Source organism: Kribbella sp. NPDC049227, from assembly GCF_043197265.1.
GTDB lineage: Bacteria > Actinomycetota > Actinomycetes > Propionibacteriales > Kribbellaceae > Kribbella.
Genome location: NZ_JBICST010000002.1, coordinates 57036 through 172378, shown reverse-complemented (window position 1 = coordinate 172378; position 115343 = coordinate 57036). Strand labels below are relative to the sequence as shown.

Sequence of the window (115343 nt, the reverse complement as noted above, 5' to 3'; positions counted from 1 at the left end):
GCGTACCAGGACGTCGCACGCCGGGACCACGACGTCGTCCTGTTCCTCGGCGACTACATCTACGAGGTCGGTGTCGGCCCGACGGCGGGCGTTCGCAACCAGCCGGTCCCGGTCGACTTCGCCGGCGAGATCTTCACGCTGGACGAGTACCGGGCGCGGTACGCGCTGCACAAGACCGACCCCGACCTGCAGGCCGCGCACGCCGCCGCGCCGTGGATCGTCACGCTCGACGACCACGAGGTCGAGGGCAACTGGGCCGGGTACGTCTCCGAGGACGGCGTCCCGCACGACGACTTCGTCGTACGTCGGGCGAACGGCTTCCGGGCGTACTGGGAACACATGCCGCTGCGCCTCGACCAGTCCCCCGACGGTCCGTCCATCCGGCTGCACCGGCACCTCCGCTACGGCCGCACCGCCGACCTCAGCGTGCTCGACACCCGGCAGTTCCGCGACGACCAGACCAGCACCGGCGGCTGGCTGCCGCCGGACGAGGTGTCGCAGGACCCGGCCCGCACCATCACCGGCGACGCGCAGGAACGCTGGCTGCTCGACACCCTGCACCGCTCCGGCAGCCGCTGGAACGTCGTCGCCCAGCAGGTCGCGATGGCCCAACTCGACCGCAAGACCGGTCCTGACCTCGAACTGCCGATGGACACCTGGAACGGGTACGTCGGCTCGCGCGACCGGGTGCTGTCCGGCGTCCGCGACCGGCATGTCCGCAACTTCGTCGTACTCACCGGCGACCTGCACCGCGCCGTCGCGTCCGACCTGCGGGTGAACTTCGCTGACCCGTCGACGCCGGCGGTCGGCACCGAGTTCGTCACCACGTCGGTCTCGTCCGGAAAGGACGGTGTCGACTCGGACGCCACAGGCAAGGCACTGCTCGCCGAAAATCCGCACGTGAAGTTCCAGAGCGTCCAGCGCGGCTACCTCAGCTGCCGCCTCGACAGCTCCCAGTGGACGTCGGAGTACCGCGTCGTCGACCGGGTCGTCACCCCCGGTGGTACGGCGTCCACCCGCGCCACCCTGGTCGTCGAGGACGGCCGTCCCGGTACCCACCTGGCCTGAACGGATCCGCACATGAAACGCGCACGCACCGCTCTGCTCGCCGTCCCACTCGCTCTCCTGGTCCCGACCGTCGCAGTTGCCAGCAGCAACAATCAGGTCGAGATCAGCGCCACTCCGCAGCCGGTCGAGGTCGTGCCGCTGCCCTGCTTCCCGTCCGGCAAGCTCACCCTTGGCATGACCAACACCGGCCGCAAGCCCACCATCGCCGACATGCGCATCAGCGGCGACTCCTCGCTGACACTGTCCCGGCACCAGTTCTCGAGCTATCTGCCCGTCGACCAGCTGGTGAAGGCGCCGCTCGAGATCACCGTGCCGCGCGGCACGGCTCCGGCGACGCGCAACGTCGACCTCAGTGTCGGCCGCGAACACCTGTCCGTGCCCGTCACGATCAAGCCCGTCCCCGCGCGCGACAACCTGTTGCTCGGCGAGCAGGCGGTCGCGTCCTCCACGAACGGCGACATGAAGCTGTGTGGTGGAGTCGACGGCAACACCGACTCCGCGCAGTGGGGAGCCAGCGGTTGGCACGACGCCACCAAGGGCGTCTTCCCCGACACGTACGGCGTCGACTTCGTCCAGCCGACCACGATCGGCCGCGTCGTCGTGCAGACCCTCGACTCGGCCAAGTACCCGGCGGCCGTGATGGGGATCCGCGACTTCGACGTCCAGGTCCGCACCGGCAGCACCTGGACGACCGTCGGCGAGTTCCGCGACAACGTGCAGGGTCTTCTCACGGTGACCTTCGCCCCGGTGCCCGTCGACGCCGTCCAGCTCGTCATCCACGACTCCAACGACCATGGGTACTCCCGGATCATCGAACTCGAGGCCTACGGCAACTGACATTCAGACCAGGGCATCCATCGCGGCCGACCGCCGGGCCCACCGCTCGGCGTCGGCCGCACGGATGTCCTCCGCCACCGCGGCCATCACCCGGCCCGGCTGCTCGAGGTCGGTCTTGCTCGCCGCGGCGATGTCCGCGGCCCAGTCCGCCGGTACGCCGGTCAGTCCGCTGAGCGCACCCGTGATCGCACCGGCCATCGACGCGATCGAGTCCGCGTCCCGGCCGTAGTTCGTGCCGCCGAGGACTGCCCGGCGTACATCTCCCTCGGAGACGAGCACGAAGCCGAGGGCCACCGGCAGCTCCTCGATCGCCTTCGTCCGGCTCGGCCGCCGGGCGTCGAGCGACTGGTCGCGGTAGTCCGGACCGACCGTGTCGAAGGGCTCGATCGCCTTGCGCAGCACGGGAATCGCCTGCTCCCAGTCGGTCAGGCCGTCCGCGGCGGCTGCCACTGCCTCGACGGCCCCTCGAGTACCGTCCTTGGCCAGCACCAGCGCCGTTTCCACCGCCGATGAGGCCGTCGCGCCAGGGGTCATCGCCGCAGCGACGGCGGCCGCGAACACGCCGGCCGCCTCCCGCCCGTAGCTCGACTGGTGCGCACCCGCGAGGTCGATCGCCTCCGCGTACGCACCCTCGGGATCGCCGGCATTGGCGATTCCGACCGGCGCCATGTACATCGCCGCACCGCAGTTGACGATGTTGCCGACGCCGGCCTCGCGTGGATCCACATGCCCGTAGTGCAACCGGGCGACCAGCCACTTCTCGGCCAGGAACACCCGCTGCAGCAGCAACGCGTCGGCCTCCAGCTCGGGCACCCAACGGGTCCCGGTCAGCATCTTCGGCACCAGCGACTCGGCGATCGCGTAGGCGTCCAGGTGCGTCCGGCGTTCGTCGTACACCTCGACCAGGGCGTGCGTCATCAAGGTGTCGTCGGTGATGTGCCCGTCGCCCTTGTGGTACGGCGCGATCGGCCGGGCGGTCCGCCATTCGTCGTACCAGGGACCGACGATGCCGGTCACCCAGCCGCCGTGCCGCTCCCGGATCGCCTCCGGGGTCCACCCCTCGACGGCTCCACCGATCGCGTCACCGACCGCGGAGCCGACGAGGGCACCCGTAGATTTCTGTTCCAGCAACGACATCACTGGTTGACCTGACCCCATCCGTCATTCAGTTTCTTGCCCAGCGCCGCCAGATCGGTCTTGTTCGCCAGGTACTCCTGCAGCGCCGGCGTCGCGATCTGGTCCTTCCACCTCGGGTAGTTCTCCACGCTCTGGAACGGCGCCTTGGTCAGCTCGGCACCGCTGGCCAGCGTCTGCTGCCAGCCGTCCTTGCCACCGGTCGTCTTCAGGATCGCGTCCCGGGCCGCCTGCGTGGTCGGGATCAGCCAGTCACCCTGACCGACCGCGGCCAGATTGTCGGCCTTCATGAAGTAGTCGATGAACTTCGCCGACTGCTCGACGTGCTTGCCCTCGGCCGGCACCGACAGCGTCTGCGGGTTCGCCGCCTGCTTGGTGCTGGTGCCCTTCAACGGCGGCAGCACCTCCCACTGGAAGCCCTTCGGTGCCTGCTCGACCATCTGCTGGGCGGTGTAGTTGCCCGCGACAACCATCGCGTACTTGCCGGCGAAGAAGCCCGGCAGGACGTCGGAGCCGCTCTGGGTCAGCGAGGTCGGGTCGATCGACTTGTCCGTGTAGGCCATCGCGTTGATCCGCTTCGGCACCTCGAGCTCGGGGTCGCCGATCTTCGCCTTGGCGTCCCGGCCGGAGCCCTCGAAGAACTGCGCGTCGAAGTTCATGCCCAGGTTCAGCACGGTCGCGGTCGGGCTCTTCAGGCCCCAGCCCAGGCCGTACTTGCCGCCTGCCGTCAGCTTCTTCGCGTCCGCGGCCAGGTCGTCCCAGCTGAGCGAGTCACCGGTCGCGGTGATCCCGGCCTGCTTGAGCAGCGCGGCGTTGCCGAACACGACGTACGACTGGAGCAGCGTCGGCGCGGCGAACGTCTTGCCGTCGCTGGAGACGGTGTCCCAGACCCCCTGCGGTACGGCGTCCTTGGTCTCCTGGCTCAGGTACGGCGACAGGTCGGCCAGGAACCCCTGGTTCGCGAAGCCGGTGATGTCGGCGGACTCGTCGTGGATTATGTCCGGCGCGGTCCCGCCCTGGAACTGGGTGACCAACTGGTCGTGCACCGAGTCCCAGCTGCCCTGGACGTACTCGACCTGGATGTTCGGGTTGGCGGCGTTCCAGTCCGCGACGATCTTCTCGATCGCGGCGACCGTCGTCTTCTGGAAGGCGAGGCTCTGGAACTTCAGCGTCACCTTCTCGTTCGACCCCGAATCCCCGGAGCCGTTGTCGCTGTTGCTCCCACAGGCCGCGAGCGCCACCAGTGCACCCGCCGCCATCAGAGCGGTCACTACTTTCTTCATGTGTTTCTCCTCAGGGATCTCTAACCCTTGACTGCGCCGCTCAACAAAACGGAAGTCAGCCGGCGTTGGAGGAAGGCGAAGAAGATCAGGCTCGGCACGGTGGCCAGGACGGACGCTGCTGCCAGTGGACCGAACTGCACCTGGCCTTCGGCGCCGACGAAGCGCGCCAGGACCAGCGGCAGGGTCTTGAGCTCCGGGTCCTGCAGCAGGACCAGAGCGAAGAAGAACTCGTTCCACGCCGAGATGAACGTGAACATCGCGGTCGCGATCAACCCGGGCCGCAGCAGCGGCATCACGATCGACACGATCGTCCGCACCCTGGACGCCCCGTCGACCGACGCCGCCTCCTCGAGCTCGCGCGGTACGGCGGCGACGTACCCCTGCAGCATCCACAACGCGAAGGGCAGCGACCAGACCATATAGACGATCACCACACCGGGAATGGTGTTGGTCAGGTGCAACGGCCGCAGGATCATGAACAGCGGGATCACGATCAGGATCACCGGGAACACCTGGCTGACCAGGATCCAGCCGTTCGTCACCGGCCGCAGTCGGGTGCGGAACCGGGCCAGCGCGTACGCCACCGGCAGCGACACGATCAGCACCAGAACCGTGCTGGCGATCGAGATCTGGAGGCTGTTGCCGAGACCCCGAATCAGGCCTTGCTCGTTCATCGCGTCGCTGTAGTTGGAGAAGTCGAGGTGCTCGGGCAGCAGGCTCGGTGTGATGCTGGCGAACTCGCGGGGTGACTTCAGCGAGCTCGAGATCAGCCACAGCAGCGGGAAGCCGAGGAACACCAGGTAGCAGACGACAGCGACGTACTGCAGGAACCGGGCGGCCGGACGTGTTCTCATGCCTCGCTCCTCAGCCGGTTCCGCAGGTAGAAGGCGAGGAACACGATGATGATGACCACCATCACGTCACCCATCGCCGCGGCCATCCCGAAGTTCCCGTACCGGAACGCCTCGTTGTAGGCGAACAGCATCGGCAGCATGGTCTTGCCGCCCGGACCGCCGGCGGTCAGCACGTAGACCAGGCCGAACGAGTTGAAGTTCCAGATCATGTCCAGGCTGGTGATCGCCACGATCACGGTCCGCAGCTGTGGCAGCGTGATGTTCCAGAACTGGCTCCACGCGCTCGCACCGTCGACCGCGGCCGCCTCGTACAGCGTCCGGTCGATGCCTTGGAGGCCGGCCAGCAGGGTGATCGTGGTCATCGGCATGCCGACCCAGATCCCGACCACGATCACGGCCGGCAACGCCGTACTGAAGTCGCCGAGGAAGTTGATCGGGTGGTCGGTCAGGTGCAGCTTCTGCAGGATCTCGTTGACCGGGCCGTTGGTCGGGTGCAGCAGCAGCCGCCACATGATCGCGACCACCACCGGCGGCATCGCCCACGGGATCAGCGCCAGGGTCCGGGCCACGCCGCGGAACTTGATGGTCGTGTTCAGCAGCAGCGCCAGACCGAGCGCGGCGACGAACTGCAGGATCGTCACCGACAAGGTCCAGATGACGCCGATCCGGAACGAGTCCCAGAACAGGCCGTTGTGCAGGAGCTCGGAGAAGTTCTCGAGGCCGATGAAGTTCGTGTCGGCGTTCAGCCCGGCGCGGGCGTCGGTGAAGCCGAGCGCGATGCCGCGGATCAGCGGGTAGACGCTGAGCAGCAACACCGGCAGCAGCGCCGGCAGGAACAGGAAGATCGCCTCCCGGTTCTGCTTCGGCTTTGCGGTCTTGCGCACCGGAGTCGGCGCCGGCGCGGTCACGGTCGCGGTCATGGGGTCGACCTCCGCACACTCAACGACGGCTGTACGACGATCCGCCGCGGCCTCCGGTCGTTGTCCTCGATCCTTGCCAACAGCAACTCAGCCGCCCGCCGGCCCCGCTCCGCCGACCCCAGATTCACACTCGTCAACGGCGGAAACGACTGCTCCGCAAGTTCGCTGTCATCCATCCCGACCACAGCCACGTCCTCCGGCACCCGCAACCCAGCCGCCGCCAACTCATGCATAAGCCCAACCGCGAGAAGATCGTTCGCACAAATCACCGCATCCAGCCCCTCGCCATCCGAGCGAGAAGCGACACTCCGCCCCCGGTCGACCTGGCCGGAAGCCAGCCCCTCCCCATCCGCGAGGGAAGCGGCGGGAATCGGCTCCGCCGCACTCAACCCCCGGTCGAACTGGCCGGAAGCCAGCCCCTCCCCATCCGCGAGGGAAGCGGTGAGAGTCGGCTCCGCCGCACTCAACCCCCGGTGGAACTGGCCGGAAGCCAGCCCTTCGCCCTCCGGGCGGGAAGAGGTGGAAATCGGCTCCGCGGCACTCCGCCCCCGGTGGGACTCGCCGGAAGCCAGCCCCTCGCCATCCGGGCGGGAAGCGGTGGGAATCGGCTCCACGGCACTCCGCCGCTGGTCGAACTGGCTGGGGGCCAGCCCCTCGCTATCCGGGCGGGTAGTGGTGGGAGTCGGCTCCGCCGCACTCCGCCGCCGGTGGGACTGGCTGGAAGCCAGCCCAGCGGCGGCCAGCAGGTCGGGGGCAGCGGCGCGGCCCGCCGCGAAGGTGAAGTCCGTGGCTTCGGCTACAGCGACGGGCTCGAGATCATGCGCGTGGAGCGCGTCGGCGAAGCCCTTGGCCCGGGCGGCGCCGGGGACGGTGTCGGCGGGGCCGTTCAGGAACGCGATGCGGCGGCGGCCTCGGGCGACCAGGTGATCGACGGCGAGAAGCATGCCTTTGGGGGAATTCGCCCGGACCGTGTCGACCCCGGCTTTCGCGGGCACGTTACCGGCGACGACCACCGGGACCTCGCACTCGCGGATCGACTTGACCAGGTCCTCGTCGACCCGGATCGGGCTGATCAGCAGCCCGTCGGCGTACCCGCGCGCCATCCCCCGAACCAGCGCGACCTCATCCACCACATCCGCGCCGGTCGTGGTCACCACGAGCCGATATCCGGCCGCGGACACGACCTCCTCGACCGCGCGCATCATCGTCACGTAGACCGGGTTGCCGACGTCCGCGACCGCCAGGGTCAGCTGGAACGTCCGCCCCACCTTCAGCGACCGCGCCCGGGAGTCAGGCACGTATCCCAACTGCTCGACCGCCCGCTGCACCCGCTCGGCCATCTCCTCGGTCGCCGGCAGACCATTCAGCACGCGCGACACCGACGCCACCGAGACGCCGGCCGCCTGGGCCACCGCAGCGATCGTCGGACGGCTCACGCCCGCCTCCTGTAATCGTTCTTGTAATCGTTTACAAGCCCGAGATTAGGTCGCCGGAAGCCCTCGGTCAAGTACTCGGTTAGCTGCGCACCGAAGACGCGGAGGGGCTGGACGGCGCGAACCACTCGTTCCCCGGACCGGCCGCCTGGGCCTGTGTCACGGTCGTACCCACAAGTGCCATCACGGCCAGCGCGATGATCCCGATCGGCCTGCTCCAGTTCATGACCATCCTCACTCGTACGCCGAGTCCACCCCCAGCCGTGACTGTAAACACCGCCGGCTCGGCAAGGGAAGAGCAGAAACCGTTAAGATCCAGGGTTATCGGCCCGACTGGTAGCCGACGGCATCCGATCACTTGCCCAGCGCAACCACGCGGCGCCGTGATCGTCGCCCTCGGCAACCGTGTTCACGGACAGTACTGCGAGGCGGCTCTCACTCGTCCTCTTCGTCGGCTCCGGGACGCTCCGCCCACGGCGTCTCCTTGGCCGGGCGGACGACGATCAGTTTGTCGCCGGCGGCCAGCACCGAGACATTGGAGTCGTAGTACCGGTGCACCTTGCCGTCGCGGACGACCGAGACCACCCGGTCCGGCACCGCGGACGGGGGCTTGCCGACCTCGCGGCCGAGCACCGGGCGTTCGGCGACCTCGAGGCCCTCGCCGTACGTGAGCAGGTCCTCCATCACCTCGCCCAGGTTCGGGCTGACCGCCGACAGCCCGAGCAGCCGGCCGACCGCCTCGGACGAGGTGACGACCGCGTCGGCGCCGCTCTGCCGCAGCAGCGGAACGTTGTCCTCCTCGCGGACCGCGACCACGATGTGCGCGGTCGCGTTCAACTGCCGGACGGCCAGCGTCACCAGGACTGCCGCGTCGTCACGGTCGGTCGTCACGATCACCTCCCGTGCCGACATCACCTCGGCCCGGCGCAGGACGTTCCGGTTCGTCGCATCGCCGTGGAACGCGGCCATCTGGTCGTTGCCGGCGTCACCGATCGCCTGCGCCCGCGGGTCGATCACCACGATGCTGTCGCGCTTCACCCCGTTGCTGATCAGCGTCTGGACGGCGGACCGGCCCTTGGTGCCGTAGCCGACGACGACGGTGTGATCCTTCATGCGCTTCCTCCATCGGGTGTCGCGCATGACGCGGCGACCCTCGTTGGCCAGGACTTCCAGTGTCGTGCCGACCAGCACCACCAGGAACCCGATCCGCAGCGGCGTGACGATGAACGCGTTCACGAGCCGCGCACTCGGGGTCACCGGCGTGATGTCGCCGTACCCGGTGGTGGTGAGGGTGACGGTCGCGTAGTAGATCGCGTCGATCAGGCCGACGTCGCCGTCGTAGTTGTCCCTGTAGCCGTCACGGTCGAGCACCACGATCAGCACCATCACCGTCAGCAGACCCAGCGCGACGAGGATTCGGCTGAACAGCTGAAAGAGCGGCGAGCGCGTGCTCGCGGGCATATTGACCAGCAGCCCGTGCGGGTTGCGACCGGAGGGAAGGGGTGGCACGACTCCGACGATATTGCACCGGCGGCCGATCCACCGCATGCGACAGGCTCTGGTCGGACAGCGCGACGGTGACCATCAGATTGTCACTGTCCTGGACCACTCTGGTCCGCATCCGCAGCCCTTCGATCGTGCGGAGCATCGCGACGTTCTCGGGTTGCACCACACAGACGGCCCGGTCGGCTCCTCGGTCGCGCGCTTCACCGATCACGCACCGGAGCAGTTGCCCGCCGAGACCACGGCCCTGCCATCCGTCCTCGACCAGTACGGCGACTTCCATCGTCGTACGCCCGAGTTCCTCCCAGGGCGCGGCGGTCGCCATCCCGATGACGGCTTCGCCCACGGTCGCCACGATCGAGACGCCGCCGGCCGGTGCGGACAGATGGCGGGCGGTGCGGGCGGTCAGCTTCGGCATCGGTACGTGGTAGCGCCGGGTTCGGCTCTCGAACGAGCACCGCTCATGCATCGCCACGACCGCCTCAGCGTCGTCGACGGTCGCCGTACGCAGCTCGGGTTCGCCACTGCCTGGTCGCGGGCCATCGGTCTCCTGCAGCCGCTCGGCCAGCCGTCCGGCGATCTCGACCAGGACATCCGCCCGAGCCCACTCGGCCGGCGTGTACTCGTCGAACCCCTGCAGATTGCCGAGCTCGTCATCCACCGACACCGGGTCGTCGATCAACCGCAGTACGGCGCGCAGGTAGCGGGTCGGCCCATCACTCAGTACGTCGGCCTGACACGGGCGGACCGTCGTCCTCAGGCAACCGGCCTCGGCCGCGAGCGCGATCAACGCCTCCGCCGTCCACCCGACGCCCGTCGAAACCACCAACTCGTCCACGGCCCCACCCTCGGCCGTGAACACCTCGAGGCTCAGGATGTTGATCTCATCCGCCCCACACCGCGCCGCAAGCTCAGCCAACGCCCCCGGCCGATCGGCAAGTTCGGTCCTGATCTTCCAAAGCATGCAGACGCCTCCCTCGTAGACGTCCCACTCTCCACTCGCTCTGTTGCCCCACCGCGTCCCCCGTGTTACACGCACATCAACCTTCCCCCACGCAGCCATCCGCGACCTCGGACACCATCCCGTGCACGGGCTCCTGGGCGAGGGCGGCGTACGGGGTCAGCGGCGGCGGAGGTGTGGGAGGTGCGGAGTGAATTTGGGTTTGCGGGCGGCGAGGACTACCGCGGCTTCGCGTTTGTCGAGGTCGGCGTGGCGGAGGAGTTCGGGGTAGGTGTTCTGGGGAACGGACGGGTACGTCGTGACGATCGCGTCGCCGGAGAATACGAAGAAGATCGCCTGCCCTTCGCGGATGATCTTGAGCAGGGACCCGTCGCGCACGGTCAGCGCGTGCTCGATCGCCTTCTTCCGCGCAGCCCGCTTCGCCAGCGCCGCCTGCATCGCCTGCTGAGCCGGCTCCCGCCCATGCCGGATCGCCTCAACCGCCAACGGCCCGTACCGCACGCCGTACTTGACCAGGTTCTTGGCCAGCTTCCCCTGCCCACCCTTAGCACCCGCCATACCCCGACTGTAGCCACCCCTCAAACCCCCACCCCGGCAATCACCGGTGCCTTCCCTCACCATCGGCTGATCAACCGAACCAGGCGGGGCCGGTCGGTACAGGACCGGCCCCGTTCTGATCAGTACGGAATCGGCTTCCACTCGACGTTCTGGCCCACGTTGAGGTCGTCGGCGACCTCGTCGTGCATGTCGCGGACCTTCAGGCCGATCTTGGCGGCCTGGTCGAAGACCTCCGGATCCAGTTTCGATCGGTGCCACATGTCGACCATGTACTTCCGAGTCTTCAGGTACGTCGTATAGCGGTCGTGATGGTGGTCGTCGAGGCCGAGGGCGACGAACACGGCGATCCGGTCGCCATCCGGCTTGGCCTCGCGGAAGAACCAGGGCCACCGGTCGTGGCTCTGCGGTTCGGGCGTCACCCACCAAGGGAAGCTGAGCAGCTTGCCGTTGCCGCTGTGCGTCGTGCGCAGACTCCACACCGCCAGATCGCCCGGCCTGGTCTTCACATAGACCGTCTTGCCTGTGGTCAGGTCAGGTTCGTTGTGCGACTTGTGCCGCAGGTTCAAGCCACCCGTGTGCCTGGTGTGATTCTGCAGGTAGATCCCGAACCTGAGGATCGTGTAACGGCCCTGCCAGTCCGGCGCGTTCCCATCCTTCCGGTCCGCGTTGTCCTTGTGGTAGCCGTGCTGGCCGGAATTGATCGTGAAGGAACTGTCACCGGCGTACATGATGTCCTCGGAACCAAGCAGCTGCCTGGCCACCTCGACCATCTTCCCGTCCAGGATCGCGTGCCTCATCAGCGGCCGCGAGAGTAGCTCGCCGCTCACCCCCTTCGACGCGTACGCGCCGTCACGAAACTTCTGCACCTCCTCCGGGGTGTACACCCCACGCAGAATCTGCCATCCGTTCTCCCAGAACGCCGGCACATTCACTGAAATCCGCCCAGCCATCACCATCTCCTCACGCCCGCCCACAGGAACAACAAGCAGCCTTAACCCACAGACCCGTTCAGCGCTAGACCGGAGTACCTAAAATTTCCGTACGACCCGCCAATTGGCCCCGACCATCAGGAACGTGGTGTAGCGATCACTGGGTAGTGTGCCGAGTCCGGGCGTCAGAGGCTGTCATTGCAGGTAGTTGCAGAAGCCGATCGGTGCGGCGGGCCGGGTGGGTGTGCGGGGGGTGGGGTGGGTCGGGCACGATGGGGCGTGTGAGTGGTCCTAATCCGCGCCGGCCGATCATGCCGGGGAACAAGTTGTTCGAGTCGTTGCCGGGGGCTGCTGATCCGGCGACGGTGACCGAGGTGGCGCATCGGACGGCTGAGTTGCTGGTGCGGGGGGTGCGGGACTCCGGGGATGCCGAGGTGCATGCGCGGGTGGTGAAGCTGGCGGACGACTACGGGCTGGACGAGCTCGCGGAGCTGTGGTCCGAGGCGCCGTCGGACTCGTTGCCGGGGGCGCTGTGGCGGTTGTACGTGCTGCGGTCGTGGGTGCACACCAACTCCGAGGAGGTGTCCCGCGAGTTCGCCGCCGGGCGGAAGTATGCCGAGGTGCACGCGGTGGTCGCGGGTGTCGCCGAGCCCCCTGGGCCGACCGAGGTGCGGGAGATGGTGGACGCCGTACTGCGGGGTGTGGCGACCGGTGACTTCGCGACCACGCTGGACCGGGCGGCGGCGTTCGCACGGATCGTCGCGACCGGGCGGGCGCATCTTGCCGACGACGGGCACGACCGGGTGCTGTCGGCCTCGAAGCTCGTCGAGACCGCGGACCAACTGCAGACCGCGGCCCGCGCCGAACGCGCCGGCCAACTCTGGTAACCGCACGCCCACGCAACGCGCCAGGGCGAGGCCTAGTTGCACAGTCGGGGTTCGGGTGGTATGGCGTCTTGAAGCCCGAGATGTCAACAGGACAAGGGGTTTTGGCACCCGTTACACTGTTCGAGGTGTCGGGCCGGTGCAAGCCCCGGGTCCCAAAATAAGCCGCTGCGAGCGGCCACGCGCCGTGAGGCGCTTCCCGGTCCGATGCCACAAACTTCCGCACCGATGCCACCGGCGTCCGTACGGTGAAACGCCCCCGATCAAGGCAACGACCCGGGGGCGTTCCGCGGTTTCTAGTGGATTCCGTAGAAATGGTTCAGGGTCTGCGTGACCGACTTGCCGTTGGAGTCGGTCAGCTCGACCTTGAGCGTGACGAAGTCGGTCGCCTTCAGGTTGTTGACCAGGGCCACCGCCTTGCTCCCGAGGTTCAGCACCGGGACCTGGACCCACGTCGCACCGTCGTCGTACGACGCCGACACTCGGGCCGAGGTGAACCGGCCAGCCTTGTACCAGTGCCCGGACTCGGCCGTGATCGTGATCGGGAAGATCGGCAGCTTCGGAGCCCGGTCGTTCAGGTCGACGGCCATGTCGTAGTCCGGGAACAGCAGCGGCAACGGCTTGCCGGCGTCAGCCGACGAGCTCTTCCACTTCCACCGGGTCTCGACGGTCGACGGCGACTCCCACTTGTAGTCGCCCCGCTGCCACCGGTTCAGGTCGTACACGAGCTCGAGGTTCGTCGCCGCGGCCGGCACGTCCCAGACGCCCTGGCCGTAGAACCCGTACTCCCCCAGCGACACTCCGTCCGCCAGCAGTTCGGTCCCGCCCAGATCCAGGAAACCCTGGTGCGAGAAGTGACCCGGCTGCGTGTCCGCCCAGCTCGGGAAGTTGCTCCAGATCGTGTTCCCGTCGCGGGCCGCCGGCGCGTACTTCTGCCCGGTCGTCTGGTCGGTCACCATGCTCGGTCGCAGCCCGGCCTTGTACCAGCTCTCGCTGTGCCTGCTCCCAGGCTTGTACGCCGTTGCCGTCGACGTCATCAGCGTCGCGAACGGCCATGCCATCGCATCCGCGTGCCCGACCATCTGCGTCACCTTGGTCTCCGGGTCGGCGGTGACCAGATGCTGCACCTGAGTCGGTGCCGCCACTGTCCCCCGGGTCCCGGTCGGGATCAGGTTGATGCTCCACGGGCGCCACACGTCGGTGTACTCGGAGTAGCTGTACGGCTTCCCCGGCGTGTAGTACGTCGCGTCGATCGTGGCCAGATCGCGGTCACGGACCCGATGATCCGGCTTCCCCTTGACCTGCTGCTCGTGCGTGAACGCCAGGCTGTAGAGGTACGGCGACTTGGCGCCGGCCGGTGATCCGTACTGCCACCCCTCGATCACCTCGAAGGTGCCCCGGCTCGCCTTCGGCGTCGTACCGAGGTAGATCGCCGAGACCTGCGGGCCGAAGCTGCGGCTCGACGCGAGGATCCAGTTGTCGATCACCCGCCCGTACGTCAGGCTGCCGCCGCGGCGCTCGCTCGGACGTTGCGTCGTCACCTTGGCCTCGGCCGCGGTCCGTACGTCGTAGGTGATCGTGGTGTTCGTGGTCAGCGTGATCTCGGGGTCGCCGAGGAACGCGTAGGAGTCGACGAGTCCGTCCGCGCCGTCGTGGGCGATCGTTGCCGCCAGTGAGTACGTGCCGGCCCGCAGGTGGAGCGTGCGGTCCGCGCCGTCGAACCCGACCCGCTGGGCCGCGATGCTGTCCAGGTCGAAGACGTCCAGCGAGCTGATCGACGAGGCCGGCTTCCCGTCGCGGTCGATCAGCTTGAAGGTGACGTCGACGTACTGCGGCTCGAGGTAGAACCCGAACGGCGTCACCACCGTCCGGCCGTCGTTGCCGGTAGCAACCACTCGGACGCTGATCGCGCCGTACAGCCCGTAGTCCAACGCGGCCGCCGGGTCGACGGTGACCGGGAGGTCGGCGGTCCCGCCGGCGGGCACGGTCAGCGACGTGGCATCGAAGTGGATCAGGGTATCCGGCAACGGCTTCCCGTTGTTGCCGCGCGCATCGGTCGCGAACGTCAGGGTCACCGGCGACGTACCACTGTTGCGGTAAGTGAACTGCTTGGTGATCTTCTGAGCTGCGGTGTGCGGCCAGGCGAAGGTCCCGAGGTCGACCGTGCTCGGCCCGGTCACAGTCGACGTGACCGCCCGGGCGACGTCGAGCTCACCCGCGCCCTGCTCATAGATCCCGACCTTGCTCTCCGAGCGCACCGAGTTCTGCAGGGCGGCCTTCAGTTGCTGACCGTTCCAGTCCGGGTGCTGCTGCTTCAGGATCGCCGCGGCACCGGCCACGTGCGGCGTCGCCATCGAGGTACCGCTCATGTCGACGTACGCCTGGTCGCCGCGCCCACCGGCCCGGGCGGCGGTGATGTCCACGCCGGGTCCCGCGATGTCGGGCTTGACCGCGTGGTTGCCCAGCACCGGTCCGCGGCTGGAGAAGTCGGCCGTGGTCTGGGTCAGGTCGGTCGCCGCGACCGTCATCGCCGACGCGGCGCATCCCGGGCTGCTGATGGCTTCGGACGGACCGCCGAGGTTGCCGGCAGCAATGACGAACAGTACGCCGGACTCCGCGCTGATCCGGTCGACCGCGGCCGCCATCGGATCGGTGCAGTCGACCGGCTCGGACGTACCGATGCTCATGCTGATCACATCGGCGCCCTCGGCAACGGCCCACTCCATCCCGGCGATGATCCAGGACAACTCGCCGCTGCCGAAGTCGTTCAGGACCTTGCCCGCGAGGAGTTGCGTGCCCGGGGCAACGCCTTTGTTCTTGCCGCTGGATGCCACGCCGCGACCGGCCACGGTCGACGAGGTGTGGGTGCCGTGACCGTCGTGGTCGGCGACGTCCGGGCTGTCGGTGAAGTTCTGCTGCGCCTTGACCGCGCCGATCAGGTCCGGGTGCTCCGCGTCGACTCCGGAGTCGAGCACGGCCACCGTGGTACCGGTTCCGTCGTACCCGGCCGCCCACGCCTGCGGGGCGCCGACGTACGGGACGCTCTGGTCAAGGGTCTTGCTGACCTTCGCGTCGAGCCAGAGCTTCTGGACGTCCCGGCCGGTCGAGAGAGACCGCCACGTGTCGTGAGCCTGTGTCTTGTCGGTCCGCAGCGCGGCGGCACCGACCGACGACAGGGTGCGCGTGCGGGTGGACCCGGCCGGGACCGCCTGCTGAGCGGCTCGCGCCGTCGGCTTGTACGTCGCGATGACCGGGATCTGGTTGGTGGACGCGTCGTCGTACCCCTGCCGGATCAGGCCGCTCACGTTGAACAGCGCCTGGTCGACCTTGCCGCTGTTCACCAGCCGAGCGGCGCTGTCGGGTACGACGTACAGGTCCTTGCCGACCGTGCGCGTCTCGTAGCCGGCGTCGGAGGCGTCGGCGGGGACGAACCGGACGTTGCTGCGTCCGGAGCCGGCCGGGGACAACTGCACCTTGTCCCCCGTGATCAGGGTGACGACCTTCGCGGCGTCGACCTGCACTGGCAGGGTCGGCCGGGCACTCGGAGTGGACGGAGTGGGCGGAGTGGCGGTAGCGGCGGGTACGGCGCCGGCCGCGAGCAACGCGATGGCCGCTGCACCGGTCAGCAAGCGACCGGCCGGGGTTTTGCGCGCCAGGAAGCGGAAAAACATGGGGAGGACACCCTTCGGGACGGATTGTCGCCGGTCAGTCCATCGCAAAACCGCCAGCGAAGGAGGTAGCTGTGCTGGCAAGATTGCGACAATTCAGGTACCCGCCAGGGTCCAGCCGCCACATCGCCGTCTGCTGGGAGGCATCGTGCTCGACGTGCTCGGACTGGATGACTCCGAAGAACTCGCCTATCGGGCCCTCGTCGAGGTCCCGTCGTACGACGCTGTCGAGCTGGCGAGCCGGCTCACCTGCCACCCGGTCGAGGCGGCGCGGGCGCTGTCCTCGTTGGAGACGCTCGGCCTGGCCGCGCGGTCGAGCAGCGGCACGGATCGGTACGTCGCCTCACCGCCCTCGGTCGCACTCGCTGCGCTCGCGGTCCAGCGCGAGGAGGAGTTGCGGCGAGCGCAACGCGAGATCGAGTCGCTGGCCGAGGTCTATCGGGGGACGGACACCGAGCGGTCGATCAGCGACGTCGTGGACGTCGTCCGTGGCGCCAACGCGGTCGGCCAGCGGTTCGCCCAGCTGCAGATGTCCGCGCGGGAAGAAGTCCTCGGGTTCGTGAAGGCGGACATCGCCGTGGTTCCGCCCGAGGACAACAAGGAGGAGGACGCCGCCGTCACCCGTGGGGTCCGCTACCGCGTGATGATCGAGCGGAGCGCGTTCGACCGGCCGGGGTTCTTCGCGGCCGCGTCCGACTCGCTGAACGCCGGTGAGGAGGTTCGCGTCGTCCAGGAGCTGCCGCTTCGGTTGCTGATCGTGGATCGTCGCATCGCGCTCGTCCCCTTGCTGTCCGGACCGGGCGGCGCCATCGGTGCGCTGATCGTGCACAGCAGCGGCATGCTCGACGCATTGCTCGCCCTCTTCGACCGGGTCTGGCGCGACGGGCTCCCTCTGGTGCTGGGCACGAACGGCATGGTCGAGGGCTCGTCGGACGGTCTCCCCGAGCTCGACGCCAAGATCCTCGGCCTGCTCCTGGCCGGCCTGACCGACCAGGCGGTGGCCAACCAACTCAACCTGTCCATGCGCACGGTCCAGCGCCGGGTCCGCGCCCTGATGGACCTGGTGTCCGCCGACACCCGCCTCCAGCTCGGCTTCCACGCCGCCCGGCGGGGCTGGATCTGACCGTCCGAAAGAGGCACACTCGGCAGCGGGGACCGATCCGATCGGCTGGGGGCCGCTGATCCGTCGGGAGGGGCGATGATCGGCACGGAGGGGACAGCAGCACGCACGGGTACCGGCGTGGTGTACGCGGAGGACGTCGTCCGCGTGTACGGCGAAGGCGACACCGAGGTCCGGGCCTTGCGCGGCGTCGGCGTACAGATCGATCCCGGACAGCTCACCGCGGTGATGGGACCGTCCGGCTCGGGCAAGTCCACGCTGATGCACATCCTGGCGGGGCTGGACCGGCCGACGTCAGGCTCGGTACAGATCGACGGGATCGAGATCACGACCCTCGGTGACGACGCGCTGACCAAGTTGCGGCGTCAGCACATCGGTTTCATCTTCCAGTTCTTCAACCTGCTGCCGATGCTCAGTGCCCGCGACAACATCGTGCTGCCACTGACGATCGCCGGCACGAAGCCGGATCCGCAGTTCTTCGAGGACCTGGTCGAGCGGGTCGGACTCGCCGACCGCCTCGAGCACCGGCCGGCCGAACTGTCCGGCGGCCAGCAGCAGCGGGTCGCGATCGCGCGGGCCCTGGTGTCTCGGCCGACGGTGGTGTTCGCCGATGAGCCGACCGGCAACCTGGACTCGCGGACCAGCGGCGAGATCCTCGCGCTGATGCGCGGATCGGTCGACGAGTACGGCCAGACCACGGTCATGGTCACGCACGACGCCCGCGCGGCCGCGATGGCCGACCGGGTGCTGTACCTGGCCGACGGCGAGATCGTGAAGGAGACCGGTCGGTCCAGCCAGCACGAGATCCTGCAGATCATCGACACGCTGGACCTGCAGTGATCCGGTTCGCGGTCCAGGGGTTGCTGGCCCGCAAGCTTCGCTCGGCGCTGACCGCGATCGGAGTCGTCCTCGGCGTCGCGCTGATCTCGGGCACGTACGTGCTGACCGATTCGATCACGTCCGCGTTCGACTCGATCTTCACCGAGAACTACAAGAACACCGACGCGGCGATCACCGGGAAGACGGCGTTCGAGGCGGCCGAGGACGGGACCGTCACCGCGCCGCCGTTCGACGCCGGTCTGCTCACGCAGGTCCGGGAACTGCCCGAGGTCGGTGCGGCCGGTGGCGCAGTGGCCGGCGAGGCGCAACTGATCGGCAAGGACGACAAGGCGATCGTCTTCGGCGGCGCCCCGAACCTCGCCTTCAGCGTGGATCCCGCGCTGCCGCAGTTCAACTCGCTCACCCTCGTCTCCGGTGCGTGGCCCGCGCCGGGCGAGGTCGTGATCGACACCCACAGCGCGCAGGAGAAGGGATTCGCGGCCGGCGACTCCATCGGCGTCCAGGCGCGTGGCCCGGCCGAGCAGATGCGGATCTCCGGGCTGGTCGAGTTCGGCGCGGTGTCGTCGATCGGCGGTGCGACGCTGGCCGGGTTCGAACTCGGCACCGCGCAGAGGTTGCTCGACAAGGCCGGCAAGCTGGACCAGATCCTGATCGCGAAGAAGGACGGAACCAGCGAGCAGCAACTGCTGGATGCCGTGCGGCCCATCCTGCCCGAGGCGACGCAGGTCCGGTCCGCCGAGGACCAGGCGGCCGAGGACGCGGCCGGAACCAGTGGCTTCCTGAGCTTCCTGCAGACGTTCCTGCTGGTGTTCGGCGGGATCGCGTTGTTCGTCGGCTCGTTCGTGATCGCCAACTCGCTGTCCATCACGATCGCCCAGCGGACCCGCGAGTTCGCCACCCTGCGCACTCTCGGCGCCTCACGCCGCCAGATCCTCGGCACCGTCGTCCTGGAAGCGCTGGTGACCGGGCTCGTCTCGGCGGTGGTCGGGCTGTTCCTCGGGCTCGCGATCGCGACCGGGTTGTTCAAGCTGTTCGACGCGGTCGGTTTCACCCTGCCGAACAACGGACTGGTCTTCCAGACCCGGACGATCATCGTCGCGCTGGTGGTCGGCGTACTGGTCACCGTACTGGCGAGTCTTCGGCCCGCGTGGCGGGCGACCCGGGTGCCACCGATCGCCGCGGTCCGGGAGGGCGCAACGCTCGCACCAGGCCGGTTGCATCGCTACCGCCCGCTGGGAGCGGCGCTGCTCGCCGTCGTTGGGATCGCGCTCGTGCTGATCGGATTGTTCGTCGACGGATTGTCGACCAGCACGCTGCTGTCGTTGCTCGGTGCCGGCGTACTGCTGCTGTTCATCGGCATCGCCCTGTTCTCCGCCCGTCTCGTCCGGCCGCTCGCCGCTGTGTCCGATCCCGTCGCCCGCTGGTCGGTCGTCGTACTGACCGCGATCGCCTGGCCGTTCTTCCTGTTCCCGCTCTGGGTGGTACGACGGCTCCGAGGGCGGCCCGCCGAGTTCCCGCGAGTACTCCCTGACGGACCCGCGGTCGCGATCGGCGGTCAGAACAGCCGGCGCGATCCGCATCGGACGGCGTCGACCGCCGCCGCGCTGATGATCGGACTCGCGCTGGTCACGCTGGTTGCCACCCTGGGCGCGGGCATCATCAAGCCGTTCGAGCAGGCCGTGGACGGGATCTTCAGCGCCGACTACGCCATCACCGCGCAGAACAACTTCAGCCCGTTGCCGCCGACGGTCGCGGCCGCTGTGGCCGAAGTACCGGCCGTCGAGACCCAGACCAGCGTGCGCGGCGGCCAGGCGAAAGCGTTCGACAAGACGATCACGATCACCGCCGTCGATGCCGAGGCGCCCAGCCTGCTCACCTTCGACTGGCGGTCCGGCTCGCAGGCGTCGCTGGGTGAACTCGGTGCCGACGGCGCGATCGTCGATGCCGAGTACGCCGACAGCCACGCGCTCTCGCAGGGCTCACGGTTCGCGATGGAGACGGCGACCGGGAAGGTCCTGCAACTCCAGGTCCGTGGCGTCTTCCGCCCGCCGGCCGGCGGATCGCCGTTCGGCAACGTGACGATCTCGACCGACACCTTCGACTCGACCACTTCGCAGCCGCTCAACATCTACACGTTCGTCAACATGCGCGGCGGTGTCACCGCGGAGAACACGGCCGCTCTGGACAGCGCGCTGAGCACGTTCCCGAACGCCAAGGCGATGACGCGGGAGGCGTTCAAGAAGGCGCAGACCGACAGCGTGAAGAGCATCCTGAACGTGCTCTACGTCCTGCTCGCGCTCTCGGTCCTGGTGAGTCTGTTCGGCATCGTCAACACCTTGGTGCTGACCGTCTTCGAGCGAACCCGGGAGCTCGGCATGTTGCGCGCGATCGGGCTGACGCGCTTGCAGGTGAAGCGGATGATCCGGCAGGAGAGCGTCATCACCGCCCTGATCGGCGCGGTCATCGGGATCGTGCTGGGCCTCGTCCTCGCGTCGCTGCTGGCCTCCCGGCTGGACGAGATCACCTTCACGATTCCGGCCGGTCAACTGGTGATCTTCGCGATCGTCTCGGTCGTGGTCGGCATCTTCGCCGCGATCTGGCCGGCCCGGCGCGCGGCCAAGCTGAATCCGCTCGAAGCGCTCCAGTATGAGTAGTTGTACTCACGAGGGCTGATCCCTGGCGGTGTTAGCTTCCCGGACTGTGAAGCGAATCGCCGCCCCAGCAACCGTTCTCGCCGTCGTTCTCGTCCTGACCGGCTGCTCGACCGTGGAGTCGAAGGACATCCGCACGAGCGGGATGACCGCAGGGATGGTCGTCACGCTGCCGGAGAACACCGACGAGGCCGACGTGAGTGCCTCGCTCGGCGTCGGCACGCTGACGTTCGTCGAACTCGGCGACGGCGAAGGGATCACCGCCAGCGGTGGCGGCAAGTCGGCCGAGCTGAAACACCATCGGTCCGCCGGCGTCACCAACTACACCAACCGCCTGGACGGCGTGACCGCGGCCGGGACCGAGATCACCTTCAGCCTCGAGCGCGGCGGCGACAACGAGTCCGCTCCCCGATCGACCGTCGTACTGCCCGAGCGGGTCCGGATGGTCGCACCGGCCGCCGGTACGACGTTCTCGCGACGCAAGGACCTCACCGTGCGGTTCACCAGCGAGCCGTCGCAGTTGCCGACGAACCTCGGCTGGGCGGGTGAGTGCGTGCAGACGGGGAGCCTCGAACTCGAGCCCGGGCGGACGTCCGCGATCATCGCGCGGGGCTCGATCAAGCCCGTGACGACCACACCGACCCCGGGCAGGAACACCTCGCAGTGCCGGGTCCGGCTCACGCTCACGCGCCGTACCGAGGGGAAGGTGGACGGCGCGTTCAAGGACGGCTCGGTGACGGCTGAATCCCAGTCGGTGCGGGACGTCGTCTCCGCTCCGTAATCGGACGGCGACACGCGGCGGTCACCCGTCAGCCGTTTCTCGGCTACCTTCACGAAGGGACAGGTACCCCTGCGGCAGCCAGCCTCGGGGACGTCCGCCCACCCCTCCGGAAAGGTTCCCCTCATGCGCCGCCTCCCCCGCGCGCTGCTTCCGCTTGCCCTCGCTGCCGGTCTCGTCGCCCAGGGACTGGTCGCCGTACCGGCCTCCGCGCACCGTGGCGACTTCGACGTCCAGGCCCACCGCGGCGGTCTCGGACTGACCGTGGAGAGCACGATCGCGTCCTTCTCGCACGGCCTCGAGCTCGGCGTCAGCACGCTCGAGCTCGACGTCCAGATCACCCAGGACGGGTACGCCGTGGTCACCCACGACCGCAAGGTCACCGGGTCCAAGTGCCGCGACACCGCGCCGTACACGCCGAACGACCCGGAGTACCCGTACGTCGGCAAGTTCATCAACACGCTGACGCTGAAGCAGGTCAAGCAGCTCGACTGCGGTTCGCTGCCGCAGGCCGGCTTCCCCGGTCAGCAGCCCGATCCGGGCGCCCGGATGCCCGAGCTGCGCGACATCTTCGCGCTCGTACACCGCTACCACGCGAACGACGTGAAACTGAACATCGAGACCAAGGTCGAGGCGGGTGCACCGTCCGAGACCGCGCCGCGCGAGCAGTTCGTCCAGGTCGTCGCGCGCGAGGTCCGCACGGCGAAGATCGGCCGGCAGGTGACGATCCAGAGCTTCGACTGGGGTTCGCTGATGCGGATGCGCCAGGTCGCTCCGGAGCTGCCGCTGGTCGCGCTGACCAACTTCGACTTCCTCCAGGTCGGCCAGCCGGGCAAGTCGCCGTGGCTGGGCGGCCTGGACATCGACGACTTCGGTGGTGACCTGGTCAAGGCGACGAAGTCGTTCGGCGCGTCGGCGATCTCACCGGTGCACGGCTTCCCGCAGGACGGCAAGGTCACCGATCCGGACTACCGGCCGTACGTCACCGCGGACATGGTGAAGTCGGCGCACCAGGCCGGGATGAAGGTGATCCCGTGGACCGTCGACGACGCGCCGACCATGCAGGCGCTGATCGACGACGGTGTCGACGGGATCATCACCGACTACCCCGACCGGCTGCGTTCCGTCGTACAGGAGAACGGCTTCAGGCTCCCCAGGGCGTACGACGCTCCGGCCGTCCGGGCACTGCCGTCGGCGCATGCGCACAACGACTACGACCACCGGCGTCCGCTGCAGGACGCGTTGGATCGCGGGTTCAACAGTGTCGAGGCGGACGTGTGGCTGGTGGACGGCGAACTGCGGGTCGCGCATGACCTGGACGACGCCGTACCGGGTCGCACGCTGGAGAGCCTGTACCTGAAGCCGTTGGCCGAGCGGGTGCGGGAGAACCACGGGCAGGTGTACAAGCACGGACGCGACTTCCAGTTGCTCATCGACATCAAGAGCGACGGCCCGTCGACGTACGCCGCGGTGGACGAGGCGCTGCAGAAGTACCGCGGGATCAGCACGGTCTTCATCAACGGGCGCGTGCTGGAGGGCGCGGTGACCTCGGTGATCAGCGGCAACCGGCCGCTCGACGTACTGAAGGCGCAGAAGGTCCGGTACGCCGGGTACGACGGCCGCCTCGGCGACCTGCAGTCGGGGATGCCCGCTTCGCTGATGCCGCTGGTGAGCGACAACTGGTCGAACGTGTTCACATGGAAGGGCGTCGGTCCGATGCCGACCGACGAGCAGGTCAAGCTGCACGACATCGTGGTGACCGCTCACCACGCCGGCTACCGCGTGCGCTTCTGGGAGACGCCGGACCTGCCGGGCGCGGCCCGCGAAGCTGTGTGGACCGAGCTCAAGGCCGCTGGTGTCGACCACATCAACACCGACGACCTCCACGGGCTGGAGGACTTCCTGCGGCACTAGCCCGGAGAACTCCCGGTAGAGCGGTGCTCTACCGGGAGTCTCCCGTCAGTACAGGGCTCGCAGGCCCAGCACGTCCCCCTTGCCGAGGGTTCTTTCCTTGGTGTCACAGGCACTCGACGCCGTGTACATGGTCAGGTTCGTGTGGCCGGAACCGACATGTCCCAGGCCGAAGACGTGACCGGCCTCGTGTGTCCCGACCTCCCGGACGTCGTACTGCGACGTGCAGGTGCTCGGGCTGTCCGTGAAGTTGTAGTCGGTCGTGTTGTAGCGCACGTCGGCTTCCACGGTGAGGTTGGTGGCCTGGCCGGAAGGCTGGTACCACCAGCAGGTGGCCGCCAGGACGCCCGTCGACAGATTGCCCGCATCCCAGGTGCTCTCGCCGTCCGGCGTCGTACAGGTGGTGGTGGACGAGATGTCGGACTCGTAGGTGGTCGTTCCCATGTACTGACTGAGGGCGCTCACCTGGTCGGTCAGACCGCAGTCGTTGTAGCTGCCGGTGATGTTGTTGATGACATCGGCGAAGGCCGCCTGCGCCTTCGACTGGGACAGCGCGCCCGGCATTCCACCGTCACCGATGTACCACTTGTATTTCGTGCCGAACCATTCCGTGCCGGTGAGGGAATAGGCTCCGTCACTGCACGCTGACGGAGACGCCATGACGCCGGCGCCGCCAGCGTTGTGCTCCGTGGATTGTGGGTACGAAATCCGGCCGTCGGCGGCGACGGAGACCTGGAAGACCTGCTCCGCTCCCGACGTGGAAACGGCAGCGACACCTACTCCGTGCCCGGGAGCGGGGATCTCCACGCCTGCGTTGCCAAGCCGCAGGACACGCCCCGTGGCCTGACAGTCGACGACGGAGGTCCCGGCCGGAAGATCCGCGCGCGTCAGCGTCCCGAGACTCGGGACAGAACACGTCGATGCCTGCGCGGTGGTGCCGATCGGCAACACCGCGGCGGACACCAGAACAGCCGGAAGAAGTGCCCTCACGGCTCCTCGAAAACTCATCATTGACAGCCCCTTCAGCGGAAATGACCAACGGGACCGTACTTCGGCAACAGGTCGGCAACAACGGAATTTCCGCCGGATCAGCGCCTATTCGGAGCCGAATCTGCTCTCGGCATAACGACATACTGCAGGGATTGTGAAAGCGTGATGTCAATGCTTCGCTGCCGGCGTGATCTCGGTGACGTCGGTGACGTCTCCACCGGTGCGGAACGCCTTGCGTTGCTTCACCGCGCCGTTGCCGTCGGTCAGGATCCGTTGGATGCCGTCGGTCACCAGGTCGAGCGCGTCGAGTTCCTGCAAGGCCGGCTCCACGTGCCGCCGTAATCGCCCAACCACCTCGGCCATCGACAGTGACTCGGCCGTACGAACGTCCAGTCCGTTGCCGGTCATCCCGTCGCGTGCGGCCAGCCAGTACGCCGCCCGCAGTACCTCCGGCTCCAGCGACGGACCGTTCGTACCATCGTCCAAGGCAGTCATCACCAGCGCACGGATGAGGGTGGCCAGCAGTACGGTCTCGTCGACAGTCAGCGGTACGTCGCTGACCCGAACCTCCACCGTCGGCAGGTGCGATGACGGCCGGATGTCCCAATAGACCATCCGCTCATCGATCAGCGTGCCCGCGGCCAGATGCATTGCCACCAAGGCGTCGTAGTGCTCGACCGACTCCAGGTACGGCGGCGGACCGGCGCACGGCCAGCGGGTCGTCATCAGCCAACGCCAACTGGCGAAGCCGGTGTCCTGGTCGAGGTAGATCGGTGAGTTCGTGGTGAGGGCAAGCAGCGCGGGCAGCCACGGCCGCAGGTGGTTGCTCACCCGGACCGCTGTCGCTCTGCAGGACACGTCGACATGGACGTGGCAGCCGCACACACCCTGCTCGCGCGCCAGCAGACCCCACTTCCCTGCCAGCTCCTCGTACCGCGGTTTCCGGGTGATCGACTGGGCCGCCTGCCCATACGGCGGTACGGCGATCGCCAGCAGCCGGGCGCCCTCAGCTGCGGCCGCGTCGGCGAGCTTGGAACGCATGTCGGACAAGTGCCCACGCAACTCGGTCGACGTCTCGCAGACCGGCGTGTTGATCTCGACCATGGCCCGGGTCAGCTCGAGCTCGACGTCGAGATCCTGCACGCCCGCGACGACGGCCTTGCTGCGCGGGAGTGGATGACCGGTGGCGGACACGAGCAGTAACTCTTCCTCCACCCCGAAGAACGGTAGCCTCACCCTCGGCCGGTACCCGACGGCAAACCGGTTAGGCTCTGCCGCGTGACCCTGCCGACCATCACCGCCACACGCTACGTGTTGCCGCTGCGCGAGGGCGGTTCGCTGCCTGGCGTTGTCGAAGGCAACGATCTCGGTACGTACGTGATCAAGTTCCACGGCGCCGGCCAGGGTCCGAAAGCGCTGGTCGCCGAGATCATCGTCGGCGAGCTGTTCCGCCGCCTCGGCCTGCGGGTGCCGGAGCTCAAGCTGATCCAGCTCGACCCGGCGATCGGCAAGTCCGAGCCGGACTTCGAGATCCAGGAACTGCTGATCCGTAGCGCCGGCCTGAACCTGGCCGTCGACTTCCTGCCCGGCTCCTTCGGGTACGACGGTTCGGCCGGCAACCCGGGCGACCGGGCGATGGCCAGGATCCTGTGGCTGGACGCGTTCGTCGCCAACGTGGACCGCTCCTGGCGCAACACGAACCTGCTGGTCTGGCACAAGAACCTCTGGCTGATCGACCACGGCGCAGCGTTGTACTTCCACCACTCCTGGATGCCGGCCGAGAAGTTCGCCGCCCTCCCGTACGACGCCTCCGACCACGTGTTCTCGGTCGCGACACCCGACGTACCCGGGGTGGACGCGGAACTCGCGACCGCGATCACGCCGGAGCTGCTGACCGAGGTGATCGGGCTGGTGCCGGACGAGTGGCTGGAGGACGGCGATCGGGAGCGGTACCTCGACTACCTGACCGCCCGGCTGGACAAGCGGTCCGCCTGGCTTCCCGGCGGTGCGCAATGACCGATCTGGTGCCTTTCGACTACGTCATCCTGCGGGCGGCGCCGCGGATCCAGCGTGGTGAGTTCATCAATGTCGGTGCGGTGCTCTACTGCCGCGTGCGGGACTTCCTGGGCGCCGCGTGGGACGTCGATCCGGATCGGCTCAAGGCGCTGGATCCTGCTGTCGACGTGGACGTGGTGTGCGCGTCGCTCGAGCACATCCGCGCGATCTGCTCCGGCGATCCTGCCGTCGGGCCGGCCGCGGCGACCGGGATCGGCGAGCGCTTCCGGTGGCTCGCCGCGCCCCGCAGTACCGTCGTCCATCCCGGGCCGATCCACAGCGGGATCACCAGCGACCCCGCCGCGGACCTGGACCGGCTCCTCGACGCCTTCGTGCGCTAGCCGAGGGCTTTGGAGACGACCTCCCGGGCCTGCTCGAAGACCTGCTCGAGGTGGTCGGCGCCCTTGAAGGACTCGCCGTAGATCTTGTAGAGGTCCTCGGTCCCGGACGGGCGCGCGGCGAACCAGGCCGACTCGGTGGTGACCTTCAGCCCACCGATCGCGGCGCCGTTGCCGGGAGCACTCGTCATCCGGTCCAGGATCGGCTCACCCGCCAACTCGGTCGCGGTGACCGCGTCCGCGGACAGTGCCGACAGCTTGGCCTTCTGCTCGCGCGTGGCCGGAGCGTCCACCCGTGAGTACGCCGAGGCGCCGAACCGCTCGACCAGCTTCGCGTGGGCCTGTGACGGCGTCTCGCCGGTGACCGCGGTGATCTCGCTGGCCAGCAACGCCAGCAGGATGCCGTCCTTGTCCGTAGTCCACACCGTGCCGTCGAAGCGCAGGAAGCTCGCGCCCGCCGACTCCTCGCCACCGAAGCCGACCGAGCCGTCGATCAGCCCCGGGACGAACCACTTGAACCCGACGGGGACCTCCCACAGCCGGCGGCCGAGGTCGGCGACCACCCGGTCGATCAGCGAGGACGACACCAAGGTCTTCCCGACCGCGACGTCCGGACCCCACTGGCGGTTGGCGAACAGGTAGGAGATGGCGACGGCCAGGTAGTGGTTCGGGTTCATCAGGCCGGCGTCCGGGGTGACGACGCCGTGCCGGTCCGCATCCGCGTCGTTGCCGGTGGACACGTCGTACCGGTCCCGCTGGGCGACCAGCGAGGCCATCGCGTACGGCGAGGAGCAGTCCATCCGGATCTTGCCGTCATGGTCCAGCGTCATGAACGACCAGGCCGGGTCGATCCGCGGGTTCACCACGGTCAGGTCGAGGCGGTGCCGTTCCGCGATCGCGGCCCAGTAGTCCACACTCGCGCCGCCGAGCGGGTCGGCGCCGATCCTCACGCCGGCCGTGCGGATCGCGTCCAGGTTCAGGACCGAGGGCAGGTCGTCGACGTAGTGACCGACGTAGTCGTACTCCCCCGCCTGCGACCTGGCCTGGTCGAACGGCGTACGTCGTACCTCGCGGTTGCCGCCGGCGATCAACTCGTTCGCGCGGGCGGCGATCCAGCCGGTCGCGTCGGAGTCCGCCGGTCCGCCGTGCGGCGGGTTGTACTTGATCCCGCCGTCCCGCGGCGGGTTGTGCGACGGCGTGATGACGATGCCGTCCGCACCGGCCCCGGCGCCGCGGTTGAGCCGCAGGATCGCGTGCGAGACCGCGGGCGTCGGCGTGAGCCGGTCCGCGCTGTCGACGAGCGTCTGTACGCCGTTGCCCGCGAGCACCTCGAGCACGGTGCGCCACGCCGGCTCCGACAGGCCGTGGCTGTCCCGGCCGACCAGCAGCGGCCCGGCCGTCCCCTCACCGGCCCGGTACTCGCAGACGGCCTGCGTGATGGCCAGGATGTGCGCCTCGTTGAAGGCACCGTCCAGGCTCGAGCCACGGTGGCCCGAGGTCCCGAAGACGACCTTCTGGGCGGGGTTGTCCACATCCGGCGTGATCTCGTCGTACGCCGTCAGCATCGCCTCGACATCGACGAGGTCCTCGGGCTGGGCTGGCTGGCCTGCGCGTGGGTGCATGACCTCATGCAACAAGCCCGCGCCCCGGAGCACAACTCCGGCGGCCGGTGTCTCAGCTGACGTACGGCGTGAGCAGCTGATCGACCGGCGCGTAGTCGTCGGTCAGCTCCGGCGCGTTGCCGACGAACCCGGTCAGCTCCTGCTGCACCTGCATCGCCGGCCCGACCTTGGCTGCGATCGCCGCCGCCTCGATCGGCCGATCCGAAGCGACCAGCACGAAGTTGCCCCCGCTCTGCCCGGCGAGCTCGTCCTTGCGCGCAACCACCGCGACCTGCGGGAACTCGGCGGCGACCGTCGCGATCTCCGCCTTCAGGAACGCGGCCTCGCCGAAGTCGATCACGTTGATGAGGTACACCCCGTCCGGGCGCAGTACCCGGCGTACGTCGGCGACCAGCTCACGCGTCGTCAGGTGCCAGGGCACCGACAGACCGCTGAACGCGTCCATGATCACCAAGTCACGGCTGTCCGTCGCCTCGTCGCGCACACCGAGCCGGCCGTCGCGGACGACCACATCGAGATCCGGTCCGGTCCGCACGCCGAGCTCTTCCTTGTCCAGCTCGACGACCGCCGAGTCGATCTCGTACACCTTGTTGTGGGTGCCCGGCCGGGTCGCGGTCAGGTACCGCGGCATGGTGAGCCCGCCACCGCCGACGTGCAGCACGTCCAGCGACTTGGTGGCCGGCCAGCTGCCATCGATCGCGGCCGCGAAGTTCTTGATGTACTCGAACTCCAGATGCATCGGGTCGTCCAGGTCGACGTACGAGTGCCGCAGCTGGTCGAGGTACAGCGTCCGTCCGCCCTCCCGGTTCGGATCCGCCACCACGCGAGCACAGTGGTACGCCGTCTCCACCTCACACGGCCGGGGTGCGACGACGGTCAGCGTGGCACCGATCAGGGCCAGCGCCACCGGCTTCACAGCCGCCTGACGACCTCGCAGTACGACGGTCAGGGCGGCTCCGGCGACGACCAGCAGACCGCCGAGGGTGAGCACGATCGTGCTGATCGGGGTCTTCGCCACGAACACGAACCCGGTCAGCACGGTGCCCGCGATCCCGCCGACGGTCGCGTACGCCGACAGACGGCCGACCACCGTGCCGGTCTCGGCCAGCGACTCCAGCCGCAGCTTGGTCACCATCGGCGTCACCGCCGCCAGCAGCGACGCGGGCACGAACAGTGCGATCGCCAGCACAAGGAACACCAGGTCGCTGCTGCCGCCGCGCAGCGCCTCACCGGTCCAGCGCACAACCGGAAGGACCAGCATCACCAGCGCACCGGCGAAGATCATCAGTGGACCGAGCGTCCGGGCCGGCGGGACCGCGTCCGCGAAGCGACCACCCAGCGCGGCACCCGTCGCGATCGCGGCGAGCGCGACGCCGATCACCGCCGTGTTCGTCTCGAGCGTCAGCCCGATGTACGGCGCCACGAGACGCAAGGAGACGAGCTCCAGCACCATGACGGCGCCCGAACTCCCGAACGCCAACGCAATGGCCAGTCGCGGCCCGACCCCACCCTTCACCATCGCGTCACCCTATCCGGGGAAGTTGTCGATCCGGAGCGCGTTCGTTCGTCATCATGAGCAAAAGGAGGTAGTGATGGACTCGACGACCAGCGCAGAGCTGTACCGCGCGACCCGGGAACGGGTGACCGCTGCCGTCCGCAGTCTCGACGCGGCCGACCTGGACCGCTGGGTGCCGGCCTGCCCGGAGTGGACCGTGCACAACCTGGTGTCGCACCTCGCCGGAGTAGCGGCTGACTTCGCCGCGGGGAACGTCGAGGGTGCGCCTCGGCCGCCCTGGACCGCGGTTCAAGTGGACGCCCGGCGTTCGATGCCGATCGACGCCGTCCTCGACGAGTGGGCCGAGACCGGGCCGGCTCTGGAGCGGGTGATCCTCGCCGAGACGACCTCGAATCCGCTCGTGTGCAACCCGTGGGTCGACTCCGGAACACACGAGGCGGACCTGCACGGAGCGCTCGGGACCGGGCGACGACCCCCGTCGGAGCTGTGGATCGGCACGCTGGAGTGGCTGCTGTCGGATCCGCCGTCGGAGGGCGTGCAGGGGTCGCTGTCGATCGTCACGCCGGATGGGACCTATCAGCTCGGGTCGGGCGACCCTGTCGCTGAGGCGCGGACCTCGTCGTACGAGCTGTTCCGGGCGGTCTTCGGCCGCCGAAGCGACGCACAGGTCCGGTCGTGGACGTGGTCGTCACCTGAGCACGCCGATCTGTGGAGCCCGGAGATTCCGCACCTGCAGCAGACCGACGTGGCACTCACGGACTAGTGCCCTGCGCCGCAAGCGCCAAGGGATCTCCGACGCAGGGCACTAGGTCTCGTCGAGCCGGGCGATCAGGGTCTTGGGTGCGATCTGGCGGTAGGCGTCCTCGACGATGTCCTCGAGGTGCCCCCAGTCGATGGTGTCGACGTCCAGGTACACCCCGAGCCAGCCGCGGTGGCCGACGTACGGTGGCCGGTAGAAGTGCTCCGGATCCTCCTCGACCAGCGACTGCTGGACGCCGGGCGGCGCCGCGCACCAGAACCCGACCCGATCGTCGTGGTGCTGGTTGGCGTACATGACGAACACCTTCTTGTCCCGGACGAACCACGTCGGTTCGCCGTGACTCAGCCGCTCGGTCGCCTCCGGTAGTGCGAGGCAGAGCGCCCGTACCCGCTCCAGGACGTCCATCCACACGCTCCTTTCACCGTCGTGGGCCCGGCACCACGACGCCGGCTTCGTAGGCGTACACCACTACCTGTGCGCGATCCCGCAGGTCCAGCTTGGTCAGGATGTTGCTCACGTGCGACTTCACCGTCTGTTCGGCCAGCACCAGATTGTCCGCGATCTGCCGGTTCGTCAGTCCGCGCGCGACCAGCCGCAGTACGTCGGTCTCCCGCGGTGTGAGGTGGACCGGAGTGATCGGCACCACCGGTTGGACTTTCGCGAAGTCCTCCACCAGCCGGCGAGTGACGGACGGAGCCAGCAGCGCGTCGCCGGCCGCGACCACGCGGACTGCTGCGGCCAGCTCATCCGGCGACGAGTGCTTGAGGAGAAAGCCGCTCGCACCGGCTCGGAGCGCGGCGTACACGTAGTCGTCGAGGTCGAAGGTCGTGAGCATGATGACGCGCGGCGGCTCGCCCGGTGTCGCACCCGCGAGGATCCGGCGGGTGGCGGCCAGGCCGTCGAGCACGGGCATCCTGACGTCCATCAGGATCACGTCCGGCTCGAGGGACTTGGTCAGTTCGATCGCCTCGGCGCCGTCACCGGCCTGCCCGACGACCTCGAGATCCGGCTGAGCGGTGAGCAGCGCGCTGAACCCAGCACGGACGACCTCCTGGTCATCGACGACCAGCACCTTGATCGCCACTCGCCACCACCTCCCCGACCGGTAAGGCCACCTCGACCAGATAACCGCCTTCAGGGGTCGCACCGGTGCTCACGACACCGTCGACCAGCGCGACTCGCTCCCGCATACCCACCAGTCCGTGCCCGCTGCCGGGTGTCGGCTGCGCCGTCCCCGGGCTGTTCCACACTCTGATGGCCAGGTCGTCGCCTGACCGACGTACCTTCACCCTGATCGCGGCCCCCGGCGCATGGCGTACGGCGTTGCTCAGTGCCTCCTGGATCACGCGGTACGCCGTCAACTCGACGGCCGGATCGAGTCCGTCAGGGATCGCGGACTCGAGCTGCACGTCCGCGCCGGCTCGACGGGTGCCGGCGACGAGCTCGTCCAGCTGGTCCAGTCCGGGCTGCGGTCCAAGCTCGCCGATGGGTGGTTGCTCCAGCGGCTGGTCCCGGAGCAGCCGGAGGACGCGGCGCATCTCGGTCAGCGAGGAGCGCGCGTCATCGGCGATGGCCGCGAACTCCTGCTGTACGTCGTCCCGCAGATCCGTCAGCCGGTGCGGGGCACTGTCAGCCCGCACGACCACAACGGACAGGTGGTGGGCGACGACATCGTGCAGCTCGCGCGCTATCCGCGCCCGTTCCTGCAGCCGCGCCCGCTCTGCGCGCTCGGCCTTGCTGATGCCTTCCTGCTCGACCAGACGGCGGCTGGTCTCCGCGCGTGAGCGGAGGAGGTCGGCAACCACGACGGCGATCGCCGTGAGCACGGCCGCGGTCAGCAACCCGGGCCAGCGAGCGCGGTCCGGCGACAGCAGCGCGGCAACCACTCCGACGACCTGGCACGCCGCCCACCAGCCGACCAGCTCCCGACGCCCGATTGCGCGCGCGCCGGTGATCCCAAGGACGAACGACAGGCCGAACACTGCGGTCACCGCCCACGGCCATGGCTCGTCCGCGCTGACCGGTGTGGTGACAGCAGCCGTGATCGCCGTGACGAGCAGGGAGACGACCAGCGCGGCACGCGGCCGCGGCCAGGCCAGCGCGAGTCCGAGCCCACGCCCCAGACCAAGTGCCAGCACAGCCCCGAGCGGTACGTCATAGTGCTGGCCGAGATCCATCACCGTGAGGACGACCAGCGCGGCGACCCCGAGACCTGCCACCCAGGCCCAGCGTCCACGCGGCCAGGGGCCTAGGACCTGCTGCTCACCGGTCACGGTCGGACTCTTTCACAGTTGCTCGATCCAGGCCCAGAAGAACAGCAGGCCGCCGGCGCACACGGTGATAGTTGCCGGAAGCACCCACCATCCGGCGCGCAGGCCGTAGAGCCGCCGGATCAACGCGACGTGCAGCAGCGCGATCCCGCGGAGCACGAACGGCAGCGCGAGGATGATCGGCACGGCGACCGCCGCGTGCACAGCCCAGGCCCCGGCCTTGGTCGGGCCACCCCAGGTGCCCGGACCGAACGGCCCGTCCTCGACGAACCCGTAGAACGGGCCTCTGACGACCGCCATCACCCAGAGCAGGCCGAGGAACCAACTCAGCAGACCGAGCACCGAACTCATCAACCCGTGCACGAAGACCGCCGCAGCCCTCGGCCGCCGTTCCTGCTGCTGGAGCGGGTCCAGCTTCGACCATCGGCCGTACGCCTTGCCGTGCTCCCCGATCACCGCGTCGGCCATCGTCAGCACGCCGGTCGGCACGAGCAGAGCGTCGTACCGGATCGAGAGCAGCAACCGGCTGATCAGGCGTGGCCGCTGCCCGGATATTGGTCTGTTCGCGGGCATTCCGCCGGTGGTCTGTGTGTCCGTCATCGTCGCTCCCTCGGTCTCAAGTCCTGAGATCGAGGCTAGGAATCGGCGACGGTCGGCACATCCGGCCAGGGAGCCAACTCGCAGCCAGTACCGCGGTAGGGGGTGCTCTGTGACCCAGGTCACAGTGACCACGATCCGTGCGACGGAGTTACACGGTCAGTGCCGGACGGCGTCAACGACTTCAGTACACATCCTGAGCGCCCGATGGTGCGAGCGGCCACGCCGCGCCCGACTGGAGGTTCGGACACCATGCGCATTCGGAACCTGGCGGTGACCGCCACGCTGATCCCGGTTCTGCTGCTCGCCGGCTGTGGCACCGACAGCAACGCCGATGTCGCCGCCTCGTCGCCCGGCGCCAAGAAGGCGTCCAAGCACGGGCTGGCCGAGGAAGGCCTGGCCGGACAGGTCGCGGGAGCGGGCGACCCGGTGGTGAACGCGTACTACGACTACCGCTCGGCGCTGGACCAGATGATGCGCAGCGGCGGCCGCACGATCACCCAGCTCCAGCCGGTGATGACGCCGAAGGTCTACCAGGCGATCAGCGCGCAGGCCAGGTACTTCCGCACGAAGAAGCTGCACAACACCGGCACGACCAAGGTCCTGTGGGCGAAGCGCACGCTCGCCGCGAACGGCGTCATCATCTCCGCCTGCTACGACACCACCGCGGCGCGCACCGTCGATGCGAAGGGCCGCTCCGTCATTCCTGCTACGACGCCTACGCGCTGGCTGGACCAGATGCGGGTCCAGCAGCTCGAAGGCCGCTGGGTCGTGGACGGCGGCACCACCACTCCCAACGCCTGCTGACCCGACCCCGGGCTTCCCGGGCACCGTCTCCGTTCGCTGCCACCCGGCACACCTCGCGACCGGAGCGCAGCAGCGCGGAGAGCCCCCCTCTCCGCGCTGCCGCGTTGTCAGCTCTGCCGGCCGACCGCGCGGGAGCGCACATGCGCCTCGCTCAGAGCGGTACGTCCACGCCAAGCTCACGCAGTCTGGTGACAGCCAACGAGAGGCATAACTCGGCGCTGGCACCGTCGGCACGCATACCCACCTCCAGTGGCCCACCACTCGCCACGAAGGTCCAGGAAGGACGCCCCTCCGCCAGCCTCTCGGCATCAACCCTGAGCATCGCATTCACGCCCTGCTCGCCAAGCCACTCCAAGATGAGCAGGGCGGCATCCTCGATGCCGCCGCTGTGGTCAGTCTTGGGCCATCGGCCTGTCCGTCCGATCACGACAGCACCCTACTGGCGAGGCAAGCCAGCCAAACCCACAACATCAACCACCCGACGGTGCCGGACTCAGCTAGGGGTGGCGGACCATTTGTTGGAGTAGGGCCTCCACGGCGCCCTTGAGGTCGGGGTCATGCTCGGGTCCGGACCACACGACCACACAGCCCTTGTCGCCGAGCTTCGCGGTGATCAGTTCGCGGGCCGGTGTCGGGTCTCCCTGGTTCAGTACGACGACCAGCCGCCGGCCATCGCGCTGCAGCCGGTCCAGCAGCGGCGGCAACGTGGACCCGCGGAACAGACCGGGGTCGCTCTTCACCTTCGTCTCCACCATCACGCCGCGGCCGCGCACCACCAGCAGGAAGTCGGCCCGGTCCCGGGTGAACTCGCGATCGTGATAGATCCGGGCCTTCGGCCACAACCGTTGCAGCGCCTCGTCGACCTCCGCGTCGTACCGCGCTGCCAGCCGGCTCACCCGTGAGCTCGTACCGCGCGGCCGGAAGGACTCCGGCGTACGGCGACCGGCCCGCCGCCGCCCGAACAGCGGCCGCAACCAGCGCTTCCATCGCGTGTCGATCATGGGCGGACCCCTCGACCCAGGGCGTGTCTCCCAGTCCCACGCCGTAGCGAGCAGGTGCTCGGCGGAGTGCTTCGGTGAGCTGGAGCGGAGGGTTCGATGTGGTTCCATCGCGCCCTTCGCTCCAGCTCAGCGAGGTGCCCGCCGAGTGCCGCGCGGTAGGCGTGGGATTGGGAGACACGCCCTGGCCGGCACTCACCACCAGTCTCCCCGCCGGCCGGCCGGGCCCAACCACGCCGACCCCGATCGTGACCGCACCTCAACACAGCAGAGATCCCGCGGAGGGGTGTCGCGGGACCTCTGCTGTTCTGGTGCCGTGCGCGGTCAGGTGTTTTTGATCGCCGAGATCTCGATCTCCAGCGTGACCTTCTCGCTGACCAGCACGCCGCCGCCCTCCAGCGCCGCGTTCCAGCTGACGCCGAAGTCCTTGCGGTTGATCACGACGGACCCCTCCAGGCCGACCCGCTCGTTGCCCATCGGGTCGGTCGCCGAGCCGGTGAACTCGAACGCGATCTCGACCGGCTTGGTGACCCCGCGGATCGACAGATCGCCGGCGACCGCGAACGTCTCGTCCCCGGTCTGCTTGATCGAGCTCGACACGAACGTGATCTCCGGGTGCGTGCCCATGTCGAGGAAGTCGTTGCTGCGCAGGTGCTCGTCGCGCTGGCTGTTGCGCGTGTCGATGCTCTTGGCCTGGATCGTCACCTGCCCCGACGAGTTCGCCGGGTTGTCCCCGTCGAGGTGCGCCGAGCCCTCGAACTCGTTGAACGACCCCCGTACTTTCGTCACCATCGCGTGCCGGGCGACGAACCCGATCCGCGAGTGCGCTGTGTCGAACGTGTAGTCGCCGGTCAGTGCGGCGTACTGGTTGGCCATCGAGGCTCCTCCAGAGAACTAATTGAAGTTTGCATAGTCCACCTTTCACCTAATGCGGCCAGATGTCCACCCTCAGTACGGGACGTGTCCGGGCCTGGCAGAGAATTGGTCGTCAGTCAGGAAGGGATGGGTTCTTGGCGCACTGGAAGGTGCACTTCAGGTCGGGTCCGAGCGACGTGTTCCGCGCGTTGAGTACGCCGGCCGGCCGGTCGCGGTTCTGGGCGGTCGAGGCCGGGGAGGCCGACGGGGTGATCCGGTTCGCGCTGCCCGACGGGCGCATCGATGACGCCCGGGTCGAGGAGGCGGTCCAGGACCGGCTCTACCGGCTGCGGTACTTCGGCAGCACCTGGACGTTCACGCTGGTTCCGGACGAGTCCGGCGGCACGGACCTGACGCTCAGCTGCGACGACGCCCAGGACGGCAGCGACCACGTCTCGCTGCTGCTCCGGCTGAAGGCGTCGGTCGATTTCGGCGTCGATCTGCGCAACCACGACGACGGCCGGATCGCGGCGTACGTCGACAGCTGACCGTTGCTGCCAGCAACCATGCGGCGATAATCGGTTGCGGGATCACGGGCCGGGCGGGTCTCATGGCTGGTCGAAGGATCGGAGGACTGTCGTGGAACCGCTCAGCGTCGAGGAGATCAGACGCTCGTTCGTCAACTCAACCAAGAGCCTGGTCAAGGCGATGACGCCGCCGCCCGGCTTCACCGAGCTCCCCTGGGAGTCGCTGGACTTCCTCGGCTGGCGTGATCCGAAGGCGCCGAACCGCGGCTACCTGGTCGTACGGCGCGACGGCGGCGTGACCGGGATCGCGGTGAACACCCAGGCGACCGGCAAGCCGCGGCGCGGGACGGGACTGTGCGACCTGTGCAACACCGCGCACCACGTGACCGACGTGGCGCTGTTCGCCGCGCGGCGGGCGGGCACGGCGGGCCGGGAGGGCAACACGGTCGGGACGTACATCTGCGCGGATCTGGCCTGCTCGCTGTACGTCCGCGGGCTGCGCGAAGTCGAGGTACCGCAGGGTGAAACCGCGCCACCGGAGATCCGGGCGGAACGGCTCACCACGCGTCTTGAAACTTTCGTAAATCGAGTGCTCGTCTGAGCTTCCCCAGCGGGTCCGGCCCACTACGCTTGAGTCGAGGAACCGGCCCGCGGGCGAAAGGGAGAGCGAGTCGCGATGACTGAGTTCAGAATCACGCACGAGATCCACGAGGTTCACCCGGACATCCGCGAGAAGCTCACCCAGACGACGATCGAGGCGATCAACGAGTCCAGTTCCCGCTCCGCCGAGGACGCCGCGCTGGTGCTGCGCCACAAGCTCGGTGAGATCGGCGTTCACATGAGTGAGGACGCCTGCCTGGCCGCGATCGAACGCATCCGCTCCGGCAAGCAACTCCGCTTCGAAGTCGAGCGCGAAACCGCCGAAGCCGAGGACTGAGTCCGGCCGATCCTGGCCGATGGCAGCAGCTCAACTGGTGCCTGGAGTCAGGTCGTCCGAGGACAGGAGCGCGTGCAGCGTCAGACCGGCCTCGGCGAGTGGGGCCGGGGTCGTGGGGTTGCGGTTGATGACGCACAGCGCGTCGGTGATCTCGGCGCCGAGCGCGCGGAGGTCCTTGGTGGACAGCACGATCTGACCACCGGTCGTGACGACGTCCTCGACGATCGTCACCCGCTTGCCGGCGGTCTCAGCCCCCTCGGCCAACCGGCGGGTCCCGTACGCCTTGGCTTCCTTCCGCACGAACGCACACGGCAGCCCGGTATGCCGCCCCAGCGCCGTCACCACCGGGATCCCGCCCATCTCCAGCCCGGCCAGCACCTCGGTCCCCTGCGGCACAAGCGGCACCATCGCCTCGGCCACCGCATCCAGCAGCACCGGATCAGCCTCGAACCTGTACTTGTCGAAGTACTCCCCCGTGACCTGCCCCGACCGCAGCACGAACTCCCCGGTCAGATGAGCAGTCGCATAGATCCGCCGCCCCAGCTCGCTCAATTCCACGCCGGAACCCTAACCCGCACCCGCCGAGCGCTGTCTGTCAGCCGGCCCGGCGCTGAGGCTCGGGCGGGATGAGCCGGCGGAAGTCTTCGGTGGAGATGATCGGGATGTCGAGGTCGCGGGCGGCCCGGGCTTTGACCGACAGGCTGTCCACGTCCGCTGCCACCACGAACGTCGTATCGGGGCGGACGAACTCCTGCGGCACGAAGCCGGCCGCCACCGCGCGGTCCCACCACACCTCGCGCGGCTCGACCATGTCACCGGTGAACACCATCGTGCTCCCGAGGGGGAACCCGTTCGCCCCAGGACGAGGGGGTACGACGTACCGCCCGGCGCTGGCTCGCAGGAGCGCGTCGTCCACGTCGGATGCCCGATGCCCGAGCATCACCGCCACCTGGTCCAGATCGCTGCGCTGCTCCGGGGTGATCTGACCACCGTCCCACGACGCTCCCGCGAGCGCGGACACGTAGTACCGATGGAGTTCGTCGACCTGGGGTCGCGTCAGGCCGAGGTCCGTCGCGGCCTGGACGAGTTGGTCGGCGTCGCCCGCGGTGATCTCGCGGTTGGCGAGGATCATGTCGAGCAGCGCCAGATACGAGTCGGCCTGCGGCGGCTCGGGGACGCGCGGCAACTGATCGACGAGTCGACTCATCCACCCGTGCCGTCCACCGGCATGCACCGGACGGACGGTCGGCGGGACGTCGGAGCCGGGCAACACCGGCCACCGCAGTCCGCGGATCTCCTCGTACGCCCACTGCCACGGCGGCGGCGCCGGAAACGACTGCAGATACCGACCGAACAGCTCAGCCGTCGCCCGTGTGTCCGCCAGCGCGGAGTGCCACCCCTCGATCGAGATCCCGGCCGCCGCGCAACATGCGCCGAGCGTCCGCTTCGCCCCCGGATACAGATACCCGGCCAGCGCCATCGTGCACATCGACCGCTCGGTGATCAGCGGCACCGCGAACCCCAGCCGCGCGAACTCCGCCCGCAGGAAGCCCAGATCGAATTCAACGTTGTGCCCGACAACCATCCGTCCCGCGAGCAACCGACCGAGCTGCCGCGCGATGTCCCCGAACTCCGGCGCGGCCAGCACGTCGGCGGTCAGGATCCCGTGAATGTGTTGCGGTCCCAGATCGCGCTGCGGATTCAGCAACGTCACCCACTCGTGCTCGACCCGGCCGCGCGCATCCAGCAGCACCACGGCGATCTCGATCACGCGATGCCGATGACTCGGCAGCAAGCCGGTCGTCTCGGTGTCGATGACGGCGTACATCCGTGGGGCCCTCCTCCGGCTCGGTTACCGACCCAGAACAACCCAATCACACGCCACGGACAGTTTCGGCCGCATCACTCCGCCGGGATGTCGACCGCGATCTCGTCCCCCAGGTGAGCTCCGCGCGCCAGTTCGAGCTCGTCGCCACTCCAGAACCGCCCCGGGTCGTACCAGTTCGCCCGCCGCCCGCGCAGCAACCCCATCTCCTCGTACGTGACCGCGACCACCTCCGCGCAGTACGCCGACTCGAGCTCCAGCTCCCGCGATCCACGCCGGAACGCCGGTACCCGCCCACGCACCCACCGCGACGCCAGCCGAGCCGTCGACGGGAACGGCGTACCGTCCAATCGCGCGACAGTCCGCAGTACGGCGTCCTCCATCGACCGCGTGACAGGGTGGTCGAGCTGCCGCATCCAGGCCTGCTGACCGTACTTGCGCACCCACACGAGGACAGCGTCCCGCAGATCGTGCAACTGCACTCCGCGATGATGGGTCCCGCTCCACATGTCCGGCAGCGAACGGCCCAGTTCGGCGTGCCACATCAGCGGCGGCAGGTCCTCGATCACGATCGCCATCCCGACGTGGTTCACCGGGCTGTTCGTGGTCAGCTGGATGGCGCGATCGGCCGTGCTTCCACCGCGGAACAGCCAAATGTCACCTGTTCGTGTCAGTTCCGTAGCGTCATCCAGTGATATCCGGCTCTCCACGAAGCTAGGTTAGTCCGCATGAAGGTATGGAAGGTGGTAGGACTTGCGGGGCTCGTCGGCGTGGCAGCGACGGGCGTGGTGATCGCGCGGGGCGAGCGGAAGCGCCGCGCCTACACGCCGGAAGAGGTGCGGGACCGCCTCAAGACCCGGGTCAAGGAAGCAGCCAACGCCTGAGTCCCGGTACGACGATCGGCCGGGTGTGAGAACTTCGCCGTAACTCGGTGGTACGGCGGAAAGTTTCTCACGCCCGGCCGAAGTCGTTGTTCACCGCAACAACCGTTAAAGGTTGTGCAGAGCAACGTTGTTCAGCCGGCCGGCGCTGATCGTCGCGGTCTGGTAGGTGCAGTACGGCTGCGAGCGCCGATCCGTCGGCGATCCTGGGTTGAGCAACCGCAGACCTCCCGGGCTGGTCGTGTCCCACGGGATGTGACTGTGCCCGAACACCAGCAGGTCCACGCCCGGGTACGCCTTCTCGCAGCGCTCCTCGCGACCCTTGGCCGATCCGGTCTCGTGCACGACCGCGACCGAGAGCCCGTCGAGCGTCACCCGCGCGACCTCCGGTAGCCGGGCTCGCAGCTCGGGCCCGTCGTTGTTGCCCCAGCATCCGATCAGCCGCGCCGCACGACTCTCCAACTCGTCGAGCAGCGCGACGCTCACCCAGTCGCCCGCGTGGATGACCACGTCGGCACTCTCGACCGCGTCCCAGACCGGCGTGGGCAGCTTCTTGGCCCGCATCGGCAGATGAGTGTCCGAGATCAGCACCAGTCGCATCCGCCCACTCTCTACTCCGGCAGGGACTCGAGCAACTCCCGCTCCTTCGCTGGGCTCAGCCCGGCCCGACGCTCGCGATCCAATCCGAGCTCACGCTCCCAGGCCAGTACGTCGGTCAGGAACTCGCGCCGCGACCGGTGTGTCAGCCCGGCCTGCAACGCCGCTTCACCCTTGCGGCTCGACCAGCCCTCGTACCCCGGCTCGACCAGCCACATCGCCAGCGAGTCCGAACCCATGTACTGCTCGACCTTCTGCTCCACCAGCCAGTCCCGCGGCGCAAGCACGACTGGCCCGGTGTGACCGCCGACCTCACGCACCAGCTCGATCCACTCCCCGAACGGCACGATCGGCCCGCGCACGTCGAACGTCCCGGTCCGACCCTCCGTCGCACAGTCCAGCAGCCACGACGCAAGGTCCCGTACGTCGATCACCGAGGTTGCGAGGTCGGGCGTGTCCGGCACCAGCATCGGCTCCTCGGGTGCACGAGCCGCACGCGCCACCCACGCACCGGCGCGATCGCTCTTGTCCCCCGGCCCGCCGATCAGTCCGGCCCGCGCGATCACCAACCGATCCCCGACCGTCTCGACCGACGCCAGTTCGCACGCGACCTTCGCCTCGCCGTACTGCTCCCGGTCCGGTACGTCGACGCCGGTCGGCTGCCGCAGTACGGCGGACTCGTCGGCGCCTGGCGTGTCGTACTTCTCGTAGGCGTTGACCGACGAGACGTAGGTCCAGTGCCTGGCCCGCGGACCGAAGGCCGCGAGTGCGTCTCGGACGAATCCGGGCTGCCAGGACACCTCGAACACCGCATCCCAGTCCTTGTCCGGTACGCCGTCGTACGCGTCCGGGCTGCTCCGGTCGGCGGCGATCAGCGTCGAACCCTCGGCGACGTCTCCACTCTCACCGCGCGCCAGACAGGTGACGGCGTGCCCGCGCGCCACCGCCTGCGTCGCGATCTCACGACCCAGCCAGGCAGTCCCACCGAGAATCAGAATCTCCACGCGGACAACCCAATCAGGCCCTGCCGACAAAACCCACTTCCTCTGCCGAGGGCAGAAGCGAACCCTTCGTGATCCGTCGCGGGCGTCAGGTCACCGTAAGCCGCCACCTCTTGCGGAGCAGGCGATCCAGGCGCAGTGTCGGCCTTGAGAGGCACCTGGGGTGGGTGCCCAGGGCAAGGGGGAGACATGGCAGGGTTCGTACAGATCATCGAGTACCGGACGTCGAAGCCGGACGAGGTCGCGGCGCTCAACGAGCGGTACCGCAAGGAACGCGAAGCACAGGGTGACGGCCCGGCCCCCACGCGTGGCATCACCTGCGCCGACCGGGACGACCCGGGGCGCTATTTCGCCATCGTCGAGTTCGCCTCGTACGAGGAGGCGATGGAGAACTCCGGCCGCGCCGACACCGGCGAGTTCGCGGCCAAGATGATGGAGCTGTGCGACGGGCCGACCACGTTCTACAACCTCGACGTGGCCCAGTCCTTCGAGATGAGCTGACCGCCGGTGGACTCGGGCCCAGCCGTATCGCGAGTCCGGCTGGGTCCTGGGGGGAATGGGTGGCCGGTGCCGCAAGGGAGGCTCGGCACCGGCCCGCCCGTTTCAGACCGGGTCCGCGGCGCCGGACCCGGTCCGGCTCATCGGAACACCCGGTACGACGCCCCGCCGGCCGGCGGGGCACCGCCGTGCGCACCGAGGTCGCGGTCGCTGTGCAGCGGGTCAGGGTCCTGTGGCTCGGGGGCGGAGTGCAGATCCGGCCACGGTCGGGGCGGGAGAGTCTCGCGGGGTGGCAGCTTGAGGTCGGGATCAGGGCCTTGCTCGGGGTCGATCCACTCGACCACTGTGGCCCCGCCGTGACCGTGGATGGCGACGACGGACTCGATGCCGTCCCACACGGTCGTGGTCGGATAGTCGCCGTACCAGCGCAGCGCCACGGCGCCGTCGGTGAACTGCACGCCTTCGGCGACGGGGCCGGTGCCGCTGACACCGGAGACGTCGTGATGGCGGATCAGCCGGAAGCGACGGGACGTCATTTCGGGGCTACCTCCCAGAGCCGTTCGCCCGGCAGCACGCGGCCCGGGCCTGGATCGGTGTCGGGGATCGGATCGCTGGTCACGCGCAGTCCGGCGAACCGGCGCGACATGGCTTCGGCGTAGCGTTCGGCCAGTTCGGCCTCCGCCCGGTAGTCCGCGACGACGTGGTCCCCGAACCACACTCGTACGCGGCGACGTTGCGGTACTGGGTCGCCGGCGGACATCTCAGCGCACCCGGCGAGTAGGCAGACCAGCCACCATCAAAGACCTGCGGTTCACATCAATCACATCCACTTCCCTGTGGGGATGGCTTCACAGGTAGTGACGACCGCCACAACACTTCATGACGCGACTTCCCAAAACTTTTCAGCAGACAACCCAGCCACGCCACAGCTCGACGTCGGGGGCGTCGAGAGTGGTGTCCGGTGGGAAGGTCCGGACTCCAGCGCCGGGCAGGTACGCCGCAATCAGCCCAGACAGGTTATGACTCAGAACAATCGCCACCTCTGGCCGCCCGGCGGCGAGCTCGTCGAAGACCGCACGCGCTTCCGCCGCCTGCGCCTCCTCGTCCTTCGCGCTCACGAGACGAACCTCGACAGCTGCCGTATAGCGGTCGATCGCCGACACGTCCTCGGGCTCAGGATCGATCGAGCCGTATCCGTTCGGCTCGACGACGAAGACGACCTCACCCTCGCCGGTCCGGGCATCCGCGGAGAACAGGTACTCCCCCTCTTTCAGGTCAGGATCCTCGAGACTCCGCAACCGGAGAGCAGCCGACAGCCAGGCAACCATGCTCTCGAGTGATCCACTCGAGGCGAGAAAGATGTCGTCAGTCGTGGACATCACTGCTCCTTCGTGAAGGTGACCAAACGCCCGTCACCGAGAATGACATGAACGATGTCAGCCACCGCCTTCCGCGGTTGATTACACGCCCGCCGGAAGGATCTCCAAGCGACCTCCCGGGTGAGTCCGACACGCCGGCCGTCGATGACGACCTCGCCGCGTTCACCGGCCTGTCCGCTGGCCTTCAGCATGCTCCGCGTCACGGCGTTCGACGAACCGCTGTCCTGCGTCTTGAACTCGACGATCACACCCGCAACGTCAGCACCCTTGCGCGCCATCACGTCCGGGTTGCTGACCCTGTGCTTGGTGTGATCCGCCGTCCGGGCATCGATCCGCCAGCCTTCCTCTGCAAGTCGGTCGGCGATCAACCGCTCCTTCGGCTTCAACGACCCGAGCGGATCAACCACGGCAGGCTCGAACTCGGGACCTATCGGTCGGGGATCGCGTGCTGGGTCGAAGTCGGGCAGGGCGGTCGGAGGGCGGTCGGGCAACTGGATGTCGACGATGATCGGCTGTGGGTGGTGGTCTTCGGGGTAGGCGAAGGTGGCTTCTACTCGGGTGGGGTCGATGGTGAGGGTGGCTTGTTGCCATTTCTGGTCGGCGGACTCGGCCATGGCGGCCAGGAGGTGCTGGGCTGCTTCTGTGAGGTCGACGGTGATCTCGAAGTCCTGGAGGAGGTGGTCGTTGCGCTTCTCCTCCTCCTTTTCGTCGCGTTCCTCGATCTCGAGTTCGCCGGTTTCGGCGACCTTGATCTCGATCTCGAGAGGCTCCTCGGTTTGCGGGTCGTCCTTCTCGCGGGCCTTGCGGAACTTCTCGAAGGCTTTGCGGGCGACGGTGATGAGCGGTGGCTCGTTGTCCTCGGGGGTTTCGAGGTCGTCGAAGGTGGCGGTGAGGCGTTTGGTGCGGCCCTTCGCGTCGCGTTCAGCCAGGTCGCCGGTGCCGCCGGTCAGCTTGTTGCGGTCGGCGGAGTCGGACGACGGGCGGTCGGTGCCGCGGCCACCGCCGACCAGACGGTCGGCCCAGGCCCGGGCCTTGGGCGGTGCCATCGAGAGGTAGTGCGCAGCGGCTTCGCAGGCCCGAGCGGCCGCGTCCAACTGCTGGGCAGCGACAGTCGCCCGCCCCTGAGAGGCGGCGATCGCCAGGGCGGCGTTCTCACGGCAGCGGTCGGCGGTGCGTCGCAGGTGGCTGACCACCTGCGGCACCTCGTCGAGGCATTCGACCAAGCCCCGCGCGACCCGCTGAAGGTCCGACGCCATGGGTCAGATCTGGTCGGCGTAGCTCTTGCATCCGGCCGAGGCGATCTCCAGGGCCTCGGCGGCCTGCTCGACGGCCTTGCCGGCCGCCTCCAGGATCTCGGTGATGTCGCGGTCGACGCCGGTCGCCGTACCGGCGATCAGGCTCTCCACCTGCTGGCTGTGCTGGGTGAAGCGCAGCTTGAATCCGGCCAGGCCGCCCGCCGCCTGCTTGGCCTCCATCGAGACCTGGTGCAGCTGTTCCTTGAGCCGCTGTACATCGGACACCTGAACCCACTCCTGACCTAGTTGCGCTTCTTCGGCAGCACGATCGCCGTACCGGACACCACCACCGGCACCAGGATCGCGATCCACCAGGGCAGCCCGGCGGCCATCAGTACGACGACCGCCACCGCACCGCCCCAACCCCACCACCGGGCACCGGGCAGCCGCGGCAACCCGAGCACCCGGGACGCGGCCAGCATCGTGACAGCGGCGATGGCCGCGGCCTCGACCCCGGCCAGGAACGATCCGGTGACCACCCACACCACCAGGAACCCGACCAGTGTCAGGGCCGCGCTGATGGTACGGCGCTTGCGTCGCTCCTGGAGCTCCCGGGCCTGGGCCCGGACCTCCTCGAGTGTGTCGACTGCCTCACCCAGCTGCTGGGTGAGGCGGGCGGCAACTGTCTCGATGTCGTTGAGCGCACGGATCTCCGGCAGTGCGACGTTCGCCCGCTTCCCGTCGGCCGGCAGTCCGGCGCGCTGCAGGCTGGCCGCAGCCTTCTCGGCCAGTGTGTTGAGTCGGGCCTCCAGCTGCCGACCGCGCTCGGCCATGGCTTCGGCCTCGGCCATCGCGGCGGCCTCCGCCTTCGTCTTGTGAGCCGTCAGCCGGTCCTGCGCCTGCTGCGCGTCCACACGAGCCCCAGCGACCATCCGCAACGCCCGTGCGTACTCGGACCACACCTGCTGTTCCGTCTTCATCGCCGTACCTGCTCCACTGCACGGTCCACCTCGTCGGACCGCAGTGCGGCAAACGGTACGACGATCTGCGCCTCAGGATGCAGCCCGTCCCACAGCAACCCGCGATGTGGTTCCGAAGCCCACCGCACCAGCGGACCGCACACCGCCCGTACGCCGTCCTGCGGGTGCCGGAGGAACAGGTGCGTCGCCACGTTGGCACGCCCGTACCCGAGTTGCTCGGTGCAGACATGCAGCCGGTTCCACCACCCGAAAGTGACGAGCCCCTGCGCCGGACCATCCCGCACGATGTCCTGCAGCGCGTTCGCCGGGCTCTCGAAGAGCCCTTCGGCGTGCAGCTGCATCCGCGGTACGCCGTGGAAGCCGAACCCGAGCAGGTACGTCTCGCCGACCTGCCCGTTGCGGACCGCGTCCCGCAGGGAGAACAGCCGCCGTACGACCTCGTCGTGCTTGTCGACCGTCTCGACCTCGCAACCGAGCTGCCGCAACGCCTGCACGAGCGCGTCCTTGCCCTCGGCAACAGACGGCGCGGAGTTCGTACCGTCCATGAAGATGAACCGCGGCGGATCCACCGCCGCGGCCGCGGTCGACAACGCAAGACCGCTCAGCACCCCGAGCGCGTCGGCCGGACCGTCACCCAGCACCAGTACGCCGGCCCCCGGCTCAGGCCGCACCTCGACCTGCACAGGCTCCTCGGTCACCGCGATCGGCAAACCGGTCCATGGCCGCCCCAGCTCGGGCTTCACCGCCGCAGCAGTCTCTGCCAACCGGGCCGGCTCCGCGAGATGGAAGACCCGGGGCGGATGCGCCGCCTCACCCGCGCGCAGCCACAGCTCACGTCGCAGGTCGTCCAGCACGACCTTGTCCGCAAAGCTGACCAGCACATGCTGGTTGTCGTCAGGCGACCCGAAGTTCGCGTTCAGCACCGCTTCACCACGGAACTGCAACTCTGCCGCAGCCGTGTTCCCGCTCCGCAAGATCGCCTGCGAATCCGCCGGCGTGGTCTTCAGTGCGATCCGGTACGGCACCTGGCCGAAGATCGAGTCCCGCCGCGTCGACAGCCGCTTCACGCCCTCGATCGTCTGCGTCGCCAGCACGACATGTACGCCGTACGCACGCCCCAGCCGCACCAGCCGCTCCAGCAGCTTCGCTGCCTCGTCGGCAAGCTCGTCGTCGTCCTCCAGCAACACCTGGAACTCGTCCAGTACGACGAGGATCCGCGGCGGCCGCTCCGGCCCGGGCTCGAGTTCGGCGATGTCGGCGACGTTCCCGTGCGCCTTGAAGATCTCGCTACGCCGCGCCAGTTCGTCGGACAGATGACGCAGTACGGCGAGTCCGAACTCCCGGTCGCTGTGGATCCCCAGCACGCGCACATGGGGAAGCCAGTGCTCCCGATCCCCCGCCGGACCCAGCGCGGAGAACTCGACACCATGCTTGAAGTCGAGCAGGTACATCTCCAGATCCACCGGGTCGTGCCGTGCGGCGAGACCGTGGATCATCACGAGCAGCAGGTTCGACTTGCCCTGACCGACCGCACCGCCGACGAGGACGTGCGGCAGCGCCGGGTTGCCGCTGCGCAACCTCACCAGCGCCGGCGTGCGGTCGTCGTACCCGATGACCGTGTTGAGCTCGTCCGTGACCGGCTGCCACCAGGTCGAGCGGTCCGGCAGGGTCCGGTCGAAGTCGATGGTCGGCAGGACGGCGATCTCCGCCAGCTCCGCGATCACGTCACAGATGCCGGCGGCAACGTTCGCGTCGAACGCCGGATCGAGCTTCGCCGGCACACCGGGCAGTTGCGCGACCTCGACCTTGTTGTTGGCGATGGCAACAGGTGTGAGGTGGTCGAGCAACTGCTTGGTGTCGACGTCGGACTCCGCCGGCGTCGACGGGTCGTGGTGGACCAGGAAGCAGATGCCGCGTTCGCCGGCCGTCGCGGCCAGCCGGAGCAGGTCCCGCTGGGCGAGCGTGTCGATGCCGGCCGGGTAGTCGAACAGGATGACCAGCCGGTACGGATCGGTCACCCGGCCGGTCTCCCGGATCAGGTCCTCGAACCGCTTGTGCCCGAGCTGCGCCTGCCGGCTGGCCCGCAGCGACGACACGTCGACCAGCCCGGACAGCACACCGTGCAGCTGCTCCGCGGTGTGCGTTGCCCTGGGCACCAATTGCGGGTACTTCGTGGTCAGGTGTCCGAGCAACCCCATCATGCCGGTCAGACGCGGGTCATAGGCGTCCACCCTGATCCGGAAGGGTTCTGCGGCCGCGACCAGTCGCATCGCGACGCTCTGCAGGAGCCGGCGGGCGGACTCGTTGCGGTCGGCGGTCACCTTCCAGCCGTTCGTCCGCAGCAGCGGCGCGACGACCGGCGTACCAGCGTCCAGCTCACCCACCCGGATGTACGACGGGACGCCCGCACCGACCAGTTGGCGCGAACGCCAGCGGGCGTCGTTCGGGGGGACTGCCGCGAGACCGGGCGCCAACCGGTCCGCGAGGAGGCGCGCGGCCGGCACGGCCTCGGCCAGCGCCTCAGCGGTCTTGGCGTCGACCAGCCCGCGGGACTCACGACGGGCGATTGCGGTCTGCTCCTGTAACTGACGATGCAGCTGCACGGCCCGCTGGTGCTCGCCGTGCGTCAGCCGGTGGGCGTTGTCCAGCAACTGCCCGAGAGCGTGTTGGAGACCGCGGATCCGCGCTTCCAGGAGCTCCGGCGAAACCGGTCCGGGCGGACTTCCCCCGTCAGGCTTCTCCGTCACGAGCACCGTCCTTCCACACTTGCCCCGCGACCGTACTGATTGCCTGGTGTAACCATGTCACACCAACAGTCCCTGGTGTCACTCCAGGCATCAGTAGTCTCACCCTCCGACCCAGTTACTCGGGGGCGACGATCTCGAGCTCGTAGCCGTCCTCGTTGTGCAGGAAGGCGGCGTAATGCTGTGGGCCGCCGGCGTACGGGTGGCGGTCGGCGAACATCAGCGTCCAGCCGTTCCGGGTGGCTTCGCCGACGATCGAGTCGACCTCGGCGCGACCGGCCGCGTTCAGCGCGAGATGGTTCATCCCGGGGCGCATCCGGTCGTGCTCCCCGGCGGACATCGCGGGGCTCTGCTCGACCACGACATAGCTGCCGTCGGGCGCGGTCCAGGTCATCCCGCCGGGCCAGCCGTCACCGTCCTTCCAGCCCAGCCGGTTGAGGATCCAGCCCCAACTCCTCCTCGCCCGGGACAGGTCCGGGACCCAGATCTCGACGTGATGCACAGCGGCGGCCATCGGAGCATTATCTGTGCTCGTCGAAACGGTTCGACACCGCCATCGAGACCAGTCCCAGCACGACCAGCCAGACCAGTGCCGCGACCAGCCACGGCCACCACTCGCGGCCCTGCGCGGCGTTGGCGACGGCCTTGCCGAACAGCCCGCCGGCGGGCGCGAAGACCAGCACGAGCAGCGCCCGCGCGATCGTCGTCTCCCTGGTCATTCCTTCATTGTGCGAGCCGGTCGCGAACCCCGCAGAAACCTTGGCGTTTCGCGCCCCGTCATCTTTCTGTCCGTGCCAGGGTTTACCGTCTGCGGTGACAGTCAACACATCGGGGGTTTCGGTGAGCAGCACCCGGATCGAGAGCACGGCCTACGGTGCGGCCGCGCTGGAGCGCCTGCAGGCCGTGGTCGCGCGGCTGAAGGCCGACGATCCGATGAAGCCCGTGACACTGCTGCTGCCGAACAACCTGTCCGGGGTCATCGCCCGCCGCCATCTCGCGCTGTCCGGGATCGCGGGTCTGTATCTCGCGACCTTGGAGCGACTGGCCGAGCAACTCGCGGCCGGGGTCCTGTCGCCGCGCCGGCCGGCCACGCGTCCGATCGTGGCCGCGACCTGGCGGACCGCACTCTCGAAGGCGCCTGGGATCTTCCAGGACGTCGCCGAGCATCCGTCGACGATCCAAGCGCTTGCGTCAGCCCACCGCGAGCTCCGCGACCTGACCGACCCAGCGCTCGACAACGTCTCCGGTGCCTCCGTGCTCGGCCCCGACCTGGTCCGGCTCCACCGCCACGTCACCACCGAGCTCGCCGCGGAGTGGTACGACGAGACCGATCTGCTGCGCGCCGCGGCGGCACGCGTCGCCGCGGACCCCGCGATCGTCGGTGAGCTCGGGGCTCTGGTTCTCTATCTGCCCCAGGAGCTCACGCAGTCCGAGGCCGCGTTCGTCGAGGAGCTCGGCGCCGCGGCTGCCGACCTCACGGTCATCATCGGTCTGACCGATGTACGGCGGGCGGACCGGGCGGTGCGGCGTTCGCTGGAACGCATCGGCATCGATCTGCCGACGTCGATCTCGAAGAACTACCCGATCGCGACCGAGGTCCTGAACGCGTCCGATGCCGACGACGAGGTGCGTTGCGTGGTTCGCGATGTGGTCGCGTCCCTCGAGCGCACCCCGGCCCATCGCATCGCGGTGCTGTACACGGCCGCGGCGCCGTACGCACGGCTCCTGCACGAGCATCTCGCCGCGGCGCAGATCGAGGTCAACGGTCCCGGCACGCGACCGGTGCACGAGCGGGCGATCGCGCGGACTCTGCTCGAGGTGCTGGCGCTCGTCGACCACGATCTGCCGCGCGCCGATGTGTTCCGTGCGCTCGCCAACGCGCCGACGCGCGACTTCACCGGCGAGCGGATCCCGGTGCCGCAGTGGGAGCGCATGTCCCGGGCCGCCGGCGTGGTTCGCGGCGACGACTGGGATACGCGTCTGGCGCGATATGCCGAGGCCGAACGTCGTACGGCCGATCAGGAGGAGGCCGCCGAGGATCCACGTCCGGCCGCGATCCGCCGGGCGCAGTACAACGCGGAGCGGGCCGAGCGGTTGCATGCGTTCGCCTCGGAGCTTCGCCGCCGCCTGGGTGCTCTCGCGCTGCTGGAGACCTGGGCCGACCTGGCCGACGGGGTGCTGCAGCTTTTCCACGATCTGCTCGGCGACTACTCGTCCCTCCCGATCGAGGAGCAGTACGCCGCTGTCGCGGTCGAGGGATCGCTGAAAGGCCTGTCCACGTTGGACGAGCTTGGTACGCCGGCCAGCCTCGCGGTGCTGCGCGACGTACTCGATCTGGAGCTGCAGCAGTCGCTCCCCCGCGTCGGCACATTCGGCACCGGCGTACTGGTGGCGCCGATGTCCGCGAGCATCGGGTTGTCGGCCGACATCGTGTACGTCGTCGGCCTGTCGGAGGATCTGTATCCGGGCCGGGTGCACGAGGACGCGCTGCTCCCGCATCGGGTTCGCGAGGCCGCGGCGCCGGAGCTGGCGTCGTTCCGGGATCGGCTGGACGAGAAGCAGCGACACCTGTTGGCCGCGTTCTCCGCCGGGTCCCGCAAGGTGGTGGCCTCGTTCCCCCGTGGCGATCTGCGCCGGTCGTCACGACGGTTGCCGACGCGTTGGTTGCTGGGGTCTCTGCGATCGCTGACCGGCGACCATGCGCTCGCGGCGACGCAGTGGGACCAGGGCGAGTACGGCGATCAGCTGCGGACGTCGGCGTCGTACGCGGGATCGTTGACGACGGCAACCATTCCGGCGACGGAGCAGGAGTGGCAGGTCCGGTCGGCGGCGGCCGGACTGTGGCTCAACGACGCCGTGCTGGTGCGTGCGCGGGAGCTGCTGCGTGGACGCGGCAGCAACGCGTTCACCCGCTTCGACGGCGACCTGTCCGGCGTGCCCGGTCTGCCGGAGTACGCGGTGGAGGACCGGATCGCGTCACCGACGTCGCTGGAGGCCTACGCGACCTGCCCGCATGCGTACTTCGTCGAGCGGTTGCTTCAGGTGGAGCCGCTCGAGGCGCCGGAGGACCTGCTCGTCATCTCGCCACTGCAGATCGGCAACCTGATCCACAACAGTCTCGACGCCTTCGTCTCGCGGCTGGCCGGTTCATTGCCCGGGTACGGCGAGCCGTGGTCGGCCGAGCAGCGAAACTTGCTGCTGGCTATCGGTGCGGACCTGGCGGATCAGTTCGAGGCCGAAGGACTCACCGGACATCCGCGCTTGTGGCAACGCGAGCGGCTGCGGATCCTGCACGACCTGATGGAACTGCTGGCCGACGACGAGCGATGGCGGTCGCTGCGGGATGCGTCGGTGGTCGCGAGTGAGCTGCGGTTCGGGTTCGAGGGCGAGCCGCCGGTCGAGATCCCGGTGCCGTCGGGACGCGTGCTGTTGCGCGGTTCGGCCGACAAGGTCGACCTCGGCCAGGACGGGACCATCTACGTCACGGATGTGAAGACCGGTGGGTTCTCGCGCTATGAGGCGATCGAGTCCGACCCGGTCGCGGGCGGGACGAAGCTGCAACTGCCGGTGTACGCCTACGCGGCCCGCGCTCGCCTGGGTGAGCAGTCGACTCCGGTCGAGGCGTCGTACTGGTTCGTCCGGCGCGGCGGGAAGCGGATCCCGGTGCCGCTGACCCCGGAGGTCGAGGCGCGGTACGTCGACACCCTCGACGTGATCGTGTCGTCGATCGCGGCCGGGTTCTTCCCGCCGAAGGCGCCGGAGATTCCGGACTTCCTGTGGGTGCAGTGCCCGTACTGCAATCCCGACGGTCTCGGCCACAGCGAGGTGCGGGCGCGGTGGGACCGCAAGCGCCACGATCCGACGTTGGAGCGTCTGGTCCGGTTGATCGACCCGGTCGCGTACGAGGAGGCCGGCGATGAGTGAGCAACTGCTGGACGAGCCGGCCCGCGAGCGGATCCGGTCGGACACGTCGTCGACCCTGTTCGTCGAGGCGGGTGCCGGGTCGGGCAAGACACATGCGCTGGTCGATCGCGTGACCACGCTGGTCCTGCGCGACGGCGTACCGCTGCGGACGATCGCGGCCGTCACCTTCACCGAGAAGGCCGGGGCGGAGCTGCGCGACCGGTTGCGGGTCGAGTTCGAGAAGGCGCGGAAGGGGCCGGCCAGGGCACTGGCGGACGAGGCGTTGGACGACCTCGACTCCTCGTCGATCGGGACGTTGCACGCGTTCGCACAGCAGCTTCTGCTGGCGCACCCGATCGAGGCCGGCCTGCCGCCGCTGATCGACGTACTGGACGAGGTCGGGTCGTCGGTCGCCTTCGAGGAACGCTGGGCCGAGTTGCAGCAGCAGTTGCTGGACGACGACTCGATCGCCGAGCCGCTGCTGCTGGCGATGGCGGTCGGGGTCGAGCTGAAACATCTGCGGTCGCTGGCGCGGCTGTTCGGGAACGACTGGGACCTGATCGCCGAGCGCGTGCTGGTGGACCCGCCCGAGCTGGTGGCGATGCCGGATCTCAGCGGGTTGATCGCGGCGGCCGCGCAGATCGGCGGGGCGGCCGAGGCGTGCCTCGATCCCGAGGACCGGCTGCTGCCGAAGCTGCACCAGATCCGCGAGCTCGGAGTGATGCTGGACGCCGCGACGGACCAGGAGCGGCAGCTGGCGATCCTGCAGTCGCTGCGCGGACTGAAGATCGGGCGGATCGGGCGTAAGGACAACTGGCCGGACATCACCAAGGTGCGCGACGACTGCTCCGCGGTCGTCGACGTGGCCAACTCGCTGGTCGACCTGCTCCTGGATGCTTGCCTCCGGCACCTTTCGCACTGGATCGCGGAGCGGGTGCTCGAGTCGGCCGAGCTGCGCCGGGCCGAGGGGCGGCTCGAGTTCCACGACCTGCTGGTGCTGGCGCGCGATCTGCTCCGGCGGGAGCCGTCGGTGCGGTCGGCGCTGCAGGAGCGGTACGAACGGCTGCTGCTGGACGAGTTCCAGGACACCGACCCGATCCAGATCGAGCTGGCGGTCCGGATCGCGGGCGGCGCGGAGGCGGACGCCGAGGACTGGCGTGATGTCGAGGTACCGGAGGGACGGCTGTTCGTGGTCGGCGACCCGAAGCAGTCGATCTACCGCTTCCGTCGCGCGAACATCGCGACGTACCTGACGGCGCAGGACCTGCTGGGTGAGACGGTCGCGCTGACGACGAACTTCCGCACGATTCCGCCGATCCTGACCTGGATCAACACGGTCTTCGAGACGCTCATTCAGCCTCAGGAAGCCGCCCAGCCGTCGTACCAATCGCTGTCGCCGCATCGGAGCGGACCGACCGGGAAGCCGTCCGCGCCACCGAAGACCGTCCAGCCGGACAGTGTGAGCGGCGACCAGCTGTCACTGCTCGGCTTCGACGATGACGACGCCGACGATCAGGTCACTGACCTCGCGGCCGTTCTCCCCTTCCGGCGGCCGGGCGAGGACGCACCTGAGCCTGCGACGCCGGTGGTGTACGACGAGTCCGTCTCGGGTCCTGCTGTCACCATCCTCGGCTCCGAGCCGCACGCCGACCTTCCCCGCGCGCAGGCGTCCGTCCTGCGCGAGCGTGAAGCCATCGACGTTGCCGCCGTCATCGAGCAGGCGCTCCGCGACGGCTGGCAGGTGTACGACGAGCGCGCCGGGACCTGGCGCGCGGCCGAGGCCGGCGACATCGCCGTACTCGTTCCAGCCCGTACGTCGCTGCCGTTCCTCGAGGACGCCCTCGATCGCGCGGACATTCCTTACCGCGCCGAGGCAAGTTCTCTCGTCTATCAGACCGCCGAGGTGCGCGACCTCCTTGCCTGCGCTCGGGCGCTGGGTGATCCGAGCGACCAGCTGGCGCTGGTCACCACCTTGCGTTCGCCCCTCTTCGGATGCGGCGACGACGATCTCTTCGTGTGGAAGCGCTCTGGTGGCTCGTTCACCCTGACCGCGCCGGTCCCGGACCAGTTGCTCACGCATCCCGTGGGCGAGGCGATCGAGTGGCTCCGCCGGACCTACTACGCCGCCCGGTGGCTCACCCCGAGCGAGGTCCTGGCCAAGATCGTCGCTGACCGCCGGATGCTCGAGGTCGCCGCGATCGGCCCGCGAGCGCGCGACGCCTGGCGCCGGATCCGTTTCGTCGTCGATCAGGCTCGCGCGTGGTCGGAGGTGGAGCACGGCGGTCTGCGTTCGTACCTCGCCTGGGCCGCGCACCAAGGCGAGGAGACGTCACGAGTCGCCGAGGCGGTCCTGCCCGAGACCGACGCGGACGCGGTGCGCGTGATGACGATCCATGCCGCGAAGGGCCTGGAGTTCCCGATCGTCATCCTGTCCGGCATGACCGCGGCGCCGAACCGGCAGCGCGGCGTGCAGGTGCTGTGGCCGGCCGATGGTGGCTACGCGGTGAAGCTGAAGTCGTCGGTGCAGACCGAGGACTTCGACCTCGTCCAGCCGGTCGACGAGCAGATGGACGGGTTCGAACGCCGCCGGCTGCTGTACGTCGCGGCCACCCGTGCCCGCGACCACCTCGTCGTCTCGCTGCACCGCTCCGGCAACCGCAAGCACTCCAGCAACGCGGAGCTCCTCGCAACCGCCGGCGGGGTCGAGGCTCCGCACGGGACGCTGTTCGAGAGCCCGGCACCGGTCGTGCGTGATCCGCGGACGACGGCCGACGTCACCCCGCCAATCGCTCGTACCGAGTGGGACACCCGCATCTCCGCGGCCCGCGCCGCGAGTCGCGCCCGCTCCGCACAGAGCGCCTCCGGTTTGGAGGGCACCGGTCCTGATGTCGCCTTGGCCGAGGTGGATCCCGGGACCGCGAAGGCGCCTCGCGATCTCGAGCTGCCGCCGTGGTCGAAGGGCCGGTATGGCACCGCGATCGGCCGCGCGGTTCACGGCGTACTCCAGGTGGTTGACCTGAGCACCGGCGCCGGGCTCGAGGCCGCGGTGTCGGCGCAGTGCCTCGCCGAAGGTGTCCTCGAGTACGCCGACGTCGTCACGGCGCTCGTGCGCTCGGCGCTGGCGTCCGAGGTGGTGAAGCGCGCGGCCGCCCGCGAGCACTGGCGCGAGTCGTACGTCGGCACGGTCCAGCCCGACGGCACGATCCTCGAGGGGTTCGTCGACCTCATCTACCGCGAGGATGACGGGCGCCTCACGATCGTCGACTACAAGACCGACGCCATCCCGGCCGCGGCCCTGGACAGCCGGGTCGCGTACTACGCACCCCAACTCCAGGCGTACGCGGCCATCCTCCCCAACACCGCCCCACCCATCCTCCTGTTCCTCAACCCGACCACAGCCACCGAACGCCGCCTCTAGCCCGCCGGACTTGACCCTCACGTGGCGTGAGGCTGAAGGGTGGGGGCATGAGTGACTACTACGACGCGTTCGAGATGAGTCCCGTGCCCGATGCCGGCCCGGATGCGGTTCCGCCGGAGCCGTTCCGTGGCATCTATGCGATGCCCGCGTTCGTGACGATCCCCACGAGCGACCTGGCGGCCTCGACGGATTTCTGGGTTCGTGGGCTCGGGTTCATCGAGCTGTTCAGCATTCCCGGAAGCGTTGTGCATCTGCGGCGATGGGCGTTCCAGGACGTACTCCTCGTCCCGGCGGAGGGCGTGCCGGGGCATGCGGCGGCGATGAGCGTCAGTTTCGCGTGCGTGCTGGGTCAGGTCGATTCCGCGGTCGAGGCGTGCCGGGCGTTGCGCCCGGACTCGGTCGACGGTCCACGGGATACGCCCTGGAACACGCGCGACATCACGGTGATCACCCCCGAGAACGCACGGGTCGTTCTCACTGCGGCGAAGCCCTTTGATCCGGCCAGTCAGGAGGCGCGGGACCTCGCAGCCGTCGGAATCACCCCGCCGGGCACCGGTCGCGGCGACAATGAGGAGCATGCCTGATGCCACTGAGACCGATGGCCTGACCGTCGGTGAGGTCTCGACGCGTCTGGGCGTGACGGTGCGTGCGCTGCACCACTGGGACGAGGTCGGCCTGGCGCGACCGTCGCTGCGCACGGCCGGCGGATACCGGCTCTACACCGCTGCTGATCTCGAACGCCTACAGCGCATCGTCGTCTACCGTGAGCTCGGTCTCGGCCTGGACAGGATTCGGGCCATCTTGGACGACTCGACCGCAGACGTGCCCGGCGCATTGCGCGCACAGCAGACCCAGATCGCCGAACGGATCGACCGCCTCCAGCAGTTCAGCGCCGGACTGGAGCGGATGATCGACGCCCACGAGCGCGGCCTGCTGCTGACCACCGAGCAGCAGGCCGCGATCCTCGGCCCCCAGTGGAACCCTGACTGGCCTGCCCAGGCCCGTCAGCGCTACGGAGACACGATCCAATGGCAGCAGTACGCCGAACGCTCTGCCTCGCGCAGCCCGGAGGAATGGCAGGCCATCGCCGACGCCATTGCCGACCTCGACCGCGGCCTCGCGGATGCGATGGACGCCGGCGTCACATCCGGCAGCGCGGAAGCGAACCAACTGGTCGAGCGGCACCGTGAGGTGTTCGCGTCGTACTTCCCCCTCACCAGGCAGATGCAGGTCTGCCTCGGCCGCATGTTCGAGTCCGACCCGGGCTACGCCGCCCACTACGACAGCCTCCACCCCGGCCTGGCCACCTGGTTCCGCCAATCCATCGACGCGAACGCCCGCAGCCACAACATCGACCCAGACACCGCAACCTGGCAGTAGAAACGGGTTACGCGACCAGACGGATGGCCAGGGCGGCGATGAGGGTGGTGGAGGCCAGGGCGGTGAGTAGGCGGCCGAGCTGGCCGGTGAGAGCTCGGCCCAGTAGGGCTCCGCCGGAGGCGAGTAGGAGTTGCCAGGTGGCGGAGGCGACGAACGCGGCCAGGACGAAGATGACGCGTTCGACCACGGCTGGATCGGGCGAACCGGATCCGCCGAGGACCAAAGCGGCGAAGTAGATCACCGTCATCGGACTGAGCAGAGTCATCCCGAGCATCCCGAAGTACGCCGTACGCCCGGCAACCGGCATCTCCTGGCTGATCCCGATCAGCCGGTGCGCGCGATAGCGGCGTACCGCCCTGATGGCTCCCATCGCGGCGAGACCCAGCAGGACCACGAGCGAAACCCACCGCAACGGCATCACGATCGGCACGAGCAGCGGCGCCAACGCGGACCCCGCGGCCGCGGCGACCAATGCGTAGATGCCGTCAGCCGACGCGATCCCCAACGCGGCACAAGCCCCGACCCGCAACGAACTCCGCGCACTCAGCGCCACGAGATAGGTCCCCACAGGCCCGACCGGCATGGCGATCCCATACCCGGCCAACAGCCCGGCGACCAACGCCGCGGTCACGACTGACCGAAGCTGGATCCTCCCCAACGACCGGCCTGCTGCTGAACCCGAGCCGCCGATCCGGCCCCCAGGTTCAACAGCAACACACCCACAGTCGTCGTAGTCATGCGCCCAATCATGAGCACCCCCGCCACCGCCCTCAACCCATTTACAACCCGTTGCCCACCACAACAATCCCCGAAGTCATAGGATCGGCAGCCATGGACCCAGCGCCGTACCGCCAGATCCGCGCGCTCTACGACGACACCACTATCGCCGTCTACCAGGCGTACCCACCCGAAATCGCCGACCCCGCACTCGTCGCCGGCACCTTCGTCCCACCCTTCAGCCTCACCCGAATGACCTGGATCAAGCCCTCGTTCCTCTGGACGCGTCAGAGCAAGCCTGGCGCGCAACCCTCGCCACGTCTCCCGTCCGCATCCAATGGGACCCGGAGCAGACTCTCGACCTGAGACCCGAGCCCAACATCCGCTCCATCCAGATCGGCCTGTCTCCCGACGCCGTGCATCATTACGTCCGGGACTGGATCACCGCCATCGACGACGTCACGCCGGCCATGCACCACATCCATCAGCTTGCGCAGATCTCTCCGAGCGGAGCCCGATTCGAGCTCCCCGAGGAGCGTCCGTACCTGTTGGACCCAGCGCTCGCTGCCCGGATCGGGGCGTCGGTGGTTGGGTGTTGACAGTTAAGTCTATATAGGTAGACGTTGAGGGGTATGGGGCGGATTCGGCGGCCTTCTGGGCAGACGTTGGCGGTGTTGTGGGCGCTGGCGGAGGAGGCGTCCGCGTGGGTTCATGGGTATGAGTTGTGCCGGGCGACCGGGCTCAAGGCGGGCACGGTGTATCCGATCCTGATCCGGCTCGCCGACCGAGGGCTGCTTGATGCGCGCTGGGAGGCCGACCCGCCGCTCGGACGCCCGGCACGTCACCTGTATCGGCTGTCAGCAGACGGCGCGCAGTACGTCGCCGGCCTCCGACGCGAAGCCGCGAAACCCAGCCGCACACCAAAGTCCCAGGCAGCGGGTGCCTGACGATGAAGGCAGCCGTGGCGGCCGGCATGGTCTTGGTGACCCCGTGGCCTGGCCGCGGCCGCGATCGTCTACCACTCGGCCCGAGCCCCGCCTCCGGCATCCCCGACGGCAAGCCGCCGTACAGGACGCGCTGGGCGGTCTCACGTTCTTCTTCCTCCTCTTCACCACCCCCTGGGTCCGTGGAGACGGGGGCTCTGGGGAGCCGATGATTACCGGCTGTGGATCACGGGAAGTGACCCTGGGGTGTGGGTGAGCGCGGGGTCGCCTACGATCTGCGGAAACGGAGTCAGGATTCGTTCGGAATATGGTCCGCCCGCTGGCGGGTCTGCCACCAAGAGTGTGAGGGTGTGGCTCATGAACATCGGTACTCGGAAGATCGTCGTCGACGAGGCGATCGCCCAGCTACGGCTGTACGCCGAAACGAACGGCGCCGTACTGCGGTACTACGACGGTCTGCCGGGGATGACACTGGTCGGTGGCGCCGAACCGAACCAGGTGACGCTGTCGGACCTGGGGCGGATGATGGTGATCGGCGCGGACCTGCGGGCGCAGGACATCCCGTGGCTGCTGGAGGTCGAGGCGGAGAAGGAGTTCGCCGCGATCCCGGTCGACGCGCGGCTCGAGGACGCGGCGCCGGGCAGTGACCTGTTCGAGGCGGCGATGGCGCTGGACGAGAAGTTCTCCGGCCACCGTGGCTTCGGCCAGGCGAAGAAGTCGAAGCTGCTGCACCTGAAGCGGCCGTTCCTCTATCCCGTCAGCGACAGCTTCATCCGGATGACGTACACGAACGCCGCCGCCGGTGCCGAGTTCCTGTCCGCCGTCCACCGCGATCTGGTCAACCCGGCCAACATCCGCGACTTCAAACTCCTCCAGGTCCGGCTGATCGCCGAGCCCGCCACCTCGGCCGCGCGGCTGCTCGGCGAAGCCCCCACCCTCCGCCTCCTCGACATCCTCGCGTCACTGCTCGGCGAGGCGAAGTAACGACCTCACATCACGCCGAGCCGTGCCAGCGGCTCGACCAGTTCGCGCTCCTCGTAGGACAGATGCGAGAGCAGCGTGTCGTCCAGGAGATCGACTGCCGCACGGAGATCGTCGAGGTCGCCGGAGCCGTCGACCAGAGCGACGAGCGCCTTGTCGACGCCCTCGAGGACGTCGTGAATGATGAGGTGCTCCTCCTGCAAGCGGTCCACGACCGGCACGAGCTCAGGGTCGGCCCGACGCAGGTGCGGGAAGAGTGAAGCGTCCTCGATCGAGTGATGCGTGGTGACGAGCCGGCAGTAGGACTCGCAGTACGTGCCGAGGGTCCAGTTGTTCTGCCGCATCGTCATCGTGTTGATGTGCGACCGCGCCTGCCCGACACCGAGCGAGCCTGCGGCGACCTGCTCGACCAGGTCGCGGATCTGCTCCAGCTCGGCCCGCAGATGATCGTGCACCTCGATCAGATGCTGACCCGACGAGAGCTGGTACGGCGTATACGTCCGGGACGGATCCAGCGCCGGACCGGTCGGCCGGTCCGACTCGTCCAGCAGCTGTACGGCGCTCCGTCGTACGGCGGGAGGTGGAGTCGGTACGACGGTGAACCCATCAGACCGCTCCGGAGCAGCTGCCGTCTCGACGCGCCGGCCGGTGGAGCGTGCGGCTTCGACGGACTCGCGGACGCCGGCGGCCACCTCGGCGAAGCGGCGGATGTCATCGGGGTCGTCGGAGCCGAGGATGTACGTGCTCATCCCCTCGCCCAGCGTCAGGTCGGTGAGCTGGTCGATCCACACCTCCTCAGGCCCTTGCAGGAAGCCACCATTCCCCTCGAACCGTCCGGACAGGTTGTACAGACGCCGTACTGCCGCGGGATCGCGGCCGGCATCCACCGCGGCCTCGTCGATGATCTTGTTCATCGCGGCCAGTTCGTCGGGCCCGGCGTACGCGCTGGTCGGAAGCCAGCCGTCGGCGAGCCGGCCGGTGACGGCGAGCATGCGCGGCTTGTAGGCACCCAACCAGATCTCCACATCGTGGGCGGGCTGCGGGCCGCGCTTGGCGCCGGCGACCGGGTAGTGCTTGCCGGGCAGCCGGATGCCACCGCCGGTCGGAGTCCAGACCTCGCGCATGATCGCGATGGCCTCCTCCAACGCGGCGATGCTCTGGCCGGTGGTCAGGCGCGGGCCGGCGTTGGCGGCCACGGCGTCCAGGAAACCGCCGGCGCCGAGACCGAGCTCGACGCGGCCGCCGGTGATCAGGTCGAGCGTGGCGACGCTGCGGGCCAGGACGACCGGGTGGCGCAGCGGCAGGTTGGCGACGTTCGTCGTGACCTTCACGCGCTGGGTCTGCGCGGCGACGACGGACAGCAGGGTCCAGGCGTCCATCAGACGCGGCTGGTACGGGTGGTCCTGGAAGCTGACCAGATCGAGGCCGACCTGCTCGGTCAGCTGGGCGAGCGCGATCACCCGCGCGGGATTGTCGACCGTGGGGGTCAGGAACGTGCCGAAGACCAGCTCGTGGCCGTAGTCCATGGTTCACCTTGCCTGTGGGGATGGTTCGTCGACAGCAAAACTACTTCGCTGCGCAAATAATCTCAACCACAGATCATCTAGTGGGAAACTGGATTACAGCAGCTGGAAGGCCTCCTGTGGTGTGAGGACGGCACCGGAGGCGTACGCCTGCGCGTACGCGGCGTCGCCCAAGACAGAGCGCACGGTCTCGATGGCGCGGTCCAGATCCGTGAGATCGACAGTGGCCGCCAGTTGCGGGTCGGTGGCCCGCGTTGCGGCGGCGGCGCCCAGAAGTTTGGCCGCGACCGTCTTGTCGGGCAGACACGCAGCGATGCCCTCCAGCGCCCAGCACATGCTGCGGAGCGAGTCGTACTCGGCGGAGATCCGGAAGGCCTCCTTGTGCGACTCCACGGCCTCGGCGTACTCGCCGCGGAGCTCGAGGAGGAACCCCAGCTCCTCGAGGACCATCGACAGGTAGAGCACCGGCTCGTTCTGCAGGCGGGCCGCGTCGACCAGCGCCCGCAACCACCGCTCGGCCTCGTCGAGGTCGCCGCTGCGACGGGCAGCGAAGCCGAGCACGATCTCGGCCAGTGCCTGCGCCGCGCGCTGTCCTTGCTCTGTCGCGAGCCGCAGAGCGCGCTCACCTTGCGACCTGGCGGCGTCGTAGCGTGCTTGCCGTATCGACGTCCAGCCGAGACCGCCCAAGGCCGAGGCGACCTCCGGCCAGAGCCCGAGCTCCTCGGCCAGCTGAACGCCTTCGAGTTGCAGGCGTTCCGCCTCGTCGAAGTCTCCGGCGCGCTCTGCACGCGCACCGAGCCAGCTCAACGCCTGCAGCATGCCCCACCGATCCCCCAACGACCGGAAGATGCGAGCACTCTCCGAAGCATCCGCGTGCATGGCAGCCAGATCGGATCGCACGTGTGAGTGCTTGGACCGGGACGCCAGCGCGGCGGCCACACCCCACTGGTCGCCGTCGGCTTCGAAGCTCTTCAAGGACCGCTCCAGCAACGCCAGAGGGGTCGCCAGGTCGCCCACATCGCTGCCTGTGTGGGCGATCCACCACTGTCCACGTGCGTCGGCCGTCTCAATCCATCGGTCCCGTTCGCCCGGCGCTCGCGGGTCGCCCTGCAGGTACAGGAACCCGACCCGCCAGGCCTCAACCCGCGGAGAACCCGGCACCGCCTCCAGGGACCGCTGAGCCTCGGCCAGCCGTCCACGCAGGAACCAGTACCAGGCCAGCGCATCCACCAACCGCTCACCCAGATCCAGCCGCCCGACAGCCACCGCCCGGTCCAGTGCGGTCCGCATGTTCGCGGCGTCCTCGTCCAGCAACTGCAACCACCGGCTCTGCTCCCCGCCGTACAGCTGCGGACGAGCAGACTCGGCCAGCTCCACGTAGTAGTCCAAGTGCCGCTGCCGCACCCCATCCAGCTCACCCGCAGCACGCAGCTTCTCAACGCAGTACGCCGCCACCGACTCCAGCAACCGGTACCGCGGCCCCTCCACCCCATGCACCGGTACGACGAGCGACCGGTCCACGAGACGGATCAACACATCCAGTACGTCGGCCTCTCCACACACCGCCGCCGCAGCCTCCGCCGTACATCCATCAGCGTGTACGGCGAGCTGCCGCAGGACGGACTGCTCATCCGGATCGAGCAGCTCCCAGCTCCAGTCGATCATCGCGAGCAGGGTCTGCTGACGCGGCGCAGCACCGCGGTGCCCGGTCGCCAACAGCCGGAACCGGTCGTCCAGCCGCGCCACCAGCCCACGGACCCCGAGTGCGCGTACCCGGGTCGCAGCGAGCTCCAGCGCCAGTGGGATCCCATCCAGCCGCCGGCACAGCACAGACACGTCGGCAACAGTCTCAGCGGACAACGTGAAGTCACGAGACGCTGCAGCCGCGCGAGTGACGAACAACTGCACCGCACTGCACTCGCCCACCGCCTCGAACCCAAGCGCAGGCGACGGCACCTCCAGCGGCGGCACCGTCCAGACCACCTCACCGGCCAGACCGAGCGGCTCACGGCTGGTCGCCAGCACCCGAAGGCCCGGCGCGGCCGCCAGCAGCCGGTCAGCGAGCTCAGCGACCTCCGCAACGACCTGCTCGCAGTTGTCCAGCACCAGGAGCCGCGTCCCCATGACAGCCGCCAGCCGCTCAACCACAGCGTCGGCAGGACCGGCGCTGTCCCGCAGATCCAGGGCCGCTTGCACCGCGTCCGTCAGTGCGTTCCGCACCGAGCGAGCAGCAGGCGTCACAGCCGCCAGCTCAACCAGTAGGACCCCATCCGGGAAGCGCTCCGCGACCGACGCAGCAGCCGCCAGAGCCAACCGTGTCTTGCCGACTCCTCCGGGCCCGGTCAGCGTCGCCAGCCGTGAAGACTGGAGGGCCGAGCTCACCTCCGCCAACGCCTCCGAACGCCCGACGAGCTCGGTCAGCTGCGCCGGAAGGTTGGTCCGCGCGTTCGGCAGGTCCTGCGTCAGGATCGACTGCTGCAGAGCCACCAGCTCAGGACTCGGGTCCAGCCCCAGCTCGTCCAACAGCAGCTGCCTCAGGTGCTCGTAGCTCTCCAACGCCTCACTCTGGCGCCCGGCCCGATACAGCGCCCGCATGTGCGCGGCCCGCAACCCCTCACGCAGCGGATGCTCCGCAACCAGCACGGACAGCTCACTCACCGGCACGTCAGCACGTTCGAGCGCAGCCAACCGCTGCTCGGTGAGCCGCGCGACAGCCGTCTCCACGAATGCCTCGTCGGCAAAGTCGGCGTACGCCGGACCACGCCAGAGGGCGAGCGCCTCGTCGAGTCGGCCGGCGTCGACCCGCTCCGCGAACGTCAAGGCGTCGTACGACGAGCTGCCGACGGTGAGCGAGTAGCCGGCCGGACCGGACTTGACCAGGACCCGGCTGCCGGGCTCCGCGTCCTCGAAGGCACGGCGGAGCTGCGACACCTTGGCGGACAGCGTGCCGGACGGGTTGCCGGGCAGGTCCGAGCCCCACAGGTCGTCGATCAGCCGGTCCGCCGGGACCGGTCGGCCCTCGTGGACGAGGAGGTCCGCCAGCAGGGCGCGCACCTTCAGGCCTGGGATGGTGACGGGCTCCCCCGCGTCCGTCCAGGCGGTGACCGGTCCGAGCACCCCGAAGCGCATGGCCGCACCCTATCTTTCCGCCCCGGCCGGCAGTGACCGGAAAGAAACCGTAAACGGGATCCGGCAGAGTCTGGAGCACCGGAAAGGAGGCAGGACAATGCGACTGGCAGTGATCATCGGCAGCACCCGCAACGGCCGGTTCGGACCGACCGTCGCACACTGGCTGGCCCGGCAGGCGGCCAAGCAGTTCGAGGTCGACCTGGTCGACCTGGCCACCGCCGCTCTGCCGGCGACACTGCCCGACACCGACGACGAGACGCCGGCGGAGGTCGCCGTACTCGCACCGAGACTGGCCGCCGCGGATGCGTTCGCGGTGGTGACACCGGAGATCAACTGCAGCTTTCCGGCACCGCTGAAGACCGCACTGGACTGGTATTACGAGGAGTGGCACGCCAAGCCGGTCGCGATCGTCAGCTACGGCCGGGAGTCCGGCGGCCGATGCGCCACCGCGCAACTGCGGCAGGTCTTCACTGAGCTCCAGGCCGTCACCATCCGCAACACCGTCGCCCTGCCCTGCTACTGGGAACAGTTCACCGCCGACGGTGGCTGGCCCCGGCCTACCGCCGGCTACGAAGCCGGCGCCAAGATCATGCTCGACCAGCTCGTCTGGTGGGCCGAAGCGCTCCGGGACGCGCGCCTGAAGCGTCCTTACCAACAGTAAGAAAGGGAAAGACCCATGAGGAAGCTGATCGAATCCACCTTCATGACCCTGAACGGCGCGATCGACAACCCGCAGAACTGGAGTACGCCGTACTGGGACGACGAGCACAGCGCCTACTCGGTGGCCCTGATGGACGGGGTCGACGCCCAGGTGCTGGGCCGGGCCACCTACGAGGCGTTCGCCGAGGCCTGGTCGCAGCGCAGCGGCGACCCGTACACCGACGCCTTCAACGCGATGCCGAAGTACGTCGCCAGCCGCACGCTGAAGGAGACGACCTGGAACGCCCAGCTGCTCGAGGGCGACGCCGCCGAGGCGGTCGCCCGGCTCAAGCAGACCGAGGGCGGGAACCTGATCAAGTTCGGCACCGGCTCCTTCTCGAAGACGCTGCTGGAGAACAAGCTGGTCGACGAGTACCACTTCTGGATCTTCCCGGTGGTGGCCGACGGCGAGACCATGTTCCAGGGTCAGGGCGTGGACATCACCCACCTCGACCTGCTCGGCACCACCACCTTCAAGTCCGGCATCGTCGTGCACAAGCTGGCTCCGAAGGCCTGACCGCTCCACTCGCATCCAGCCGGCTCACCTGCCAACGGTGGCCGGCTGGATGCTTGTGCGCGCATTTCGTGGGTACCGGTCCGGCTTCGGGGATGTGAGGCGGCGCTGGGGACCGCCTGCCGCAGGTCCTCGCGATCGGTTTCGCCAGATCGCAGGTCCGCACAGTCGAATCGGACTGGAGGTCTGATGGGTACCGTCCTGACTATCGTCGTGATCGTCGTTGTTCTGCTCGCGGCGGCCGCGCTGTTCTTCGCCTACCAGCGCAGACGCTCCGGCGAACTGCGTGAGCGGTTCGGACCGGAGTACGAGCGCAGTGTGGAGGAAACGGGCGATCGGCGCAGCGCCGAACGTGAACTGCGTGGGCGTGAACGCCGGGTCTCGCAGCTCGACATCACGCCGCTGAGCCATGAGTCCGCCGAGGCCTACCGGGTCGAGTGGGCGCAGGTTCAGCAGAGCTTCGTCGACCAGCCGGCGGCCGCGGTGTCCGACGCCGACCAGCTGGTACTGCGGATGATGCGCGAGTCCGGCTACCCGGTCGACGAGTTCGACCAGCGCGTGAACGACATCTCGGTGGAGCATCCGGAGGTCGCGGCGCACTACCGCGACGCCCACCGGATCGCCGTCGCGCAGGAGCGCGGCGAGGCCGACACGGAGCAACTCCGCCAGGCCGTCACCGCCTACCGCTCGCTGGTAGAGGCCCTGCTGGCCGACAGCGACGACGTGACCGCACGCCGGCGCGTGCAACCGACCGATGCCAAGGAGCAAGCATGACCATGCACGACGACCGCCGCATGAACGAGCCGACCGAGGACGATCGCCTGATCGGGACGACCGATGACGACCGGCTGATGAACGCCAAGCCCGTCGACGATCGCCGCACCGACGACATGACCGACGATCACCGGGCGGACGGCACGACGGACGACCGCCTGATGGACGACACCACCGACGACCGGCTGATGGACGACACGACCGACGACCGGCTGATGAGCGGCGACGGGCGTACGTCGGCGACCCGTGAGCAGGCCGTGGACGCGCCGGCGACCGACGAGCCGTTGCTGGCCTCGGACCTGATGGTGGACTACCGAAGCCGGTGGGAGGTCATCCAGCAGGGCTTCGTCGACGATCCGCGCAATGCGGTGAGCGAGGCGGACAACCTCGTCGACGACGTACTCAAGCGCCTGTCGGAGTCCTTCGAACGCCAGCACCAGGGCCTGGAGAAGCAGTGGTCCGACGGCGAGCCGTCGACCGAGGACCTGCGCTCGGCGCTGCAGAAGTACCGCGCCTTCTTCCAGCGGCTGCTCACCCTCTGAGCCGAACCGGCCGGCGCCGTACGACGAACCGTCGTACGGCGCCGGCCGTTCGTTGCCTAGGGCACGATGTTCTGGTTCAGATGGAACAGGTTGCCCGGGTCGTACTTACGCTTGACCTCGACCAGCCGGTCGTAGTTCTGCTTGTAGTTGTCGCGGATCCGCCCCTGGTCGTCGTCGGCCATGAAGTTGATGTAGCCGCCCGGCTCGGAGTGCGGCGCGATGTCGTCGTAGTACGACCGCACCCAGTCGATGTTCGCCTCGTTGTCCGCCGCGTCCGGCCACATCCCCGCGATCACCGTCGCGAAGTTGGCGTCCCGGTAGGCGAAGGCGGTGCCGTCCGGGGTCACCCGGTGCACGGCCCCGTCGATCGGGTAGATGTGCACGGTCGAGTGCACCGACGGCAGACTGGGTGCGTGCCGCAGGTGCGTTTGGATCGCCTCGTCGGTCAGCTCGCGGACGAAGCTCGCCTTCCAGTAGTGCTGTAGTCCCATCGGGTAGAGCGCGTCGAAAGCGCTGTTCAGCGCCGGGTACGGCATCGGCCCGACGTGTTCGGCAACCACCGGCGCGAACTCCCGGAACCGCGAGATCTCCTCCTCGCCACGGTCCGGATCGCCGGCCCAGCACCCCACGATCAGTGCGAAGTGGTCGCCGTGCCGATCCTCGGGAATGAACGGCAGCGGCGGGGCGATCTGGAAGCCCGGGAACCCGCCGAGCTGCTCTGGTGCGTCCCCGATCATGTCGCGGAATCCCGCCACGACCGCTGTCGCGTCCGACAGCTCGAAGAACATCGGGCCGCCGTAGATCATCGACACCGGAGCCAACCGGTACTCCAGCGCGGTGACCACGCCGAAGTTTCCGCCACCGCCGCGCAACGCCCAGAAGAGATCCTCGTGGTCCTTCTCACTGGCGACCACGAACTGCCCGTCCGCGGTCACCACGTCCGCCGAGATCAGGTTGTCGCAGGACAGCCCGAGTCCGCGGGCGAGGTACCCGATTCCACCGCCGAGGGTCAGTCCGCCGATACCGGTCGTCGACACGACGCCGCCGGTGACCGCGAGCCCGAAGGCGTGCGTCGCGTCGTTGAGATCACCCCAGGTGGCGCCGCCGCCTGCCCGCGCCGTCCGGGTCGCCGGGTCCACCCGCACCCCGCGCATGGCGCTGAGGTCGATGACCACACCGTCGTCGACCGTGCCGAAGCCGGGGACGCTGTGCCCTCCGCCCCGGACCGCAAGGTCGAGTTCGTTCGTTCGCGCGAAGTCGATCGCGGCCATCACGTCGCCGGCGTTCTCACACCGCACGATGACCCGCGGATGCTTGTCGTGCATGCCGTTGCGAACCCGGCGCCCCTCGTCGTACCCCTCGTCGCCTTCGGTGAAGATCTGCCCGCGGGTGCGTTCCCTCAAGTTGTCGATCGTGCCCATGTCGGCTCCCCGGCCCGTCGTCGCTGTGTCGCGGAGCGGCGCGCGTGAACAGCACGGCGCCGCACAGACCGGTCGTCACCGTCGAGCGTTGCGCGAAACCTCACCCCAGAGAGCGTCTGAACCCCCGACGAGCAGCCGGTCCTCCCCCAGACCCGCCCGTTCGACCCCGAGCCTGCCTCCCCCGCCGACTTTCGTCAATGCCTGGAATCCGATGTCAAGGCCCACCGGCCAGGTCCGACCAGACGGTACAAGCAGAGACCATCTGGAGGACATCATGCGGAAGATCATGTACTACGTGCACCAGTCGCTGGACGGGTTCATCGAGGGACCGAACGGCGAGTTCGACTGGGCCGAGCTCGGTCCGGAGCTGGGCGAGTACTCGATGGGGCTGACGGACCGGGCCGACACCTTCCTGTACGGACGGAAGGTCTGGGAGCTCATGTCGTCGTACTGGCCGAACGCCGAGACGATGAACCCGGACGAGCACGCGGTCGCGTTCGCGCCGGTCTGGCGTACGACGCCGAAGGTCGTGCTGTCGACCACCCTGGAGAACGCGGACTGGGACACCCGGATCGTCCGGACCGCCGAGGAGATCAGGGCGATCAAGGACGCGCCGGGCAAGGACATCCTGCTCACCGGCAGCGCGACCGTCGCCGCCGCGTTGACCGAGCTCGGGCTGCTCGACGAGTACCACGTGATCGTGCACCCGGTGATCCTTGGTGGCGGCAAGCCCGTCTACCAGCCGACCGGCCGCCGCACGCTGCGCCTGGCCGAGACCCGCGCGTTCGACGGACGCACCGTCCTACTGCGGCACGACCTCGTCTGACGCCTGCTGCAGCGTGGTGAGCAGCCGGCCCTGGGCCTGTTCGAGATGGTAGGCGAGATGCTCGGCGGCGGCATCGGGATTCCCGTCCTCGATCGCCTTGAGGATGGCGGCATGCTCCTCGGCCACAGTGGTCGGCGCAGCCTTCCGGTGGGCCTGGTACTGGCCCATCGTCAGGTGCACCTCGCCGATGATCAGCTCGTGCATCCGGGACAGCCGCCGGCTCCCGACCGCGGCGACCAGAGCCGTGTGGAACGCGATGTCCGCCTCGACCTGATTCTCGAACAGACGGTCGCGAGCGGCGTACTCGATCGCCACTTGCGCACGGGCCGCGTCGGCCGGCACCTCGCCGGTCGCGGCCAGCGCGGACACCGCCGCCTTCTCGATCGTCATCCGGCTGAAGAACAGGTCCCGGATCTCGGCCTGGTCGAGCACCGGGACGACAGCCGTCTTGTGCGCCGTACGCCGGAGCAGGCCGAGTGCGGTGAGTCGCTCCAGCGCCGCCTTCGCGGTCGGCCGGGCCACGTTGTACTCGCCTGCGAGCCGGACCTCGGTGAGCTTCTCACCCTGCGGGATCTCGCCGTTCACGATCCGCTTGCGAACCGACTCGTACAGCGCATCGGTCAGCGAGGACGGCCCGAGCTCCAGGCGCGCTTCGGTACTCACTGCACCCCCTGTGGAATCCAACTGGTCAGGCAAGTGTACGGGCGTGGCACTAATATCCGGCGGACTTGTCGACGACGTTGTGCAGCGGTTCGCCACTCACGAAACGACGCAGATTCTCGGCCACGATCTCCTGGCTGCGGCGCCTCGTACCGGTGCTGGTGGCTCCGTTGTGTGGCGTGACGATGACGTTGGGCAACGACCAGAACGGGCTCTCCGGCGGCAGCGGTTCCACGCCGTGCGCGTCCAGCCCGGCTCCCGCGATCTGTCCGGTCCGCAACGCCTCCAGCAGGGCGTCGTCGTCCGCGATCCCCCCGCGGGAGATGCAGATGAAGTACGCCGACGACTTCATCCGCGCGAACGCGTCCCGATCGAACACCCCTGCCGTCGCGGGCGTCCGTGGCGCGGTGACCACGACGAAGTCCGACTCGGCCAGCAGCTGGTCGAGTGAGCACAGCTCGTCGACGTTGGGCGATGGTTGCTCCGGGCGCCGACGTACGCCGAGGACGCGCATGTGGAAGGCCTTGGCCTTCAACGCCAGGTCGAGGCCGGAGTTGCCGAGGCCGTAGATCCCGACGGTGAGTCCGGCCAGCTCGCTGTGAACGAAGTGGTCCCAGCGATGCTCCGCCTGGGCGCGCATCCAGCGCGGTACGTCGCGGTTCAGCATGAGCATCAGCAGCAGCGAATGCTCGGCCAGTGAGATGCCGCCGTTGCCCGCACTCGACGTCAGCACCACCGGCGACGCCAGCATCTCCGGCGTCAGGTCGGCGTCGACACCGGCTGACGGACTGTGCACCCACCGCAGCTTCGGCGCCTTCGCCAGCACATGCGGCGGCACCCGGCCGATCACGGCCTCCATCTCACCGAACAGGTCCGACGCATCGTCGAGGGAGTCGACGAAACGCAGCTCGGCGCCGGCGGCCGCCTCGACGTACGCCGGCGACTCTTTGCCCACTACAACGATCCTCATCACTTCAGCCCCGTGGTGGCGATCCCGCGGATCAGGTACTTCTGCGCGACCGCGAAGAAGATCAGGATCGGAACCAGTGACAGCAACGACATCGCGAACAGCATGCCCACCCCACTCTGGGTCTCGGAATCGACCATGGAGTTCAGCGCCACCGGCACGGTGAACACCTGCGTCCTGGTCAGGTAGATCAACGGTACGAAGAAATCGTTCCACGTCCAGATGAACGTGAAGATCGTGGTGGTCACCAACGCCGGTCGCATCAGCGGCAGGACGACGTACCAGAAGGTCAGGAACGGGCCGGCACCGTCGATCCAGGCGGCCCGGTCGAGCTCGCGCGGCAGGGTCCGGATGAACTGCACCATCAGGAAGACGAAGAACGCGTCGGTGGCCAGGAACTTCGGGATCAGCAGCGGCCAGTAGGTGTTCACCAGGTCGAGCTGGGAGAAGAAGATGTACTGCGGGATCACCAGCACGTGGAACGGCAGCATCACCGAGGCCAGCGTGATCGCGAAGTACACCCTCCGCATCCGGAACTGCAGCCGGGCCAGCGCGTACGCCGTCAACGAGCAGGAGAACAGGTTGCCGGCGATCGACCCGAGGGTGACGATCAGCGAGTTGACGAAGAACACCGAGAACGGCCGGTTCAGCGCATGCCAGCCTTCCTTGAAGTTCTCGAACGTCAGGTCGGACGGGATGATGCCCGGCTCGGTCAGGATCTGCTCGGGCGGTTTGAACGCGCTCACCACCATCCACACCAGCGGATAGATCATGAACGCCACGAAGACCAGCAGCCCGGTGTGCTTCAGGACCGACCGGAACCGGCCCTGCCGGACCGGCGCCGGGCTGCTGATCACCTCACCTGCGGTCAGAGTCGCCATCAGCTGTCTCCGTAGAAGACCCAGTACTTCGAGACCAGGAAGTGCAGTGCGGTGACCACGGCGATCGCCACCATCAGCACCCAGGCGAGCGCGGACGCGTAGCCCATGTCGAAGGCAACGAAACCCTGCTGGTACACGTACAGCGTGTAGAACAGCGTCGAGTTCGCCGGCCCGCCAGTGCCGCCGCTGATGATGTGCGCCTGGGTGAAGGTCTGGAACGCACCGATCGTCTGCAGGATCAGGTTGAAGAAGATGATCGGCGTGAGCAGCGGCACCGTCACGTGGGTGAACTGCCGCCACACTCCGGCGCCGTCGACCTTCGCCGCCTCGTACAGCTCGTCGGGGATCTGCCGCAGACCCGCCAGGAAGATCACCATCGGCGACCCGAACGTCCAGACGTTCAACACGATCAGAGTCGCCAGCGCAGTGCGAGGGTTCTGCAACCAGCTCTCGCCGTGGATCCCGATCAGTGCGAGACCCTTGTTGATCAGGCCGTCGTCGCCGAAGATCTCCCGCCACAGAATCGCGATGGCCACCGAAGACCCCAGCAGCGACGGCAGGTAGAACGCGCTGCGGTAGAACGCGAGTCCGCTCAGCCCGCGGTCGAGGATCAGTGCCAGCAGCAACGCGAAGCCGAGTTGCAGCGGCACCGACACCACGACGTAGATCAGGGTCACCTTCACCGACGCCCAGAACTGGTCGTCGTGGATCATCCGCTGGAAGTTCTCCAGCCCGGTCCACTCCGGCGGGTTGAGGATGTCGTAGTTCGTGAACGCCAGATAGAGCGACGCGAACAGCGGCACCGCGGTGATCAGCAGGAAGCCCAGCTGCCAGGGGATCAAGAAGACGTGCGCTGCCCTCCCCTGACGGTTGAGGTGGAACGCCGACCGTGACCTCATGCGGCCCGCTTGATCCCGGCGTTCACGTCATCGAGCAACTTCTTCGCGCCGTCCGGGACACTCGTCTTGCCGAGCGCGATCTCCTCGCAGATCCGTGTCATCGTCGTACGCCAGGTGCTCGATCCGGGCGGTGCCTCGTAGCGCGGCTTGCGCTCGGCGGCCCGCTCCTTCTCGACGACGGCCAGCATCTCCTTCTCGTCCGGGCTCGCGAACGCCTTCGCCTGCTCGGCCACCTTCGGATTCGTCGGTGCGCCCATGGTCAGGCGGACGGTCTTCAGCATCTCGGGGTTGTTCGCGTTGTAGTCGAGCACCTTGCCGGCCGCCTCGAGGTTGCCGTCGTCGATCCGCTGGTAGATCGCCATCCGCGGGAAGTACAGGTACTTGTGACCCGCCTCCGCGGTCGGCGCGATCGGCGCCGCACGCAGCCGGAACTTCTCCTTCGGGAACATCTTCGCGTCGTCGATGATGTGGTTGGAGTTGCCGAAGTTCACCAGGACCTTCTTCCCCACCTGGGCCCAGTCCGGGCCCATCCCCTCCTGCTCGCTGAGCGACAGCGCGCCGCCGGCCTTGCGCAGCTTCTCCCACCAGTCGAGCCAGCTCGCCAGGCCGTCGACGGTGAACCCGGCCTGACCGTCCTGGGTCCACAGCTGCTCGCCTCGCTGCCGCAGCCACGCCTCGAACGTCAGGTCGTGGTCCGGTGCGTACGGCGTACCTTTCCGCTGGCCGGGGTTGTTCTTGCTGTAGGCAACCAGCAGCTCAGCGAGGCTGTCCCAGGTCCAGCCCGCTCCCTCGGCCGGGATCGTCACCCCGTCGGCCTTGGTGACGGTCTCGTTGTAGCGGATCACCGGCGTGAAGATCGCGAACGGCAACGTGTTCAGCTCGCCGGCCAGCTTGAACGTCTCCTGGTCCTCCTTGCTGTAGTCACCCCAGTTCAGCGTCGGGATGTCGTCCAGCTTCCGGTACAACTTGCTCTTGTGGTAGGTCATCACCTGCGGCGACGCGATCCAGAAGATGTCCGGTACGTCGCGCGCCGCGATCTGGGTCGTCATCCGCTCCTGGAACGCGGTGTACTCCGCGAACTCCGGCTCGATCGCGATCGACGGGTTCGCCGTACTGAACTGCTTCAGCGCCTTGGTGTAGTTCTGCTGCCGGATGTTGTTGCCCCACCACGCATAGCGCAGCGTCACGTTCCCGCCATCACCTGACGGCCCACCGCCACTCCCACTACACCCGGCCACCGCAGCCGCCGAGAGTCCTGTGGCCAGTGACAGCTTGAGAAATCCTCGACGATCCATCTCGCTCTCCTCACACACAGACCAGAACTTCGAACAACCCGATCTCCGGTACTCGCACCCAGCCGTCGGTCACCGGCAGGTGTTCACCGGACCGCAGCGCTTCGACTTCCCGCACGCCGTCCGGCAGCCGCAGCCGCGCCGGACCGACGGGGACGGGTGGAGCGAACCGCTGGTCGGTATCCCCCGATCTGTTCAGCAGATGCACGACCGTCCCGGCCGCGGACCGGCCGACCACGATCTCGATCTGCTCCGGCAGGTCCGTCGCCATTGACGGCCCTCCGGTCCCGATCACCTCGTCGACAAAGAGATCCCGGTGCACACCCAGCCCGACCTCCCGGTACGAACGCCCGATGGTCCAAGGGAACAACACGGTGTTGCCACGCTTCAGGACTCCCGGATGCTCGAGCTGCACCTGCCCATGACACTTCTCCGGCGGCCCGTACGGCGCCCTGGACAGCGCAAGCAAACCGACCTCAGCACCAGTTGGCGGCTCCACGACCTGAAACGCACCGAACACCGGCACCCCGCCCTGGAGATGCAACCCCCGTGTAGCTGCTTCGGTCTCGTAGCTCGCCAACCGCCTCACCGGCAGCCGCGCCACCTGAGTGGCGCCCGTGGCGACGATCCCGCCGACGTAGCTCCCGAGATCAATGGGTCCGAGATCCGGAAGGACCACCACCCGATAACGGCTCAGGTCGGCATCGAGGAGCCGCTCCTCCGGCAACACATCGAACGGCACGTGACGCTGGAGCAACGACAGGTAGAGTCCCTGGAACTCGGACGTCGAGCCTTCCCTCGGCCTGACCAGCAAGGTCTCGGCGGCCGGCACGAGGTCCCGATAGACGTCCTGGTGATCGCGATGGAACCTGGTCAGCTCCCCCGCGACCTGCAGGCACGCATACGGATTGTCCGACGGCGTCCCCATGATGTACGTCGACGGATTCGCGCCACGAGCGATTGCCTGGAGCAAATACTGCGCGAAGTGATGAGGGTCCTCGCTCGCCATCCGGTACGGCATGTCCACGAATCCGACCGAGTTCGTCAGCACCGGGACCGTCGGGCGGTAGGTCTTCGCGGCACTCACGGCCTCACTGGTGCGGTGGTGCCACAGGCGACGGCCGACGGCGTTGTTCGCCTCGTGGAACACGATGTCGGCCTGGTCACCGAGCACGAGCGGCGCCTCGGGCCGGCGTGCCGCGAGGTGATCCCGGATCCGCTGTGTCAGGTCGGCGAGCACTGCTGCCGAGAACAGTCGCCAGTTCTCGTAGCCTGGTGAATCCCGGCCGTCCGGCAGCGGCGCGTCGTACCGCTCCTGGCAGGACACGCAGTGGCAGACGCCGTGGTACACGCGGCTGTAGTCGACCTCGTTGAACGACATCCAGTTGCAGAAGAAACCGTCGAGCGGGTAACGATCGAGGAGCTCGTCGAGGACCTCGAACAGCTTCACCTGGTAGTAGTCGCCGCTCGGGCAGACGCTGGTCAGGCCGTTGTAGACCTGGCGCGCGCCCTGCGGTCCGACGAAACACCAGTCCGGGTGGGCCTCGGCCCGGCGGTGGTCGATCTTGGAGAAGTCCATCCGGCCCATCACCCGGATCCCGCGGCGCGCGGCCGCCTTCACGGCGTCGCCGACCAGGTCGCCGGACGGACGCTCGGCCAGGTGCGGGTTGCGGGTCTGGAAGTCGAGGTCGGTCGGGTAGTTCGACAGGATCCCGCCGACGCTCAGCAGCCAGGTGTTGGCGCCGAACTCCTCCAGATAGTCGAGTACCTTCTCCACGTCCAGCCCGGCGTCGATCTCGCGCAAGTTGGTCTGGAACATCCGGAACGGGTCGTGCCACCACAGCCTCATGTCGACCCCCGGCGCAGCGTGCGGTAGAGCGCGGAGTGGTCGAGGTCGCCGTCGCCGTCCGCGATGGCGGCGTTCATCAACTGCTGGGCCGCGGCGGTGTTGGGCAGGGCCAGGTCGAGCTCGGCGGCGGCCTGGACGGCGAGGCCGAGATCCTTGCGGTGCAAGCGGATCCGGAACCCCGGCTCGAAGGTCTGCTTCACCATCCGCTCGCCGTGCAACTCGAGGATCCGGGAGCTCGCGAAGCCGCCCATCAAGGCCTCGCGGACGACGGCCGGATCCGCTCCGGCGGCCTGGGCGAACAGCAGCGCCTCGGCCACGGCCTCGATGGTCAGAGCGACGACGATCTGGTTCGCGACCTTCGCGGTCTGGCCGGCGCCGGAGCCGCCGATCAACGTGATGTTCTTGCCGAGCGTCGCGAAGATCGGGCGGGCTCGCTCGAACACCTCCGGCCGCCCGCCGACCATGATCGTCAGCGTCGCGTCCCGCGCACCGACCTCCCCACCTGAGACCGGTGCGTCGAGGTAGGCGCAGCCCAGTTCTTCGATCCGCGCCGCGAACCCGACGGTCGCGGTCGGCGAGATCGAACTCATGTCGATCACCAGCGAGCCCTCCTGCAGTCCCGCGGCGACCCCGGCCGGCGCGAAGAGCGCGGACTCGACATCCGGCGTGTCCGGGACCATCAGGATCACGATGTCGGACCGCTCCGCGACTTCCTGGCCTGACCCGCACACCTGCGCCCCGACATCGGTCCGGCCGCGGTGGACGAACAGCTCGTGGCCAGCAGCAATCAGATTGTCGACCATCGGACGACCCATCACGCCGAGCCCGATGAACCCGATCCTCATGCGTCGCCCCAATCCACGTGCACGACCTCCAGCAGGCCCGCGGTCGGGATCACGATCTCCGCGCGACCGTCCACGACCGTCGGCTCGACATCCACGCCAGCGACCAGCAGGCGCACCTTCACCGGCCGATCCGGTACGGCGATCGACACACGCTGGGGCGGTAGCGGGAGGGTCTCGCGGATCGGGCCGCGCATCGCCATCGGGTTCGTCAGGTTGACCAAGGCAACGGCCACGCCGGTGTCACCGCGATGGACCGCGACGTCGACCAGGCCTGCGCCCTCGACGGTCACCTCCGGCGCCTTGCCGAGCGCCCAGCCGACGGCGTTCGCGATCAGCCGGCCGTGGTCGGATTGGAGCGCCTCCCAGAAGATCGCGCCGAGGTTGAACGGGAAGTAGACGGTCCGGCCGCCGTTCGCGTTCTCGGTGCAGATCGCCGCGGGCCGGTCCGGCGCTTCCCGCGGGTACACCTCCTCCATCGGCAGATCGGGAAAGTCGGGAATGAACCTCCACGGAACGACCCCGGTCGCCTCGACGCCCAGGATGTTGGTGCCACCAATGATGCGGGTCGTTCCCTCGAAGCCCGCGTTCAGTGGATGCTCGTCCATCAGCGCGATGTAGTTGTTCTTCACCGCACGACTCGACTCGCTCAACCGGACACCCAGCACGTCGCCAAGTCCGAAGTCCTCCCGCGCTTTCCCATGCTCGTCGTACAAGGAGCTCTGGTACGACGCGACGATTGAACCGCCCTGGGCGACGTACTCACGCAGCACTGCGCACTGGTCGTCGCTGAGTTGCTCGGCGTTGGCGAGGACGACGAGCTTGAACGGGCTGAGCCGTTCGGCGGACAGGAGTTGGTCGGAGACGAACTCGAACGGGACGCGCGCCTCGACCAGCGCCTGGTAGAAGCCGTCCTCGTGATCGTGATCGCCGGCGTGGAGTTGGCCCGTGCGGGTCGGGTCGAGCAGGGCCACCTCGGCGGTGATGCGCAGGTCGCGCAGTACCGGCTCGACGGTCGCGTGCAGGTTGAAGGCGTCGACAATCGGCTGCACCCAGCGGTGGTCCGGCACGCTCGCGTTGAACTTGGTGAACCAGGGCAGCGCGCCGTGGGCGAACCCGTCGACGATCCAGGTCTTCACCTCTTCGCCCGGTGCGACCGAGTCCTTCCAGCGGTACTGGTGCTCCGGGCCGACCGAGGTGATCAGGCGAACCGGACGATCCGGGAAGACGCCGCGGTTGCGCTTGCCGTTGCGGCCCGCGGCCCAGGGCGCCTCGATCCCGTGCCGGCCTTGTTTGTCGATGATGAACAGCGGCGCGAGTGGTTCGGCCAGATCGCGGGCCAGGTCGCGCGCGGCGAGTGCACCCAGGTTCGGGACGAAGCGTGCATGCGGGCGGAGATCGCGAACCGCCTGGTCCCAGATGCCCACGAGTTCACCGAGTCGCCGGTGGCGCCAGTCGACGTACTCCGGCCAGCCCTCGGCGTACTCGGCGGCGGGCAACTCTAGTCCGGTCTCGTCGCGGAACGACTTGCGGGCGGCCTCGCTGTAGGAGATGCCGTAGTACCCCTCCCACCGGTTCGCGAAGACCGCGTCGACGCCGTAGTCGCGGACGATCTCGCGGATCACCTCGGTGATGAAGTCGCGGTGGTACGACGTGAACGCGCAGGTCAGCCAGATGCCGGGATAGGCCCAGTGCTCGATCGGGTTGCCGTCGCGATCGCGGGCGAGCCACTCCGGATGGGCCTCGGCGGCGTCGGCGTGGATCGCGTGCGGGTCGACGCGCGCCATCACGCTCATGCCGAGGCTGCGGGCGCCCTCGACCAGGGCGCCGAACGGGTCGGTGTCGCCGAGGTACTTGCTGCGGTGGTGGTACTCGAGCCGCGTCGGGTAGTAGGCGACGTACCCGCCGGCGCTGATGCAGGTCGCGTTCGACTTGCTGTCGCGCATCAACTGCAACCAGAAGTCCGCGTCGAAGTGCGCGGGATCGTCCTCGGCCAACGTGATCTGGGCCCACCGCGTGGCCGCCAACGGCCAGTCCGGATCGGAATCGGCGGCTGGGGCCTGCTGCTCGGGCTCGGTGTGCATCGCGCCTCCGGAGTGGTCGGGTTCTAAGATTGTCAGACAAGAGTGCACGACTGGCAAGAGCTGGTGTTAGCCTTTCGCCATGGAGTACCGGGGTCACGAGTTGAGCGCGAACGTCTCGATGCTGTTCACGGAGCTGCCCTATCCGGACCGGTACGCCGCTTCCGCGCAGGCCGGATTCCGCGTCGTCGAGTCCTGGTGGCCGTTCGCCGTACCCGATCCGTCCGCGGCCGAGATCGACGACTTTGTGCGGATGGTCGAGTCCGCCGGAGTGTCGCTGGGTGCGTTGAACTTCTACGGCGGCGACATCCCTGGCGGGGAACGCGGCGTCGCCTCGCATCCCGATCGGCAGGATCAGCTCGCGGCCAACGTCCGAGCCGTCGTGGCGATCGCGGAACGGACGGGGTGCCGGTTGTTCAACCTGCTCTACGGTCAGCTCGACGATCGCTGGTTGCCCTCGGAGCAGGCCGCGACTGCGGAGGACGCGATCCGGTCGGCGGCGTCGGGCGTGGCCGAGATCGGCGGGACGGTGCTCATCGAGCCACTCACCAAGGGGTTGAACGGCCGCTATCCGTTGTGCACCGCGGACGACGTACTCGCTCTGCTCGATGGTCGATTGCAGGATGTCGACAATCTGTCGATGCTGTTCGACACGTTCCACCTGGGCAGCAACGGGGTCGATCTCCTCGCGACCGCATCAACGGTCGGCGTCGCGCACGTACAGCTGGCGGACAGTCCGGGGCGCGGGGAGCCGGGATCAGGTTCGCTGCCGATCGACGAGACGTTGGATGCGTTGAAGGCCGCGGGCTACCAGGGTGTCGCGGCCTGCGAGTACAAGCCGACAACCGACACCGTCGCCAGCCTGGCTTGGATCTAAAGGCTTTCGCCGGCAGCTGCGCGGAGTGCGTCCGCGACGGCGGCGACCGCCGGCGTCTGGGTACGTCGCGTCAGCAGGAAGACCTCACGGCCGACCGAGCCCTCAGCCGGAAGCTTGACCGCGACTCCTGGTGGCGCGCCGTGGCCGAGGACCAGGTCCGGCAGGAGCGCGCCAGCACCCGTCGTACGCACCAACTCGAGCAGGATCAGGAAGTCGTCCGAGCTGTAGCGCAGATCCGGTTCGAACCCGCCGAGCTCCCGGCAGACCCGCACCTGCATCTCGCGATGGCCCGTGCCGGGTTGGCAGGACGCCCACGGAACGTCGGCCAGGCGCGCGATCGACACTCGGTCGGCGGCAGCCTCGGGATGATCTTCGGGCAGCACGACGCGGATCTTTTCGCGCAGCAAACGCTCGCGAACCAAGTCGGCATGCACGGCCCGCGGCTGACCGTCGTACTCGTCGCCGACCACCACGTCCAACTGCTGCAGCCTGAGCGCCGGCGCGGCCTGCTCCACCTCGGTCTCAGCGGCCTCGATCCGGATCTCACGGTGGCTAGCAGCCAAGGCCCGCACCGCCGGAGCCACGATGCGCAGGAACGCGGACTGGAAGGACGCGACCCGAACAACCCCGGCCACCCGGCCCGCCGCGACCGCAGCCAACTCCGCCTCTGCCGCCTCCACGCCCTCGAGCAGCGACGACGCATGCCGGACCAGGACCTGACCGGCCGCGGTCAACCGGAGGTTGCGCCCGATGCGTTCGAGCAGCGGAGTCCCTGCCTCCCGCTCCAGCACGGACAGCTGCTGCGAGATGGCACTGGGCGTGTACCCGAGGGCGCGGGCCGCTCCGTGCACGGTGCCGCGGCCGTGGACTTCCCGCAGGAGTCGGAGGCGATGCAGGTCCAGCATCCGTTCAGAATAGCTACACGATGCTGTCCATGAAGCCGCGATGGACGTGAACAATCGATTGGCCTGACCATCGATGCCGTGGGCGCCCTCTTCTGTCTTCTCTCCGCCGCCGGGTTCGGGGCGATGGCCGTGTTCGGCAAGCTGTCGTACGACGCCGGTGTGTCGGTCGAAGGGCTGTTACTGGTCCGCTTCGGTCTCGCGGGTGCCGTGCTGCTGGCGATCGCGCTGGCCCGCGGCGCACTGCGCAACCTCCCCCGCCGGGCCGTGCTCGCCGGTCTGGGGATGGGCGTGTTCGGCTATGCGGCACAGGCCGGTCTGTACTTCTCCGCGCTGGCCCGGATCGACGCGTCGCTGGTGGCGCTGATCCTGTACGTCTACCCGGTGCTGGTCATGGCCGGCGCCGTCGTACTGCGACGAGAGCGCGCATCGCGGCGGAGAGTGTGGGCTCTTGGCCTGGCGCTCGCCGGGATCGGGCTGGTGCTCAGTGGCGCGGCGACTGGCCGGTTCGACGTGGTCGGCGCGCTGCTGGCGCTGGGCGCGGCGATTGTCTACACCGGCTACATCCTGGTTGGTGATCGGGTCGAGATCTCCCCGCTCGCGCTTGCCGCGTTGGTCTGCAGCGGGGCGTTCGGCACGTTCCTGCTGACGGGGCTCGTGCGGGGCGGCACCGATCTCGGCTTCGCGCCGGCCGGATGGCTGTGGCTAGGCGCGCTGGCGCTCGTCAGCACGGTCGCGGCGATCCTGTTGTTCTTCGCCGGGATGGCCCGGGTCGGCCCGTCGGTCGCGTCGATCCTGTCGATCCTCGAGCCGGTGGTGACGGTGGTCGCGGCGGCCGTGGTGTTCGGCGAGGTGCTCACGCCGATCCAGTGGCTCGGCGGCGCGCTCGTGCTGTCCGCCGTACTGATCGTCCAGTGGCCCAGCCGATCCTCAACTCAGCCCGGGCGTCGGTCCTCGGCCCAAGCCGGGCGTCGGTCGTCTGCTCAGGCCGGGCACGGGTCATCCGCTCGGGCTGGGCACCGGTCGTCTGCTCAGGCTGGGCGGCAGACTGGGGCCGTGGGGAGGTCGGCGTTGGCTCGGGTCGCCGCGTTGAGGTTCTTCGGAGCCGAGGACCAGGCTGTGACCCAGAGCTCCTGCGCGTGTTCCGAGCCGAAGTCGCCTGCCGCGTGAGCGGCCATCATCGACAGGTGGTGGGCCCAGTCGGCGGCGGCCGCGCGGTCGGCGGTCGCTACCCGGCCAAGCACGGCCATTCGCTGTTTACACGCCGCCGCCGTACTCCCGGTAAGTTTCGCGCAGCCACCAGCGGACCTGGCCTGCGCGGTCACGGCGGAATTCAGCGCGGCGATATCCGCCGGTCCGGCCAGGCGCGTCCGCTTCCAGATCGCTTTCGTGACCTCTGCGGAATTCTTGCCGCTCAGCAAATCGGTCCTGGCCTGAACGTGTTCGCGCCAATGCCCGGCCGCCGTCCGAGCCGCGGCGACCACGGCCTCAGTCGTCCGGATCTCCGCAGTACAAGCATCGGCGGGCGCACTGCTGGTGACATTCGGCGCCGGCTCGGACACGCTCGCTGTCGGTGCCGGATGGCTTGCATTGTGTGCAGCATGATCCGCAGTGGGTGGAGGCTGAACCGCTGCCTTGTCACCCGACCCGAGTAGCGCGATCGCCACGCCCGCGGCGGCGATGACCACCGCGATCACCCCAACGGCGACCAGCAGCATCGGCCGCCGTTGCCGGTGTATTGCCCGTCTGGCTCGTGACATATTTCAAGTCCCCCAACTTGAACAATCGACCGTCCGGGCCAAAATGCTGCCATGGCACGCGGGAATGCGCGAACGATGCACTGTACGCGGCGGTAGTCGTGCATTCTGTACTCCGGCCGGAATTGCGCAAGTCACGGATCGGATCGGTCCGGACACACCGTGCCGACAATCGTTGCCGGATCTTTCGCCGGATTCGCGGCGTACGGCGGCAGACTGGATGACATGAACCGGCGGATGGCGTGGGCGGGAGTCGCCGCACTCGCGACGACGGCCGCCGTCGCATGTACCAGCGACGACGATGCGGCATCCCCTGCGTCCACTCCGAGTGTGGCCACCTCAACCCCGGCCACGCCATCCGCTGTTCCCTCGCCCACTCGCTCCTCCGCGGCGCCAACGCCCACCCCGACGGCGACGGCCCATCCCGTCTCTCTGCAGGCGCTCATCGCGAAGAAGTACGACGGCCGCAACCTGCGCCTCGTCCGCGTGCTGGGACGCAATGCCGCCTACACGCGCTACCACGTGACGTATTCCAGCGGCCGGCTGACGATCTCCGGGATCATGAACGTGCCGACCACGGCTGGACCACACCCGGCCCTCGTCCTGAACCACGGCTACATCGACCCGGCCATCTACACCAACGGCCGCGGCCTGATGCGCGAGCAGGACTACCTCGCGCGCCGCGGGTACGTCGTACTGCACACCGACTACCGCAACCACGCCCAGTCGACGGACGACCCACGAGCCGAACTCAACCTGCGCCTCGGCTACACCGAGGACGTGATCAATGCGGTCCTCGCGCTCCGGACCTCGCAGTACGTCGCTCCAGAGCGGATCGGACTGCTCGGCCGGTCGATGGGCGGCGGGATCACCTACAACGTGCTGGTCGCGCAACCCGGGCTGGTCAAGGCCGGCGTCGTCTTCGCACCCGTCAGCTCCGATACTGTCGACAACTTCAACCGCTGGACCCGGGACGAGCGGCCGGTCGCCACGGCGATCGTGCGCACGTACGGCGAACCGGCGCGGAACCCGACGTTCTGGCGCAACGTGTCACCGGTGAATTTCTTCGATCGGGTCACCGAACCGGTCCTGATCCACCACGGCACGTCGGACTCGACCTGCCCGATCTCCTGGTCACGCGAGACTCTCGCCGCGCTGAAGGCCGCCGGCAAGGACGCCACGATGTACACCTACCCCGGCGAGGAACACGCCTTCGGTCCGGCCTGGCCGACCTCGATGGCCCGTACGGTCGCATTCCTCAAACAGCACGGCGTTTGAGCGCGCTGACGGCGTACATCGTCAGCGACATGTGGAAGGCGCCTCGGTCGGCTGCTTCGCTGAGGGATCGGGAGAACGCGTCCGCCTCGGCCGGAGTGATCACGCCGGCCTGGGCGGCGGTGAGATGCATCATCGCGATGAAGCCCTGGCGTGCACCTTCCTGCGCTTCGATCCAGGTGGACGCGGTCTCGCCGGTGATCTCCAGGCCGGCTTGGGCCAGCAGGCCGCGGAGTTGTCTTCCGGAGAACGGGTTGGCGGACTCGGACAGGAAGTAGTCGACCATCCGTTGCAGTACGTCGGGATCGGCCGGGTCGATGATGGCTGTCGCCCAGTCCGTGTCGATCAGCGCGATCCGCCCGCCGGGACGGAGTACGCGCGTCATCTCCCGCACCACCGCGGTCGGATTGTCGACGTGCTGCAGAACCCGCTCACAACGGAGAACATCCACCGACTCATCCGCGAACGGCAGCGCCTCCGCATGACCATCGACGTACTCCACCTGCGCACCACCGGACCGAGGTACCGCCTCGGCCTCTCGGACTGCGTCGGACCCTCGCGTCGCCTCGGCCCCTCGTACTGCGTCGGACCCTCGCGTAGCCTCGGCCCCTCGGGTTGCCTCGGCTCGGTGGGTTGCCTCGGTGCGGAGGCCGGGGCTCGGCTCGACGCCGATCGCGTGGCCGTCCGGTCCGATCAACTCCGCGAAGGCGACCACGTCCTCGCCCGTGCCCGAGCCGACGTCGACCGCCGTCTCCCCCGGTGCCGGTGCCAACTGCTGGAGCGCCCACGTCTTCAGCGCCTTCACGGCCGGCCGCGACGCCATCTGGTCGAGGATGAACGCCTGCCGCTCGACGTTCTGCTCCGCGACGTGCGTGAGCTTGAAGCTCCCCCGCGTCCCGTCGACCACGGGCTCGTCCGGCACCTGCGTCTCGGTCATCTGCTCTCCCCCTTCAGTACGCCGAGACTAGCGCCGGACGAGCCCGCCCCCGAAGCCCTTTCCCTCAAGGCCGTTGAGGACACGGCCCTTTAGGGCAACGGCTCCCATTCATCGTTGGTCATCCGGAGGATCGCCCACCCCACCGCGGCGAACCCGGCGGCCTGCAGACCCCAGCCGAACAGATCCAGCGTGTGGCTCGGCACAATGATCGCCGCGACGAAGTGGATCGGCTGCGACACCATCACCGCCACCGCGGCCCACCGAGCCACGATCCGCGACCGCCACATCGCGATCCCCAGCACAACCGTCCCGACCACGTGCCCAAAGACGAAGATCGCACCCGCCAGATTCATCGATCCGTGCGTCACGTCGACCGCCTTGGTGATCGACCCGACGTCCAGCCCCGCCGTTCCAGCCGACCAGGTGAACAGATCACTGGACGCAGTCCACGGCAGCGCCAGATACCCCGGTACGACGAGGAAGAGTGCGATCGCGGTCAGCCACGGAGCCCGTCGACGGGTGAGCCGGCCGACAGCGTAGGCACCCGGCACCAGCGTCAGGATCCCGATGAAGCCGAGCCAGATCACCATCGAGCTTCGATCCAGATTGTCGACAATCTTCGTGACGATCGTCGACACGTCGTCCACCGTGTCGTACGGCAGGAAGTACCGCAGCAGAGCGATCGCGGCCGGCCCGACCGGCAGGATTAGAGCCGTGACCCACCGCGAGACGGGACGTACGTCGGCGCCCGTCGTACGCGTCATCGTCTGGCTCATCACGCACCCACCAGCTCACGCGACGGCAGCAGCACCGCGATCACACCGAAGATCGTCAGTGCTACGCCAATCCCCGCGGCGGCGATTGCCGGCGCCGGAACGTCGGACGCGAAGAACGCCGGTACGGCGAACAGCGCCGACGCGATCCGCAGCGTGATCAGCGGCGCCAGCGCCCACCGCCTCCCCCGCCAGGCGAACCCGACCAGCACGAGGCTGACCAGGCCGACCACGGCCGCACCGACCGCGATCTCCATCGGCGGGTGCTCCCCATCGGTCAGCAGTGGCGTGAACAGATCCACCACCGACAGCAGCCCGAGCACAACCAGCCCGGCCTTGTTCCTTCCAGACATCTCGCTACCCCCTCAACAGGTTCTGACCGCTCCACCGTCACGTGGGGGCCGGTCGCTGCGCTTGGGGTCGCCGTCCCAGCGGTCCAGGCATCTCCCCGGCCGATCCGGGATCGCGTTCCCGAGACGCCAGGACATCTCCGGGCGCACACTGCCGGTATGACCGCATCCAGCACCCCGTCGAAGCGCTTGCTCGCCGGCGGTCTGGGCGCGTTCGCCGTCGCCGAGGTCGTCGCCGGGCTGGCGATTGCCGCCGCGATCGGCTTGAGCTGGCCGGAACTCGTGGACGCATTCGTGGTGACGAACGGCCTCATGGGCCTGACCTTCGGACTCTGCGGTGCAGTGATCGCCTGGCACCGCCCGTCGAACCCGATCGGCTGGCTCTTCATCGCCGACGGCATCGGCCACGCCACCACCGCATTCGCCGGGCCGCTCGCCGTAGCGCTCCCGGACGGGAGCACGATTCAACGCCTGACCGTCACCGTCGCTCTGGCCGCATGGCCATGGTCGATCGGCCTGTTCCTCCCGCTCGCCCTGCTGCTGTTCCCGACCGGCCACCTGCTCTCACCCCGGTGGCGCTGGGCCGCGATCGGCATCATCGCCACCGCACCACTGTTCGTGCTCGAGATGGTCGGCAGCGGCGACTCCCTCTCCCCCGGCATGGCGAGCGGCTATCTCATCCTCCCGTCGTACGACGCTCTCCAGCCGCTCTGGACCGCGACCGAACTGCGCAACCTGGTCGCGTTGCTGCTCGCCGTCGCCTGTCTCTTCGTCCGCTATCGCCGCGCCGACGAAATGGGCCGCCGGCAACTCTTGTGGTTGCTGCTGGCCTCCGTCATCGCGATCCTCTTCGTCACCCCGTGGTCCTTCGTCGCCGGGACGCCGATCTTCGTATTGTTGACAATTCCGCTCATCCCGATCGCCGTCGCGGTCGCGATCGTGCGGTACCAACTGCTCGACATCCGGCTCGTCGTCTCCCGCGCACTGACCTGGGCGCTGCTGTCCTTGGTTGCCATCGGCGCCTATTCCGCCCTGGCCGCGCTCCTCGGCACGTTGATCTCGTCGCACGTCGGCCGATCCGCCGCGATCACCGTGGTCCTCGCGCTGATCCTCGCGCCGATCCTTCCCCGTCTCCAACTCCTCGTCGACCGCGCCCTGTACGGCGATCGCCGCGACCCCGCCCGCGTCGCATCTCGCGTCGGCGAACAACTCTCCGCCGGAGCCCGAACCGCCACCCGCGCCGGCGACCAACTCTCCGCCAGGGCCCGAACCTCCGCCCGCGTCGGCGAGCAACTGACGGCCGGCCTCCCCGGCGTAGTCGCCGCCGTCCGCACCGCTCTCCGCTTCCCGTACGTCGGTCTGATTGTCGACAACACGACTGTCGCCACGGACGGCACGCCACCGCAGACCGTCGTACCGCTGGAACTCGAGTACGGCGGCCGGGTCGTCGGAGTGCTCGAGGTCGGCTTGCGATCCGGCGAGTCCACGGTGTCGTCGACGGACCGCGACGTCCTCGCGCTGGTCGCCGTACCGCTCGCCGCTGCCGTGCATGCAACCCGATTGTCGACAGAACTCCAGTCGTCCCGGGAGAAACTGGTCTCCGCACGAGAAGAAGAGCGCCGGCGAATCCGCCGCGATCTGCATGACGGCCTCGGCCCCACGCTGACCGGCGTCGCGTTCACCGCGGACGCCGCCGCCAATCTGGTGTCGACTGATCCGGTCAAGGCGGGTGACCTCCTGGCAACCCTGCGCGCCGACACGCGTACCGCGATCGCCGACGTACGTAGGCTTGTTGACAATTTGCGACCACCCGCGCTGGACGAACTCGGCCTGGTCGGAGCGCTGCGACAGCGAGCAGACCAATTGTCCTTCCGTGCAGACGGCGCGTCCGTCCAGGTGGAGGTTTCGGCTGACGGACTGCCGGCACTGCCCGCGGCTCTGGAGGTCGCTGCCTATCGGATCGCTACCGAAGCGCTGAACAACGTCGTCAAGCACTCGCACGCGACCACCGCCGTACTCGCTCTACGCTGCGGCCCCGACCTGGAAGTCGAAGTCACCGACAACGGCCCACCCAACGGCGCCTGGCGCCCAGGCGTAGGCCTCCAAGCCATGCACGACCGAGCCACCGAACTAGGCGGCCACCTGGAAGCCGGCCCAACCCCCACCGGCGGCAAAGTCCAAGCCCACTTCCCCTTGGACCCCAGATGATGCCCCCACTCGCCCACCGCCACCTGAAACCGCCCCACTCAGGCTCCCGTCGCCGAGACCGCCTTCGCCTGGAGCAATCACGACCCCAGTCCCCACCCAAGGTTCACCTGGTGCAAAACACAACCCGCTCCACCTCCCCACCCCAACCTTCGCCTGGAGCAGACACGACCCGTTCCGCCACCCCGGGCCGCCCTTCGCCTCGAGCAGACGCGACCCCGTTTCACCCGCCCCAGCCCGCCCTTCACCTGGAGCAAACCCGACCCCGCTCCACCACCCCCGGCCCGACCTGCGCCCGAAGCAAACCCGACCCGTTCCACCACCCCGGGCCGCCCTTCGCCTCGAGCAAACGCAACCCGTTTCACCCGCCCCAGCCCGACCTTCACCTGGAGCAAACCCGACCCCGCTCCACCACACCGACCCGACGTTCGCCCCGGAGCAAACACGACCCCGCTCCACCACGCCCGCCCATCGCTCGCCTGGAGCAGACACGACCCGTTCGGCCGCCTCGGCCTGATCTTCGTCTGGAGCTGATATGACGCCACCCGCCGACCAGCTTTCGCCTGGCGCCGAGATCATCCGGGTTGTGCTGGCCGACGACCATCCGGTTGTTCGCGCTGGGCTCGCCGCCTTGCTCACGTCGTTGCCGGGCATCGAGGTGGTCGGTGTTGCCAAGACCGGACGAGAGGCAATCCGTGAGGTCATCACCACCCGGCCACACGTCGCCGTACTGGATTTGCAGATGCCCGACCTCGACGGATTCGCCGCGACCCGCGAACTGGTCCGGTCCGCGCCGGAGGTCGCCGTACTCGTGTTGACAATGTTCGAGGACGACGACTCGGTGTTCGCCGCCATGCGCGCCGGCGCCCGCGGCTACCTCGTCAAAGGCGCCGAACAGGAAGAGATCGCGCGCGCAATCCGCGCAGTCGCCGCCGGCGAGGCGATCTTCGGCCCCGGCATCGCCCGCCGAGTCCTCGGCTTCTTCTCCGCCCCACCACCCACCGCCGACCCGTTCCCCGAACTCACCACCCGCGAACGCGAGATCCTCGACCTGCTAGCGGCCGGCCTCTCCAACCCCGCCATCGCCACCCGCCTGGACCTGGCCCCCAAAACCGTCGCCAACAACGTCTCCGCCATCTTCACCAAACTAGGCATAGCCGACCGCTCCACCGCCATAATCCATGCCCGCAACGCCGGCCTAGGCACAGACCACTCCTGAGCGTCTACCGGACAGCGTTCAGGTAGCGGTTGCCGATTGTTTGCAAGTGGTCGATCAAGGCAGGTGGACCGTCGACGTGGAACTCGAGGCCGAGCATGCCGATGTAGACGGCAAGGATCTCCAACGACTCAGCGCCAGTGACGAGGACGCTGGTGTTCTCGTCAACCGACTCCACAATCCCAACGGCAGCATGGATCCGGGACAGGACTTCCTGCGCGGGAGCAAAAACCGTGATCCGGGCATGCACCTTCCATCCGGTCGTCGCGACGTCCCGGAGTACGAACTCGGTGTAGTCGTCACCCGGCATCGGCCGAGGCTTGTAGCGCCGACCTGTTGCCATCCGCAACGACATCCAGTCGACCCGGTACGTGCGCCATACGTCGGAATCGTCCCGAGCGACGAGGTACCAGTACCGCTGCCAGCTCACCAGCCGATACGGCTCAACGAGAATCGGCAGCTCGCTCCCGACCCCCGACCCAGGGCCACGAATCGGCACATCCACAGGGATCTCGTAGTCGAAGCGCAGGTAATGCTCATCCCGAATGCAGGCCGCGATAGCCGTCAGCACCCCGGGATCGATCTCCGGATCCGCCACGTTGGAGCCAGTGTTGTCCGGACCCTTCTCCATCGTGCTGCTGATCGCCTTCACCTGCCGCTGGAGCCGATGCGGCAGCACCTGCTCCAGCTTCGTCAACGCCCGCGCGCTGCTCTCCGCCATTCCGACAACACCAGCCCCCGTCCGCAACCCGACAGCGACCGCCACCGCCTCCTCGTCATCCAGCAGCAACGGCGGCAGCTTGGCACCAACGCCCAACTGATAGTGCCCGGCCGCACCACGCGTCGCATCGACCGGATACCCGAGCTCGCGAAGCCGGTCGATGTCGTTGCGGATCGTCCGCGTCGTCACCTCCAACCGCTCGGCCAACTCCGCGCCGGTCCAGGCCGGCCGAGCCTGCAGCAACGCCAGGAGAGACAGCAACCGCGACGAGGTTTCGAGCATGCAGAAAATCATCGCACAAACAGGAACGTAATGTTCCTATATGGATCCTACGGTGAAGCCATGAACACGAACGAGAGCATCCGGCCCTTCACCGTCGACATCGCCCAGGCTGACCTGGACGATCTGCTCGCCCGCCTCGCGCGGACGCGGCTGCCCGAGCCGGCCCCCGGCGACAACTGGGACCTCGGCACCCCGAACCACTACCTCCGCGAGATGGTCGACCACTGGCAGCACGGGTTCGACTGGCGCGAGCAGGAAGCGCGGATGAACGAGTTCCCGCACTACCTGACCGAGATCGACGGCCAGACCGTCCACTTCATCCACGTGCCGTCCAAGGTCGAGGGCGCGACGCCGTTGCTGTTGCTGCACACCTACCCGGGGTCGTTCGTCGACTTCCTCGACATGATCGGCCCGCTCACCGATCCGGTCGCGTACGGCGGCTCGGCCGACGACGCCTTCTCCGTCGTCGTACCGTCGATGCCCGGCTTCGGCTTCAGTGCGCCGCTCGTCGACCGGGGCTGGACGATGGCGCGAGTGGCGAGGACCTACGACACCTTGATGCGCCGGCTCGGCTACTCGTCGTACGGCACCCATGGCTCCGACGGCGGGGCGATGGTGTCCCGCGAGCTCGGCCTGTTGAACCCGGAAGGCTTCCTCGGTCTGCACGTGCTGCAGCTGTTCTCGTTCCCGTCCGGCGACCCGGCCGAGTTCGAGAAGTTCACGCCCGAGGACTACGCGGCGCTCGAGCACCTGAAGTGGTTCCAGTCGGTCGGCGGGTACAACGCGATCAACGCGACCCGGCCGCAGACCGTTGCCGTCGGCATCTCCGACTCACCGGTCGGGCAACTCGCCTGGAACGAGCTCTTCAACAACTTCGGCAACGGCACCAGCCTGGTCTCCCGCGACCAGATCCTGACCGAGGTCTCCCTGTACTGGTTCACCAACTCCTCCGCCGCGGCCGGCCGCTACCACTACGAAGAGGCGCACGCCGGCACCGAACCCCAGCTCAACCACGCCCCCACCGGCGTCGCCGTCTTCACCGACGACTTCAAGACCATCCGTGCGCTGGCCGAGCGCGACAACACCAACATCGTCCACTGGTCGAACTTCGACAAAGGCGGCCACTACGCCTCCCTCGAGTGCCCCGACGACGTCACCAACGACCTCCGCACCTTCTTCCGCAACCTCTGACCAACGTCCTCCAGCCGGCTCACCCTCATGGGTGGGCCGGCCAGCTCGTCCTGCACAGATCCCGGCAGATAAAGGTCCGCGCCCACCCGGCCGCTCCGCGACGTACCAAGGCGGCGACGGTCTCCTGGCCATCCGCGTCCGATCCGCTGGCCGGCCGCCGTACGAGGGGAGCCCGGAGTGCTCGCGCACTCCGGGCTCCTTTGGGCTCCACCCAGCTGGAGGGAGGTCCGGGCAGAGCTTCCTATCACGGGCCCGCAACCGGCGAGGACCACTGAACCCGAACCACCCCCACCAACGTCATCCCCAAACTCCGTCTCCGACGCTACGCCGCACCATCCACCCCGACAACGACTCACCCCTGTCGCAGAGGACGTTCAAACGCTCGCTCTCTGCTAGTGCGTCGTGAGAAACGCCGCGAGTTCCCGTTCCCGGTCATCGAACGTCGGTCGGTCCACCTCGATCGAATCGCCTTCCAGCGTCAGGGTCACCGTTCCCGGATTCTTCCGCCGCCGAATCCAATCCCCCAGTACGGCGACCACGGTCTGCTCCGCGCCCGCGCCCATCAACGCGACCGCGATCGCCACCGTTCCGTCTGACGGCTCAACAACGTCCTGCGTGGGGAGCTCCTCCCCCGCGAACTCCTTCCGCAACTGCTGGAGGGCCTTCACACACTTCTTCTCGTCCACCCCGTGCCCAGCCGTCGCCCGCACCTCGACCCAGCGCCCTTCGCCCATCCCAGCTCCTCCAACGGTTGCGTCCGGCCCCATTCCACGGCCTGTGGATAACTTCGGCGTCGCGTGCTTCCCGACTCCTATCCTGATGAAGACGTCCCCCAACCGGAAGGATTTCAATGCCTTTCAACGAAGCGCCGCACATCCTCCCCGACGGAGCCCACGTCTGGGTACAGCCCACCGCCGAGGCGTCGACGTACCTCCCAGACCTGCTCAGCCTCTTCCGTGCCGGCAGCACCGAGCCCTTCGTGTTCGGCGACGAAGGCCAGCCCGAGGCCGCCATCATCCCCGTCGAGATCTGGCGCGCCCTGGTAGCCGTGGCCACCGACGAAGACGGCTACGACCTCAGCCACCTTCTCGTCCAGGCTCGCCCCGAGGTTCACTGAGGCGTCAACTGAACGCCTGCGCCGCCCGGTGGAAGCGATCGCCGACCGCACGAACCGCCTCGGCCAACTCGGGCGCATCCAGTACTTCGAAGTCCGCGTCCAACAGGCCCAACCACAACGCCAACTGATGCGGATCATCTGACCCCAACTCGACGATGCACGTGTTGTCGTCAACCACCTCAGGCTCGATCGGGATCGGCATCCGATTCTGCACGTACAGACTCGACGCCTCGACCCGAATCCGCGCCCGGTAATGCCACGACGCCTCTCCCACAGAACGCCGTACGAACTCCCCTGCATCCTCGGGCAACTCCCGCGGCACGAACCTGGGCCCGTTGGGCACCCTGAGGTGCATCCGATCCACCCGGAACGTCCGCCACCCCTCCCGCCCGTTGTCCCAAGCAACCAAATACCACCGCCGCCCCCAAGCCACCAACCGATGTGGCTCCACCACCCGAGGCGGCTGTACGTCGCCCTGCTCCTCGGCCTCACCACTACGCGGCTCGTCACCCCAAACCCCGCCGTCCGACCCGCCGGCGTAGTCGAACCGCAACAGCTCCCGATCCCGAATCGCCGACGCGATCGCCGTCAACACCTCAGCATCGACCCGCGACCCGCCGCCCCCACCCACAGCAACCGTCGCCCCCGCCACCGCCCGCACCCGATGCCGCAACCGCGACGGCAACACCTGCTCCAACTTCACCAACGCCCGTACCGACGTCTCCTCAATCCCCGCCACACCCCCAGCCGCCGCAGTCCGCAACCCCACCGCAACAGCCACCGCCTCCTCGTCATCCAACAACAACGGCGGCAACTCCCCACCAGCCCCCAACCGATACCCACCCGCCACCCCCGGCCGCCCCTCAACCGGATACCCCAGCACCCGCAACCGCTCGACGTCCGTCCGCAAAGTCCGCGTAGAAACCCCCAACCTCCCCGCCAACTCCACCCCCGCCCAATCCCGCCGAACCTGCAACAACGAAAGCAACCGCAACAACCGAGCCGACGTCTCCAACATGACCACATCGTCCCACCGATCGCGGAAGATTCCGTTCCGCGATAGCCGCGACGGTCAGAACCGAAGCTCCGAGATCTCCGTCAAATCGATCCCGTACCGCGCATACACCTTGACCGTGTTCTCCCCGGTCAACTGCTCCTCCGCGACCCCGAGCAAGGCCGCCACCCCGACAACATGCTCCCGAGACTGCCCCTCGATCTCCAGGTACGGCGGGATCCGCGGCCACCAGTCGATCTCCAACTGAGCACCATCGAGCTCGAAGCTCACCCGCCGATTCTCCTGGTACGACTTCGGCTCGAACCCGATCCGCCCCAACAACTCGTTCGTCGCCTCGAAGTCACCAACCTCGACCTCGGTCTCAGTCGTCCCGTCGATCCCGTCGTGCGCGATCTCCTTCACGGTCAACGTCACCGCGGTACCCGTGTCCCGCAACCGAATCCACCGCGACTCGTCCCCCGCCGCAATGTCATAGACATACCGCCGCATCAGCCGATCCCCCACCCGCCGCCCACCCAGCCGAAGAATCCTCCCCGCGAGTGCATCCGGCTCAACATCCAGCACCTTCGCCTCAAACTCGATGGGCACGCGGCCTATCCCTCTCTACCGATGGAGTGGCTGAGCAAGGTCACGCCTTCTCGGGCGCCTGCCCCCGGACGTCGTCGGGTGGAAACCTCGACGCCGAGCCGCTCAACTTCCGCAGGGCGGCATCCCCCAGATCGATCTTGAGTACGTCGGCCAATCGCACGAGATACAGGAGTACGTCGGCCATCTCCTCACCAACTCGACTCCGAAGCGGCTCGTCCTGGACCCGCGCAGCCGCCGATTCCGCCGGCAACCACTGAAACAGCTCAGCAAGCTCACCCACCTCACCGACCAGAGCAAGAATCAGCGACTTCGGATCATGGAACTGAGCCCAGTCCCGCTCCTCGGTGAAGGCCCGCATGCGATCACGCAGCTCAATCAGATCAGACACGCCGCGAGCATCCCACGGATCTCACTCCGCCCGCGCAGTGGATAGATCGTGGGGCGAAGCCTGCCGATCCTCGCTCAGGATCTCGCAGACGCAGGCCTGAACAAGGTCGAAGTCCTGGTCGAGCACCACCTACCACTGACCTCGAAGCGCGGTGCGCTCACACACTCGCTGGTCTCTGGGCGATGGGCCGGTCCCCGTGGCCGCGCCCATCGTCACCCCGAATGGACCGCCCGGTGCCATACCCGGTGGGTGGACTGCGAGGAGTTGCTGTCAGCCAGGCACGATTCTTGGGCGGCGCCACCGCGATGCATTGCCATATCGCGCCCGCAAGCAGCTGATGGTGGCGAGTCGCCGGTTGTCGTCAGGCATCACGGAACCCGCAGTCGGCCCGGATCACCGCGTTCCCGCGGGGTGATGGCTGGGTGAGCCAGAACACCTTCGCGCAATTGATACGCGAGCTCGGACTGGCCGCCAGCTGTCGGAGGCCAACGAACAGATCCTCGCGGCACGGACGTGGTCCCGTCCAGACAGCCCAACGACGTCCTCAACGGGTCAAGGCCGGGCTTTCCCGGGCTGGCCGGCCTTGACGCCGGACTGCGAGACGAGTGTCGAGCTGGTCGGAACGGGCGGTGGTCAGCCACTCGCCGACGCAACACGCCATCGACGACCAGCGGCCGCTCATGTTGGATGATGAGCAGGATTCGATCTGAAGTCTGCTCAGGGGGCACACAAGAGATGTCGACCAGCGGTAGCGGCCAGTCGTCCCGATCCGAGTCACCAGGACCAAGGCGCAAATCGCTTGAAGTCTGCGCCGGCGCGGGTGGCCTGGCACTCGGGCTCGAGCAGGCCGGATTCGACCCGGTACTGCTCATCGATAATCGTCCGGTAGCGTGTGAAACACTCCGACTCAATCGGCCGATCTGGGATGTTCACGAAATGGACCTCCTGGAGTTCGATCCCGTCGAACACCCACAGGTCTATGACATCGATCTCCTTTCAGCGGGTCTGCCAAGGGTCGAGGCAACGGCGAGTGGCCGTCGTGCTCAGGGCAGCGATGTGGAACTACATTTGATCAAGGCCACCATTCTTCTGATGCATGCTGTGCAGCCCGGCGCGCTCCTCGTAGAGAATGTCCCTGATCTGGTGACGAAGGAGACATATGCGCCGATTCGCGAGTTCGTCGGGATCGAACTCGCCCACTTGGGGTACCGACATCGGTGGTTCGTGCTCAATGCAGCTAACTACGGCGTGCCGCAAGATCGAAAACAAGGAGTGCTCGTCGCCTTCCGTGACGACCGGCTCGAGGCGTTCAGTGAACCTCCACGAGATCTGTCGCCTCCGATCACGGTCGGAAGAGCACTTGAGCAGTCCATGGCCGAACGCGGATGGGAGCAGGCGCGCGTCTGGGCTGCGCAGGCGAACCGGATCGCACCGACACTTGTGGGCGGATCATGGAAGCGAGGTGGGGCTGATCTTGGCCCGACTGGCACCAAGAATGCCTGGGAGAAGATGGGTGTCGACGGCGGCACGGTGGCAGACAAGGTTCCGGACCAGGACTTTCACTGGGATCCTGACAGTGGCCGCGAAAGCATGGTCAGGCTGACAGTCGAGCAGGCGGCCCTGCTTCAGGGGTTTCCGGAGGACTGGCGGTTCGCCGGCCGCAAGACCGCACGCTATCGTCAGGTCGGCAATGCGTCGCCACCGCCTGTGGGACGCGCACTGGGCCTGGCCATCGGGGACGCCCTCGATGCGTGTTGATGGATTGCGACGTCCGTGGAGGAGCTAAAATCCCACGCCATGACGCATGTCCAGCCGGAGCTCTTCTCCATCGCCGAGCCACAGATGGTGGACCTGTTTGCCGGCCCCGGTGGTCTGGATGTGGCCGCTCGGTGGCTGGGTGTCACCGCTCACGGGATCGAGTGGGATGCAAATGCGTGTGCAACGCGCGAGGCTGCGGACTTGGCTACGACGTGGGCTGACGTTCGTGAGTACGGCCCGAAGGACTTCCCTACGGCGTCATTGCTGACAGGCGGTCCTCCATGTCAGACATACACAGTGGCGGGATCAGGCGCAGGGCGTCGAGCTCTCGATCGAGTGCTGGAGCTTGTGCGCCGCATGGCAGATGGTCACGAGGTCACCCATCGCGTCGCCGAACTGGACGATGAGCGCACCGGCCTGGTTCTGGAACCTCTTCGTTGGGCGCTCGAGGCGGCCGACCGAGGGACTGCGTACGAAGCGATCGTCCTCGAGCAGGTCCCAGCGGTTCTGCCGGTTTGGGTTGCCGTCGCCGATGCCCTGAAGACCGTGGGATATAAAACTGCCTGCGGCATTCTGCACACAGAGGAATTCGGGGTGCCCCAGACGCGTCGCAGGGCGATTCTCATCGCGCGACTGGACCACAAACCGGAGCTCCCCAAGCCGACGCATCGTCGGTATCGGAAAGGAATCGCGCGCACGGAAGGCAGTCCCCAATTACGACCGTGGCAGACCATCGGCGATGCTCTCGGACGAAATAGCCCGTTCGTAGTGATATCCAACTATGGCACCGGTGGCGATCCGAGGGCGCGAGGCAGGCGTCGATCTGATGAGCCCGCAGCGACTGTCACAGGCAAAATCTCACGAAACCGTGTCATGACCGAGACCGGAGAATCAGGCAGATTCACCGTGCAGGAGGCCGGCCGTCTGCAGACGTTCCCTCCCGACTATCCCTGGTCTGGTAACGACATATCCCAACAGATCGGCAATGCGATCCCCCCGCGACTCGCTGCACACGTCTTGGCCGCAGCGCTCGATCGAGAGATCGACGAGGCAGCGCTGGACGAGGCGGTTCGTGCGCACTGGCGGTCGGCGGTTGAAGCGCCTTTGGCACGGGCTATTTGAGCCTCGGATGCATATTCCGATCGCGGCCTGGCATCAGGCTTCGGTCGGAGCCGAGTGTCGTGGCCTATCGCGCACCGGCGCTTCAGCCAGAAGCTGCTCGAACAGCGGAACGAGCGCGGCGATCGCATCTTTGCCAACGCTTCCGTCATCGGGCCCGTCGGGTAGACGATCCCATGGGACGGGCGGCATGTCCGCAGCGTCGCTGATCCAATCCTGAAGGGCAGCCGTGTCGACGAAGTCTTCCGGAGCCAGCGCGTCATACACCAAGGTGCTCCCCGCAGCGTTGACCGCGGACGACAGAGCGTTGATCCGGTCTCCGAGACGGGACACGTCCTGCAGCGCGAGTTGCTCGAGCACCGCGAGCATGGCCAACGCCGTCGGACGATGATCGATGACGTCCAGACGCATCGTCGTATTCAGGACGTCCGGCACGCGACAGGCAATCTCCGCCGTGCCATAATCCGAGGCGTTCCGAAACAATTCGGCAGCCCACCACAGTCTGGCGAACGCCTGCGTGTAGTGCGGGCCGCAGAACCGACTGGAAGCCGCCAACTCGGCGCCGCCATGTCGCCAGATCACGTAGTCCGGACACACGACCATCGCGAGGTAGTTCCAACGGCGGCTGTCCGCAGCTTCGGCCCTCGACATCCGCAGGGTCGCGTGAAGCCGCGGCGCGAGCCACTCGTCCGCTCTCACCCTCCTCCCGTCGAACCGTCGCATGGCTTCGACGAAAAGATCGCGCACCGGCTCGGCGCGCCACCGAGTGTCAACATCGGAAAGCATGGTGGCCGAGTTGAGAAGGGCGACGCGCGGGGAGCTCTGCTCTCCTGACTGTATTCCGCGGCTCAGGTATTTCGTCACGATCGCATCCGGGAGCAGACCCAACGTGCTCGGGACCTCGGAAGACTTCATCCGATTCATCGACCTTGACCCTCTTCGGTGCGGACAACGGAACGAACGGCAACCGTCAGCTTCTTCACAGCCTGGCTTCGCTTGCCTGCCGCATATTGAACCGATGTCTGTAGCTCAGACCAGCCGAATCCCTTCGCGCGGCGCTCACTGATCTCGTACAGCGCATCGTGCGGTGGATAACCGGGCATGACGTCGGGCAACATCATCTGGAGGACCCGACCACGCCATCCTGCCGGCATACGCGGCGTCCCATCCTCATCGACATCAAGATCCGCCACTGCTGCGTGGAACATTGCAGTCCAGGCATCCTGCGCGATCTGACTCGCTGTGATGTCTCTCAGAACCTTCTCGACGGGCGTTCCGCCCGTGCGATTGAGCAGGTCCACCAGACCTTCGACAGCACGAGTGTTGAGATATACCGTCGGGATCTCACTGGTCGTGTCCACGATCCAGGCGGAGTCCTTAAAAGGGCGGAGCCACTCATGTGGCCCTTGGAGGAAGTCGATCTGGACGATCTCCAGCTCGCGTTGACGCACGGGAACCATCGCCTTCAAGTCAATGAACCAGGTCTCGGTGGTCTGCCCGATCAAGCGTCCGTCGATGCCATCCACGGTCGCCGAGATGTTGAGCGACAGGTTTGCCCGGGTCAGATGCCGTGAGTGGTCAAGGTCGACGGCGCCTGACCAGCTTCCGTCGGCTTCGCGAGTGAGACGGGCCGTCGTACGCGCGTTGGTCGCCTTCTCCGTGAGCACAGCCAAGCAGACGATGTCGCTCCACGGTCCATCGACGAACTCTGCCTCCGGAAGGAAGGCCTTCAGGCGGAGTGAAGCGGTGTCCCAGTCCGCGCGACCGGTCTGGTGGAGGGCGACCGTCCGTTCGGCCCTCGAGATCTTGGTAAACGGGAGCTCCGCGCCGTCGACCGTTACCGAGACGACGTCGAGCGCCAGATCTCCGAACAGGGTCGGATACGGAAACACAGGCTTCATCCCAGGCCCCCCCGGGTCTTCTGAACCTCGATGACCAAGCGAGCGAGCCCGCCCTGCACCGGATGCGTCGAGGGGTCGGTGATTCCGACGAATGTCGCAGCACGCACGCCCGCGGCAATCACGAGATTCTCGTTCTCCACTGTGCAATTCTGGGATGCGGCGAGCGATTTCCAGGCGACCATCGGTCGGCCGCCGGACCTGACGTCGAACTTCGCAACCGGCGTCAACAGCCAAGGGTCATCAGCAACTGGCAACCTCAGGTCGACCCTGACCTGCCAGCCACCTGTGTCCTCGACATGCGCGCTGACATTGTGGACCGTGGCGACACTTTGTGCCCGCCGGCCGCCCGCCGATGCACCGCTGAGTCGCAACAGCTCACGAAGAACGGCGGGACCGCCATGTGACTCGACCTCGCGCCGACCAACGAGCTGTCGAACTGCGCGATCGATCTCGGATCGGAACTCGCGAAGTCGGCTGAGTGCTCCCCGCTCGTACGACGATGTGAGTTCCTCTGTTCGATCCCATCTGTCATGATCAGGCGGTTCGGATGCCCGCAAGAAGCGCTCAGCCACTGCCACATCGGGGTCCGTTCGTCCAGTGGCGAATCCCGCCAAAAGGACCGCCTGAAACGATATCGCGCCCAACGGTAAATCGCGCGGCCGCAGTTCGTTGACAGTCATCCGCGTACCCCGCATACAGACGACGCGATTGACACCCTCCGCGCCCTCCGCCGTCGGAGTCAGCAAGAGCACTGCGGAATGTTTCGTGGGTTCCTCCCCCGCCTTGATGACGTTCCTCAAGGAGGGGACGACGAGCGGAACCTCGATCTGCGCTACTTGATCGCTCGATCTGAGCTCCGCGACTGTGTTCCCGTCGAGGTACGCCTGTAGCGCACGACTCAGGACCGGGTGGTGCGCATGCGGGTCGACGCGCTCCTCAGGTATGAACACCTGGCCGTTCCGCAGCGTCATGACTCGGGCCTCGAGCATCGGATGTGCGGCGCGGCCTGACACCATCGCCGCCCAGAATCCATCGGCAAGCGCGCGCACTAGCTTGTCATGCATCTCCTGCAGGGTCTCCGCATCACCCGAAGCGTCATGCGCGCCGACGATCAGGAATGAGGTGCCGGGTGCGTCATACGGTCGCTCCAAACGAAGATCGCGCACCGTCTGCTCGTCGGCCCACCAAGAGCGTGACACGTTCTCATGGCCCGGCTCGGTGTCGGGCTCACCGAACCATCCAGGCCCCGCGAAGGCTTCCCCGCCGATCTCATGCCATGGAAGGTCCACACGGCCGATGACCCGGCGGTGTGTTCGCCCTTCATGCGGAAGCGAGAGCGTCGAATTGATCATCACGAGGCCGAAGCGGCTCGTGCCCCAGAGCGTCGCCTTTCCCAGGCCGTAGGAGCCGCCGGCCCGGGCACCGGGCTGCTTGTGGCTGTCGAGCTGACGGCGCACGACGGCAGCGAAGCGCCCATCACCGTATTCGGGACCCGTGAGGCCGGCGGCGTTATAGTCGTCGATCCTGAGAAGGACAAGTGTTCCACTCTCGGAGAGCTCGTCGAGCGCGACACGAAGACTTCGGGACACCTTCTGATCCGTTGCTGCGGCACTCTCGTAGTGCCTGAGCAAATCCTGCCAGTTCAGCGCGGCGAGGAAGGAGCTGAGCGACTCACCGCTGAGGGAGTGCAGGGTGTAGCGGACACTCACCGGCTGGGACAGGTCATGGCACTCGTCCAGAGAGTTCTGTGTCGCCTCTCTTGCCAAGACAGACAAGTCGGCGTCGAATGCGAAGGCCGCTGCGTTGCCGTATTCCCGCCCTCCATCCAAATGGGCGGGACGGTGGCGCCAGTGTCTCGGCAGGCCCATCACGACATCTTCCGTGCGGTTGTAGATCGATGCCGGATCGGTCCCCAGAGCCTCGGCAATCGCGCGCTTGGTCTCCTCGCGAGGTTCTGCGCGCCCGGTGATCCATGCCGAGACGGCCGCTCTCGTCAGGTCCAACTGAACCGCGAGATCCGCCTGAGTCATCCCGGCACGCCGTAGCTGCCGACCCAGCCACGGCCCGAACGCCTCGGCTTGCTTGTCGCCCATCGCCACCCCTCGATCACGGCCGTGATTGCCCTCATCAAATTATGATTGACAACCTCCGTTGCGTCAAATTAGCGTAGACACCACTACGTTCGGAAGTCGTCTTCGCAGGATCCGGGCAAGGTTTCTCCAGGAATCTTGCCGAATCCTGTAACGAAAAGTAGTCGCCGAACGGTTGTACATGCGTCGGTTGCGAGCCATGCTCATCGTTCGCGACTGCTCAGAGCTGGGGGGAACATCATGAGTGGCTCACTGTCGGCATGCCCGGCGGCAGAGGTTTGGCTGTGACGGCCGCGGACGGTCCGGTCCTCGAACGCGTGCGGGCGTTGACGCTTGACGCGCTCGCGACCTACGCCGTTAGCCCGCGGCGCGTAGAGGAAGACGCGAACGGAGAGCGTCGCATTCACCAAGGCGGCTACGGCGACCGTCAACTGTTCGAACTGATTCAGAACGCCGCCGACGAGCTGGTCGCTCCGGCCGATCACGGCGGCCGCATCCACGCGATTCTCACCGCGGACAACCTGTACTGCGCAAACGAGGGGGCTCCGATCACTGCCGATGGCGCGGAGACGATTCTTCGGATGGGGGTCTCGAAGAAACGCGGTGGTCAGATCGGACGATTCGGCGTCGGCGTGAAGTCGGTCCTCTCGGTGACGCGTGCGCCGCAGTTCTTCAGCCGGTCAGGCGCCTTCGGGTTCGACGCCGACTGGTCGACGACCGAGATCCTGCACGCGGTCAACCACGGAGGTCTCACGAGAGGTGAGCCGCCGTTCGAACGACTGGACGAGGTACCGGTCCTCCGATTGGCGCGACCTCTCGACGAACAGTCGGAGCGTGCCGCCGATCCGATTCTCGATGATCTGCTGCAGTGGGCGACGACGGTCGTACGACTCCCGTTGCTTCCCGGATGCGCAGCTGCTCTCAGTTGCGACATTCACCAATCGCCAGGCCGACACGACCGCACCGTCCGCGAGTTCCCTCACCTGTTCCAGCTCTTCTCGAACCACGTCGGGACGGTGCTTCTGGACGATCGCAGGGTCATGCCGACAGTGCGCCGCGAGATCACTCTGACCCACGACGGTGTCAATCACACGATCCATGAATCGCGCAGCGGGGCCAAAGCGATCACCGAACAGCATCGAGTTTTCGTACGTGCCCATCAAGTCTCTGACGCATCGCGCGTACTCGCCGGAGAACTGCACGCGCGCGGCACCATCGATGTCTCCTGGGCGGTGCCGGAGTACCACCTGGTCCGAAGCGAATCCGGCCGAGTCGTGTTTCAGGTGCCCAACGAGCGCGGCGTCTTCTGGTCTTTCTTCCCGACAAAGTACTCGACCACGTTGAGCGGCGCGCTCAACGCAGCCTGGAAGACGAATGAAGATCGCCAGAACCTCCTCGACAGCAGCAGCCTGAACTCCGAGCTTCTCGATGTCGCAGCCGCTCTGATCGTCGATTCCCTTCCGGAGCTGGTGGTGCCGGAGGATCCGGCGGCCTACCTGCCGCTGCTTCCTGGCCGCTCGAAGGAGTCTCCGAATTGGGCGTGCGCCTACCTCACCGAAGAGGTCTGGAAGCGCGCCGCTTGCAGTCCTTCATTGCCGGATCAAGACGGTCGACTGTGTATGCCGACCAAGTTGCGGATTCACCCTGAACGGCTAGGCTCAGCGGTCCTCTCGCTCTGGAGGGCCTATCCGGAGCGCCCGCGCGACTGGGTCCACCATTCCGTCGATTCGCAACCGATTCGCCGAGGCAAGATGCACCATATTCTCGAGGCGGCGTCTCACCGTGAGCCTGAATCGATTCGAGCCTGGCTCGAGGCGCTGGTCGAGGATGAGTCTCCCGCGGCGTCAGCTGCAGCGATCCGAGTTCTGTCACATCTCCTTGATCACGAGCTCGCGCCGGTCGACGCCGCCCATCAAGCCCTGGCGGATGAGGCTCGAATGGCGCGCATCGTTCTCACCGAGGAGCACGGCCTCGTGGCAGCGGTCCCAGGTCGTGTCTTCCGACGGACGGCGGAAGATGGGCTGAGGGACGATCTGACGTATGTCGACCAACAGATCGCCGGCGACCCGACCATGCTTCGGCATCTGGATCGACTCGCGATTCGCGATGCGGACAATCAAGGCCGCTTCCACAGCGTGCTCGATCAGGGTTTCAAGGGATACACCGACGACTCATGGAGCCGCTTCTGGGAACTCGTACGGGTCGCAGGTGGGACGAGTCAGACCTCGGTCATTCGAAGCAAGGTTTCGGATCCGGCGATGACCATCCGTGTGAAGACGATGGCGGGCGTCTTCAGACCCATGAAGCATTGTCTGCTGCCAGGCCCGGTCGTCCCGAGCGACGGCTCGCGAGATGCGCGGCTCACCGTCGACATCGCCTTCCATACCGACGATCTGTCGGTTCTCCGGGAGCTGGGGATGACGGACCGGCCAACCACGGGGTACCGCCCGGAGGAAGACGACTGGTTCGCGGATTACCACCGGGACGCCTATGACACCTACTGCGGGGAGCTGGAAAGCACGGCTTCTCGGGTACAACTTCACACGGTCAGATTGGAAGGATCGCCAACCGCCGGGCCCCTGCACCTCTTCATCGACTTGTCCGATGAAGGCAAGGCGGCCTTTCTCGCCACGATGCCAGAGGACGGCTTGGTCGAGAACTGGACTCGTCAGATCGGTCGATCCGTCAACACTCGCACGGCGGTCGAGTCACCCATCAGGTGGCTGTTGCGAGGCCATGGAACAGTCAAGACCTCAAAAGGCTTGACCCCGACAGTCGACGCTGTCGGCCCACAACTTGCAGATTACGCAGCTGTTCTGCCGGTTGCCGAGATCAGTGCCATCAAAGCACGTCGTCTGGGCTTGCCCGACCGTGCGGAGCAGGTTGGTCCAGAGCGCTGGTCGAACCTGCTGGAGATGGCCAAGACCAGTACGGACGACACATTCGTAGGTCGGACCTATGCGCTCTTGATTCGCGTCGCGCCGGACGTCGTCAATGCTGAGGTCGACGTTCGATGCCGGGTTGGCGATGGGTGGGAACAACGACCGGACAGCGACATCGCAGTTGCTTTCACGCAGGATCAGTACGCCGAGTTGATCCGCGAACGGCACCCGGCGCTCCTGGTCTCTGCAGCGGAGGACATCGAGCAAGCCGAGTACATGATTCGGGAGTGGGGCATGCGCCGCGTCGCCGAGGTCGTCGAGCGGCGGGTGCGGTACGTCGCGAGCGGCCCAGGGGTATTGCTCACCGACGAATATCCACCACTGCGGCAACTCTTCGGCACACGGGTTGCCGGCCTCCAACTGCAGCACTGTAGTGAACTGGAGGAAGTGGTCCGTACGGCGGATGGCACCCGGACGGCCACACTCCGCGCGGTCAGGCAGGAGAGCACGCTCCTCGTTGTAGATGGCGCTTCTCACGACGAGACACTGGCGCTCGCAGATCAGGAGTTCGGCTGGCTCCTGGGACCGGACGGCTGCCGGCGGCTGATCGATGCACAGCTTCGACAAGAGCAGGACCAAGTCATGCAAGCACGCGTTCGCTCCATCCGTGCAAGCGACAGCGTGATCGAGAAGATCGCATTATTGATCGACGCCGAAGACCTGAGGAATGGTCTGCCGGACGGTCTGGTGGACAGCGAGATCGCCGAGACGGGCCACGAGCCCGATGGACGCCGACTGGCCGAGATGGCCTACAACGCCCATGACGACAGCATTCTTCGCGTACACAGCAAGGACATCGCGGCGTTGTTCCCCAAGGCGCCTTCTCGATTCGACGGGGGATCCTCGGCCCTCGGATTCGTGGCTTCCCTGGGATTTCCCGACACCTTCGCCGGTGCGTCGATCCCTTCGCTGCCGATGCGGTTGGAGGCCGAGGGACCAACTGAGTTCCCTGGGCTCCACGACTATCAAGAGCTGATCTCCACAAGGCTGACCGCATTGCTTCGACAGAATACTCCTCAGCGGGCGATGTTGAGTCTGCCCACCGGTGCCGGCAAGACAAGGGTCGCCTCAGAGGGAGTCATCCGGTGGATCCGGGAGTCTGGAGTACCTACGGGACCCATCGTTTGGATCGCACAGACGAACGAGCTGTGCGAGCAAGCCGTGCAATCATGGAAGTTCGTTTGGGAGAAAGTGGGACCGAAGCAGCCGCTGGTGATTGATCGCTTGTGGCACTCCAACTCGGCCACGCCGGTGAGCAGCCGACCGCATCTCGTGGTCGCCACCGATGCGAAGCTTCGAGTCTGCTTGGCGACCGAGGAGTACCGATGGCTGCGCGATGCGAGCCTCGTACTCGTCGACGAGGCACATGTCGCGATCTCGCCGACATACACGATGATACTGGAGCATCTCGGACTCACTCATCGCGAGTCTCGCTGCCATCTCATCGGACTGACAGCGACCCCGTATCGCAACGATGTGGACCTGACTCGACGTCTGGTTCAACGGTTTGGCGACCGCCGACTCGACGATGGGATCTTTGCAGGCGAGCCCATTCCGAGCTTGCAACAGCTCGGCGTGCTCTCGCAGGTCGAGCACAGGGAACTGGTAGGGGCCGAGATGCAGCTCTCCACGGACGAGCTGGCAACTGTTGCCGAGTTCAACGGGTTCCTCCCGAAGGGAGCCGAACAACGCTTGGCGGAGAACGAGAAGCGCAATCACCTCCTCATCGAGGAGATATCTGCTCTCCCGAGCGATTGGCCTGTCCTCGTCTTCGCCACATCCGTCCAGCACGCGAAGTTCCTCGCCGCCAAGTTGGGCGATCGCGGCATCCGCGCGGCCGCAATCGACTCGGCAACTCCTGCCGCCGAACGTCGCCAACGCGTCAATGCCTTCCGCGACGGCAGCATCCGGGTCATCACCAACTATGGGGTGCTCTCGCAGGGCTTCGATGCCCCCGCGACGCGCGCCGTCGTCATCGCCCGCCCGGTGTTCAGCGCCAACATCTATCAGCAGATGGTCGGGCGTGGGCTTCGTGGTCTGCGAAACGGCGGAAAGGACAGCTGCCTGATTCTCGACGTCCGTGACAACATCACGAACTTCCACAAGGAGCTGGCGTTCAACGAATTCGAGCATCTCTGGGACGGGAGTGCTCTGTGACGACGGACCACCCCGTCGACTTGACGGCACAACAATTGTCAGTTGTGAAACAGCCCTGGGATGCGCGGACCCTGGTCACCGCAGGGGCGGGAGCGGGCAAGACCACCACGCTCACACACCGCTTGGAGTACCTCACGAGTCAAGAGGGACTCAATGCCGTCGAGGTGTTGGTGTTGAGCTTCTCCAGAGCAGCAGTCCGTGAACTGCGGGAGCGAGTTGATCATTTGGCCACTCGCGCTCGTCTTGTTCGCGCGCAGACCTTCGATGGCTGGGCAGCGGCACTACTGCGACAGACGGGGACGCCACGCGATGACCTCCTGGGCATCAGCTTCGACGGAAGAATCGACCTGGCCACCCAGGCGATCGAAGGCGGACTAGTAGAGCAGCTGGAGGCCGGTGTCCCTTCCCACATCGTCATCGACGAGGTGCAGGATCTCGTCGGCGTTCGACGGGAGATGGTGGAGGCGCTGCTGGACCGGTTCTCCGACGGCTGCGGATTCACCGTCGTCGGAGACATGGCGCAGTCGATCTACGGGTTCCAGATGCGCGATGCGGAGGCTCGCCTGCAAGAGACCAACCGATTCTTCGACTGGGTCCGACGCTCGTTTCCTGATGATCTCATCGAGATTGTCCTGTCAGAGAACTTCCGGGCGAAGACGCCAGAGGCGCGTCTGGCGTTGCCGTACGGGCACCGACTGCAGCGTCTACCGAGTGATCGAATCGGTGCCGATCGTGAGGGTGGCGCCATATACGCTGAGCTGCGCTCTACGCTTCTCTCGGTACCCGACTTCGGTAGCCTCGACGACCGATTCGCTGTGGACTCATTGCGTTCGTTCGATGGCACCACAGCAATGCTCTGTCGAGAGAACGGCCAAGTCCTGGATCTATCCGAAGCGTTGAACTCTCACAACGTGCCTCACCGGATCCAACGGTCGACCAGAGAACGGCCTGCCCCTGCGTGGATCGCCGAGTTGTTCCTCGCAACAGGCGCAGCCGACATCTCGGAGGATCGGTTCGGCGAGATCACCTCGAATCTGATGACACCGATCGGAGCAGACGTGAGCCGGACGTGGCGCGCGTTGCGCCGTGTCGCCGCTGCGCCTCGCAATCAATTGAGTCTCCTATCCCTTCGGGAGGCGGTCGCTGACGGCCGGGTGCCCGATGAGCTTTGCGCGCCACCACAACACAAGCTGATCCTCTCCTCCGCGCACAGGGCCAAAGGGCTCGAGTTCGATCGCGTCGTCGTCATCGATCCGGGGGAGCTGCGACCACCAGGGCCGGATTCGGACCCCACCGCCGAAGCGCGCTTGCTGTATGTCGCGATGACGCGAGCCAGATGTGACATGTACCGAATGTCGAGACGAAGGCCATGGTTTCTGCGCAGAGGCGATCACCTCTGGCGACCTGTGGATAGATGGTACGGCAGCGGCCGGGAGAGATGGATGCGCAGCGCCTTGGAATCCACCGAACGCGATGTCTCCCACGTACGCCCGGCCTACAGCAGGGAGATTGCGGACGCGGCAGAAGTCCAACGGTATCTTCTGACCAGCGTTCGTTCAGGAGACGAGATCGAGGTCCGCAAGCTCCACGATCTCCCGATGTCGGACGTCGAGGCGCCTGAGTACGGGATCTTTCACGGCACTCAACAGATCGGCGATACATCGGTCCGATTCAGGGCAGATCTCTGGAGAGTCCTCAAGCGCGGCCCGACCTTTGAGATCCGGGATTGGCCTGACCGTGTCACCGGTCTTCGCATCGACTGCCTAGAGACCGTCGTCGGACATCCCGGCGTCACGGAGCAACTCCACATGGGCGACTCCGGAGTCTGGCTGGCTCCGCGGTTGTCAGGACTGGGCCGGTTGGTCTGGCCCGACAACGCCTCATCGAGGAAACCCGAGGATCACTGATGACGTCACCGCATGGATCGCACTACGCGCTCCGCAGGGACCTGCGAACCGCGCTGCGACAGGATTTGCTCGGTCCGTTCGACGGTCCGGATGAGGTTTTGGTCAGTGACGCCCCGGTCACCGCATATCCAATCGGCGTTCTGTTTCCCCAGTCGGCCGATGGACGCGAGCGCACCGCTGAGACAGATGAGACTGTCGATGCCCCTCCGGATGTCGTCAGCCGCGACGATTCGGAGCAGGGTACAGCCGATCTCGGCGTCTCGTTCGCAAACCAGCGCAAGCCGTCTTCCATCGGACTCACCTTTGCAATCGACACCCGCTTGGCTTCGACCTTGTTGGCGTCGGTCCGCGGGGCTGTCTACGTCCCCGAAGATGAAAACGGCCATCCCATCGAGCCGCGTCGAAGCGAAGCTCGCACTGTCGGACAGCAGCGCGAGAGGTGGCGGCGATCTCCGATCGAGTTCGAGAACCTCGCCATCGACGTGACTGCCGCCGGCGTTCAGCAACCGCGACTGATCCACCCAGGGCTTGAGCTGCGGGTACTGGTCCGACCGGCTCACAACGAGATAGCGACGATCACGGTCACCCTGGTGAACGTGCTGCGCGCCAACGAGTTCGACCTACAAGATGCCTACTGCTTCTTTCAGCCCGAAGTCCTGGTATCCGGTCTGCCAGGCACCGAGCCCTTCGTCGACCGCGCTTCCGACTTGGACGCAGTGGACGACGATGAGGCACTGAGCAGGCTCATCCACCGCCACGCTCCGCGCTTCGCCACCGGACACGGATGCTCGGTGCACTGGGCATGGGAGGCACCGGCAATCCACACCGCGATCCCTACCAGACCGACAGTATCGGCCGTCCGCACTGAGTTCATCCCAACCCACGAAGTGCTCCTCACCGACTCGAATCCCGATATCGACGACGAGGCACTTGGCATGGTTCGCCTGGGACATTCAGAGCGCGCCACGGTCGTGGAAGGCCTACGGCATCTTCTCGACAGCTACGACGAGTGGATCATCGCGAAGACCAGTGAGTTGTCCGAACTCGCCGGTTCAGTGCACGCTCCGGCCGCGGAACAGCAAGTCCGGCTTTGCAGAGCCGCTCATGCCAGGATGGGACGCGGCGTTCGCCTTCTCGCAGACGAGCGTCAACCAGAGATCTTTGAAGCCTTCCGCCTGGCAAATCAAGCGATGGCACAACAGCGCGGCCGTACAGCGTGGATCAAGAACGGGCGCAGTGGTACGCCGGACCTCGACAGCGCACGCTGGCGCCCCTTTCAGATTGCATTCGTCCTACTCTGCCTGGAAGGGATTGTCGACTCGAGCCACGACGATCGAGACATAGCCGATTTGTTGTGGTTCCCGACCGGCGGAGGAAAGACCGAAGCATACCTCGGGCTCATCGCATTTACGGTCTTTCTTCGACGTTTGCGTGACAAGGTCAACGGGGCCGGGGTCACCGTCCTCATGCGATACACGCTTCGATTGCTCACCCTCCAGCAGTTCGAACGCGCGGCCGCGCTGATTTGCGCCATGGAAAGTCTGCGAGCCAGGCATCACGCTCGCCTGGGAGAGAAACCAATCTCGATCGGAATGTGGGTTGGAGCCTCAGCGACACCCAACCGCCTCGAACGCGCCGAAGAGCGCCTCGCCGAACTGGCCAACAATCCGGGCAAGTCGTTGACCAAGGAGAATCCCGTCCAGCTTCAAGCGTGTCCCTGGTGCGGAGCCCCGCTCCAACCGCAGGACTATGAGGTCCGACTCGATTCGCGTCGCATGCTTGTGCGATGCCCAGGTGCCGACTGCGAGTTCCGGAACGGCTCGGGGCTGCCGGTGCATCTCGTCGACGAGGCGGTCTACGATGCGCACCCCACTCTTGTCGTAGCCACCGTCGACAAGTTCGCTTCCATGCCTTGGCGTCCGGAAACAGGGGCGCTGTTCAACCGCGATCTGGCCGATATAGTCCGGCCGCCTGAACTGATCGTCCAAGACGAGCTTCACTTGATCTCTGGCCCGCTGGGAACGCTGACGGGACTTTACGAGACAGCGATAGACATACTCGCGGATCGGCCGAAGGTCATCGCCTCCACGGCGACGATTCGTCGGGCATCGCATCAAGTCAAAGGACTATTCGACCGAAAGGTTGCACAGTTCCCGCCAGCTGGACTCGACTCCCGGGATTCGTGGTTCGCGGTGGAGACAGCCAGGGCAGACAAAGCATCTCGTCGGTACATCGGCTTGTTGACGCCCAGCACCAGCCAGGCAACTCTCTTGGTGCGCACGTACGCAAACCTCCTTGACGCCGTGGCCAACGCCGACACTCCAGCATCCGTGACGGACGCTTACTGGACCTTGGTCGGATACTTCAATAGTCTCCGCCTCCTCTCTGCAGCCGAACTCCAGGTGCGCGATGACGTGCAAGATCGTTTGGAGATGCTCGCCGCTCGACGGGATCTTGCGAGACCTCGCGAGGCATCGTCGCTGGTCGAACTCAGCAGCCGAGCCAACTCCAGCGACATCCCTCGGCACCTCAAGCAGCTCGACCTTGCGCTCCCGCACCGGGACACTCTGGACGTTCTGCTCGCCACGAACATGATCTCGGTGGGCGTGGACATCGATCGACTCGGTCTCATGGCAATCATGGGGCAGCCTCAAACGACTGCGGAGTACATCCAGGCATCCAGTCGCGTCGGCCGGCGACACCCTGGGCTGATCGCAGTCATGCTGAACTCGACTCGGTCTCGCGATCGCTCTCACTACGAGAATTTCCCCGCTTTCCACTCGGCGCTGTATCGAGACGTCGAGTCGACGAGCGTGACGCCGTTCTCGACTCGGGCACGAGATCGCGGACTGCATGCAGTGATCGTCGCATTGACGCGCTTGATGATTCCGGCCGCATCCGCCAACTCGAGTGCTGCGCACATCGAGGAGTTCGCGGATGAGGTCAACTCGATAGTGCGACCGCGATTCCTGGCTCGAGTCGAGGCAATCGACCCCGGAGAGCTGGAAACCACCACCGAAGAGTTCGACAACTTCCTGGCGTCCTGGAGACTGACCGCACAAGAGCACCCGGACCTCGTCTTCGAATCACCGCGGTTGGGTCGCCGTGCGGCACTGTTGAGCAGCTTCGACGGCACCGACGACGTGCATGACGACGGCGCGGGTTGGTCTACGTTGTGGAGCCTCCGCGATGTCGATGCCGAGTCGGCACTCTTTCTCGAACACAATCGTCAGGAGCGGTCATGACACCTCGCCCGCAACCCAGGCGCCGTCGGAACGTCAGTGGGCCGCAGCTGCATGGGCCACGCAAGCTGGGCGCCGTGCGGCGATCACAACTCATTACGACCTACGGCGTCGGCGCCATGATCGCGATAGACAACGAATCCTTCATCGTAGGCGGGCTCGACTCCTGGGACGTGACAACAGCGCCCGAAATCTTCGAGCGGCGCCTGGCCAATCTGCTCGGCGTGACCTCGTTTCGGCTCCCGCCTGCGCCGGATCCAGATCGCGGTCTCGACGGCGTCCGGGGTATCCGCTTTCCCGATTACTACTCCTGTCCGGAATGTGAGGTTCTGCAGTCGTTCCATCGATTCAACTCTCCCGCCGGAACGGCAAGGTGCTCTGACTGCCAGGAGGACCTTGTGCCATCGCGCTTCGTGCTGGGCTGCGACAACGGACACATCGAGGACTTCCCCTACTGGAAGTGGATTCACCGGGACAATCAACACTCTGGTGGTCTCTGCGACGGCACATTGTCCATCCACACCAGTGCGGACAGTGCCTCGCTACGATCAGTCATCATCAGCTGTAGCTGCGGCGTTCTCCCTGTATCGATGGAGGGAGCGTTTCGCGGCAAGTCTCTGATGGAGCTCGGCATCTTGTGCGGCGGTCACCGGCCCTGGTTGCGTTACGCGCCGCCACAAGCGTGCGCTGCCCGACCGAGAACGATGCAGCGCGGTTCCTCCTCCACCTGGCATCCAATCATGCGAAGTGCCCTGTCGATTCCACCGTGGGGTGAAGGCATACACAGCCTGATCGAGAGGCATCGCCTTTTCGGCGCCTCCGAAGAGAACCTCCGCTGGTTTTTCAGCCGCCGGCCAGGTCTGCTTGCCAGCCTGGATGCGGAACTTTCTGATGTCGTTCAGGTGGTGCAATCGCTCGACGTGGAGAATCACGAAGCCGGAGAATCCACCGATAGCGGGCAGATTTCAGCGGGTTCGCTGCGGCAGGAGGAGTACAGGCGACTCGTCCAGGGCCACCGAGCAACGTACGGTCCGGAGTGGCAGTCGTTCGTCTGCGAGCGACCCGAAGGCGACTCTTCCCGCGTCCAAAAAATGGGCATTCAGACGAGCATGCTGGTCAAGCGGCTCCGTGAAGTGCGTGCACTCGCAGGTTTCTCCCGCGGCGCAATTCCAACGGAGGCAGACTCCGAGGAGCGTTGTGCGCCGTTGTCGCTGGTGCCCGACATCGACTGGCTGCCTGCAATGGAGGTGAGCGGCGAAGGGGTGTTCCTATGCCTCGACGAGGAGCGACTTGAGGCCTGGGAGACCCTCCCGACTGTGCTCGCTCGTAGCGAGGCCATCCGAACAAGCCATCTCGATTTGCTCGGCGAACGGGCAGCCGGACGGCATGCCCCCGAGTCCCCGGTGTCTCCGCGGTTGGTATTGCTCCATACCCTCGCGCACCTGCTCATCAACGAGTGGAGCCTGGACGGAGGATATCCTGCCTCGGCTCTGCGTGAGCGTCTGTACGCTGACACAGAGATGGCGGGGGTCCTCATCTACACGGCGACCAGCGATTCGGCGGGTAGCCTCGGCGGCGTCGTCGCCCAGGGCGAGATCGCTCGTCTGGCAAGATCGCTCCGCTCCGCCTTAGAGCGCGCGAGCTGGTGCTCCAACGACCCTCTCTGCATGGAATCCGAGGGTAGTGGATCCGACAACCTGAACCTTGCTGCTTGCCATGCCTGCGTTCTCCTGCCCGAGACAAGTTGTGAAGTCGGCAACTCCTTCTTGGATCGAGCGCTGTTGATCGGAGATCCGCTCGGAGTGGTACCGGCCTATTTCTCCTCGTACTGATCTGCCGGCTGATCAACGTTGTCGCTGTTCGGCCCTGGCCGACGCTGTTCGACGACCGCACGGATGCGTTCCGCGGCTGCTGCCACGTCGTCGTGCTCCCAGATGCGAATACTGGCCCAACCGGCTTCCGTCAGTCGACTGTCTGTATTCGCATCCCTGCGACGGTTGCCTTCGATCTTGGTCCGCCAAAACGACGCGTTGTTCTTCGGCCAGGTCGCGTGCTCCGGGCATCCATGCCAGAAACACCCGTCGACGAAGACAGCGACTCGCGCCGGCCCGAATACGATGTCAGCCTCACGTCGAACGTTGCTCAACGGCCGACGGTGGACCCGATACCGCAATCCTGCGCTATGCAGGGCACGGCGCAGCTCTATCTCGACCTGCGTGTCTCGGGCCTTCTGTCGACTCATCCGCGAGCGGACGCTCGGCGTTGTCTCCATCGGATCCACATCCGGCATTGTCTCAGACGGCGTCGACGCCCTCGCCGTTCTTGTTGGTCATCAGACGATGAACGAGCTCGGAGCTCCATGCCACGACACATACAGTCGCTCACGGGCGCGTGTGCAGGCCACGAACAAGAGACAGCGCTCGCGCTGCAAGTCCTGTAGGTGAGTCGCATGGTCGTCGTCTGCCGGCGTGATCGCTGATGCCGGAGGAACCTGACTGTCTGACACTCCGATGGCCGCAACGCATCGAAACTCGAGGCCCTTCATTCGATGCATCGTGCCCACCGCAACGCCGGAAGGTCTCGGACCGGGGTTCATAAGCGAATAGGCCTTGATGTCGGCGTTCCGCAACTCGGCGGTCACATCGTCGGCCACGGCGTTCGATCGCGCAGCGATCCCGATCTCGCTCGGCCTCACCCCCGCCTCCAGCCAGTGTCGCAACTTGTCGACCAGAGCGCGACGCTCCGCCGTACGATCGCCGAACCCTACAAGCTCCGGACTCTCCCCATGCGTCTCACAACGATAACCGGCGACCGAATCCATGCCGCCATCCATGTCGTCGATTGACTGATCACTCAAAATTCGCAGGCTCCAGGCGAGAATCTCAGCGGTGGTGCGGTAGTTGATGGTCAGGCGAGCCGATCTGCCGGAGACGTACACAGAGACGTCCTTGAGGCTGATGCGGTGCTGATAGATGCGCTGGTGACTGTCGCCTGCGATGAAGATGTCATCCGGTGCGACTCCGACCGCAGCACGGAGCAGTCGCCACTGATCCGGACTGAGATCTTGTGCCTCGTCGACGATCACGTGTCTGAACAGCGGATCCCCAGCAGCCAGCTGTGCCGCGGCTTCGGCCCGGACAGTTTCGTGTGTCCACATACCGGCCGCCAGCAAACCCCGCTGGAACCTCAGGACCGCCTCCCAGACGCCAGCTCGCTGCCGGCGACTGAGTGGCCGACCACGGCCGACCCGCCTCGCGGCCAGATACTCCTCCAGGTCTCCGAGCTGCTGGGCCAGGATCACCTGCCGCCACTCCTCTGAGAGGAAAGTCGCGGAGAGTGGCAATCGCAGTTCCCTTCCGATCGCTTGCCAACGCCGCAACTCGTCACGTGATGACAGCATCCGCGGCGCCCCCAGCTTTCTGCGCACGACGTGATGTGCGAGCTGATCGACATGCTGGACAGTGATCCGATCCCTAACCTGCAGATCGTCCACCAGAAGATCCAGAGTTGCCTGCAGTGTCGTCGCCAGCGTCGACGTAAAGGTCGTGACAAGCACCCGCCCAGCGCCCCGGCGAGCCAGCTCGCGTGCTCGATGCAACGCAACCACTGTCTTGCCCGTCCCGGGACCACCCGTGACCCGAGCGGGA

103 protein-coding genes and 1 pseudogene (2 of these 104 cut by a window edge) are annotated in these 115343 nt (G+C 67.3%); 42 read left to right on the top strand and 62 right to left on the bottom strand.

The features are described from left to right. Together ACGFH6_RS07545 and ACGFH6_RS07540 are read left to right on the top strand one after the other, a co-directional pair. Nucleotides 1-1068, top strand: partial view of an alkaline phosphatase D family protein gene (locus tag ACGFH6_RS07545; protein ID WP_393381399.1) — the 3' portion only. Its footprint begins 495 nt before the window's first position; the window shows 1068 of its 1563 coding nt (coding positions 496-1563); its start codon lies beyond the left edge, outside the window; it ends in the stop codon at nt 1066-1068. A gap of 12 nt (nt 1069-1080) precedes the next feature. After that, a complete protein-coding gene (locus ACGFH6_RS07540; protein WP_393381397.1) occupies nt 1081-1905 on the top strand; it encodes a hypothetical protein in 825 nt (274 codons plus the stop codon). A 3-nt stretch (nt 1906-1908) separates the two neighbouring features. On the opposite strand, the gene ACGFH6_RS07535 is transcribed toward ACGFH6_RS07540, so the two are convergent. The 10 genes from ACGFH6_RS07535 to ACGFH6_RS07490 all read right to left on the bottom strand — a co-directional run bounded on the left by ACGFH6_RS07535 (nt 1909) and on the right by ACGFH6_RS07490 (nt 11501). Beyond that, nucleotides 1909-3042: an ADP-ribosylglycohydrolase family protein gene (locus ACGFH6_RS07535; RefSeq protein WP_393381396.1), complete on the bottom strand. Its 1134-nt coding sequence runs from the start codon at nt 3040-3042 to the stop codon at nt 1909-1911. After that, nucleotides 3042-4322, bottom strand: coding sequence for an ABC transporter substrate-binding protein (locus tag ACGFH6_RS07530; RefSeq protein ID WP_393381394.1), 1281 nt, complete (start codon nt 4320-4322; stop codon nt 3042-3044). The genes ACGFH6_RS07535 and ACGFH6_RS07530 overlap by 1 nt, the downstream gene beginning before the upstream one ends. A gap of 20 nt (nt 4323-4342) precedes the next feature. Next, a complete protein-coding gene (locus ACGFH6_RS07525; protein WP_393381392.1) occupies nt 4343-5176 on the bottom strand; it encodes a carbohydrate ABC transporter permease in 834 nt (277 codons plus the stop codon). After that, nucleotides 5173-6096 carry a carbohydrate ABC transporter permease gene (locus ACGFH6_RS07520; protein ID WP_393381391.1) on the bottom strand — a complete coding sequence of 308 codons (924 nt, stop codon included), beginning with the start codon at nt 6094-6096 and terminating at the stop codon, nt 5173-5175. Before ACGFH6_RS07520 ends, ACGFH6_RS07525 begins: the two co-directional genes overlap by 4 nt. Continuing rightward, nucleotides 6093-7532 (bottom strand): LacI family DNA-binding transcriptional regulator, encoded by a 1440-nt coding sequence (locus ACGFH6_RS07515; protein ID WP_393381389.1) that lies wholly within the window; start codon nt 7530-7532, stop codon nt 6093-6095. Before ACGFH6_RS07515 ends, ACGFH6_RS07520 begins: the two co-directional genes overlap by 4 nt. Before the next feature lie 79 nt (nt 7533-7611). Then, on the bottom strand, nt 7612-7755 hold the full coding sequence (locus ACGFH6_RS07510; RefSeq protein WP_393381388.1) for a hypothetical protein: 144 nt from the start codon (nt 7753-7755) through the stop codon (nt 7612-7614). A gap of 209 nt (nt 7756-7964) precedes the next feature. Continuing rightward, entirely contained in the window at nt 7965-8990 is a 1026-nt protein-coding gene (locus ACGFH6_RS07505; RefSeq protein WP_393381387.1) for a potassium channel family protein, read from the bottom strand. Further along, complete coding sequence (locus ACGFH6_RS07500; protein WP_393381385.1) at nt 8887-9996, bottom strand: GNAT family N-acetyltransferase; 1110 nt, start codon at nt 9994-9996, stop codon at nt 8887-8889. The genes ACGFH6_RS07505 and ACGFH6_RS07500 overlap by 104 nt, the downstream gene beginning before the upstream one ends. Nucleotides 9997-10152: 156 nt before the next feature. Next, nucleotides 10153-10551, bottom strand: coding sequence for a hypothetical protein (locus ACGFH6_RS07495; protein ID WP_393381383.1), 399 nt, complete (start codon nt 10549-10551; stop codon nt 10153-10155). Nucleotides 10552-10670: 119 nt separating this feature from the next. Beyond that, nucleotides 10671-11501 (bottom strand): hypothetical protein, encoded by an 831-nt coding sequence (locus ACGFH6_RS07490; protein WP_393381382.1) that lies wholly within the window; start codon nt 11499-11501, stop codon nt 10671-10673. Between the two features lie 260 nt (nt 11502-11761). Between ACGFH6_RS07490 and ACGFH6_RS07485 the strand changes: the two genes are divergently transcribed. Further along, nucleotides 11762-12367 carry a hypothetical protein gene (locus ACGFH6_RS07485; RefSeq protein WP_393381380.1) on the top strand — a complete coding sequence of 202 codons (606 nt, stop codon included), beginning with the start codon at nt 11762-11764 and terminating at the stop codon, nt 12365-12367. Nucleotides 12368-12660: 293 nt separating this feature from the next. Here the strand turns inward: ACGFH6_RS07485 and ACGFH6_RS07480 are convergent, their stop codons facing one another. Beyond that, nucleotides 12661-16035, bottom strand: coding sequence for a S8 family serine peptidase (locus tag ACGFH6_RS07480; protein WP_393381378.1), 3375 nt, complete (start codon nt 16033-16035; stop codon nt 12661-12663). Nucleotides 16036-16180: 145 nt separating this feature from the next. Between ACGFH6_RS07480 and ACGFH6_RS07475 the strand changes: the two genes are divergently transcribed. From ACGFH6_RS07475 to ACGFH6_RS07455, 5 genes are all read left to right on the top strand, one after another. Continuing rightward, complete coding sequence (locus ACGFH6_RS07475) at nt 16181-17155, top strand: helix-turn-helix domain-containing protein (protein WP_360450739.1); 975 nt, start codon at nt 16181-16183, stop codon at nt 17153-17155. Nucleotides 17156-17230: 75 nt separating this feature from the next. After that, nucleotides 17231-17992 carry an ABC transporter ATP-binding protein gene (locus ACGFH6_RS07470; protein WP_393381376.1) on the top strand — a complete coding sequence of 254 codons (762 nt, stop codon included), beginning with the start codon at nt 17231-17233 and terminating at the stop codon, nt 17990-17992. Then, entirely contained in the window at nt 17989-20646 is a 2658-nt protein-coding gene (locus tag ACGFH6_RS07465; protein ID WP_393381374.1) for an ABC transporter permease, read from the top strand. Before ACGFH6_RS07470 ends, ACGFH6_RS07465 begins: the two co-directional genes overlap by 4 nt. Before the next feature lie 46 nt (nt 20647-20692). After that, a complete protein-coding gene (locus tag ACGFH6_RS07460; protein ID WP_393381373.1) occupies nt 20693-21424 on the top strand; it encodes a hypothetical protein in 732 nt (243 codons plus the stop codon). Nucleotides 21425-21547: 123 nt separating this feature from the next. Continuing rightward, nucleotides 21548-23335 (top strand): glycerophosphodiester phosphodiesterase family protein, encoded by a 1788-nt coding sequence (locus tag ACGFH6_RS07455; RefSeq protein WP_393381371.1) that lies wholly within the window; start codon nt 21548-21550, stop codon nt 23333-23335. 45 nt (nt 23336-23380) lie between these two features. On the opposite strand, the gene ACGFH6_RS07450 is transcribed toward ACGFH6_RS07455, so the two are convergent. Further along, nucleotides 23381-24322, bottom strand: a complete 942-nt coding sequence (locus ACGFH6_RS07450; RefSeq protein WP_393381370.1) for a matrixin family metalloprotease — start codon at nt 24320-24322, stop codon at nt 23381-23383. A gap of 168 nt (nt 24323-24490) precedes the next feature. Then, a complete protein-coding gene (locus tag ACGFH6_RS07445; protein ID WP_393381369.1) occupies nt 24491-25558 on the bottom strand; it encodes a glutamate--cysteine ligase in 1068 nt (355 codons plus the stop codon). A 42-nt stretch (nt 25559-25600) separates the two neighbouring features. On the opposite strand from ACGFH6_RS07445, the gene ACGFH6_RS07440 reads away from it, so the two are divergent. Both ACGFH6_RS07440 and ACGFH6_RS07435 read left to right on the top strand, forming a co-directional pair. Then, on the top strand, nt 25601-26338 hold the full coding sequence (locus ACGFH6_RS07440) for a HipA family kinase (RefSeq protein ID WP_393381368.1): 738 nt from the start codon (nt 25601-25603) through the stop codon (nt 26336-26338). Continuing rightward, the gene (locus ACGFH6_RS07435) at nt 26335-26718 is read left to right on the top strand and encodes a DUF3037 domain-containing protein (protein WP_393381367.1); all 384 of its coding nucleotides are present in this window, start codon (nt 26335-26337) and stop codon (nt 26716-26718) included. The genes ACGFH6_RS07440 and ACGFH6_RS07435 overlap by 4 nt, the downstream gene beginning before the upstream one ends. Here the strand turns inward: ACGFH6_RS07435 and pgm are convergent. Continuing rightward, nucleotides 26715-28337, bottom strand: coding sequence for a phosphoglucomutase (alpha-D-glucose-1,6-bisphosphate-dependent) (gene pgm, locus ACGFH6_RS07430; protein ID WP_393381366.1), 1623 nt, complete (start codon nt 28335-28337; stop codon nt 26715-26717). The two genes, ACGFH6_RS07435 and pgm, sit on opposite strands and share 4 nt — an antisense overlap. Nucleotides 28338-28389: 52 nt before the next feature. Beyond that, complete coding sequence (locus ACGFH6_RS07425; RefSeq protein ID WP_393381364.1) at nt 28390-29856, bottom strand: fused MFS/spermidine synthase; 1467 nt, start codon at nt 29854-29856, stop codon at nt 28390-28392. A gap of 73 nt (nt 29857-29929) precedes the next feature. Here ACGFH6_RS07425 and ACGFH6_RS07420 point away from each other — a divergent pair, with 73 nt between their 5' ends. Continuing rightward, nucleotides 29930-30616 carry a maleylpyruvate isomerase family mycothiol-dependent enzyme gene (locus tag ACGFH6_RS07420; RefSeq protein ID WP_393381362.1) on the top strand — a complete coding sequence of 229 codons (687 nt, stop codon included), beginning with the start codon at nt 29930-29932 and terminating at the stop codon, nt 30614-30616. A gap of 42 nt (nt 30617-30658) precedes the next feature. Here the strand turns inward: ACGFH6_RS07420 and ACGFH6_RS07415 are convergent, their stop codons facing one another. The 4 genes from ACGFH6_RS07415 to ACGFH6_RS07400 are packed head-to-tail and all read right to left on the bottom strand — an operon-like array spanning nt 30659 to nt 33483. Continuing rightward, nucleotides 30659-31018, bottom strand: coding sequence for an MmcQ/YjbR family DNA-binding protein (locus ACGFH6_RS07415; RefSeq protein ID WP_393381361.1), 360 nt, complete (start codon nt 31016-31018; stop codon nt 30659-30661). Nucleotides 31019-31031: 13 nt separating this feature from the next. Next, entirely contained in the window at nt 31032-31697 is a 666-nt protein-coding gene (locus ACGFH6_RS07410) for a response regulator (RefSeq protein ID WP_393381360.1), read from the bottom strand. Next, nucleotides 31669-32886: a sensor histidine kinase gene (locus ACGFH6_RS07405; protein ID WP_393381359.1), complete on the bottom strand. Its 1218-nt coding sequence runs from the start codon at nt 32884-32886 to the stop codon at nt 31669-31671. Before ACGFH6_RS07405 ends, ACGFH6_RS07410 begins: the two co-directional genes overlap by 29 nt. A 12-nt stretch (nt 32887-32898) precedes the next feature. Then, nucleotides 32899-33483 (bottom strand): hypothetical protein, encoded by a 585-nt coding sequence (locus tag ACGFH6_RS07400; protein WP_393381358.1) that lies wholly within the window; start codon nt 33481-33483, stop codon nt 32899-32901. Nucleotides 33484-33732: 249 nt separating this feature from the next. Here ACGFH6_RS07400 and ACGFH6_RS07395 point away from each other — a divergent pair, with 249 nt between their 5' ends. Further along, on the top strand, nt 33733-34287 hold the full coding sequence (locus ACGFH6_RS07395; protein ID WP_393381357.1) for a hypothetical protein: 555 nt from the start codon (nt 33733-33735) through the stop codon (nt 34285-34287). A gap of 151 nt (nt 34288-34438) precedes the next feature. On the opposite strand, the gene ACGFH6_RS07390 is transcribed toward ACGFH6_RS07395, so the two are convergent. From ACGFH6_RS07390 to ACGFH6_RS07380, 3 genes are all read right to left on the bottom strand, one after another. After that, a complete protein-coding gene (locus tag ACGFH6_RS07390) occupies nt 34439-34714 on the bottom strand; it encodes a hypothetical protein (protein ID WP_393381356.1) in 276 nt (91 codons plus the stop codon). 70 nt (nt 34715-34784) lie between these two features. Further along, on the bottom strand, nt 34785-35288 hold the full coding sequence (locus tag ACGFH6_RS07385; protein WP_393381355.1) for a hypothetical protein: 504 nt from the start codon (nt 35286-35288) through the stop codon (nt 34785-34787). Nucleotides 35289-35609: 321 nt separating this feature from the next. Then, entirely contained in the window at nt 35610-36161 is a 552-nt protein-coding gene (locus ACGFH6_RS07380) for a YceI family protein (RefSeq protein WP_393381354.1), read from the bottom strand. Between the two features lie 134 nt (nt 36162-36295). Here ACGFH6_RS07380 and ACGFH6_RS07375 point away from each other — a divergent pair, with 134 nt between their 5' ends. The 3 genes from ACGFH6_RS07375 to ACGFH6_RS07365 all read left to right on the top strand — a co-directional run bounded on the left by ACGFH6_RS07375 (nt 36296) and on the right by ACGFH6_RS07365 (nt 37604). Beyond that, complete coding sequence (locus tag ACGFH6_RS07375; RefSeq protein WP_393381352.1) at nt 36296-36688, top strand: SRPBCC domain-containing protein; 393 nt, start codon at nt 36296-36298, stop codon at nt 36686-36688. Between the two features lie 91 nt (nt 36689-36779). After that, on the top strand, nt 36780-37268 hold the full coding sequence (locus tag ACGFH6_RS07370) for an FBP domain-containing protein (protein ID WP_393381351.1): 489 nt from the start codon (nt 36780-36782) through the stop codon (nt 37266-37268). 75 nt (nt 37269-37343) lie between these two features. Next, on the top strand, nt 37344-37604 hold the full coding sequence (locus ACGFH6_RS07365; protein ID WP_131364398.1) for a hypothetical protein: 261 nt from the start codon (nt 37344-37346) through the stop codon (nt 37602-37604). A gap of 30 nt (nt 37605-37634) precedes the next feature. On the opposite strand, the gene ACGFH6_RS07360 is transcribed toward ACGFH6_RS07365, so the two are convergent. The 3 genes from ACGFH6_RS07360 to ACGFH6_RS07350 form a co-directional block, all read right to left on the bottom strand. Then, the gene (locus ACGFH6_RS07360) at nt 37635-38162 is read right to left on the bottom strand and encodes an orotate phosphoribosyltransferase (RefSeq protein ID WP_393381349.1); all 528 of its coding nucleotides are present in this window, start codon (nt 38160-38162) and stop codon (nt 37635-37637) included. Between the two features lie 37 nt (nt 38163-38199). Beyond that, a complete protein-coding gene (locus ACGFH6_RS07355) occupies nt 38200-39432 on the bottom strand; it encodes an exonuclease domain-containing protein (protein ID WP_393381348.1) in 1233 nt (410 codons plus the stop codon). 74 nt (nt 39433-39506) lie between these two features. Continuing rightward, on the bottom strand, nt 39507-40022 hold the full coding sequence (locus tag ACGFH6_RS07350) for a hypothetical protein (protein ID WP_393381346.1): 516 nt from the start codon (nt 40020-40022) through the stop codon (nt 39507-39509). A 135-nt stretch (nt 40023-40157) separates the two neighbouring features. Between ACGFH6_RS07350 and ACGFH6_RS07345 the strand changes: the two genes are divergently transcribed. Further along, the gene (locus ACGFH6_RS07345; protein WP_165546543.1) at nt 40158-40313 is read left to right on the top strand and encodes a hypothetical protein; all 156 of its coding nucleotides are present in this window, start codon (nt 40158-40160) and stop codon (nt 40311-40313) included. A 105-nt stretch (nt 40314-40418) separates the two neighbouring features. Here the strand turns inward: ACGFH6_RS07345 and ACGFH6_RS07340 are convergent, their stop codons facing one another. After that, complete coding sequence (locus ACGFH6_RS07340) at nt 40419-40910, bottom strand: metallophosphoesterase family protein (RefSeq protein WP_393381344.1); 492 nt, start codon at nt 40908-40910, stop codon at nt 40419-40421. 11 nt (nt 40911-40921) lie between these two features. After that, the gene (locus tag ACGFH6_RS07335) at nt 40922-41911 is read right to left on the bottom strand and encodes an NAD-dependent epimerase/dehydratase family protein (RefSeq protein ID WP_393381342.1); all 990 of its coding nucleotides are present in this window, start codon (nt 41909-41911) and stop codon (nt 40922-40924) included. 186 nt (nt 41912-42097) lie between these two features. On the opposite strand from ACGFH6_RS07335, the gene ACGFH6_RS07330 reads away from it, so the two are divergent. Continuing rightward, the gene (locus ACGFH6_RS07330) at nt 42098-42409 is read left to right on the top strand and encodes a hypothetical protein (RefSeq protein WP_393381341.1); all 312 of its coding nucleotides are present in this window, start codon (nt 42098-42100) and stop codon (nt 42407-42409) included. Between the two features lie 137 nt (nt 42410-42546). Here ACGFH6_RS07330 and ACGFH6_RS07325 read toward each other — a convergent pair whose 3' ends face one another. The 9 genes from ACGFH6_RS07325 to ACGFH6_RS07285 all read right to left on the bottom strand — a co-directional run bounded on the left by ACGFH6_RS07325 (nt 42547) and on the right by ACGFH6_RS07285 (nt 49463). Beyond that, nucleotides 42547-42942, bottom strand: a complete 396-nt coding sequence (locus tag ACGFH6_RS07325; protein WP_393381339.1) for a hypothetical protein — start codon at nt 42940-42942, stop codon at nt 42547-42549. Beyond that, entirely contained in the window at nt 42939-43166 is a 228-nt protein-coding gene (locus ACGFH6_RS07320) for a hypothetical protein (protein ID WP_393381337.1), read from the bottom strand. The genes ACGFH6_RS07325 and ACGFH6_RS07320 overlap by 4 nt, the downstream gene beginning before the upstream one ends. 142 nt (nt 43167-43308) lie before the next feature. Next, nucleotides 43309-43785 carry a hypothetical protein gene (locus ACGFH6_RS07315; protein WP_393381335.1) on the bottom strand — a complete coding sequence of 159 codons (477 nt, stop codon included), beginning with the start codon at nt 43783-43785 and terminating at the stop codon, nt 43309-43311. Then, complete coding sequence (locus ACGFH6_RS07310) at nt 43785-45041, bottom strand: hypothetical protein (RefSeq protein ID WP_393381334.1); 1257 nt, start codon at nt 45039-45041, stop codon at nt 43785-43787. Before ACGFH6_RS07310 ends, ACGFH6_RS07315 begins: the two co-directional genes overlap by 1 nt. A 3-nt stretch (nt 45042-45044) precedes the next feature. Beyond that, nucleotides 45045-45305, bottom strand: coding sequence for a hypothetical protein (locus ACGFH6_RS07305; protein ID WP_131364376.1), 261 nt, complete (start codon nt 45303-45305; stop codon nt 45045-45047). Nucleotides 45306-45322: 17 nt separating this feature from the next. Then, nucleotides 45323-46000 (bottom strand): hypothetical protein, encoded by a 678-nt coding sequence (locus ACGFH6_RS07300; protein ID WP_393381332.1) that lies wholly within the window; start codon nt 45998-46000, stop codon nt 45323-45325. Beyond that, nucleotides 45997-48747, bottom strand: coding sequence for an FtsK/SpoIIIE domain-containing protein (locus ACGFH6_RS07295; protein WP_393381331.1), 2751 nt, complete (start codon nt 48745-48747; stop codon nt 45997-45999). The genes ACGFH6_RS07300 and ACGFH6_RS07295 overlap by 4 nt, the downstream gene beginning before the upstream one ends. Nucleotides 48748-48862: 115 nt before the next feature. Beyond that, nucleotides 48863-49258, bottom strand: coding sequence for a VOC family protein (locus ACGFH6_RS07290; protein ID WP_393381329.1), 396 nt, complete (start codon nt 49256-49258; stop codon nt 48863-48865). Nucleotides 49259-49265: 7 nt separating this feature from the next. Further along, a complete protein-coding gene (locus tag ACGFH6_RS07285; protein ID WP_393381327.1) occupies nt 49266-49463 on the bottom strand; it encodes a hypothetical protein in 198 nt (65 codons plus the stop codon). A gap of 121 nt (nt 49464-49584) precedes the next feature. Between ACGFH6_RS07285 and ACGFH6_RS07280 the strand changes: the two genes are divergently transcribed. The 4 genes from ACGFH6_RS07280 to ACGFH6_RS07265 are packed head-to-tail and all read left to right on the top strand — an operon-like array spanning nt 49585 to nt 57445. Then, a complete protein-coding gene (locus ACGFH6_RS07280) occupies nt 49585-52668 on the top strand; it encodes a PD-(D/E)XK nuclease family protein (RefSeq protein WP_393381325.1) in 3084 nt (1027 codons plus the stop codon). Further along, complete coding sequence (locus tag ACGFH6_RS07275; protein ID WP_393381323.1) at nt 52661-56065, top strand: UvrD-helicase domain-containing protein; 3405 nt, start codon at nt 52661-52663, stop codon at nt 56063-56065. Before ACGFH6_RS07280 ends, ACGFH6_RS07275 begins: the two co-directional genes overlap by 8 nt. Nucleotides 56066-56112: 47 nt before the next feature. Next, nucleotides 56113-56649 (top strand): VOC family protein, encoded by a 537-nt coding sequence (locus ACGFH6_RS07270; RefSeq protein ID WP_393381322.1) that lies wholly within the window; start codon nt 56113-56115, stop codon nt 56647-56649. After that, complete coding sequence (locus ACGFH6_RS07265; protein ID WP_393381321.1) at nt 56642-57445, top strand: MerR family transcriptional regulator; 804 nt, start codon at nt 56642-56644, stop codon at nt 57443-57445. The genes ACGFH6_RS07270 and ACGFH6_RS07265 overlap by 8 nt, the downstream gene beginning before the upstream one ends. Before the next feature lie 7 nt (nt 57446-57452). Here the strand turns inward: ACGFH6_RS07265 and ACGFH6_RS07260 are convergent, their stop codons facing one another. Continuing rightward, nucleotides 57453-58076 carry a LysE family transporter gene (locus ACGFH6_RS07260; RefSeq protein ID WP_393381320.1) on the bottom strand — a complete coding sequence of 208 codons (624 nt, stop codon included), beginning with the start codon at nt 58074-58076 and terminating at the stop codon, nt 57453-57455. A 200-nt stretch (nt 58077-58276) separates the two neighbouring features. Between ACGFH6_RS07260 and ACGFH6_RS07255 the strand changes: the two are divergent. The 3 genes and pseudogenes from ACGFH6_RS07255 (at nt 58277) to ACGFH6_RS07245 (ending at nt 60090) form a co-directional block, all read left to right on the top strand. Further along, nucleotides 58277-58761: pseudogene (locus ACGFH6_RS07255) on the top strand (DUF4291 family protein). Nucleotides 58762-58794: 33 nt separating this feature from the next. Continuing rightward, nucleotides 58795-59109 carry a PadR family transcriptional regulator gene (locus tag ACGFH6_RS07250; protein WP_393381318.1) on the top strand — a complete coding sequence of 105 codons (315 nt, stop codon included), beginning with the start codon at nt 58795-58797 and terminating at the stop codon, nt 59107-59109. A gap of 354 nt (nt 59110-59463) precedes the next feature. Further along, complete coding sequence (locus ACGFH6_RS07245; RefSeq protein WP_393381317.1) at nt 59464-60090, top strand: DUF6308 family protein; 627 nt, start codon at nt 59464-59466, stop codon at nt 60088-60090. Nucleotides 60091-60095: 5 nt separating this feature from the next. Here ACGFH6_RS07245 and ACGFH6_RS07240 read toward each other — a convergent pair whose 3' ends face one another. Both ACGFH6_RS07240 and ACGFH6_RS07235 read right to left on the bottom strand, forming a co-directional pair. Beyond that, nucleotides 60096-61613: an LLM class flavin-dependent oxidoreductase gene (locus ACGFH6_RS07240; protein WP_393381315.1), complete on the bottom strand. Its 1518-nt coding sequence runs from the start codon at nt 61611-61613 to the stop codon at nt 60096-60098. A 93-nt stretch (nt 61614-61706) separates the two neighbouring features. Continuing rightward, complete coding sequence (locus ACGFH6_RS07235) at nt 61707-64739, bottom strand: BTAD domain-containing putative transcriptional regulator (RefSeq protein WP_393381313.1); 3033 nt, start codon at nt 64737-64739, stop codon at nt 61707-61709. A 97-nt stretch (nt 64740-64836) separates the two neighbouring features. Between ACGFH6_RS07235 and ACGFH6_RS07230 the strand changes: the two genes are divergently transcribed. The 4 genes from ACGFH6_RS07230 (at nt 64837) to ACGFH6_RS07215 (ending at nt 67268) form a co-directional block, all read left to right on the top strand. Beyond that, the gene (locus ACGFH6_RS07230; RefSeq protein ID WP_393381311.1) at nt 64837-65400 is read left to right on the top strand and encodes an NADPH-dependent FMN reductase; all 564 of its coding nucleotides are present in this window, start codon (nt 64837-64839) and stop codon (nt 65398-65400) included. A gap of 15 nt (nt 65401-65415) precedes the next feature. Further along, entirely contained in the window at nt 65416-65955 is a 540-nt protein-coding gene (locus ACGFH6_RS07225; RefSeq protein ID WP_393381310.1) for a dihydrofolate reductase family protein, read from the top strand. A gap of 186 nt (nt 65956-66141) precedes the next feature. Then, complete coding sequence (locus ACGFH6_RS07220) at nt 66142-66726, top strand: hypothetical protein (protein ID WP_393381308.1); 585 nt, start codon at nt 66142-66144, stop codon at nt 66724-66726. Continuing rightward, nucleotides 66723-67268 (top strand): hypothetical protein, encoded by a 546-nt coding sequence (locus ACGFH6_RS07215; RefSeq protein WP_393381306.1) that lies wholly within the window; start codon nt 66723-66725, stop codon nt 67266-67268. The genes ACGFH6_RS07220 and ACGFH6_RS07215 overlap by 4 nt, the downstream gene beginning before the upstream one ends. Nucleotides 67269-67324: 56 nt before the next feature. Here ACGFH6_RS07215 and ACGFH6_RS07210 read toward each other — a convergent pair whose 3' ends face one another. Further along, the gene (locus tag ACGFH6_RS07210) at nt 67325-68689 is read right to left on the bottom strand and encodes an FAD-binding oxidoreductase (protein ID WP_393381304.1); all 1365 of its coding nucleotides are present in this window, start codon (nt 68687-68689) and stop codon (nt 67325-67327) included. Between the two features lie 274 nt (nt 68690-68963). Between ACGFH6_RS07210 and ACGFH6_RS07205 the strand changes: the two genes are divergently transcribed. Next, nucleotides 68964-69515, top strand: coding sequence for a dihydrofolate reductase family protein (locus tag ACGFH6_RS07205; RefSeq protein WP_393381303.1), 552 nt, complete (start codon nt 68964-68966; stop codon nt 69513-69515). Here the strand turns inward: ACGFH6_RS07205 and ACGFH6_RS07200 are convergent. The 8 genes from ACGFH6_RS07200 to ACGFH6_RS07165 all read right to left on the bottom strand — a co-directional run bounded on the left by ACGFH6_RS07200 (nt 69492) and on the right by ACGFH6_RS07165 (nt 78989). Beyond that, complete coding sequence (locus ACGFH6_RS07200) at nt 69492-70178, bottom strand: GntR family transcriptional regulator (RefSeq protein ID WP_360458422.1); 687 nt, start codon at nt 70176-70178, stop codon at nt 69492-69494. The two genes, ACGFH6_RS07205 and ACGFH6_RS07200, sit on opposite strands and share 24 nt — an antisense overlap. Before the next feature lie 49 nt (nt 70179-70227). Beyond that, nucleotides 70228-71145, bottom strand: coding sequence for a D-2-hydroxyacid dehydrogenase (locus ACGFH6_RS07195; RefSeq protein ID WP_393381301.1), 918 nt, complete (start codon nt 71143-71145; stop codon nt 70228-70230). After that, a complete protein-coding gene (locus ACGFH6_RS07190; protein WP_393381299.1) occupies nt 71145-72023 on the bottom strand; it encodes a carbohydrate ABC transporter permease in 879 nt (292 codons plus the stop codon). Before ACGFH6_RS07190 ends, ACGFH6_RS07195 begins: the two co-directional genes overlap by 1 nt. Further along, complete coding sequence (locus ACGFH6_RS07185; protein WP_131364335.1) at nt 72023-72922, bottom strand: carbohydrate ABC transporter permease; 900 nt, start codon at nt 72920-72922, stop codon at nt 72023-72025. Before ACGFH6_RS07185 ends, ACGFH6_RS07190 begins: the two co-directional genes overlap by 1 nt. Next, nucleotides 72919-74109 (bottom strand): ABC transporter substrate-binding protein, encoded by a 1191-nt coding sequence (locus tag ACGFH6_RS07180; RefSeq protein WP_393381297.1) that lies wholly within the window; start codon nt 74107-74109, stop codon nt 72919-72921. The genes ACGFH6_RS07185 and ACGFH6_RS07180 overlap by 4 nt, the downstream gene beginning before the upstream one ends. A gap of 118 nt (nt 74110-74227) precedes the next feature. Continuing rightward, on the bottom strand, nt 74228-76063 hold the full coding sequence (locus tag ACGFH6_RS07175) for a hypothetical protein (protein ID WP_393381295.1): 1836 nt from the start codon (nt 76061-76063) through the stop codon (nt 74228-74230). Beyond that, on the bottom strand, nt 76060-76908 hold the full coding sequence (locus ACGFH6_RS07170; protein ID WP_393381293.1) for a 2-hydroxy-3-oxopropionate reductase: 849 nt from the start codon (nt 76906-76908) through the stop codon (nt 76060-76062). Before ACGFH6_RS07170 ends, ACGFH6_RS07175 begins: the two co-directional genes overlap by 4 nt. Beyond that, complete coding sequence (locus tag ACGFH6_RS07165) at nt 76905-78989, bottom strand: alpha-amylase family protein (protein WP_393381291.1); 2085 nt, start codon at nt 78987-78989, stop codon at nt 76905-76907. Before ACGFH6_RS07165 ends, ACGFH6_RS07170 begins: the two co-directional genes overlap by 4 nt. A 79-nt stretch (nt 78990-79068) precedes the next feature. On the opposite strand from ACGFH6_RS07165, the gene ACGFH6_RS07160 reads away from it, so the two are divergent. Beyond that, a complete protein-coding gene (locus tag ACGFH6_RS07160) occupies nt 79069-79863 on the top strand; it encodes a hydroxypyruvate isomerase family protein (RefSeq protein WP_393381289.1) in 795 nt (264 codons plus the stop codon). Here ACGFH6_RS07160 and ACGFH6_RS07155 read toward each other — a convergent pair. Continuing rightward, nucleotides 79860-80768 (bottom strand): LysR family transcriptional regulator, encoded by a 909-nt coding sequence (locus ACGFH6_RS07155; RefSeq protein WP_393381287.1) that lies wholly within the window; start codon nt 80766-80768, stop codon nt 79860-79862. The two genes, ACGFH6_RS07160 and ACGFH6_RS07155, sit on opposite strands and share 4 nt — an antisense overlap. Before the next feature lie 78 nt (nt 80769-80846). Between ACGFH6_RS07155 and ACGFH6_RS07150 the strand changes: the two genes are divergently transcribed. Together ACGFH6_RS07150 and ACGFH6_RS07145 are read left to right on the top strand one after the other, a co-directional pair. Further along, on the top strand, nt 80847-81935 hold the full coding sequence (locus tag ACGFH6_RS07150) for a DMT family transporter (RefSeq protein ID WP_393381286.1): 1089 nt from the start codon (nt 80847-80849) through the stop codon (nt 81933-81935). Between the two features lie 812 nt (nt 81936-82747). Beyond that, nucleotides 82748-83800 carry an alpha/beta hydrolase family protein gene (locus ACGFH6_RS07145; protein WP_393381284.1) on the top strand — a complete coding sequence of 351 codons (1053 nt, stop codon included), beginning with the start codon at nt 82748-82750 and terminating at the stop codon, nt 83798-83800. On the opposite strand, the gene ACGFH6_RS07140 is transcribed toward ACGFH6_RS07145, so the two are convergent. From ACGFH6_RS07140 to ACGFH6_RS07130, 3 genes are all read right to left on the bottom strand, one after another. Further along, nucleotides 83781-84734, bottom strand: a complete 954-nt coding sequence (locus tag ACGFH6_RS07140; protein WP_393381282.1) for a methyltransferase domain-containing protein — start codon at nt 84732-84734, stop codon at nt 83781-83783. The genes ACGFH6_RS07145 and ACGFH6_RS07140 overlap by 20 nt on opposite strands. 89 nt (nt 84735-84823) lie before the next feature. Continuing rightward, a complete protein-coding gene (locus ACGFH6_RS07135; RefSeq protein ID WP_393381280.1) occupies nt 84824-85498 on the bottom strand; it encodes a hypothetical protein in 675 nt (224 codons plus the stop codon). A gap of 11 nt (nt 85499-85509) precedes the next feature. Beyond that, nucleotides 85510-85860 carry a hypothetical protein gene (locus tag ACGFH6_RS07130; protein ID WP_393381279.1) on the bottom strand — a complete coding sequence of 117 codons (351 nt, stop codon included), beginning with the start codon at nt 85858-85860 and terminating at the stop codon, nt 85510-85512. A gap of 156 nt (nt 85861-86016) precedes the next feature. Here ACGFH6_RS07130 and ACGFH6_RS07125 point away from each other — a divergent pair, with 156 nt between their 5' ends. Both ACGFH6_RS07125 and ACGFH6_RS07120 read left to right on the top strand, forming a co-directional pair. Next, entirely contained in the window at nt 86017-88065 is a 2049-nt protein-coding gene (locus ACGFH6_RS07125; protein WP_393381277.1) for a histidine kinase, read from the top strand. 532 nt (nt 88066-88597) lie between these two features. Continuing rightward, on the top strand, nt 88598-89281 hold the full coding sequence (locus ACGFH6_RS07120; protein ID WP_393381275.1) for a response regulator: 684 nt from the start codon (nt 88598-88600) through the stop codon (nt 89279-89281). A gap of 4 nt (nt 89282-89285) precedes the next feature. Here ACGFH6_RS07120 and ACGFH6_RS07115 read toward each other — a convergent pair whose 3' ends face one another. Then, on the bottom strand, nt 89286-90281 hold the full coding sequence (locus ACGFH6_RS07115) for a helix-turn-helix transcriptional regulator (protein WP_393381273.1): 996 nt from the start codon (nt 90279-90281) through the stop codon (nt 89286-89288). A 60-nt stretch (nt 90282-90341) separates the two neighbouring features. Between ACGFH6_RS07115 and ACGFH6_RS07110 the strand changes: the two genes are divergently transcribed. Continuing rightward, entirely contained in the window at nt 90342-91472 is a 1131-nt protein-coding gene (locus ACGFH6_RS07110) for an epoxide hydrolase family protein (RefSeq protein WP_393381271.1), read from the top strand. Nucleotides 91473-91864: 392 nt separating this feature from the next. Here ACGFH6_RS07110 and ACGFH6_RS07105 read toward each other — a convergent pair whose 3' ends face one another. Continuing rightward, nucleotides 91865-92206 carry a hypothetical protein gene (locus ACGFH6_RS07105; protein ID WP_393381269.1) on the bottom strand — a complete coding sequence of 114 codons (342 nt, stop codon included), beginning with the start codon at nt 92204-92206 and terminating at the stop codon, nt 91865-91867. Between the two features lie 116 nt (nt 92207-92322). Between ACGFH6_RS07105 and ACGFH6_RS07100 the strand changes: the two genes are divergently transcribed. After that, nucleotides 92323-92589, top strand: a complete 267-nt coding sequence (locus ACGFH6_RS07100; protein ID WP_393381267.1) for a hypothetical protein — start codon at nt 92323-92325, stop codon at nt 92587-92589. Nucleotides 92590-92593: 4 nt separating this feature from the next. Here the strand turns inward: ACGFH6_RS07100 and ACGFH6_RS07095 are convergent, their stop codons facing one another. The 3 genes from ACGFH6_RS07095 to ACGFH6_RS07085 are packed head-to-tail and all read right to left on the bottom strand — an operon-like array spanning nt 92594 to nt 94580. Further along, a complete protein-coding gene (locus ACGFH6_RS07095; RefSeq protein ID WP_393381265.1) occupies nt 92594-93607 on the bottom strand; it encodes a helix-turn-helix transcriptional regulator in 1014 nt (337 codons plus the stop codon). Nucleotides 93608-93661: 54 nt separating this feature from the next. Continuing rightward, complete coding sequence (locus tag ACGFH6_RS07090) at nt 93662-94192, bottom strand: class IV adenylate cyclase (protein WP_393381264.1); 531 nt, start codon at nt 94190-94192, stop codon at nt 93662-93664. A gap of 40 nt (nt 94193-94232) precedes the next feature. Further along, nucleotides 94233-94580, bottom strand: coding sequence for a nucleotide pyrophosphohydrolase (locus ACGFH6_RS07085; RefSeq protein WP_393381262.1), 348 nt, complete (start codon nt 94578-94580; stop codon nt 94233-94235). A 687-nt stretch (nt 94581-95267) separates the two neighbouring features. Here ACGFH6_RS07085 and ACGFH6_RS07080 point away from each other — a divergent pair. Continuing rightward, a complete protein-coding gene (locus ACGFH6_RS07080) occupies nt 95268-96338 on the top strand; it encodes a DNA cytosine methyltransferase (RefSeq protein WP_393381260.1) in 1071 nt (356 codons plus the stop codon). A gap of 39 nt (nt 96339-96377) precedes the next feature. Further along, nucleotides 96378-97460 carry a DNA cytosine methyltransferase gene (locus tag ACGFH6_RS07075; RefSeq protein WP_393381259.1) on the top strand — a complete coding sequence of 361 codons (1083 nt, stop codon included), beginning with the start codon at nt 96378-96380 and terminating at the stop codon, nt 97458-97460. Nucleotides 97461-97493: 33 nt separating this feature from the next. Here the strand turns inward: ACGFH6_RS07075 and ACGFH6_RS07070 are convergent, their stop codons facing one another. From ACGFH6_RS07070 to ACGFH6_RS07060, 3 genes are read right to left on the bottom strand one after another with little or no spacing between them, the layout of a single operon-like run. Then, nucleotides 97494-98372, bottom strand: coding sequence for a DUF6339 family protein (locus tag ACGFH6_RS07070; RefSeq protein WP_393381257.1), 879 nt, complete (start codon nt 98370-98372; stop codon nt 97494-97496). Between the two features lie 5 nt (nt 98373-98377). Next, entirely contained in the window at nt 98378-99358 is a 981-nt protein-coding gene (locus ACGFH6_RS07065) for a hypothetical protein (RefSeq protein WP_393381255.1), read from the bottom strand. Next, nucleotides 99355-101451, bottom strand: coding sequence for a helix-turn-helix transcriptional regulator (locus tag ACGFH6_RS07060; protein WP_393381253.1), 2097 nt, complete (start codon nt 101449-101451; stop codon nt 99355-99357). The genes ACGFH6_RS07065 and ACGFH6_RS07060 overlap by 4 nt, the downstream gene beginning before the upstream one ends. A gap of 281 nt (nt 101452-101732) precedes the next feature. On the opposite strand from ACGFH6_RS07060, the gene ACGFH6_RS07055 reads away from it, so the two are divergent. From ACGFH6_RS07055 to drmB, 4 genes are all read left to right on the top strand, one after another. Continuing rightward, on the top strand, nt 101733-106547 hold the full coding sequence (locus ACGFH6_RS07055) for a DEAD/DEAH box helicase (protein ID WP_393381252.1): 4815 nt from the start codon (nt 101733-101735) through the stop codon (nt 106545-106547). Continuing rightward, nucleotides 106544-108454, top strand: a complete 1911-nt coding sequence (locus ACGFH6_RS07050; protein WP_393381250.1) for a UvrD-helicase domain-containing protein — start codon at nt 106544-106546, stop codon at nt 108452-108454. The genes ACGFH6_RS07055 and ACGFH6_RS07050 overlap by 4 nt, the downstream gene beginning before the upstream one ends. Continuing rightward, nucleotides 108454-111699 (top strand): helicase-related protein, encoded by a 3246-nt coding sequence (locus tag ACGFH6_RS07045; protein WP_393381248.1) that lies wholly within the window; start codon nt 108454-108456, stop codon nt 111697-111699. The genes ACGFH6_RS07050 and ACGFH6_RS07045 overlap by 1 nt, the downstream gene beginning before the upstream one ends. A 74-nt stretch (nt 111700-111773) precedes the next feature. Continuing rightward, the gene (gene drmB, locus ACGFH6_RS07040; RefSeq protein WP_393381247.1) at nt 111774-113528 is read left to right on the top strand and encodes a DrmB family protein; all 1755 of its coding nucleotides are present in this window, start codon (nt 111774-111776) and stop codon (nt 113526-113528) included. On the opposite strand, the gene ACGFH6_RS07035 is transcribed toward drmB, so the two are convergent. Together ACGFH6_RS07035 and ACGFH6_RS07030 are read right to left on the bottom strand one after the other, a co-directional pair. Beyond that, nucleotides 113510-113968 (bottom strand): very short patch repair endonuclease, encoded by a 459-nt coding sequence (locus ACGFH6_RS07035; protein WP_393383002.1) that lies wholly within the window; start codon nt 113966-113968, stop codon nt 113510-113512. The genes drmB and ACGFH6_RS07035 overlap by 19 nt on opposite strands. 60 nt (nt 113969-114028) lie before the next feature. Next, nucleotides 114029-115343, bottom strand: the 3' portion of a protein-coding gene (locus ACGFH6_RS07030) for a UvrD-helicase domain-containing protein (RefSeq protein ID WP_393381245.1). It continues 764 nt past the right edge of the window; the window shows 1315 of its 2079 coding nt (coding positions 765-2079); its start codon lies off the right edge, out of view; its stop codon occupies nt 114029-114031.

Coding starts and splice junctions, on each gene's coding strand:
- ACGFH6_RS07540 (WP_393381397.1), top strand. CDS start 1,081: ATGAAACGCGCACGCACCGCTCTGCTCGCCGTCCCACTCGCTCTCCTG.
- ACGFH6_RS07535 (WP_393381396.1), bottom strand. CDS start 3,042: ATGTCGTTGCTGGAACAGAAATCTACGGGTGCCCTCGTCGGCTCCGCG.
- ACGFH6_RS07530 (WP_393381394.1), bottom strand. CDS start 4,322: ATGAAGAAAGTAGTGACCGCTCTGATGGCGGCGGGTGCACTGGTGGCG.
- ACGFH6_RS07525 (WP_393381392.1), bottom strand. CDS start 5,176: ATGAGAACACGTCCGGCCGCCCGGTTCCTGCAGTACGTCGCTGTCGTC.
- ACGFH6_RS07520 (WP_393381391.1), bottom strand. CDS start 6,096: ATGACCGCGACCGTGACCGCGCCGGCGCCGACTCCGGTGCGCAAGACC.
- ACGFH6_RS07510 (WP_393381388.1), bottom strand. CDS start 7,755: ATGAACTGGAGCAGGCCGATCGGGATCATCGCGCTGGCCGTGATGGCA.
- ACGFH6_RS07505 (WP_393381387.1), bottom strand. CDS start 8,990: ATGCCCGCGAGCACGCGCTCGCCGCTCTTTCAGCTGTTCAGCCGAATC.
- ACGFH6_RS07500 (WP_393381385.1), bottom strand. CDS start 9,996: ATGCTTTGGAAGATCAGGACCGAACTTGCCGATCGGCCGGGGGCGTTG.
- ACGFH6_RS07495 (WP_393381383.1), bottom strand. CDS start 10,551: ATGGCGGGTGCTAAGGGTGGGCAGGGGAAGCTGGCCAAGAACCTGGTC.
- ACGFH6_RS07490 (WP_393381382.1), bottom strand. CDS start 11,501: ATGGCTGGGCGGATTTCAGTGAATGTGCCGGCGTTCTGGGAGAACGGA.
- ACGFH6_RS07480 (WP_393381378.1), bottom strand. CDS start 16,035: ATGTTTTTCCGCTTCCTGGCGCGCAAAACCCCGGCCGGTCGCTTGCTG.
- ACGFH6_RS07470 (WP_393381376.1), top strand. CDS start 17,231: ATGATCGGCACGGAGGGGACAGCAGCACGCACGGGTACCGGCGTGGTG.
- ACGFH6_RS07455 (WP_393381371.1), top strand. CDS start 21,548: ATGCGCCGCCTCCCCCGCGCGCTGCTTCCGCTTGCCCTCGCTGCCGGT.
- ACGFH6_RS07435 (WP_393381367.1), top strand. CDS start 26,335: ATGACCGATCTGGTGCCTTTCGACTACGTCATCCTGCGGGCGGCGCCG.
- pgm (WP_393381366.1), bottom strand. CDS start 28,337: ATGCACCCACGCGCAGGCCAGCCAGCCCAGCCCGAGGACCTCGTCGAT.
- ACGFH6_RS07425 (WP_393381364.1), bottom strand. CDS start 29,856: ATGGTGAAGGGTGGGGTCGGGCCGCGACTGGCCATTGCGTTGGCGTTC.
- ACGFH6_RS07420 (WP_393381362.1), top strand. CDS start 29,930: ATGGACTCGACGACCAGCGCAGAGCTGTACCGCGCGACCCGGGAACGG.
- ACGFH6_RS07415 (WP_393381361.1), bottom strand. CDS start 31,018: ATGGACGTCCTGGAGCGGGTACGGGCGCTCTGCCTCGCACTACCGGAG.
- ACGFH6_RS07400 (WP_393381358.1), bottom strand. CDS start 33,483: ATGACGGACACACAGACCACCGGCGGAATGCCCGCGAACAGACCAATA.
- ACGFH6_RS07395 (WP_393381357.1), top strand. CDS start 33,733: ATGCGCATTCGGAACCTGGCGGTGACCGCCACGCTGATCCCGGTTCTG.
- ACGFH6_RS07385 (WP_393381355.1), bottom strand. CDS start 35,288: ATGATCGACACGCGATGGAAGCGCTGGTTGCGGCCGCTGTTCGGGCGG.
- ACGFH6_RS07380 (WP_393381354.1), bottom strand. CDS start 36,161: ATGGCCAACCAGTACGCCGCACTGACCGGCGACTACACGTTCGACACA.
- ACGFH6_RS07365 (WP_131364398.1), top strand. CDS start 37,344: ATGACTGAGTTCAGAATCACGCACGAGATCCACGAGGTTCACCCGGAC.
- ACGFH6_RS07355 (WP_393381348.1), bottom strand. CDS start 39,432: ATGTACGCCGTCATCGACACCGAGACGACCGGCTTGCTGCCGAGTCAT.
- ACGFH6_RS07345 (WP_165546543.1), top strand. CDS start 40,158: ATGAAGGTATGGAAGGTGGTAGGACTTGCGGGGCTCGTCGGCGTGGCA.
- ACGFH6_RS07340 (WP_393381344.1), bottom strand. CDS start 40,910: ATGCGACTGGTGCTGATCTCGGACACTCATCTGCCGATGCGGGCCAAG.
- ACGFH6_RS07330 (WP_393381341.1), top strand. CDS start 42,098: ATGGCAGGGTTCGTACAGATCATCGAGTACCGGACGTCGAAGCCGGAC.
- ACGFH6_RS07325 (WP_393381339.1), bottom strand. CDS start 42,942: ATGACGTCCCGTCGCTTCCGGCTGATCCGCCATCACGACGTCTCCGGT.
- ACGFH6_RS07320 (WP_393381337.1), bottom strand. CDS start 43,166: ATGTCCGCCGGCGACCCAGTACCGCAACGTCGCCGCGTACGAGTGTGG.
- ACGFH6_RS07315 (WP_393381335.1), bottom strand. CDS start 43,785: ATGTCCACGACTGACGACATCTTTCTCGCCTCGAGTGGATCACTCGAG.
- ACGFH6_RS07310 (WP_393381334.1), bottom strand. CDS start 45,041: ATGGCGTCGGACCTTCAGCGGGTCGCGCGGGGCTTGGTCGAATGCCTC.
- ACGFH6_RS07300 (WP_393381332.1), bottom strand. CDS start 46,000: ATGAAGACGGAACAGCAGGTGTGGTCCGAGTACGCACGGGCGTTGCGG.
- ACGFH6_RS07290 (WP_393381329.1), bottom strand. CDS start 49,258: ATGGCCGCCGCTGTGCATCACGTCGAGATCTGGGTCCCGGACCTGTCC.
- ACGFH6_RS07285 (WP_393381327.1), bottom strand. CDS start 49,463: ATGACCAGGGAGACGACGATCGCGCGGGCGCTGCTCGTGCTGGTCTTC.
- ACGFH6_RS07275 (WP_393381323.1), top strand. CDS start 52,661: ATGAGTGAGCAACTGCTGGACGAGCCGGCCCGCGAGCGGATCCGGTCG.
- ACGFH6_RS07270 (WP_393381322.1), top strand. CDS start 56,113: ATGAGTGACTACTACGACGCGTTCGAGATGAGTCCCGTGCCCGATGCC.
- ACGFH6_RS07265 (WP_393381321.1), top strand. CDS start 56,642: ATGCCTGATGCCACTGAGACCGATGGCCTGACCGTCGGTGAGGTCTCG.
- ACGFH6_RS07250 (WP_393381318.1), top strand. CDS start 58,795: ATGGGGCGGATTCGGCGGCCTTCTGGGCAGACGTTGGCGGTGTTGTGG.
- ACGFH6_RS07245 (WP_393381317.1), top strand. CDS start 59,464: ATGAACATCGGTACTCGGAAGATCGTCGTCGACGAGGCGATCGCCCAG.
- ACGFH6_RS07240 (WP_393381315.1), bottom strand. CDS start 61,613: ATGGACTACGGCCACGAGCTGGTCTTCGGCACGTTCCTGACCCCCACG.
- ACGFH6_RS07235 (WP_393381313.1), bottom strand. CDS start 64,739: ATGCGCTTCGGGGTGCTCGGACCGGTCACCGCCTGGACGGACGCGGGG.
- ACGFH6_RS07230 (WP_393381311.1), top strand. CDS start 64,837: ATGCGACTGGCAGTGATCATCGGCAGCACCCGCAACGGCCGGTTCGGA.
- ACGFH6_RS07225 (WP_393381310.1), top strand. CDS start 65,416: ATGAGGAAGCTGATCGAATCCACCTTCATGACCCTGAACGGCGCGATC.
- ACGFH6_RS07220 (WP_393381308.1), top strand. CDS start 66,142: ATGGGTACCGTCCTGACTATCGTCGTGATCGTCGTTGTTCTGCTCGCG.
- ACGFH6_RS07215 (WP_393381306.1), top strand. CDS start 66,723: ATGACCATGCACGACGACCGCCGCATGAACGAGCCGACCGAGGACGAT.
- ACGFH6_RS07210 (WP_393381304.1), bottom strand. CDS start 68,689: ATGGGCACGATCGACAACTTGAGGGAACGCACCCGCGGGCAGATCTTC.
- ACGFH6_RS07205 (WP_393381303.1), top strand. CDS start 68,964: ATGCGGAAGATCATGTACTACGTGCACCAGTCGCTGGACGGGTTCATC.
- ACGFH6_RS07195 (WP_393381301.1), bottom strand. CDS start 71,145: ATGAGGATCGTTGTAGTGGGCAAAGAGTCGCCGGCGTACGTCGAGGCG.
- ACGFH6_RS07190 (WP_393381299.1), bottom strand. CDS start 72,023: ATGGCGACTCTGACCGCAGGTGAGGTGATCAGCAGCCCGGCGCCGGTC.
- ACGFH6_RS07185 (WP_131364335.1), bottom strand. CDS start 72,922: ATGAGGTCACGGTCGGCGTTCCACCTCAACCGTCAGGGGAGGGCAGCG.
- ACGFH6_RS07175 (WP_393381295.1), bottom strand. CDS start 76,063: ATGAGGCTGTGGTGGCACGACCCGTTCCGGATGTTCCAGACCAACTTG.
- ACGFH6_RS07170 (WP_393381293.1), bottom strand. CDS start 76,908: ATGAGGATCGGGTTCATCGGGCTCGGCGTGATGGGTCGTCCGATGGTC.
- ACGFH6_RS07165 (WP_393381291.1), bottom strand. CDS start 78,989: ATGCACACCGAGCCCGAGCAGCAGGCCCCAGCCGCCGATTCCGATCCG.
- ACGFH6_RS07160 (WP_393381289.1), top strand. CDS start 79,069: ATGGAGTACCGGGGTCACGAGTTGAGCGCGAACGTCTCGATGCTGTTC.
- ACGFH6_RS07155 (WP_393381287.1), bottom strand. CDS start 80,768: ATGCTGGACCTGCATCGCCTCCGACTCCTGCGGGAAGTCCACGGCCGC.
- ACGFH6_RS07145 (WP_393381284.1), top strand. CDS start 82,748: ATGAACCGGCGGATGGCGTGGGCGGGAGTCGCCGCACTCGCGACGACG.
- ACGFH6_RS07140 (WP_393381282.1), bottom strand. CDS start 84,734: ATGACCGAGACGCAGGTGCCGGACGAGCCCGTGGTCGACGGGACGCGG.
- ACGFH6_RS07135 (WP_393381280.1), bottom strand. CDS start 85,498: ATGACGCGTACGACGGGCGCCGACGTACGTCCCGTCTCGCGGTGGGTC.
- ACGFH6_RS07130 (WP_393381279.1), bottom strand. CDS start 85,860: ATGTCTGGAAGGAACAAGGCCGGGCTGGTTGTGCTCGGGCTGCTGTCG.
- ACGFH6_RS07125 (WP_393381277.1), top strand. CDS start 86,017: ATGACCGCATCCAGCACCCCGTCGAAGCGCTTGCTCGCCGGCGGTCTG.
- ACGFH6_RS07120 (WP_393381275.1), top strand. CDS start 88,598: ATGACGCCACCCGCCGACCAGCTTTCGCCTGGCGCCGAGATCATCCGG.
- ACGFH6_RS07115 (WP_393381273.1), bottom strand. CDS start 90,281: ATGCTCGAAACCTCGTCGCGGTTGCTGTCTCTCCTGGCGTTGCTGCAG.
- ACGFH6_RS07110 (WP_393381271.1), top strand. CDS start 90,342: ATGAACACGAACGAGAGCATCCGGCCCTTCACCGTCGACATCGCCCAG.
- ACGFH6_RS07105 (WP_393381269.1), bottom strand. CDS start 92,206: ATGGGCGAAGGGCGCTGGGTCGAGGTGCGGGCGACGGCTGGGCACGGG.
- ACGFH6_RS07100 (WP_393381267.1), top strand. CDS start 92,323: ATGCCTTTCAACGAAGCGCCGCACATCCTCCCCGACGGAGCCCACGTC.
- ACGFH6_RS07095 (WP_393381265.1), bottom strand. CDS start 93,607: ATGTTGGAGACGTCGGCTCGGTTGTTGCGGTTGCTTTCGTTGTTGCAG.
- ACGFH6_RS07080 (WP_393381260.1), top strand. CDS start 95,268: ATGATGAGCAGGATTCGATCTGAAGTCTGCTCAGGGGGCACACAAGAG.
- ACGFH6_RS07075 (WP_393381259.1), top strand. CDS start 96,378: ATGACGCATGTCCAGCCGGAGCTCTTCTCCATCGCCGAGCCACAGATG.
- ACGFH6_RS07070 (WP_393381257.1), bottom strand. CDS start 98,372: ATGAAGTCTTCCGAGGTCCCGAGCACGTTGGGTCTGCTCCCGGATGCG.
- ACGFH6_RS07065 (WP_393381255.1), bottom strand. CDS start 99,358: ATGAAGCCTGTGTTTCCGTATCCGACCCTGTTCGGAGATCTGGCGCTC.
- ACGFH6_RS07060 (WP_393381253.1), bottom strand. CDS start 101,451: ATGGGCGACAAGCAAGCCGAGGCGTTCGGGCCGTGGCTGGGTCGGCAG.
- ACGFH6_RS07045 (WP_393381248.1), top strand. CDS start 108,454: ATGACGTCACCGCATGGATCGCACTACGCGCTCCGCAGGGACCTGCGA.
- ACGFH6_RS07035 (WP_393383002.1), bottom strand. CDS start 113,968: ATGGAGACAACGCCGAGCGTCCGCTCGCGGATGAGTCGACAGAAGGCC.